We start from the raw sequence: 115,343 nt of genomic DNA on the forward strand, positions 1-115,343 counted from the left end.
CTCAAAAAGGTTGCGTCTGTGGCGACGGTGGCGAGCAGCGCCGTGAGATCGTAGGCCGCGAGTTGGGCTTCCAGTGTTGGCGCGAGTCGTTTCATCGCCAGCGTCAAGAGGACGTTTCCCATGGAGTTGACGATGACGGAAGCGGTGACAAGCGGGTGGAGTTTCATAGCAAATCTGCATACGTCGCCGGTCGGAAGTTGGCGCGGCGCAGACGCGCTCGAACCGCCGGACTAAGGAGCGCCGCGAGTTCGTCCGGGCCGTGGGCGTTATGCGCGGGCAACATAGGCGATGGCGCTTCTGGGTGGCAATAGATTTCATGGGTGAGGGTGGGTGCTCCCTCTGCGACGCTGAGCGCTTCCGCGCCAAGGCGGTCGAGGAGCGCGAGCCAGTAGTCTTCTGTGAAGCGCCCAGTTTCATAGAGGCCGTGAACTTCATCGGCGCAACGCAGGCCAAGACAGGTCATCCGGCGGGAAGCTTTGTGCGAGAGCCATCCAAATATCGCCCAGTGGAGCAGCTTGACCGGCCAGCCCTGTCGGCGAATAGCGAGATTGCGCCGGAGACGCTCACGCGGCAGGCGGACGAAGCGGACGCCGAACGCGGCGGCGCAGTCGGCAAGGATGGGAAAGACCGTCGGGTGTAGATGGAAATGCAAATGGCCGTCCACGTGCGAGCAGGGCAGTCCCGTCGCCATAAATCGCTCAAACTGGGCGCGAATTTCACGGCGTAGTTCTTCCTGACAGTGTGGATTGAGAAAGTACCGCAGACCGGCGGTCACCGGATTGGATGAGAACTGCCGTTGTACGTCCACCAAATGAGGAATCTTGGCGGCGGGCAACACTGATTTGCCGCAGACAAGCGTGAGGTGCAGCCCAACCGCAAGTCCGGGACGCGCCTTAGCTAGCGCCACAGCTTCATCGAAGGCGTCGCCGCCGACCATCAGGCTGCAGCTTGTCAAAACGCCTTCGTCATACGCTTTGGCGACCGCCTGGTTGACGGTGGGTGACGCGCCAAAGTCGTCGGCGTTGATGATGACCAGTCGGGTTGACATGGCGGCAATGCAGGGTAGCTCACAGCGCAGCCTAACGGAGCGATACGTTTACGAAACTGACGCCGCTCTGCAAGTGCATATTGGGCTACATTTAGGGACGGGCTTTCAAAGCTAACTCGTTCACCATACCTTTGACCAAGGGCTTGTGTACCTATCGTTTGATGTCAACCAGCCGCGAGGGAGTTAGCGAGGGAGGTAGCAAGGGCGCTCTAACATTACATTGTTGAAGTATCCAGCTGCTTGCTGCAAGGAGAGCAAACGCCGACTACGCCATAGCTTGAAGCACACTCCAGTTGTTGAGAAACCACTGAAGTCCTGGTTGCCAAGGGAGAGAGCGCTAGTTAGAAGGGCGGCCTAATCCTGTTTTGTAGGGTCTCGTCGTTGGAGAATAACCTTGGATTTCATGACTCAAGGATAAAAATGATAGTTCTTAGATTTACCGTGAATTGCTGTGAGATGTTTGAGTTGCTTACCAGGAGGAATAACAATGTACATTAGTTTGACTCAGCTCTCATGTGAGATGAGAAAAGCTACCCAGTGTCAGCTTTAGACTTGACACTCTTTCATAAGAAAGTATTAGCCAGCTAGTAGTGACTAAGTTACGTCCAAAATCATCTGAAGCTTCAAATAGCGTAAAATCCTGTGGTAGCTTGACATGAAGGGAGATAAGCTTGGTATTCTTCTCATCCGTGATAAGCAAGTCAAAGCCGGTGTCTTTAGGGGAAATCCACGCATTTAATTTGTTGAAAGTCATTTCAATAAGCTCCCCGAAAAGAAATTCATTCGCATGAACGGTAAAAAGTAGAGTAAACAAGTCATCCCATCCATGCTAATAAATAGTGACTGATTGATATTGTACATGTATCTGGTTATCACTGAGCGCCTACAGCTCAGAGTATAAGACCAGTCGCTTGTGGTGCTTTTCCGACTTGTTTAGTTTTAGAAGTTGTACAATGGGCTCTGTAGATTAATGAAGCGATATAAGTTAACCATACTTATCAGCAAACTCCCATTGGAAAGCTTTTGGTAAGATGTTTCTGGTTCGTAAAAAGCAGCTATCTATTAAGTACATCGAGTTCACATGACTTAGATATAGGTTCGATAGACTCCACTAGCATAGAGAGTTTATTTGGCACGGGTGCATTGCAGGTTTACGATGGTGTGACAGCAGTTATTTATTTAGCTGGACTTTAAGTTTTTTAGATTTTTCCTGACAGTGAACTGACCAACGCTAGAGACGCTTGCAATGCGGAAAAGATAGGGAGCAGTTTATCATTCAGGCAGCAGACCGCGAGCTTCAATGAGGCCGCTTTTTTTCAAAGCGGAAAAGACGCCGTAACTCCTTTAGACTCAAGGTGTTACAGGTGGCTTCAATGGGGCCGCTTTTTTTCAAAGCGGAAAAGACGCCGCAACGACGGCGCGAATTCGCGGCGCAATCGCTTCAATGGGGCCGCTTTTTTTCAAAGCGGAAAAGGTGAGCGACCAGCGCGAGCGGCAACGCCCGCTCGTGCGCTTCAATGGGGCCGCTTTTTTTCAAAGCGGAAAAGCTGGAATACGTGGAGATCACCGGCTCGGCTATCGGCGGCTTCAATGGGGCCGCTTTTTTTCAAAGCGGAAAAGGCGCATTTTTTCGCAGCACGGAAACGCCGGGTTTACAGCTTCAATGGGGCCGCTTTTTTTCAAAGCGGAAAAGAGCGTCACGCCGCTGAACTCAGGAGGTGCTATATGGGCTTCAATGGGGCCGCTTTTTTTCAAAGCGGAAAAGGATGAACCCGATGGTTTTCTCGTCGAGCGGCGAGCCGGCTTCAATGGGGCCGCTTTTTTTCAAAGCGGAAAAGGTCGTCGCGCGTCTCGACTTGTATGTTAGGCATTGGGCTTCAATGGGGCCGCTTTTTTTCAAAGCGGAAAAGGTAGCCCCCCAAGCCCAATCTTGCCCAAAAAACCGCCGCTTCAATGGGGCCGCTTTTTTTCAAAGCGGAAAAGCGACTACCACGTGGTCGGCGAGAAAATCGTCATCCCGCTTCAATGGGGCCGCTTTTTTTCAAAGCGGAAAAGACCCCCAAAATCGCCAATAACGCAGTCACGACGGGGCTTCAATGGGGCCGCTTTTTTTCAAAGCGGAAAAGCCCCGGCGTGTGCCGGATCCTGGAACGGGACTACTGTCGCTTCAATGGGGCCGCTTTTTTTCAAAGCGGAAAAGAGCGGACGCGCGCAAATCGCCGCGTACGCTTACATGCTTCAATGGGGCCGCTTTTTTTCAAAGCGGAAAAGCCACACGCCGCCCTTGATGGACGGAAGTTGGAGCCTTGCTTCAATGGGGCCGCTTTTTTTCAAAGCGGAAAAGATAAAATGCCTTCAATTCTTTGAATGGAGGTTCTAGCTTCAATGGGGCCGCTTTTTTTCAAAGCGGAAAAGAGGGTACGGCGGGGACAGTACAGGAGATTGCGCTAGGCTTCAATGGGGCCGCTTTTTTTCAAAGCGGAAAAGCCGAAGTGGACTCAAAATGCTCGATAATATTGGTGCTTCAATGGGGCCGCTTTTTTTCAAAGCGGAAAAGGAACGCTACGGCTGGATTCTCGACGAGGACGGCGAAGCTTCAATGGGGCCGCTTTTTTTCAAAGCGGAAAAGGAATCGCCGGCCACGTCGCCCGCAACGTCGCGAGCGCCGCTTCAATGGGGCCGCTTTTTTTCAAAGCGGAAAAGGAGCACGCCAACCGCTCAGGCTCGACCCATTGCAGGCTTCAATGGGGCCGCTTTTTTTCAAAGCGGAAAAGACGGCTCCATCGTCGCCTCACGCAACGGAAGCAGCTTCAATGGGGCCGCTTTTTTTCAAAGCGGAAAAGCGAACGCTACGGCAAGATACTCGGCACAAATTCCAAGGCTTCAATGGGGCCGCTTTTTTTCAAAGCGGAAAAGCGCAGTCACGTACGCGAAACTTCAGGACGTCGCGGCGCTTCAATGGGGCCGCTTTTTTTCAAAGCGGAAAAGCTTCGAGTCCGAGCGCTTCACGGATGCGCTCGAGCGAGGCTTCAATGGGGCCGCTTTTTTTCAAAGCGGAAAAGCCGATCCGCCAATGGCGTTGTTGAACAGTACGCAGGCTTCAATGGGGCCGCTTTTTTTCAAAGCGGAAAAGTCCACGGCTTCGTCCGGTCCTCACCGGCGGGCAGCGTGGCTTCAATGGGGCCGCTTTTTTTCAAAGCGGAAAAGCGACGGCCCTCCGTCGCCTTCTGGCGCACCCTGACCGCTTCAATGGGGCCGCTTTTTTTCAAAGCGGAAAAGACCGCCCGGAGTGGCGGCGGCGGGAGGTGTGGAGCGCTTCAATGGGGCCGCTTTTTTTCAAAGCGGAAAAGCGACGGTCACTGGATATATTTTTCGGTTGGGGACTGGGCTTCAATGGGGCCGCTTTTTTTCAAAGCGGAAAAGAACCGGCGGGAGAGTGACCAATGAGCGAGTTGGAGACGCTTCAATGGGGCCGCTTTTTTTCAAAGCGGAAAAGTTTTCGGGGCGCGGCGAAAACCGGCGACGGCGCGGCGCTTCAATGGGGCCGCTTTTTTTCAAAGCGGAAAAGCCCAAATTGGGGATGCGTATGCGGCAGCCGTCGATGCTGCTTCAATGGGGCCGCTTTTTTTCAAAGCGGAAAAGCTCGCGCCCCTGGCGGCGTCCGATGCCGCCGTCCAGCTTCAATGGGGCCGCTTTTTTTCAAAGCGGAAAAGTTGTTTGACCTTTCTTGCGTTTTGCAGACATGGTTGCTTCAATGGGGCCGCTTTTTTTCAAAGCGGAAAAGAGTCACCAAGTGGCTGCTGCGCACCGCCGCGCCGTGCGAGCTTCAATGGGGCCGCTTTTTTTCAAAGCGGAAAAGCTTTATTTGCCATTGTGACTCTTCTAATTGTGTCCGCTTCAATGGGGCCGCTTTTTTTCAAAGCGGAAAAGATCGCCTTCCAGCCACCCGTCGCGGATCAGCCCTTCGCTTCAATGGGGCCGCTTTTTTTCAAAGCGGAAAAGCAAGCTGCCGTAAGGATCACGATGCGCCGCAAAAAATGCTTCAATGGGGCCGCTTTTTTTCAAAGCGGAAAAGATCGGCGCTCCGCGAATACGCATGTGGTGTATGGGTACGCTTCAATGGGGCCGCTTTTTTTCAAAGCGGAAAAGCAACATGCGAGCAAGCCGGAGCCCCAACATGCGAGGCTTCAATGGGGCCGCTTTTTTTCAAAGCGGAAAAGTGCCCGAAGAAATCTTGGGCATTCCGAAAGCCGTCACGGTGCTTCAATGGGGCCGCTTTTTTTCAAAGCGGAAAAGCGCGGTAGGTTTCGATGAAGTCGGCGACGGCTTGTGCTTCAATGGGGCCGCTTTTTTTCAAAGCGGAAAAGGCGTTGCAGCGCGCCGGACTGTTGCCGCCGGGCGTGCTTCAATGGGGCCGCTTTTTTTCAAAGCGGAAAAGTGGAAAGCATAGAAGTAATCGTCTCTCCCTAGATAGCTTCAATGGGGCCGCTTTTTTTCAAAGCGGAAAAGTGTCGGAGCCGCGCGATGCGCGGCAGGAGGGCGGTAGGGCTTCAATGGGGCCGCTTTTTTTCAAAGCGGAAAAGGGACTCGACCGCGCGCCGACCGTCAACGTGACGCAAGCTTCAATGGGGCCGCTTTTTTTCAAAGCGGAAAAGGGGCGTGGAAATCTACAACTGCGACTACCGCGACTTGGCTTCAATGGGGCCGCTTTTTTTCAAAGCGGAAAAGCGGAAACTCACACGTCGCCCGGCGAACGGCGCGTCAGGCTTCAATGGGGCCGCTTTTTTTCAAAGCGGAAAAGGTGCTCAATCCCACCGCGTACCAGTCAGGCTCAAACTGCTTCAATGGGGCCGCTTTTTTTCAAAGCGGAAAAGAAGAGCTTGAGCAAGAAGCCCAGCGCTGGTCATCGCGCTTCAATGGGGCCGCTTTTTTTCAAAGCGGAAAAGGGCCGAATCAACGACTTGAGGCGACGGCTACTCAACCGGCTTCAATGGGGCCGCTTTTTTTCAAAGCGGAAAAGTTGCTCTTCGACGCAGGCGTGAACGACGGGTGCACGACGCTTCAATGGGGCCGCTTTTTTTCAAAGCGGAAAAGGGGTCGAGCGCAATTCGCACGTTGGCGCTATTCGGGCTTCAATGGGGCCGCTTTTTTTCAAAGCGGAAAAGCTGAGGTCGCGGCGTTGATGGACGCGATCACGGAGGTGCTTCAATGGGGCCGCTTTTTTTCAAAGCGGAAAAGCCCACCCGTCCGTGTTGGAAATTGTAAAAGCGTCCCAGCTTCAATGGGGCCGCTTTTTTTCAAAGCGGAAAAGCCTGCTCGAGTTCGCGCAGCACCCGGTCGCGCGCGATGCTTCAATGGGGCCGCTTTTTTTCAAAGCGGAAAAGATATAAGGCGGACATGCAGGCAGCGGGCGTCATAAGGCTTCAATGGGGCCGCTTTTTTTCAAAGCGGAAAAGCGACGGGCGGGGCGTTGGGGGCGGCGCAGGCGGCGGCTTCAATGGGGCCGCTTTTTTTCAAAGCGGAAAAGCATCCGACGCGCGGCGGCGCTCAAGGGCGTGGAAATGGCTTCAATGGGGCCGCTTTTTTTCAAAGCGGAAAAGACGCCTGCTGCACCTCGGTCCGATACCGCCAGACCTGCTTCAATGGGGCCGCTTTTTTTCAAAGCGGAAAAGGGATGCAGGCGCGCAGATTCGCGGCAGCTTGGCGGCTTCAATGGGGCCGCTTTTTTTCAAAGCGGAAAAGCGCCGGAACCAAGCGCACAGCGCCCGGCGGCGCCGCTTCAATGGGGCCGCTTTTTTTCAAAGCGGAAAAGCAATTTGCAGCGCGTGCGCGTAACACGGCGTCGTCGGCTTCAATGGGGCCGCTTTTTTTCAAAGCGGAAAAGACGTAACAGGTGTAACGGGTTTTTGGTGAATTTTAGCTTCAATGGGGCCGCTTTTTTTCAAAGCGGAAAAGCGTAACGTTTGCCGGTGCGCTGACGCACCACGTCCGGCTTCAATGGGGCCGCTTTTTTTCAAAGCGGAAAAGAAATCGAAAACAAAACCGCCTCCTGCTTGCCCGAAAGCTTCAATGGGGCCGCTTTTTTTCAAAGCGGAAAAGACGTGATCGTGTCAAACAACGTGCGCGTCAACAAGCTTCAATGGGGCCGCTTTTTTTCAAAGCGGAAAAGCCGGTGGTGGACGAGTCCAACGTCATCGAGGTGCAAGCTTCAATGGGGCCGCTTTTTTTCAAAGCGGAAAAGGTTCATCGCCAACGACGCAACGGCAACGATAATGGGCTTCAATGGGGCCGCTTTTTTTCAAAGCGGAAAAGCTTTGACGCGCGCAATCCGCGCGACAATCCGCTCGCTTCAATGGGGCCGCTTTTTTTCAAAGCGGAAAAGAAGGAAAGGTTCCTGGCCGGGTTTCCGGCGATCGCCGTGCTTCAATGGGGCCGCTTTTTTTCAAAGCGGAAAAGGGTAAAACTCAGAGCCGACACCCCGACCCCCTGCCTGCTTCAATGGGGCCGCTTTTTTTCAAAGCGGAAAAGCGTCACGAACGTACTGCCGCCGCCGCCCGGTGGCGGCTTCAATGGGGCCGCTTTTTTTCAAAGCGGAAAAGGTCGCGTCGTAATTCTCCACCACCCTCTGAGAGAGCTTCAATGGGGCCGCTTTTTTTCAAAGCGGAAAAGATGGCGTCGCCTCCTTTGCCTCGGATTCGACCGGCGGCTTCAATGGGGCCGCTTTTTTTCAAAGCGGAAAAGACGCGCGGCGAGCGTCGCGTACGACGCGCCCGGCAGCTTCAATGGGGCCGCTTTTTTTCAAAGCGGAAAAGAACTCAAGGCGTTCGGCGCCCGATGGATCTCCGAACGGCTTCAATGGGGCCGCTTTTTTTCAAAGCGGAAAAGCCCCGTCGTGAGCGTGATGGTCCCCGCCGCCGTCACGCTTCAATGGGGCCGCTTTTTTTCAAAGCGGAAAAGCTGCGCCGACTGCGGCGCGAGGGGAGACGTAGTGGGGCTTCAATGGGGCCGCTTTTTTTCAAAGCGGAAAAGCCTCTCGCGCTGGTCGCTCACGCCACGGATTTGCGGCGGCTTCAATGGGGCCGCTTTTTTTCAAAGCGGAAAAGGAGCTCGAGCAAGAGGCCCAGCGCTGGGCCTCGCGCTTCAATGGGGCCGCTTTTTTTCAAAGCGGAAAAGGCGGCTTGATTCCCGGCGGCGCGACGATTCCGGGCGCTTCAATGGGGCCGCTTTTTTTCAAAGCGGAAAAGAAGGGGCGGTAGGAAAGGAAAAATCTCGACAAGGGCGGCTTCAATGGGGCCGCTTTTTTTCAAAGCGGAAAAGATACCAAGCCAAAATCGAGGCGCTCCGCCAAACCAAGCTTCAATGGGGCCGCTTTTTTTCAAAGCGGAAAAGTGACTCGCTCATCACCGCTTCCCGGCGCGCTGAAAGCTTCAATGGGGCCGCTTTTTTTCAAAGCGGAAAAGGCGTCCACGCCCCCGCCTCCAACCACACCAGCCGCACGCTTCAATGGGGCCGCTTTTTTTCAAAGCGGAAAAGTTGTGTGGTGGGGCGACCGCCGCGAAGTTAGGCGGCTTCAATGGGGCCGCTTTTTTTCAAAGCGGAAAAGGGCTCTCACAGCGAAAACAGAAGCTCAGCTACGCCGCTTCAATGGGGCCGCTTTTTTTCAAAGCGGAAAAGGGGCGCTGCTCGCGAGTTTGCCGCCACTTAGACTGGCTTCAATGGGGCCGCTTTTTTTCAAAGCGGAAAAGTTGGGTCTTGGCTCACGGGAATACGCGCCTAAAGGGCTTCAATGGGGCCGCTTTTTTTCAAAGCGGAAAAGGCCGCCCGTGTAAACCCTGTGCTGTCAAAGAGCTACAGACCGTTTTGCGAGCGGTGGCGATTTTGTAGCCCCGCGCGCGCCGCGTCGTCAAGTCCATTTTTGCAAACTGTTGATCCATAAGGTTCTAAGCTCTGCGAGCGGTTCCCGACACAAGCCTCGCCACCTCGCCGCTCGCACCCCACGCTCGCCACACTACACAATAACGGCAATGCGCTCGCTCGGATTCGGCTCCAACGGCTTGCCCAGCGCCTCAATACACGCCTTGCCACGCCCATCTACCGGCCCAACATCCACCAGCATCACCCGATCCTCACGCTGATTCATCACCTCCGTCAGCGCCATCAAAAGCAATACACGCTCCGTCGGCGATAAGTCACAGCGAAAGACCGAATACTGTACCGCATCGCCAAAGCCGCGCATCACTCGATAAACCTGCCGCCATCGTTTTTGGTCGGCGATATCATAGCAGACGATGTAACGATTGCGCATCAGCCCCTCTCTTTCCCGCCTTTATCAGCGCGTTACAAATGGGATATAGCGCGGGATTTCACCCATGATCGCGCGCGCCAAAAGTCGAGCCTGAATTTCAAACACCCGACGATAACTAACCTGATAGCCAAAGACCGGATGCGTCACCAACTGATCAAGACGGCGCTCAAAAGCCTCGATAAACGTTTTGCGTCCATTCGGTTTCAGTGCAAAAGCCCCACCACGCTCAATAAAATCTGAAGGGCTAATCTCACCGTTGTTAATGACCGTAATCACAACCGAGTCCGCCACCAACGGGCGAAACTCCTCCATCAAATCAAGCGCCAAAGCCGGACGCCCATAGCGCGGCTGATGGTAAAATCCCAGATAAGGATCAAAACCAACGCCAAGCATCGCCACCAGCATTTCCTTAACCAACAAACTGTATGCAAACGAAAGCAAAGCATTGACCGGGTCCTTCGGCGGACGACGATTGCGCCCCGTAAAATCAAACGGCGGGGTGTCCTCCGGCGGCAGCTTGAACATGGTCGGAAAATGCTCGAAGTAAGTCCGCGCCGCACTCCCCTCAACCCCTAAAAGCGACGCGAGCGCATCCGAACGTTCAGCCGCCGCGCGCAACGCCGCTAACTGCGCCAATACTTCCGACGAAAGCCCACGCCCGTTACGCCGCAGCAACAAACGGCTGTTGCGAATCTTGCCGCCGACAAAATCCTTCGCCAACCGCAGGCATACCGCCGGGTCAGCCGCCGCCTGAAACTGTCGGCGGCGCAACTCAATGTTTTTGTGCGGCGGCGGCGCGGTGACCGCCTGCAACCATCCCCCGTAGCTCAAGTGCAATACCGGAATCTCACGGCTCGCCAACTCGCGCAGCGCCTGCGCCGAAATCTGGACGTTCCCAAACAAATTCACCTGATTGACTTCCAGCAGCCGTACGGCGTCCACCGTTTGCCCCTTGTCGCGGATTTCCAGTACATCACCCTTGAGACCCAGCGTATAACCCTGCCCCTGAACGTAAACCGCCTTGTTGTCGTCACGCGCAGGCATCAACCGCCGAACCTCGCGCAGCGAAGGCGCCGGCAACGCCTCCAGCGGCGGCGCAAGTTCCGGCGACGCTTCGGCGACAGGGGCTTGCCCACTCGCTTCCGCCTTCCGCAAATGGTTGATTTCATCCGGCAAACAAACGCCGACCAGCGAACAACGCGGACACTTGTTGGAGTGAACCAGCGGGGGCGGCGCGACGCCCGACGCCGCCAACGCCCGCGCATCCGCCAACAGTCGCCGCGTCCGCGCCTCCAACTCCGGCGTAAACTCAACCCGGACGCGCGTTTTGTCCGCCGCGTAGTAAATCACGCCGTAACTCGAAGCGTAGCCGTTGGCGCGCAGCAAAAGCCCCTGCAAACACACCTGAATGCGCTCCGGCTCCCATGCGCCTTCCGGCAAGTCCGGGGCCGCGCCCCGTTTGTAATCCACCGGCACAAGTTGCCCGTCGTCGCTTTCCAACACGTCAATGACCGCCAGCGCGCCAAGCTCCTCCGAGCCGACTTCCACCGAACGCGCATGAATCGCCGTCTCCGACGTGACGGCTTCGGCGGCGGGTACGCGCCCGCCTGCATCGTCAACCCGCCGATGGACATATCGCCCCTCGACGACATCCAAATTCTCCGCCCACTCGCGCTGGACATACTCAAGGTAAAACAAGCGCGGACAATAGACGTACTCGTTGAGCATGCGCGCCGGAAGCAACTCCGGCGACGACGTGACGGCGTTGGGCATAAGTATTCTCCGTCTGTCTGTACAGAACACTGCCACGCCTTCCGGCGCAGCGCGTGGCGTCAAGCCGCTGCGCCGGGAAGCGGTGGAACGCCGCCGCGCGCCAAACACTTGACGCGCCTCGACGTAAGAAGCATTCCCATATCTCGAACGGAAAGGCGCGCACCGCGCGGCTTCCGTCGCCCCTACGCAACCTTGCGCGCGGGCGTGAAGTTGGGCGTTTTCCCGACCAAAATGCGCCGGACGCGATAGACCGCCACAATCCCCATTCGGCGCAGCCGTCGCCGGTCGCCGTTCTCAATCGGATCGTCCTGCAACGGCGCGAGCGCCAGCAGTGACGGCAACAAGTCGGGCGGGACAAACGGCTCCCACAGCGGCCACGTCCAGCGCGTGTCGTTTGCGCCGAAGCCGGTGAACCCCAACGTTTTGAGCTTGCCGCCGACCGGCCACGCCGTAAACCACGCGAACGCCTCCAACGCCAGCCGATTGGCGCCGAGCATGCCGCCGCGCTTCTTGCGCTCCGGGTCGCCCGACGGCTTGCTCCACTGGTAGGCATGACGGCGATCCTCCGACGGATCGAGATGTAACGACTGATTGTCCAGCGGGTCGGCATAGTCCCACGGTTTGAAAAGCGTTCGGCGCAAGTGCTCGCGCTGCGTCCGCTCCAGAATGGATTTGATGTTGCCAAGGTGATAGTCGCGGCGCGTCGTCTGAAGCTGACTGGTCGCGTCGGCCCCAACCAGATTGCTTGCGATGGCGGCGAGAAAATCCGCGTCGCGCCGCCGGCTCGCCGTCGCCTCGCGCCGCACGGCGGCGAAATCTAGGCCGCCCACCGCCTTCAGTTCCTCGTAAAGCCGCGCCGGATGGTCGGGAAGGTTTTTCACAAGCGCCGCCTCCAGCGCATCCAAAATGACTTGCTGATTCAACGGCCGCCCGCTGCGTAGTTTGGCCACCCAGCCGCCGTCGTCCGCCGTCCAAGCCAACCCAAGGTCGGGCGTTTCCGGTCGGTCGCGCAACACGCGCGCCAAACCCAGCGTCGCCAAAAAGCCCAGCGGCGTCGTGCCGTCCAAACCGCGCAACACAAGCTCGTGATAGGTCTGCGTCATGATGTTGGCTCCCGGAAAGCGGATTCAGCCCGCGGATCATTTTTCATTCACTGAGTAGTCCGCGCTCTTCGTCGGCGCTCGCCTGCTGGTCGGCCAGCCGCAGGACGGCCTCCAGATACGCTGCGCCCCACCATCCGTAACGCCGCTGCATCCGCCAAAAACGCGCCCCAACGCCCGAATCCAATCGGTGGGGCGGCGACTTTTCACGCCATGCCGTCGTCAGCGACGCCGTATAAGTCCTCCCCAACAACGCCGCCGTCAGCGTTACGTCCGGCGCGGCAACGTCCGCCACAACCGGCGCGAAGGGTCGCCCCCGCCCGTGATGTGCGCCGACAAGGTATAGGATGAGGTCAAGCTCGTCGGCGTCAAACGGCCGACCTTTGGGATCGGTTATCGAATCCCCCACGGCTTCCAGCATTTGTACCGACAACATCTCGTGCCGAAAGCCGCTCGGCAGTCCGGCCCGCTCACGCGCTTGCCGGCGCGCGGCCGGCGTCAGCGGAAGCGCGTCGGATTTAGCCAGCAAGGTCGTCGGCGTCGCGCCCAGCAACCACGCCTCCGTCCGGTCGGCGCGGCGCAGCAACGCTTGAAATCGCTCGTCGGCCTTGCCCCAATCGTGTCCCTCCGCCGCCGCAAGCCAGACCTCTTCCCGAATCGTCAGCGGCAGCGCTCGCGCCGTCCGCTGAATTTCATCGCGGACATGCCGACTGTGCGCCGCCAGCGTCACCGGCGCGTCGCTCGCCAAAAACGAACGCTCATCCTCACCGTCGTCCGCCAGCAGCGTCGCCCACTCCACCGCCGTCCCCAGCCGCTTTCGCGTCACAAGGACGTACCCCAGCCCGTCCGGGTAGGGCGCGCGGATGATCCCCAGCGTCGGATCAGCCAGCCGCCTGAGATTCGCCGTCAGCAACGAACATTCCGCCGGTCGCTGCGGCGCCGCCTGCGGCAAGCCGGACTCAAGTTCATCCGCCACGGCGCGCAGCGCCGTACGCCAATCCTCAAGGTTGAGCGTCGCTTCAGGGTCGGCGATGCGTTCAAACAGCGCCGTCAGCGTGGGCGACGGCGGCCAGCCGGCGGTCAAACTCGGGTGAAGCCGCACGACGGCGCGATCGCGGGCTTGGACGGCCGCCGGTTCCGCGACATCGCGCGGCGCGTTGGCCGGTACGTGGCCCAGCGCGTCCCAGCCGCCCGCGCCGACCGGCAACACCAGCGTATCGCCGGGTCGCAGGTCGTCAGCCGAAGTCAATACGGCGTTGTCTTCCAGTCCGCGCCAGAGCAACCCGCGTCGGGCTTCCAACACCGGCGGCGCTTTCTCCGCGGGTTTCGCATCGGCCGCCTCTTCCCCGCCGCCCAGCAGGTCGCCGCTGACATCCTTTGACCGATCATCGCCCGTCAGCCACCGCCGAAGACGTGACAACGGGACGGTCATACACTCGGCGGCTGTCGGCGGTAGTAGGGAAACCACCTCGCTCCATGTATCAAGCGAAAAGGCGTCAAGGTCAGCCCGCCAGCACACCTGTACGTCAGGCTCGCCGGGCTGCGGCCCGTGCAGCAACAGCGCTACTTGAGGATCAAGCGCCGGACGCGGGCTGGTTTGACACAGCAGGTCAAGGTGCGCTGGGAGCAACGCCGCCGCTTCGCGTCGCGCCGTCGGGCCCAGACAGTCGGACGGCAGGCATCCCGCTTCGCCATGACGCGCAAGAAGCGCGTCAAAAGCGTCAACCCCGAAATCCACCTCGCCCGCCACGGCAACCTGCTGTAACCACGCCCAAGTTTTCGGCAGGGCGTCGCCGTAGATTGGATCGGGCTTTTTCGGCTCGACAGCCTTTTCATCCATCAGGATGACCGCCTGCGCGCGAATGGGACGCCCACGCCGGTTAAGTCGCCCGAAGCGTTGCCGCAAGGCGTCCAAGGCGGCGCATTCTGTGATGAGCGCGTCAAAATCATAATCCGCGCCGACCTCAAGGCACTGCGTCGAGACGACAAAGCTCAAAGCCGCGCTGCGGTCGGGACGGTCGGGACCAACCAGCGCCGCCAACCGCGCCTGTTGTGCGTCACGGTCGTACGGGCGCATCGCGCCGATGACGAGTTCAACCACCGCGTCGGGAAACGCCTTGCGGAGGGCCTCCTCAACCGCGCGCGCTGTGGCCACCCGATTGACAATGACGCCAATCGCCGCCGACGCCGGCGGAGCGGCGGCGTACAAGGGCAGGTCGGCGTCCTGACGGAACATTTCGAGCAACGCCTTGGCTTCCGCGACAACGGCCTTCGGCATGTCGGCGACCAGCTTGAGCTTCGCCGGCTTGGCGGCCGTCAGCGCGCGATGCAAACGCGGCGCAGCGCGGTCTGCGGCGTCAAGGCTGAAGCGACGACTGCCGACGCCCTCCGGCGGCGTGGCCGTCATTGGCACAACCTGCAACGGGGGTACGCCAATTGCCTGCTCCGCCCAGCGCGTCGGGTCAAGGTAGTCGCGGACGGCGGCGAGCGTTTGGAGAAACGGCCGGCTCATGTGCGCTTCATCCAGCAAGACAAGGCTGTCGTAGGCGGCCAGTCCGGCCTGAATCGGCGCAGCTGTGTCCGAGACGCCGTAGCCGCGAAATAGCAGCCGCGAGCCGAACTGGTCAACCGTCGTACACACCACGAGCGGGTGCGTCGCGGAACGCGCCCAACGGTTATCGCGATAAAGACCGCCGCGTAGTTCCAGAACATCCAGCGGCGGCGCGCTCTCCGGCCGCAGCGTGGACAGCGTGCGCAAAGCGGCGGCCACCCGCGCCAACGTCGGATGCTGCGCCGGGCGGCGTTCGGCTTCCAGCAATCGCTCCGCCAGACGCAATGCGCGCTGGTAGGCGGCGTCCACAATGACGCGCCGGTTGACGCAGAAGAAGACGCGGCGCGGCGCCGTTCGCTCCGCCGGCGGCAGCGCCGCCTGACAGGCGAGCGCAAAGACCGCAATGTCAAGCGTCGCCGTTTTCCCCGCGCCGGTCGGCACGTCAATCACCTCCGGCCACGTTCCGGCGACAACCTGCGCCGCCAGCCGACTCTGCCACGGATAGGGCGGTACGCCATGCGCTTCCTGAAAAAACGTCTCAAAGTCATTCAGCGTCACAAGCGAGTCCATGCTTCCTCCCTTCCCAACCGCAGAAGACACGGAGAGCACGCAGAGGCGCTTTCTCATCTTTGGAGCGGCTTGAACAAGCCATAGCCCATAAACCGTCCCGCGCCGAGCAGAACGGGGCCGACGACCGGCCCGGCGAAGCGCAGGAAGACATGAAGCTGTGGCTTCGGGGCGTTCGCGCCTTTGGCGAAGTAGGGCGGAAAGCCGTCGCCGAGTCGCGCCTGCGTTGTCGGCGCGTTCGGTTGGCCGCGCAATGGACGGGCCTTGGCGACGGCGCGCGGCGTCCCGCGCTGCCAACTGGTTGCGCCAAAGTCAATCTCGACCGGTTCGGGCAGTCCGGCGTGGCGACAAGCTTCAAAGATCAGTGCGCCGACTTCCATTTCCCACGCCGCCCGCTCCTTGACCAAGTGCGCCTTGGGAAAACGATCCAGCACAACGGGCGTGACGCTCGCCCACGTTGTCGCGCCGCGCGGCGCGGCCGTCCACGTCTCTGGGCGGAGCGTGGCGCGGGCGTCGTCCCAAGCACGTTTGCGTAGCGTCCAGACGCCAAGCCGGCCCAGCTTGAGGGCGACCTCAGCCGGCTGCCCTTCCGCGTCAACAAGCACCGGCGCCAGCGCCCGACCGCGTTCGCGGCGCGGCACATCCGGTGGAAAGGCCAACGCTACTCCTAGCAGACGACCGTCGGCGTGTTCGCGTCCGACAAACGGCAGCGGCAGCAGAGCGATGTGGCGGCGTCCGTTGGTCAGCGGTTTCCCGTCAGGGTCATGGCCGCTCAGCCACGCCGGAGGCGGCTGTGGACAACGGCTCAGAAGCGTCGCCCGGAGCGCCTGTGTGACCATCAGTGCGGCCGTCACCGGCAGGGCGGGGCCGTCAGTTTGCGCGAGCACGAGCACATCCTGGTCGAAAGCCTCGGTCTTCTCCGGCGGCGACATGCCTACGGCGGCGCGTTGCACAACGTAATCGGTCGCTAGTCCAACGGTGGGACGGCGGCCGGCCTGAAACGTGTCGCGCAAACGGTCAAGCGAGGGGCCGTTGCGGATGCGGCGGAGTCGGCCGTCGGCCAAGCCAGACGGCGCAGGACGCCCATCAGCGTCATCGGGCTCTGGCAGCCAGCACACAAAGCCGTCTGCGAGATGCGGCGGCGCGGTTGGCGTCCACATCTGGACAAGTGACGCCGAATGCCCTAGCCGCGTCACCTTGGCGCAGAGCCGCGCCAGCGCGTCAGCGTAAATGGCGCTCTTTGGCGCTTCGGGCCAGTGGAGAAAACACGGCGCGTCACCAACCCAGACCGTCGGGAAGACGCGCGGCTGCTTGCTGCGCGCCAGCGGGACAGATTGAAGCAGCGCCGTGCCCTCCACCCGGTCGTTGATTGGTACGTAGGCGGTCGTCACTCGTCGGCGGCCGCCTGCGTCGGCAGGCAGCCAGAGCTGTGGATCGGGGAGCGTCGTCAGCCACTCCAGCGCCGCGCCTTCCTGCGGGTCTTCGCCAGTCTCAAAAAAAGCCGCCGCCAGCGCCAACCAAACGCGCGCCGGGTGTGGCGGCCACTCAGCCGCCTCACGGTTTGCCGCGTCGGTCGCCCGCGCGTAGCCGGTCAAGTAACGCCAAGCGATGGTGAACGTTTCTGTCATGACGACTCATCTCCCAACGAGAGAATGGCTCTGTGTTCTGCGCGTCCTCCGCGTCCTCTGCGGTTGGGCGGATTTCCTCACTTCTTCCCGTACTTCATTCTTCCTGCTTGGCATCCGTCTGGCTCTGCGCCAACCACTGGCTGTTGACGACCAGCTTGACGAGTTCCGTCGTCGGTCGCAGTTGAAGCGGTTGCTCAAGCCATGGCAGCCCCAACCGCTTGGCCTCGGCGACGGCTTCGCTGAAAAGCGCCACGGCTGTGTCGGCGTCAAGCGTTAGGTCGCGCTCAACCTCGCCGGGCTTGCCGAGCAATTCCCAGCGCAGCGGCTCGGTCGGCCAGAGCAAACAACGCGAGCGCAAATCAAGGCCGGCATCGTCCGCCAAAACAGCCGCGCACAGCCCCAGCGCGGTCAGAACCGTCCGGGCGGCGGCGTCAACCTGCGCGTCATGGCGGCCGTTGACTGGAAAGCGCAAGCGCCGCAGAGCGGGCAGCGACAAGACGATGGTTTGTTCGGCGAAGTCAATCGTCACGCCGCCGCCAAGGTATTCGCCGTTCCGGTCGCGTGTTGAGATCGTCGGCGTAACGTTGCCGTGATTGGCTTCCGACGGTCGCCCATCCTCGCCCAGCGTGACAGGTTTACCCTTTTCTTTGACAGCCTGCGCCGGGTCGAGCGTCCAGCCGGGAGCGACTTCCTGCGCTGCGCGGTAGAGCGGCCCTGCCTTGAGCTGAATCCCAAGCGGATCAATCCGGCTGCTCGTTTTCGCGCCCAGCACAGCGTTGACGCCGACAATTTCGCTGACCAACGCCCGTTCAAACTTCGCCCCCAAGCCACCCTTCGGCCCGGTCGAATCCCACATGCCGAACAGCAGCGCCGTCGGGCACAGCTCAAACAACGGCGTCGCATTGTGGGCGGAAGCTTCGCGCAGCCGCTTGCCGTAGGTGGATTCTCGCTTGACATTGGCGCTGCGAAACGGCTTGCCGTCTTCGGCGACAACGCTGTCACGGAGAATGGCGTCCACGACGCGATGCGGCGTTTGCAACGAGGTAATCTTGCCGATGGGTTCAAGCAGGCGCAGGGGTTCGGGTTGGTCGTCGCCGGGGAAGTACGGTGTGAAGTCCACCTCGATGACCGGCAGGACAAGGCGTCCAGCGTCGAAGGCTTGCTGGAGCGCCTCCTCCATGCGATTCGCCTGCGATTGGACGGAATCCATCAAGACGCACCGGACGGGGGCGGGGTAGTCGGGCAGGCGGCGTTCTTCAAGCGCGTACAGCCCGCCTTCGTAGGTCGGCGGAAACACTTTCGTACCAGGGCCGCCGGCGGGTTGCAGTTTGAGGCGGCAACGGAAAGCGGTGGCGTAGTTGACAGCGTGCCGGAGCTTTTCAAGTGTGATGGTCATAGCAAAGACCTCAAGAGCAATAATGGAATGGCGCGCTGCGGCGCATCTCAAATAAAAACGCAGCGTTTGCCAAACGATGTCGGCGCACGCACTCCGAATGAAACATCAAGTTGAAGGTGGGAGAGCGTACGGCAAGCTTGCCGCTATGTTTTTGCGTCAGAGGCGGCGCGGCCGCCATCTGGAAAAGTCGCCTGCGCGTTTTCCACAAGAAACCGGGTGCCACTTCGCCATGGAACAGTATTTCGAGACTGCGCGGGCGTCTTCGCCTACAGAGATAAGGCGAGTGCAGGTTGGTGGAACTGCGCTACAGTCTGGATTGTGGCTCTCGTCAGCATCCGAGTTGTGAAGGAATGCTTGACCTCATAAAACGACCTGCAGAGAAAGGCTTACATGCTCAAGCCGACCCAGGCTGGAGTTATTGCCGCAAAGGAGGCAGAGCGCGCAGAGGCGTTTCCCTCGTCCTTATCAAAATTCTATCCCCACCTGCGCCACAACGCGCCGCGTTGTGAAGGGATGTTTGACCTCGCGCATTTCCGTCACCAAGTCGGCGAACTCGATAATCTCCGGCGGCGCGTCCCGTCCCGTCAGAATGACGTGCATGTGCGCCGGACGATTTTTGATGGCCTCAATGACTTCTTCGGTCGTCAGCCAGCCGAAGTTGAAGGCGTAGGTGATCTCATCCAGCGCCACAATGTCGTAGTCCGGCGACTGAAGCTTGGTCAGACAAACCTCCCATGCGCGGCGAGCTGTCTGGCGGTCCTGCTCCGGGTTGTTGGTGTCCCACGTAAAGCCGTCGCCGAGCGGGAGAATCTCAAAGCCGAGCTTCTGGGCGCTCTGGATTTCGCCGTAAATGCCAAAGCGCGGGTCTTTGGTCGTCTTGATGAATTGCAGCATGACGACCTTGAAACCGTGGGCGACGGCGCGCATGAGCGTCCCCAAAGCGGCGGTGGTTTTGCCCTTGCCGTGGCCGGTGTTGACGATGACCAGCGGCGTACGCTTGCGCTTGGCGGCGCGCGGAGCAAGGTCGTTCACGGAAGGCTGGGACTGTGGTGCGTCGGTCATACAGTGGCGCAATCCGGGGCGGTGGATTCGGGAAAAATGGGGGTCGGGCGGCCGTCGTCGCTCATCGCCACGTAAATCACATCGGCTTCTGTCACCCGAACGACGCGGTTCGGCTCATTCATTCGTTCGGCGTCCACCGTCACACGCACGGTGATAGATGTGCGCCCAATCTTTTCGACACGGGCATAGAAACTCACCGTATCGCCGACGTACACCGGCGCGACAAACACAACTTCGCGCATGGCGACCGTTACATAGCGATGAACGGCGACGCGCCGGGCTTCAATCGCGCCGGCCAAGTCAATGTAGCTCAGGATGACGCCTCCGAAAATCGTCCCCAGCGCGTTGGTGTCGCGTGGGAGCATCGTCGTCCGAATGGCGGGTGTCGCCGCAGACGGTGATTCAGTCATAGGGCGATAGGTGCGATGGGGACGAGTGTGGAGGATAGCCATCACGCTAGGGCATTCGTTGCAAGCCGGTCAATAGTTCGTTAGCATCCGCCGCCTATGCGCTCCCTTCGTGCACTGCTCGCCGTCTGGGTGACGGGACTAACGTTGGGTCTGTGGCCGCTGGCGCTTGGGCAAGATCGCTACGTAGCCGACCTGACGAGTCCCGACCGCCAAACGCGCCGCCGCGCCGCCGCCGCACTGGGCAACCGCCGCTTGCAAGCGGCCGTACCGGCGCTGCTGGCGACACTCAAAGACGATTTGGACGCGGGCGTGCGTGCCGCAGCGGCTGTGGCGCTCGGCAAAATCAAAGCCCCGGAGGCGATTCCGCCGCTGGTGAACGCGCTGCGTGAACCGGACGCTGACGTACGCCGCGCCGCTCTGCGCGCGCTTCTGATGTTTTACATCGAGGATGACATCGAGTTTGTGTTCGCCCGCCGGCGCGGCCTTAGCCGCTTCAATCCATTTCTCGAAACGGACGAGCCGACCACGGTGCTTGCTGGAACGGTCGTCGCGCCAGAAGTCCTGCAGGCCCTTGCCGACACCATGCGCGACGACGCCAATCCTGACAACCGCCGCGCGGCCGTCCGGGCGCTAGGCGTCTTGCGCGCGGATGCGATGGCGTCAGCAATGGTCGAGGCGCTGGGCGACCCGGCGTTGCGTATGGATATTTTCCGTGTCTTCGTCAAGCTGGGGCGGCCGGAGTACGGCATTCATATTCTGCCGTATCTCAACGACCGGGACGCCGACGTGCGGCGGCAGGCGATTGACGCGGTCGGCCGCTTGCGTACGCGCGAGGCCGTGACCCCTTTGATGGCACGCTACCGTGCAGCGCGACCAGGCGACGATCAGCAGACTGTCATCCTAGCTGCGCTGGCGCGGATTGGCGATCCGGCGAGCGAAACCATCTTCAGCGAAAACCTCAACCAGCGCAGCCCCGAACGTCGCCGTTTTGCGGCCGAGGGTCTGGGGCGCTGTGGCGCGACCGCTTATGTGGATCGTCTGCTGAACGACCGCCTGACGGAAAAAAACGAGTCGGTGCGACTGGCGCAGGCGTTTGCCCTGTACCGATTGGGGCGGACGGATTTTTTACAGGAGGTCGTCGGTCAACTTGATTCGCTGCGCCACGGCGCACAGGCGGAGTCCTATCTGTATTCACTGACGCGCAGCGCCGATTTGCATCCGTACCTGCGCAGCGCCGGGGTGCGCGGAATAGAGCGGATGATGCGTGCGATGGAGCGGATTGGAACGCGCGACGATCTGCCGGTTTTACAGCCGCTGCTGCGCAGCAGTGACCGGCGGATCGCCAATGCCGCCAATCGCGCCATCCGGCAAATTGAGGCGCGCGCCGGCGTGGCGCGGGATTAGCAAACATGTGGAAAGAAGGACGAATGGTTGAGATTGCAGGTGCAACCGACTTCAGCTATAAACGCCGACTTTTGAAGCCGGGTAAAAGCGAGGTGACTGGGTATGGCGAAAGTTTGTCAAGTAACCGGGAAGCGCCCCATGTCGGGCAACCATGTTTCGCACGCCAACAACCGTACGAAGCGCCGTTTCCTACCAAACCTGCAGCGTCAGCGGTTCTGGGTGCCGAGTGAGAATCGGTGGGTGCGGCTGCGTCTGTCGGCGCGGGCTATCAAGACCATCAATCGGTATGGCATCGAGTACGTCCTGAAGCGGATGCGCGCCGAAGGGAAAAAAATCTGACCAAAACGTCTGTTGGCAAACCCAGAGGCCGCCGCATTTGTCGTTTGCGGCGCGCAACTTTGACTTTGAGAGGACGGCGTATCGCCGTCCTCAAGTTTTTTCGGAAGTTGGTCTTCCGACAATCCACTAACCTTGGCGTGTTTGCGGAGGATCGCCGTTCAGGCGACCAAACAGCGCCAGTCACGGCGCTCGAAGCCGGTTGTGTCGGGGACGGCAGTTGGGCTATGTAGGGCGGAAGTAACCTTCGCGGGACAAGGGGGACGACCGGCATGGCCTATGAAGCTATCATTGTCGAAATCAAAGGGGCGATTGCGCGGGTGACGCTCAACCGCCCAGATACGCTCAACGCCATAAACCAGGCTATGATCAACGAGCTGACCACGGCATTCACTGAACTGGCGACGAACAGCGACGTGCGCGCCGTGGTTGTCACCGGGGCCGGCCGGGCGTTCTCATCCGGCGGCGACATTCGCGGCATGCTGGCCGCCGGGGCGGACGCAACGGCCGACACGGTACGGGCGATGATTGAGCGCGTCAATCAGATGGTGTTGGCGCTGTATGAACTACCCCAGCCGGTTATTGCGGCCGTCAACGGCCCGGCGCATGGGTTAGGGATGAACTTGGCGTTAGCGGCCGACTACCGTATTGCAGCGATGAGCGCCAGTTTTTCGCAGGCGTTTATCAAGATTGGGCTGGTGCCTGACGGCGGCGGCACGTTTCTGTTGCCACGGATTGTGGGCTGGGCGTGCGCGGCGGATCTAATGCTGACAGGACGCACTGTTCCGGCCGGCGAGGCTAAAACCATCGGGCTGGTACACCAAACTGTCGCCGACGCCGAATTCATCAACGCAGTCCAACTTTGCGCCCAACAGTTCGCCGCCGCGCCGACGCAAGCCATTGCGCGAACCAAAGCCCTCCTCCGCAGCAGTCAAACGGCCGACTTAGCGACGCAACTTAACGCGGAGTGTGAGCATCAGGCCGCCTGCGCCGCGACGGCTGACTTTCGCGAAGGTGTCACGGCGTTTCTTGAGAAGCGCCCACCGGTGTTTACCGGACGTTGATGTTCTGAAAAACCGGGTGTAGTGCGTATGACCGTTGTGCCGCTCCGGAACGGCAGCCCGCCTGTGGCGCTTCACGAGCGCGCCGAGGCGAACCTGCGCTTCATCCGTGAAACTATGGAGCGGGCTGCGCTGTTTACGGCTGTGCCAGGCTGGGGTATGGCGGTCGTTGGCCTGACGGCATGCGCGGCGGCCGCGGCTGCCGCCGCCCAACCAACGCTCCGGCGGTGGCTGCTCGTCTGGATAGGCGAAGCCATCCTGGCGCTCACGATTGGCTCTGCTGCGATGTGGCGCAAGGCGCGGCGGCAGGATCATTCGCTCGCTTCGGCGGCGGCGCGGCGGTTTTTCTTCGCCTTCGTTCCGCCGCTGGCGGTCGGCGGCTTGCTGTCCATCGTGCTGGTTCAGCACGGCGCATACGATGTCTTGCCCGGTATGTGGTTGTTACTCTACGGTACGGGAGTCATGGCCGGCGGTGCGTTCTCGGTGCGCGTCGTCCCGCTACTGGGATTGGCGTTTCTCCTGCTGGGTGGCGTGACGCTGTTTCTCCCCCTTCCGCTGGCGAACTGGGCGATGGCGCTTGGGTTTGGGGCGCTTCACTTTGGTTTTGGGCTAGTGATTGCTCGAAAGTATGGCGGCTAAACGCAAACCAAATAAGTCGGAGGTTTTGTCCGCGACGCCGAAGGTGGTGGTGTCGGCCACTAAGGTTGCGTCGGAAAGCGTGGATAAGCTCATTCACGAGCCGGTGCGGCTGGGGGTGCTGTGTGCATTGGCCGGTGTTGAGCGGTTGTCCTTTGTCGAGCTCAAACGACTGCTTTCCACCACCGACGGTAACCTGAGCGTCCACCTGCGCCGCCTAGAAGAAGCCGCCTACTTGACCTGCGAAAAGCGGTTTCGCGGACGAACGCCACATACAACCTACCAACTTACAGACGCTGGGCGGGCGGCGCTGGAAGCCTACGTCAACCACATGGAAGCGCTTGTCCGGCATGCCAACCGTGTCTTCAAGGTGCGGTAAGCGGTCTTTGAATCGCCTCGGAAGACGAACCCTCTGATTTACTGAGGCCGCCTGAAAAACGGACGCTACGCTGACGACAAACACCGCGCCAGCGCGAGAGCACTAGGCGCCTTCGCAGCAAGCGCGCAGACGCGGTGCGGTTTCTTCGGGAATCGTGTCATTGATGAACGCGCCGGCTCCGCTTTCACTCCCCGCCAAGTACTTGAGCTTGTTCGCCGTCCGGTGCGGGGGCAAAAACTCAATGTGAAAGCGAACGTAAGGGTACGCGCCGCCGTCGGTCGGCCGCTGGTGCAGCGCCATAATGTACGGCAGCGAAAAGCCGAACAGCCGGTCGTAGCCGACCAGCAGCGTCTTCAGAATCTCCGCCAGCCGCCACCGCTCGCGCGCGTCGAAGTCCGTCAGCGCCGCGACATGTCGTTTCGGAACGACCAGCGTCTCGTACGGATAGCGCGCAAAAAACGGGACGAAGACGACAAAGGCCTCGTTTTCGCAGACTATGCGCCGGCCGTCGCGCTGTTCTTCGGCCAGTACGTCGCCCAGCAGGTCGCGTCCGGTCGCGTTCCAGTGCTGTTCCGCCTGCGCCAGCTTGCGCGCAATGCGCGGCGGAATGAACGGATAGGCGTAGATTTGACCGTGCGGGTGATGCAGCGTCACGCCAATGGCTTCGCCCTTGTTCTCGAAAATATAGACGTACGCCACATCGTCCCGTGCGCCAAGTTCGGCGAAGCGGTCGCTCCAGACAAGGATGAGCCGCCGAATGCGCTCGACGCTTTCCTCAGCCAGCGTCGTTGTATGCCGGTCGGTATAAACCACAACTTCACAAACGCCCTGCGCCGGACGGACGGGGTAAAGCGCGCAACCGTCAACGGCCGGCGGCGGCGGCGACGCCTGCAAGCTCGGAAAGCGATTTTCAAACACAACGATGTCGAAGGCGGGCGTCGGAATCTCGGTTTCAAACGCGCCCGGTCGCGTCGGACACAGCGGGCAGTAATCGGCCGGCGGCAAGAAGGTGCGTTCCTGGCGGTGCGTCGCTGTAATCGTCCATTCACCCAGCAGCGGGTTCCACCGAAGTTCCGACATGACGCGCAGACTCACCCGGCGGTGACGCAGGCGGTTGGTTCGCGTCCGCCGGTTCAAAATCGTAAAATATCAGCCGCCGGCCGTCGGGTTTGGTCACGACGCGCCGGGTCAGCGTTGGCTCCGGCGGGACGGACGACAGTGAACTCATGGCTTTTTGAGCAACGCCGGGGCAAGCAGCGCGCCGCCAAACAGCATCATCGCCAGGCCCCACCAGAGGTTGATGTTAATCCCCAGCGACTTGTCGTAGAAGCCGGGGACGCCGTTTGTCATCCAGCCGTAGCCGACCAGCGCCAGCCCCATCAGCACGAACATCACGCCGATGGGGATGCGCACGTCAAGACCAATGCCGCTGCTCATGCGATTGCCTCTTTCCGCGTCAGAAAAAGATCAGGTTGAGGAGCAGGGTCGCCGCCAGCACGCCGACGGCGAGCGTCGCAGGGCGTCGCCAGAAGCCGACATCTTCCGTCGGTTTCGGCGTCAAGGCATAGACGAGTCCGACGAGTTCTTCATCGGGACGCGGCCGCGTCGCCAAGCTGATGGCGATGGTGACGACGAAGCACACCGTCCAAGCGACGATGGCCGTCCAGAAGGATTGCGCCAACTCGCTGCGGTACAGTGGCAGCAAAACGCCCAGAAAACCGCCTTTGACGCCGACGACGGCGCCTTCCGGCAGGGAGACGCCGTGGTGGAGGGCGGCGGCGAGCGTCCCGGCGACCAACCCCCAGAACGCTCCGTGGCCCGTCGCGCGCTTCCAGAACATACCGAGTAAAAACGTCGCAAACAGCGGCGCGTTGACAAAGGCGAAGACAAGCTGGAGAACGTCCATGATGTTGTTGAAGGCGGCAGCGACGTAGGCTGTCGCCACCGAGAGCGCAATCCCGCCGACCGTCGCCGCGCGTCCCATCCACAGGTAGTGCGCGTCGCTCGCGTCGCGCTTGAAGTAGCTCTGATAAATGTCGTACGTCCAGACCGTGTTGAACGCCGTCACGTTCCCCGCCATTCCCGACATAAACGACGCCAGCAGAGCGGTTAGCCCCAAGCCGAGCATTCCCGGAGGCAAGTAGTGCGCTAGCATCGCCGGCGTCGCCAAGTCATAGTCAATAACAGCCCGCCCGTTTGTATCGCGGACAACCTCGCCCGCATCGTTCATCTTCGGCGGGACGATGCCGACGCTTGCCGCCGCAACCGCCGTTGGCGCGACGGCGCGGCGCGGCTCGACGGTCAGCGCCAGCATGCCGGGCAGGATGACCAGAAAGGGAAACAGCATTTTGGGAATGGCGGCGATGAGCGGCGTTCGGCGCGCGGCCGTCATGGAGTCCGCCGCCATCGCGCGCTGGACAACGAGGAAATCCGTACACCAGTAACCGAACGACAGCACGAAGCCCAATCCCATCGCCAGCCCAAACCACTCGACGCCGACTGGATTGCGCGTCGCGTCACCCATAAACGCCCACGACTGTGTGTAGGCTGTCGGCGCGTAGCCCTGCGCGACCGAGTGCGTCATGAGCCGCGCCTGAAGGCCCGTCCAGCCGCCAACGTCTTTCAATCCAAGCAGCGCCAGCGGCAGAAAGCCGAAGACGATGAGGAAAAACTGCAAAACCTCGTTGTAGATGGCGCTCGTCAGCCCGCCGAGGAAAATGTAGGCCAGCACGATGCCGGCCGCGACCAGCATACTGGCGTCTTCGTCCCAGCCGAGCAGCAGCTTGAAGAGTTTGCCCATGGCGTAAAGCGATACGCCGGACGAAAACACCGTCATGACGGCGAACGAAACCGCGTTGAGCGCGCGCGTCTTTTCGTCGAAGCGCAGCTTGAGGTATTCCGGTACGGAGCGCGCCCGCGAGCCGTAGTAGAACGGCATCATGAAAACGCCGACGAAGACCATCGCCGGAATTGCGCCGATCCAGTAGAAGTGGCTGGTGGCGATGCCGTACTTCGCGCCCGACGCGCCCATGCCGATGACTTCCTGCGCGCCCAGATTGGCTGAAATGAAGGCCAGACCGGCCACCCAGGCGGGAATGGCGCGGCCTGAAAGAAAGTAGTCGGTGCTCGAACGCATGAAGCGTTTGAGCGCCACGCCGATGCCAATCACGAAGGCGAAGTAAATCGCCATCAGAACGTAATCAATCCACGCCAGTCGAACGTCAGTCATGCATCGTGTCGCGCGCGTCGGACTCAGAGCGGCGCGCGCTTGTTCAGTGAAAGCCGAGAGTGAGCTTGCTGGAAGCCGCACGTTAGCGGATTCAACTCACACGGCCAACGTCATTTTCGTTGTGAGGCGGACGGCGGACGCGGTAAGCTGGCCGACTGCCGCGACATTTCCCAGCAACAAGGACGGTTCACGACGTGGTACTGGATTTGTTTCGTCTCGACGGCAAGGTGGCGCTGGTGACGGGGGCGCTTTCCGAAATCGGTACGGCGATTGCACTGGCGCTGGCCGAAGCCGGCGCGGACGTGGCGTGTCATAGCTCGGCGCGCGCGCCGGAGGCGTTATGCGAGCAGATTCGCGCGATGGGGCGGCGGGCGTTGGCGGTGACGGGCGACCTCTACGACCGCGCCTTCCATGGCCACATCGTAGCGACCACCATGGCGCACTTTGGGCGGATAGATATTTTGGTCAACAACGCCAGTACGATTCGGCGCGGCGCGGCCGTTGAACTCAGCGACGAGGACTGGGATTTCATTCTGGACATCAATCTGACGACGGTGTTTCGTCTGTCGCAAATGGTGGCGCGGGACATGCTGGCGCGGGGGTCGGGCAAGATCATCAACATCGCTTCACTGCTGGCGTTTCAGGGCGGCTGGCAGGCGCCGGCGTTCGCTGCGTCAAAGGGCGGCGTCGTCCAGTTGACGAAGTCGTTGGCCAACGAGTGGGCGGCGCGCGGCGTGAACGTCAACGCCATTTCGCCGGGCTACTTTGAGGTGGAGAGCACCCGTCCGTTGCGGGAAGACCCGGTGCGGTATCGCCAGATTACGGAGCGCATTCCGGCCGACCGCTGGGGACGGCCGTCCGATTTGGCGGGTGCGGCGGTGTATTTGGCGTCGGCGGCGAGCGATTATGTACACGGCCACGTGCTGGTGGTGGACGGCGGCTGGATGGGTCGGTAGCGCGCTGTCAACTTGGGACAGGCGGCGCAGCGCTGTCCTACAAAGTTACCCAGTACGTCCCAGATAGGTTGGGCCATGAGTAGGGCGGCTTGCTGCACTCCGATAGCGGGCTGCCGCCCCCCTTGCTCGGCAAGTTACGCTAACGCTCACCAGTCAGCGCCAAGTCATCGCGGTGGATGACTTCGTCGTGAGCGCGGAAACCTAACCGCTGCGCGATTTCCGACGACTTTAGTCCGCGAATTGCCTCAATCTCGCTCGCGCTGTAGCTTGACAGCCCACGGGCAAATTCGCGTCCCTGCTCGTCCCGACACGCGACGACATCCCCAGCCGCGAACTTTCCCTCGACACGAACAATCCCCGACGGCAACACACTCTTCCCCTGCGTCACCACAGCCCGCACCGCGCCTGCATCCAAAGTCAGTGCTCCCTGCGGACGCAGCGCGGCGATCCACCGCTTGCGCCCGCCAAGTGCGGCGGCAGCCGGCGCAAACAGTGTCCCTACGTCGTCACCAGCAAGAACCCGCCGGAGAACATCAGGTGTACGACCGTTGACGATGACCGTCGTCACGCCAAAGCGCGCCGCTGTCTGGGCGGCAGTCAGCTTGGATTGCATTCCACCCGTCCCAAACACGCTTGTCCCCGACGACGCTAGCGCCAGCGTCGCCGCGTCCACTTCCGGGACGAAAGATAGTCGTCGCGCATCCGGGTGGCGTTTTGGATCGCGGTCAAAAAGGCCGTCCACATCCGACAGCAGCACCAGCAGGTCGGCGTCCACGATGTTCGCCACCAGCGCGCTCAAAAAGTCGTTGTCGCCAAACTTAATCTCCGCCGTCGCCACCGTGTCGTTTTCATTGATGATTGGGACGATGCCCAGCGCCAGTAGGGTGCGCAGGGTGTGACGGGCATTGAGAAACCGTTCGCGGTCGCGCGCGTCGTCGTAAGTCAAAAGCACTTGCGCCACCGGTGTCGGCGCAAACGCCTGCTCGTAGTAGCGCATCAGCAGCGGTTGTCCAATCGCCGCCGCCGCCTGCTTGAAGGACAAATCCTTGCCGAGCGGGAGGCGGCGCGCTTGCAGTTGGGTCATCCCGCAAGCGACCGCGCCGGACGACACCAGAACCAGTGTTCGGCCGGCGTCCCGAGCGGCGGCGCACTGCTCGACCAGCTGGCGGAGGACAGGTTCGACAAGACCGGTTTTGGGTTCGACGAGAACGTTGCTGCCGACTTTGACAACGATGCGCCGGACAGCGGTCAACTGCACGCGGGCGGCGTGGGCCGCATCGGCGGCAGTTTTTCGACAGGTCGCTTCCGAGGAACAATCCATAGGCGTCATCTAAAGCCCAGCTTACGGTACGCTAAGTTTACCTTGCGGAGAACTCGAATCCGAAGCCGTACCGGGTTTGTCGGCGCATCAGCCGTCCACGGCGAGCCAACAAAGAAAGAGGACGGCTGTAGAGCCGTCCTTGATTTATGAGCAAGCCGGGCAACCGCCATCGGGCTGCCCAGTTCATCCAGCGGCGGCGGGCGAGGGTCAGTCGCCGAAAAGTCGCGCAATCCCGCCGCGCGCCATTTTGTTCACTTGTGTAAACCGTCCACCGAGCACTCAAGTCCTCCGTCTCCTCTGTCGCCTTTTGTTTGCTTGTCAATGGAGACGTCTTCAGGTGCAGTCGCACGCCTCGCGCCAACCGCGGGGCAAAACCCGTGCCGCTGTCAAAGGTAGTCCGCCTATCGCTCTGCCCGCGCGCGCAGTTCGGCGTAGAGGGCGAGGACCTGCCGTCGCGTTGGCTCAAACCCTTCTGACGTATCAATCTCAAAATCGGCGTAGCGCCGTTTTTCGTCTGACGACATTTGCGCGGCGATACGGCGTTCGGCTTCTTCGCGCGACAGCGCATTGCGCGCCATCAACCGTGCAAGTTGAATATCAGGCCGACACCACACAACCACTACTACGTCAAAGCGCCGGTAGCCGCCAGACTCAATGAGCAGCGCCGCGTCTACAACAGCGATGCCGTGGGGATCGCGCGCCTCGACTTCACGCAACAGCCGATCTTGCTCGGCATGGACGCGCGGGTGGACAATTGCATTGAGGCGCGCGCGCGCCTCCGCATCCGCAAAAACAAGGCTGCCGAGCCGTGCACGGTCGAGCGTCCCGTCGGGCGCCAGAACGGACTGGCCGAACGCGGCGACAATCTCCGCCAGCGCTGAAGTGCCGGGCTGAACGACGGCGCGCGCGATTTTGTCAGCGTCGAAAACATGGCAGCCAAGCTCGGCCAGAACTGACGATACAAATGACTTACCGACAGCAATACCGCCCGTCAACCCAACACGAAGCATGTTGCTTTCCTAGCTTCGGCGATGCGCCGCCTGTTTTTGGATTGAAGTCGCACTGCCCGCTGTGCAGGCTGTCTGCGATCCGAGTTTATAGCGCGCAGAGCCATCGCCTCTTGGGAAACAGCTGGATGCGTTATGCCTACAGGCTAGCCCTGAGTTGATGCTGGCATCAGGACGCCTTAGACCTTATGTAGCGCCGCTGGCGTCTGCCTCGTCGTGGCGGTGCTGGTTGGCCAAGGCCCTCGCTCTGTGCGCCTCCGCGAGACTTGAGCAGGGTCAAGCAGGTAGAGGTGGACTTATCCTCAACCGGCGGCGAGAAGTTCATCAAGGCTGCGACGGATACGGTAGTAGTCCTCCAGCAGCCGATTGACGCTGACCACGAAGGGAATCTGCGCGGCGGCGGCCTCTTCAATGCGGGCTTCAAGCGCGGCGGCTTCTGGGGTGTTAGGCGGCGTCTGTTCCTCTAAGGCCATCAATTCGTATACGTTTTCACCGCGTGGGTGGTGATGGTAGCAGTGTGTCACAAAAGCCAACGTCAAGCCGTCTACAATCTGGTGCAAAAGATCGGCGTCCGCCGTGGCGAAGTCGTTGAACAAAAACGAGTCAGAAGCCACACCAAGGGCGCGCGCCAGTTCGTGGATGCGATGAACCAGCGTTGCTTCGAGTGCAACTGGCGACGGCGCCCCGGCGTTAGTCATGGCGTGTTGGTGTCAATCATGAGCTTTTCAGACATGGCAAACAGCAACTTCTGGCGGGCGCTTACGCCATTGCGACGCGACGCCTGCCAGAGCGCAACGGCTTGTGAGTACTGCTCCTGAATCTGAGGCGTATGGCCCTCGTGGGCGAGTTGCTCACCTAGTGTCCGAATTTGACGCAATGCGCGTTCTTGCTCCTGTCGTGCGTGGATCAATAACCGCATTTGAGTTGCCAAGTAGGCTTCTAATTCGGCCGGTGACTGAGGCACAACAGCCGACTCATAAACCTCGTCAGCGTACTGTGGCAGTCCGTTGCTCTGATTTGCCTGCCCTCCACGTTTACCTTTGGCATTCTTAGCGACGTTGCTGTGCTGGTTGCCGTTGTGGTTGCCACCTCTGCGTGATTTGCGGTGTTGCTTCATCGGCACAATGCCCTTCGTGTCGAATGTGTGGTGGGGTTGATAAGCGTGTAACGCGGCGTATGCGCGCGACACAGCTTTCCATCAAAACCGGCTCGGGACAGCGCCAGTCGCAGCCGAACGAACAAGCCCGGCTGCGACCGATTGTAATGGTTTCAAGTCCCCTGTCAACTTACCGACTGGTCGGGCGGACGCAGCCGGCTGGCGCTACAGATTAGTTTGGAGAATGGTTTTGATGCCGCTGGTGACTTGATCCACGACCTTGCTCAAAATCTCGATGTTCTGCGTAAGCTGATACATACGCGCCTGCAACGCCAGCAGCTCACCCTTCGACAGTTCGTGGTCGGAGTTGAGCATCGCCTCAATCTGCTTCCATTGATCTTCCACCTGAGAAAACCGCGCTAGGATGTCCGCCGGGCGTTGGTTGGGCGACATCCCGTGAATGCCGTCCCGGAGGGCGGAAAGACGAAGCCGCACATCGTCGAACTGTAAACCGAAGTCCCCTGCATTGGGGTCAGTGTAACGCTTGATGAGGTCGGCGCGGAGCTGTTCAAGCGTGACGCCAGAAACGCCGCTGCCCTGCTGCAAAATGTTGACCGGTTGCTCCGCCATTTGCTGCAGCACCGACTCAAACGACCTACCGCCTGCCCCAACCTGTGAGCCGGTCGGCTGGTGTGGTGTGCTGGTTGAAGGAACACCGGCGGAAACGCCGCCAATCTGTCCGCTCATCGTTGCTGATCCTTTCGTTGTTGTGGCCTCAAGCCAAGGCTTTTTGGCGCTTAGCCGACTGTGACCAAAACGTACTGAAATCGCTGTTGATCGCCAAGTGAGTCCCAGAACCGGTTGAACTCGCTTTGCGGCATGGTCTGGCAGCCGGCCGAGTACGGATTGTTCACCCCGCCGCGATGGAAGTACATCGTTCTGCCTTCAAAGCTGTGCCGATTGCGGTCGCGTTCGTCAAAGCGGCCGTCATGGTTGGTGTCACGCACGACGGGGCGGCTTGTCGTCGGCATGAGGATGTTGTTGCCGTCGGGTTGGGTCGGGCCGAAGTCAGGGCCGGCGTTGGCGCGCATGTATTCGTGCGTCCCGTCCACCAAGCGCCCCAAATCCAGTCGGCCGTCACCGTTGCTGTCCACGCCCATCCGCTGGCGTGTCCGACCTGACCAGCCGTCTTCATACTGGCTACCCGGCTCGGTATTGGCGCGCAGTTCCGTTACTTGGAACTGCCCATTAGGTAGCTTGCGCAAAGTGACAATTCGGTCGTCGTATGCTCCTTGGCCGTTGTTGGTGCGGGTGTTGGTTTCCGTCCGCAGTCCGAGGATGACCACTCGGCCGGCGGCTAAGTCGGCCTTGGCTTTGTCCGAACCAAACCGCTGAACATAGTCGGCGTACAAAGCAAACTTCTGGGCGTTGGTCATCCCTTCCGTCCTTGGCAGACCTGTTCTAGGCGCGGCTGGCACTCCGGGAAGCGTCGGCTGCATTGGCGTCGGAGCATCGCCGCCGCTGGGGATCATAATCCGCTGTCCTGGATAGATGCGATTCGGGTCGGTGATGCTTGGGTTGGCGCGCTGAAGCGCCGATACGGTTGTGCCGTATTGCCGGGCGATGCCGGACAGCGTGTCGCCAATGCGGACGCGGTGTTCGCGCATGCCAGCCATCGGCGGGTTGGATGGCCCCGGCGTCGGCTGTGTTGGGGCGGCGGCACCGTTACGGGCGATGGCGTCAAAGCGTGTTAGGTCATACTGCCGCATGATGCGGTGCAGGAGCTGTGTGTAGTTCGGGTCGGTCGCGTATCCGGCCTTGTGAATTTCCGCCGCAAATCGCCATGGGTCGTTGGTATGCCGCATCGCCGTAGCGTAACGCGGGTTGCGAATGAAGAACTGTGCGTGGTCAGCGAAGGATTCCGCCGCCGAGTTGTATTTGCGGAATTGCGCGTTGACGTAGACTTCACGGCCATTGATGACTTCGCGCGTCCGCATAGTGACCGAGCCGGCCGGCCCTACCCCCTTGATGCCGAAGTAGTTGTTTGCCTGCCGCGTCAGCGCGGAGCGTCCCCAGCCGCTTTCTAGAATCGCTTGAGCAATAGTGACAGAGGCTGGAACGCCAGTTGCCCGCTGGCTGCGTATGGCGTCAGCGGCGATGGAGTCAATAAAGGCGTTGCCGGTGCGCGGAATCGAGCCGACCGGGGTCGTAGCGTCAACGCGCGGCGGCGTCGGGCGCGACGGCGCAGGCTGGCGTGTGACGGGTGACTGCGCCGGAGGCGGCGTCGGCCGCGTCGGCGTCGCCGCCGGGGGCGGCGTAGTTGTCGTCCGGCGGCTGGGAATGTTGATCACCTGGCCCGGAAAGATGAGGTCGGGGTTCCGAATCTGAAGATTGGCTTTGACCAAACGCGACAACTCAATGCCCTTGCGAGCGGCGATGTCGGAAAGCGTGTCGCCGCTGCGCACGACGTACCGGCTGTTGCCCTGATTGGGCGCTGTTGCGTTGCGCGTCGTAGGAATGGTCAGCGTCTGCCCAGCGTAGATCAGATCGGGATTTTTGATCTGCCGGTTAGCGCGCATGAGCGCGTCCACGGTCGTGCCGTATCGCTGCGCAATGCCGGAGAGGGTTTCGCCCCGCCGAATGAGGTGCTGCGAACTGGTCGTGACGTTTGAAGGGGGAGCAGGTGTCCGTGTGACGCCGTTTATCCGCGCCATAGTCGATTCTCCATTCCGCCGGAAACGGGAAAGATTTCGGCTCTTCGGCCTTCGCCTTTGTTATCGGCGGCGCGGAACCGATGTTGCGTGTTTTCCTGCGGATTTTGGAGCGGCTTCTCTGGAAAACGATTTCAGGCTGGCCCCGACCCGACGACGCCGATGCGCCGCAGCCAGAGGGCGAAGGGGCCGGCCTGCTTACCGGCGATCATCAAGCCAAGCGTGACGATCGCAGCCGGCTGAAGAGGCGGCGCAGGAACAACGCGCCCGCGAAATGTCGGGACGAAATCCGCCGCGCTGAACGTGTACTGTACCCAGTCAGCGGTCGGGGGCGAAAAGGTCGCTTGGTAGGCGACGCCGTCAAAGGCAGTGTCCGTCCGCGCTGTGAGCTTGTAGGTTTTGCCGTCACCCCAGCATTCGATGACCAACACCGCATCCACCGGAAGTCGTTGTGGAAGCGGCCGCGACCGCACCGATGCGAACCCCCCGTTGTTGGCGAGGGAAACAACGCCTTCAAAGACGGCTGCGCCATCGCCGGTCGGGCGCAGCCGCCCGACCGAACATCCGCCCATTACGCCGTCGCCAATCGGGAACCACTCGGCGACGCTTTCCGGCCGAGTGAAGTCAAAGAGCGTCGTCATGAGAGCGGGATCAGCGGCTTGAAGATGTTTTCACCAGGACGGAACAAGATGTCGTGGCGTTTGCCCCGGTGATCTTTGCTGGAGACGTTGTTTTTCTGATCGCGGAACAACTCAAAAAAGATGGTCACCAGCGCTTCAACATCGGTGAGGCCGGCTGGGGCGGGCGCTTCGACATAGATCCATGTCATATCCACCCGTTGCTCCATGCCGACCCAGAGGAGGCGCAGAGCGTCACCCGTCATGCGACGGAGTTTGAACCGCTCCCGCACGTAGTCACCCACCAACTCGGCAATGTTAGGCGTCCGGTCAAGTTCAATGCGCCGTCGCGCCTTGCGGCTAAGGGCGCTTTCAAGGTCGTCGCTGAAGACGCGCAACAAGACCTCAAGAGAGCCGCTATTCGCGTTGTACTCAATCGTCGTGAAGCTGGCGTGAAATTTATGCACAGCCGCCGCCGACATGCCAGCGACAGCCGCCAGCCACAGGGTGGAAAGAAATGTGCGACGTGAGACCATGGACGCCAAGTTTCTAAGAGTTTTTCCGGGGAACAAGTTTTTCTAAGTGGCGCGCGGGTTGTCCAGGATAAAACGCCAAGACGGACTACAAAACCGGAACCCAACGTTACCGTACACCGCCACAAACGGCGTTGAGCTAATGTTTGGTGTTGTCGGCGGTAGGTGATACAAAGCCGGTGAAGACACGAAAGCTTTCGCCGAAGTCATAACGTTTCCCCGCCGACGGTACACAAGCCTACGCCGTCAAACCAAACCGAAATCACTCACCACGCCATGACCACCGCCATCCTTGACGCTCCACGCCCACCGCGCCCCGGCGAGATGCTCGACGCCGGCGCGCTGTTTACTTGTCTAAAAGATCGTCTGCCCGACTTGACCGCTCCCCTCGTCATCGAACAGTTCCCGGCCGGGCATTCCAATCTAACGTACGCTATAACGAGCGGTGACCGTGAGTACGTTTTGCGGCGACCGCCGTTTGGCGCGGAGCACATCAAGGCCGGACACGACATGTACCGTGAGTTTCGCGTTTTGTCAGGCTTATATCCGGTCTATGGGCGTGTTCCGCGCCCAGTGTGCTATGTCCCAGCAGAGGCGTCACCTTTCGGCGCGTCATTTTACGTGATGGAACGGGTGCGTGGCGTCATTCTGCGAAGCCAGCCGCCGGAGGGTCTGGCGCTGGACGCCGACGTCATGCGCCGACTTTCAATCAACTTCATTGACAACCTCGCCCACCTTCATGCAGTGGATGTCGAAGCGGCCGGGCTAACCGGCCTCTACCGTGGCGCAGGGTATGTTCGGCGGCAGGTCGAGGGTTGGGTCAAACGCTACCGTGCCGCACAAACTGACGACCTGCCGGCCGTTGAAAGCGTCATTGCTTGGGTGACGGCACACATCCCCGAAGACAGCGCCGCAACGCTTATTCACAACGATTATAAGTACGACAACGTGATGCTTGACCCAACTGACATCACGCAACTGCGTGCTGTCCTTGACTGGGAAATGGCGACGGTGGGCGACCCGCTGACGGACGTGGCGACGACGCTGGCTTACTGGGTGGAGCCGGACGACCCACCGGAGGTTCACGCGATGAGCTTTGGATTGACGGCGCTACCCGGCAACTTGACGCGGGCGGAACTACTGGCGCGCTACGCCGAAGTCAGTGGACGCGATCTGCGCGAGATGCGCTGGCACCAGACGTTCGCATATTTCAAGGTCGCCGTCATCGTCCAGCAGATCTACTTTCGCTATGTCAAAGGATTTACACAGGACGAGCGTTTCGCCCGCATGGGTGAGATGACACGCTTGTTCGCTGAGCTGGCCCGGCAGACCGCCGGTTGCGGACGGTAAAGCCGACGAGGGCGTTCATCGTCGACAACCGCAGCTGGCCCGAGCAAGGCCACCGTAAGAGGTCACTGTGAAGCTGCCTGTACTGGCTCTGGGTGCTTACGTGGTTCACGCGGGTCCGTACGTCCGGCGCGCAGGGTGAAGAGGAACGGCCGGCGATTCGGGCCGACAACAACGGCGCGGTGACACAACTCGCCTAGTCGCCCGAAGGGGGATTATCTGGCGACGTGTTGTTGACAAGTGAGGGGGCGGTTGTCTGCTCTAGCCAGATGGCAGCTGCTTTTCGTGAAGCCAAGCAAACCAGTTGCTTCCCGGCGCAAAGTTTTTGTTCTCGCGGCGTTGCCTTGCACTTCAACCGACCTCGCCGGCTGCCTACACCAAACCGAGCGACGGCGCCCCTGCTACGTGCGACGACGAGGGAGCAGATGAAAAAGGCTAGCGCAATGCCGGACGCCGCTTCATGTCGGCGCGCCGCTGCGTTGTCTGCTACGGTGTAGCGCTTTTCTTGCGTGTGGCGACCCAGGTCCCGGCATAGCCGGAAATGTCAAACTCGCCCTTCATCGTTTCGCCTTCCAGCTTGCCTTTAAACTCAAAGTCCATCCCTTGGTAGTTTCCCTTTAGGATGACGTTGCCTTCTTCATCCACCGTAATGCCTGTGATGGACACGCCGATCTGGTCTTTCGATTCACACGCAAGCTTGCCTTCAGCATCGCGTGTCACCTTCAACTCAACCGGAAAAATCCCTGCGCCGGTCACGGTGATTTCCATGTCATATTCGCCTTCGACGGCCGGAAGTTTTTTCGGCTCGTCGAGCAACCGCGCTGTGGTCGCCGTTTGCAGCAGCGCCAGTACCGCCCACAAACACAGGGCATAACGCACCCAAGCGTTTCGCATGTTGGTTTTACTCCTCTCAGACATATGCAGTTGTTGGGCTAAGAAAGCCGCGACAGGCTACCATGAGGCAGCCGCCGCGTCGCGTATGTCTCGTCACGGAGTCTACAAACGGGGACGGCGCAACATTCCGTGCCTTCAACCGATAACCAAGGATAGGGTGCATCTAGCTCGCGGTGCGCCCCAGAAGTTCATGACGACGGGATCAGCGCATGGCCAACGATCAGACCATTCAACGTACTGACCCGACACGGATTCGACCGGATGCGCTCCTGAGGCAGCCTGCAACAAGCCGTTCGGTCGGTAAGACAGCCTTTGAGACGCGCCTTGAGCAGGCGTTGGGAAGCGACCCGCAGACGCAGCGCCGAACCCGTGAGGAACTCAAGACCATCGTCATGGCGGTGCAGGCGGGCTTTACCGATCCGTGGCAACTGACCGATTTGATTTTTCAAGCCCGCCACCCCGACTTGATTGGGGCTGACCTATCCCAGTCGCCTGAACTCCTCGACGAATGGAACGACATCAGCGCCCACCTTGTCCAACCGACGCTCAATGAACTAGCGGCGCTTCAGACTCAGTGGTCGGCGTCAACCTCTGGTCAGACCAAACAGCCGGCGCACAGGCCAGACGGCGATGCTTCCCCGCGCGTGACCGGCAAGGACAAAATGGCCGCCAGTGAGCTTGACCCGATTATTGAGCAGGCGGCGGCGCTCTGCCCGGGACTCCCGCCGCAACTGCTCAAGAGTTTGTTAGTGCAAGAGTCGGGACTGCGAACGGATGTTGTCAACCAGTACGGCTACGCTGGGATTGCGCAGATTGGTCGCCGTGAAGCGCGAGAGCTGGGCCTTTCGGTCGGCGTCCCCGGAACGGAAAGCGACGAACGACTCAATCCGAGTTTGGCGATTCCAGCGGCGGCGCGGCTTCTGCATGTCAAGGCGCAACGCTTGGCGGAAACAGCGTTTGCACGGTACGGCACGCCGCAGGGAACAGAGTACTGGAAGTTCGTTATGGGCGCTTACAATGGCGGTGAAGGGACGATTACCGTTGCGATGGGGCATGCTTACCGTGTCGGTTTGGCCCGCGCCCGCGAAGAAGGGCTATCAGGGCCGGAGGCCGTCGCCTTCGCCCGCGAGTGGGCCACCAAGTGGGAAAACCTCTCGCTGGGTGGCGAAGACGCGCCGTTGGCGTTGGCCGCCGCGCGGTACTTTCCTAAACTGGCCGCCCAGAAGTTTGTCGAGATTCGGAACTACCCGGAACAGATTGTCGCTCGTGTCGTGCGCCGCCGTACCGCCGCCGGGTGACGGCTCCGGCTTCTCCGTACGGTGGCGCGAAACGACATGAGCGGAACGCAGCCATCCTTCCCAAACGTCAACCGCGACGCCCTCATTGAGCAGCACCTGCACTATGTGCGAACCATCGCCTACGACATTGTGCGCAAGCTGCCGCCCAGCGTCGAACTTGACGAACTCATTGCTTATGGCAACTTGGGGCTGGTGCGCGCGGCGGAGAAATACAACCCAGCGCGCGGCGTCTCGTTCATAACCTTCGCCCACTACTACATCAAAGGCGCGATTTGGGATGAAGTGCGCAAAATGGCGAACTTCGCCCGCATAGACGGTGGACGCGCGCGCGCCGAAGCCAACGCAACGGACTTTCTCCATGCTTTGGCGGAAGAAGATACAGGGACGCCGACGCCGGGCGCCACCTTGGACGACGACATCGCCGAGGCTCGGGCGCAACTGGAAAGCCTCATTCCGATTTACCTACTGTCGCTTGACCACGAAGCCCTCGCAATTGCGGACGACAACAGCTTGGACTTTGCGCGTGCGCTGGAACGCGATGACCTCATTGGTCGGATGATGCGGCTGGTCGCGCAGCTTCCCGACGAGGATCGGGCGACGATTGAGGCGCTCTACTTCAAAGGGCAGAGCGCGGCCGACTACGCGGCGGAGTTGGGGCTGTCGCGCTCGTGGGGGTCGCGCCTACACGCCCGCGCCATCAAGCGATTGCGCGAAGCGATGAAACGCGAGGGTCTGCTCAACACCGAAGAAGTGAATTGAAAAGCGCGATTGATGAGGAAAGCGGGCTAGGGGAGTGCTAGGGCATACCACACGCCTTTGGCTTTCTGGCGTTGGCGCTGGGTGCTTGGGTGTTGCTGACGGCGAAGAGAACGGCGCTATCTGGGCTACGCCTACGTGGCGAGCATGTTGGCTCTCAACCTGACGGCGCTGATGGTTTACTGGGTGTTCAAAGCGTTCGCCCTTTCAGGTATGGCCGTTACCAGCTTGGCGACGCTGGTCGCCGGCGTTGCGCCGCCGTCCTCAAAGCGCCCGCGCCTGGATTGGCTGGTGCTGCACTATGAAGTTTATGAGCTGGTTATACGTGGAGTTGCTGGCGGCGACAGCCGCCGAGGTGGCCGTGAGAATGCCCTTTATCCGCGGCTTCAGGTGGGCTTCGGAGTAGCGACCTTTGTTTCCTCGGCAACAGTCATCGCAGTCGGCGCATGAGTCGTCTATTCGCAGCGCGCAACAACGCTGACGCAAACAGCCGCCGGTCGTTAGCACGAAGATAACCCGCCGCCGTCAGGAGCCTGTTGTTTGGCTCGGCAGCTCTGGCTCGATGTGAAACCGCTTGGCCGCGCCCTGCGGCGTGAACTCCCACTCCGGCAAGTGCTTTCTAGATTGGGCGACGATTTTCATCCTCGCTAGCGTTGCGCCCCAAGGGCTGCCCAAAGTGCGCCGTGATTCCCCCTGCTAGGCGGCCGACGACGAAGAGTTCACCCGTCGTCGTCAAACTGGAGCGTCACCTATGCTGGTGTAACATTGCAATCAAACGTTTCCGGCTGAAAGATGAACTGAGGTATTCGACATCGCCGCCTTCTACGTCTATGCCGCGCGGCTGGATTGCGCCTGTGCGGCTGCCTGACGAACGGCGTCCAATGCACGTTCGCCGGTCGCCAGTAAGCTCTGGGCGATGGCGTTGACCCACGTACCGCCCACGCGCACTTTCAGCCCAACGGTCGGCAGCTTTGTCAGGTAGACGGCGCGGCGCAGCGCTGCGCCGAGCGTCCCGCCGATGCACATTCCAAAAATGTCCGCGCCGGCCTCGCCAATGCCAAGCGTCAGCATTTCCCCAAGGCCGATGTAGATGTACGGCAGCTTGGCCCAACCCTCAATGTCGGCACGGATGTTCCACGCAGCAATCTCCGACTGTCGGACGGCGACCTGCGCCGTCGCCGGAAGTCCCTTACCGTCCTCTGTCGGGAAATGCGTTGCGTCACCAAGGGCATAGACGCCGGGCCGGCCGGGAACTTCCAGCTGATGCGTGACGCACACACGGCCCTGTGAGTCCTTTTCAACCGGCAGATTCGTCATCAAAGGATGCATCTCAATACCGCCCGTCCACGTGACAGTCGCCGCCGCCACTTGCTTGAGCGTTCCCTGTTTGTCGCAGCGGATTTCAACCCCCTCCGGCGTGACTTTAGTCACACCCCAATCCAGCACCAGATTGACGCCGCGCCGCCGGAGCGCATCCAGCGCAATCGGCTCCAGCCGGTGCGCTACACCGCGCAAAATCCGCTCGTTGCGGTCAATCAAGTGGATTTCCATTTCCTTGCGGTCGAGTCCGCGCGCCTGCGCCTGCGCGTCAAGGTAGTCGGCTAACTTGCAGCTCACTTCCACGCCGCACGTCCCAGCGCCGACGACAAGGAAGTTCAACAACGCCTTCCGGGCCTTGGGATCGCTCGTCTGCTTGGCACGATCAAGCACCTGCGCAATGTGTTGCTTGTAGGCCTGGACATGGCTCAGGTCATAAAAGGGTTGCGAATACTTCTCTGCACCAGGTACTTGCCGGAAGTTGGGACGCCCGCCCAACGCCAGCACCAGATAGTCGTACCGGTGCGTTTTGTCGGCGACCTGCACCTGCCGCTTGTCAAGATCAATCCGCTCAATGTTGCCCTGCACGAACGTCACCGGCCGGTTGCCGAGAATGTCGCGGTACAGTGGCGCAATCTCCCAAACCTCGACCTCCCCCGTTAGGATTTCGTAGGCCATGGGCGTGAACAAAAACCGATCATTCCGATCTACAAGCGTGATGCGGACAGGGCGCGTCCATGGGTAGTTAGAGAGTTGGAAAGCCGTATTGAGACCGGCGAACCCGCCGCCCAAAACCAGAATGTCAACCGGCGATGACGTCGTGTGAGGCGCGTTCATAGGAGAAACATTCCGTGTCGGGAAAGTGGCTGGAGGACGGCGGCATCCTATCCCACACGGGCGTTGCTTGAGAATGACAAACCAGCGGCATGACGGCGCTCAGCGCCGGACGATGAAAGCTGAGACCCTTGTCAAGAAGCGATTTCCGATTCGACGATGCGCGTGATCCGGCTCATCAGCACCGCATTGTCCAGCGTCTGTTGCCCGGAGAAGGTAAAGGCCGTGCGCGGGCCGGCCAGAATGACTGCGAGCGCAGCTTGTCCCTCGGCGACGACTTCTCCCTTGATGTCCTCAAGCACAGCTTCAGTGGACCGGCCTGCCTCAAACGACACTCGCCCGACCGCACCGTCCTGCATAATGACGGAAAGCAAGCCGCTCAGGGCGTGCGTGCAGATCAAATCCAAAGCCTGCTCAAAGGAAACCTGACCGAGATGGTTGGGATTGACTTCAAGGCTTTCCTCCACCAGCGGTGATCGGCGATTGGTCAGTAGGCGATTGATGCGATACACCAGTTCGTCAAGGCTGAAAGGCTTGCCCAAAAAGTCATCCGCTCCGGCCGATAGTCCCTCCAAACGGGCTTCAATGTCCTGACGGGCGCTTAGGAAGAGGAAGGGGATGCCGGCCGTGCGCGGATCGAGTCGGACAGTCCGGCATAGCTCAATCCCGTCCATGTTTCGGCATGGCAATGTCGCAAACGATCACCTCGGTGGTCGTTACGGCAAGCCGTCTCAGCGCCTCACAACCGTCGGCGGCCGAAAACACCTCGTATCCTTTCGACCGCAACGCATGGGTAATCGCCTGACGAACAAAACGATCATCCTCGACGATGAGGATGTTGCCCTTTGAAGGTGGAACTGATTCGGGAGTCATCGTTTCTGCGTGGGATGCCGACATACGCGCTTACTACTCACCTGGAGTGCTTTCCAAGCATATTTCCCAAAATCGCCGACCACCACAGTCGGTTTTGCCTTCGCGGCTTGGGGTATGCGACTTGACTTGCTTCCTATGCAACGCGCAAAGTGACCGCAAGAGTCACGATGAAACGCCCGTCGCCCTTCAACAACCGCGTTTGGCGGAACGTCAAGTTCCCCAAACTGTAGCGTTCAAGTACGGTGTCGCCATGGCCGCCGCTTTGCCGAAGGCGGAGAGTCACTGTCTTCAACGTTTGTGTCTGCGCACATATAACACGCCGGCTACGTACAGTCTCCTGCTCCTTACATTGGGTCTGTGGTGGTTTTTGTCTCCGGCGTCGGCGCAGTCGTCGGCTTCGACCGTTCGAGGAGGCTTCGCCGGAAACCATGCTTCCGGGAAGCCGCCGACCCTTCTGAGCATTGCGCAGCCGGCGACGCGCAGCTACACCGATCAAGACGGCCTGCCCCAGAATTCCATTCAAGCGTTGGCGCGTGATCAGCAGGGACGTTTGTGGGCGGCGACGCAGGACGGCGCCGCCTATTTCGACGGCCGAAGCTGGACGGCCGTCCCATTACCGCGCGCCCTCGGCTCGAACTCCGTCACGGCGCTGGCGGTCGCCGGGGAGAGCGTATGGTTTGGGACGCCGAACGGCTTGTGCCGTTATGACGTTGCCGCGCATCCGGCGCAGCAGTGGCGGATGTACACGCTTGGCGGCGAGCGCGCCAACACCATCACGTGTTTGTTGAGTGTGGTGGAAGGCGTCGCCAGCGGCCTCTGGGTCGGCACGCACGACGGCTTGTTCCGATTTCGGGAAGAGCGGTGGGAACGTCCAGCATTTGCCGCCGCCCTTGAAGGCCGAGTGGTGCGATGTATGGCCGTCACCGGTGGGACGCGGCTGTGGGTCGGTACGCAGGAGCATGGGCTATGGTGTTGCCGGTTTGGTTCCGATCGCTGGGACCGTTTAACGACCGCCGAAGGCTTACCCGCTAACAACGTCGCCTGCCTTGCCGAAGCTCGAACAGCCGACGGCGTTTGGGTCGGAACATTACAGGGACCGGCGCTTGTCGTCGGCTTACGTTCGCAACCCATCACCGATGCGCCGGCGGCGTTGGCTCAGGCGACCATCAACACGATGCTTGAAGCGGAAGCCGTGGACGGCGCACCAATGCTCTGGATCGGCACAAATCAGGGCTTGTACTGGCGGTACGCCGGCGAGTGGCGACGGCTCGCTGCACCGTACGACCTACCGACCGACATTGTCCGCGCGCTCTTCGTCAGTCAGCCGCGCAGCGGCGGAGTGTGGATTGGTCAGGGCGGCGGCGGCGTGACGTACCTACACTACGGTGGGTGGTGGTCGCTCGCAGCCGCAAGCGGGTTGCCGTCCAATATGGCTTGGTGCGCCGAAGTCTGGCGGGAAGCCGACGGGACGGAGACGCTTTGGGCCGGGACGCTCGCTGGCCTCGCCCGCTGGCGACGCGGAGAATGGATGCAACTCGGTCAGGAACATGACTTTCCGGCCAATGATGTCCGAACCCTGTTGACGACCAAGCAGGGTGGGCGCCGGACGTTGTGGGTCGGCACGGCGCAAAGCGGACTTTGGCGATTGACAGATGAACCAGCTCCGCGCGCCGTCCAAGTGAAGACGCTCCCTCTGGACGCTCATATTCACTGCCTTCACCGCCCACAGGCCGCTGCCGAGTCGGGCTGCCTGTATGTGGGTTCGGATCGCGGCTTGAGGGCGGTTCGGATAGATACGCAGGAAAGCGCGTCGCTCGGCTTGGATGAAGCCGTTTACACGATTGCTGAAACAACCAGCCCCGACGGCAGCCACCGGCTTTGGGCTGGCCTCGATCACGGCGTGGCCTACCGGGTCGGCCAAGAATGGAAACGTTTTGAGTTTGGTCTGAGCGGTCGTCCGATGGTCAACGCCCTTCACGCTACGACGGACGCCGCTGGAAAACCGCGCCTCTGGTGCGGCTTGCAGGGCGGTGGGTTGGTGTGTGTGGCTCCCGACGACCCGCCGCGCATCCTAGAACAAATCAACACCCGCACGACGCCGGCGCTCCCCAACGATGTGGTCTATCACCTGTTTGAGGATGGCCGCCGACGACTTTGGGCGACGACCAATCGGGGGGTGGTCTGTTTGGCGTTGGACGCCGTGCCGGAACACGCCGAGCGCACCTTGACGACCTTCACCTCGGAGGACGGCCTGCCCAGCAATGAATGCAACTTCGGCCGCGCCGGTTGCGACGCCCAAGGGCGCGCTTGGGTTGGAACGGTAAGAGGGTTGGCGGTGTTGGACACTCGTTATGATTGGCCCGACGACCCACCGGGTGAGCTTCTAGTGGAAATGCTCACGCTGGACGACCCGTCGCCGGTGGGGCGACGTGCGCCGGCGTTCCCGCACACCTTGCGCGACCTGGCTTTTCGTTACCGGCTGCCTGTCCTGCGACGCGGCGGCGAAGTGACGTACCAGACCCAGTTGCTTCCCTATGACCGGGAGCCAACGGATTGGACAACCCGCGCACGCCGTGATTGCTCAAACCTCGCCCCCGGCCGTTATCTGTTCAAGGTTTGGGCGCGCGACGCACAGGGGCGGATGGCTGGACCTGTCACGCTCAGCTTCACCATCCAAGCTGCGCCGTGGCGACAGGCTTGGGCGTACTGGCTCTACGCCTTGGCGCTTGGCGGCTTTGGGTATGCTTTGTATGACTTTCGCATTCGTCAAATCCGGCGCAATCAGGAGGCGCGAATCACCGCCTTGCGGCGGTTGCTCGACAGTACGCGCGTCATCAACTCGACGCTCGATGTTGGCGAGGTGTTGCGGAAAATCGTGTCCGAGAGCGCCGCTCTTGTACACGGCGAACCCGGCGGCATTGGGTTGGTTGAAAACGGCGTTCTCGTGATGCGGCATGTTTGGAACGGGCAAGCATGGGAGGACGCCGAGGTGCGTTTTCCGGCCGGCAAAGGCGTCGCTGGCAGCGTCGCCGCCACCGGCCGGCCGCGCATCGTCAATGACGTTCGGGACTGTCCCGACATCCTCTACCCCGAACTGCTGGAAACTTACGGAGTACACGGCATTATGGATTTACCTATTCGTAATCGGGACGGCGTGACCATCGGCGTTTTGGACATTCGGCGGCCGCCCGGCCGTAAGCCGTTTACAGAACAGGACTGCGAGTTGGTGGAAGGGTTGACGCACCAAGCTGCCGTCGCCATAGAAAACGCTGCCATGACGCGCCAACTCCGTGAGACTGCCGAAACGGCGGAGCGGCTCTACCGGCGTGAGCAAGAGGTAGTAGCGCGGTTGCAGGAGCTGGATGTGATGAAAAACAACTTCCTCGCCGTGACCTCCCATGAGATGCGGACGCCGCTGACGGTCATCAAAGGGTATATCGAGGCATTGTCTCTTGGGACGTTTGACCCACCAACCGAACGCCAGCAGTCGGCGTTGATGACCTGCCTGAGAACTACCGACCGTCTAGCGCGAATTGTCGAGGACATCTTCGAGGTACTCAAGATTCAGGAAGGCTATCTTGAACTCAACCGCGCCGTAGTGAATGTTGAAGAACTGCTCCGCGACATTTTGCAGGAAGTCAGCGTCTTCACCGCCAAGCGCGGGCAGCGTCTGACCTTGACGGTCAGCGGCGATGTGCGCATCGAGGGGGACGCCCACAAACTTAACCTGTCCTTGCTCAACGTCATCCAAAACGCCATCAAATTCACGCCCGACGGCGGCGAGATTTTCATTACGGCGACGGGCGATACGGAGTCCGTCACCGTCGAGGTCGTGGACACAGGAATTGGTATTGAAGCGCAGGACCTGCCTTACATTTTTGACCGGTTTTATACTGGACGCGATACCTCGCGGCACTCGTCCGGCCGGTTTGAGTTCAATACCCGTGGAACTGGCCTTGGCCTGACCATCGCCAAAAGCTACATCACCGCTCATGGCGGCCTGATCGAAGCTGCTTCTGAGGGTCCCGGGCGGGGCAGCCGCTTTACCATCACTTTGCCGCGTGTTCCGGGAAGCGAAGCCGACACCCGAATTACGATGTCGATTGCCAAAATTGGGAGTTGATCGCCGCCCATCAAATGTGTGGACGCTACACACTCGCCACGCCTCAACCCGAGCTGCTACGTCGCTTTGGTTTAGACAGCGCACGGATCGAAGTCCGCCCGCGCTACAACATCGCTCCGACCCAGTTGGTGGCGGTCGTCTTCAATGACGCGCCGCGAACCCTTGACGCTGCGCGCTGGGGATTGATCCCAGCGTGGCGAAAGGAACCAACCGGTCCACCGCTCATCAACGCGCGCGCCGAGACGCTGCGCCTTAAGCCGTCCTTTCGTGAAAGCTTTCGCCATCGTCGCTGCTGGGTGCTGTGCGACGGCTTTTATGAGTGGCGTAAAAACTCTGACGGTACGACAACCCCGTTTCGCGCCGTGCTGTCCACCGGCGGCCCGTTTGCGCTGGCCGGTTTGTGGGACGAGCGACCCGCCGCCGATGGGACACCGCAGCGTTCCTGTACAGTGGTCACCACACAGGCTAATCCGCTGCTGGCCACCTTACACGAGCGCATGCCGGTCATTTTGACGCCCGCTGAGGAACGCGCTTGGCTTGAAGCGACCGACCTTGACGCGCTTGAAAGACTGCTACGGCCCTATCCGGCCGAAGCGATGCGCGTGTACCCGGTGTCGCGCGCCGTCAACATCGTTGCCAATGACGATCCAACGCTCGTTGCGCCCATCGCGCTAGAGCCACATCAAACCGCCTTGTTTTGATCGAGTGACTGCTTGGCGAACGGCCGTTGACGCGCCTCCGGATGACGACGACGATAGCGAATGCCTTGCGCCTCGGCGCGTCAATCCTGCGTCAACTGGAAGGAAGTTAGTCCTATGCTCCCAACTGCGGCTTCGTATTCGATTGCCTCGATCCTTGATCATCACGCCGTTCATCGTCCTCACCGGACGGCGGTTATCGCCGGGCCGACCCGTCTGACCTACGCCCAGCTGGCGGCCGCCGCCAATCAGATCGCCAACGGCTTACGTGCGCGTGGGATTCAGCCTGGTGACCATGTAGCGTTGTCCTGTCCGAACCTTGCTTATTTCCCGATGGCGTTTTTCGGCATTTTGAAGGCGGGCGCGGTTGTCGTGCCGCTCAACGTTCTGCTCAAACCGCGTGAGATCGCCTATCACCTCAATGACTGTGACGCCAAGGCGCTGCTGTGCTTTGAGGGTACGCCGGAGTTGCCTATGGCGCAGATGGCGCAAGCAGCGCTGCCGGAAGCGAAGCTCTGTGAAACCTTTGTCGTGATGCCGGCCAACCCGGCCGCACCGCCGGACCTGCCCGGTGCAATCACTTTGGCGGAACTCATGGCGAACCAGCCGCCGACGTGCGAACTCCCCCCGGTCAGTCCGTTCGACACCGCACTGATGCTTTACACGTCGGGGACAACCGGACAGCCAAAGGGCGCGGAGTTGACGCACTGGCAACTCATCCTGAACTTCATCCATGTCCGCGATTTGCTGTTGCCAATGATGGACGTTCGGTTGGAGGCGGAGTTCAAAGTGCTTTCGACGGCACCGCTCTTTCACGCGACGGCGCTCATTGCGCAGTTCGGCGTCGTGATGTACGCCGGCGGCACGTCCGTGCTGCTGCCGCGTTTTGATCCCAAGCAAACCATCGAAATAATGATTCAGGAACGGATCAACTCGTGGGCCGCCGTTCCGACGATGTACTGGGCGCTGCTCAACTACGCCAACGAGCACAACATTGACGTCTCGCCCATTGCCGAGACGTTGCAGGTCGCCAACGTCGGCGCGGCGCCAATGCCGGTGGAGTTGATGCGCGCTTTCAGTGAGAAGTTCAAGACGCGCGTGCTGGAAGGCTACGGGATGTCGGAAACCGGCGTGCTGTCCTACAACCAGCTTACGAAACCGCCCAAGCCCGGTACGGTCGGCCAGCCGCTGATGGGCATTCAGATTCGGATTCACGATGAAAACGACCAACCTGTACCACCTGGTACGGTGGGGGAAATCGTCGTCCGTGGACACTGTGTGATGAAGGGGTACTACAAGCGCCCGGAGGCGACGGCCGAAGCCATGCGCAACGGCTGGTTTCACACGGGCGATCTGGGCTTCATTGACGAAGACGGCTACCTGACAATTGTGGATCGCAAGAAGGACCTCATTATTCGCGGCGGCTATAACGTGTATCCCCGTGAGATTGAGGAGGTGATGATGACGCATCCGGCGGTGTCGCTGGTGACGGTCATCGGCGTTCCGGACGAGCGATTGGGTGAGGAGGTCAAGGCGTACGTCGTCCGCAAGCCTGGCGCAACCATCACGGAAGACGAACTACGCGAATGGTGTCGGGAGCAGATGGCGGCGTACAAATATCCGCGTTTGATTGAGTTTCGCGACGAGTTGCCGATTGGGCCGACCGGCAAGGTGCTCAAACGGGCCCTCCGCGAAGCGCTCACGCAGCCAGCGTAGTGCGCTTTCCGATTGGCGTGCGGCGGCGGCCCTGCGCCGCACGCCACGGGCAGGTAGCCTTGTCTGTCACCTCGTTTCGGAAACCACACCTAGTTTGTTGTGTGAAACTTGACCATGCGCAGCTGCCAGTAGCCGGTCAAATCCTTGCAGCCGAAATGACCGTACGGCGCGGATGAAAAACTGCGCTCGCCGGTCTGTCCCGGAATCCGGCAGGTGTTGCGCCCGTAAACTAGACAACCGTAGCCGACGACCTCATCCACGCTTGACCAGATTGAGTAACGGTAGGCTCCCTCATAGCCGACGCTGGAGTTGAGTTCAGTCAGGAACGCCGAAACGCCGTAGGGGCCGAAGCCGCCCAGCAAGTAGCCCGGATAAAAGCCGTTGGTGTTGCTGCAGGTCGGCGTCGTCGGTCCCGACAGGTAACAGCTCGCCAACCCCTGGTTGCCGCCGGCGATGCCGACAAACGTGTCCACGATGGAAGTCAGGCTTGGCCCAAGGTTGTAGTTTCCGCCGGCCAGCGCGTCGGACGCCGGGCCGCCTTTAATCGCCTTGCGCGCCAGGGTCACCCCCATCGAGTGAGCGATGATATCCACTTTGGCCGCGCCGGTGTAATCCTTGACCGCCTGAATAAAGGCACGTAAGCGGGTAAGATATTCACGCGAATGATACTGCTGCGAGGCGAGCAGAGCGTTGGCCGGCCCCCAAGTCGTGGCGTACAACTCGCTAGGTTTGTACCCCTGCGAAAGAAAATACTGAATCGAGGCGTTCCAGCCGCTTTGTCCCGGCACGCCCGTCCCAACCGCCTTGTCGGAGTTGCCGTGAATGAAAATGACCGGCTGATTGACAACCGTATCGGCGTCGTTTTGCTTCCCACCATAACTGCCACCGTTCAAGTCGGTGCGAGCAAAGTCAAAGCCACCGTAGCCGTTGGCAACCAGCCAGTTGCGGAAGTGCGGTGTCAGTCCCGCCGTGGAAACTTGCGCGACGGCCGGGGCCGCCGCGGCTGTGCCCTTAGCGGCAACTGGCGAATTCGGCGCTCCCAGAACCACACAGAAGCAGAGAAGGAAACCTGCCGCCATGAGGCAGCGCTGAAGCGACACAAAATGCATGGCTTACTCACTTGCCAAACGATGAACAACGTCCGCAAATCAGGGAGAACTAGGCGCGACGGCCGCTTGCGTGATGTGGTGAGTGTATCCAGCTAGGTCTTTGGCGACAATAGGATGCAGGCGTTGTCTAGATGGCTGTTCACCGTGCGCCGACTGAAAAAGGCGTCGCCTCTTTGTGACGCATCCTTGTGAACGGTGAAGCTCCTGTTTTGGGTGGGTCGGCTCGCCGAACCAGTGGGTGGTTTTCAGGCAGCACGTCAGCCACTTATCTGGTTCTCCATAAGAGGTAGCGGCTCAAATTTTTGAGGCGTTTATTGTCCCATGCGCCTCGTGTGAGCTTCCCGTAACGACTCTGTGATAAGCTGCCGCTAACAAAAACAGGTCAAAGAACGTAGGGCCTTGAGCATGGGTTTGTTTGAAAAGGTTCGCTCAATGCGTGAGCAAGTCGTTGGGCTGATTACGGACATCCGCCAGCGACATGACATTGACGAACTCGAACGCAAGCTGGCGGCCGCGCCGGAAGACACCTTCCTGATGCAACAGCTCAGCGACGCCTATCAGCACGCCGGTCAGGGGCGACGCGCTGTGGAGCTGCTGTGTCGGGCTGGGGAAATTTACCGCAGGCAGGGCAATGTTGAGACAGCTTTGGCCTATTTCCGCCGCGCCGAGCGGCTGGCTTCCAGTGACGAACGCCTACGCTTGCTGCGCTTGATGACTGAACTGCTGATTCAACTGGGGCGGTACGCCGACGCCTTTGAGCGGGTACACCAAGTTGTTGAAATCTTACTAGCTCATGGCGAGCTGTCGGCGGCGCGCGGCTACGTGGAAGGCCTGCCGAAGCTGGGCGAAAATGACGCCAAGTACCGCAAAGAACTCATTGATCTGGTTAACATCAACCGGCGGGACTGGACGCAGGGCGCGCGTGGGACTTGGTTGGATGAATCCGGCGAGCGTTCGTTCGGCCCGGAACACCGTGAACAGTTTCCGGACCAGACCATTTTAGTGGTGGACGATGAGCCGGGCACATGCGAAGTGCTGACACTCTGCCTACGCCGGTTGGGGTGTACGGTCGTGACAGCCGCCGACGGTGAGCAGGCCCAGGAGATCGCCCTCCGACACCAGCCCTCCCTAATTATTTGCGACCTATTGATGCCACGTATGGATGGACGGCAGTTTTTTGATTGGACGCGCCGCCACCCGGCCTTGCGTGAAGTGCCGTTCGTCTGCTTATCTTCGCGTGGTCAACAGGAAGAGCGTCTCGCTGCCTTTGAGCGCGGCGTCGAGGATTACTGGGTCAAACCGTTCAGCGCCGCCGAAATCACCTTCCGGGTCAAAAACCTGCTTCGGCGGTTGCACCCGAACGCCGATTTTCGAGGCAAACTGCAAGAGGTTTCCTTTCCGGAGATTTTGCAGATTATCGAAACTGGCCGCAAAACCGGCGTACTCAAAGTGTCGTCAGATGGGCGTGAGGCGACCTTTTATATCCGCGATGGCTGGATTTTGGACGCTGAACTGGAAGCCTATCAAGGCGAACGGGTGGCCTACGCGGTGATTCGGTGGTTGCGGGGGGAGTTCTCGTTTCGGAGCATCCCGGTTGAGCGCGCGGCGCGGATTACGCTCTCCACTCAGCAACTCTTGCTCGAAGCTGTCCGCCGGTATGATGAAGCCCAATCCTTGCTGGAATCCGAGCCTGACCTTGACCGCCCCTACGTTGTGAGTGAATCCTTCACGCAGCTGGTGGCGCCGGACGACTTCGCGGCGGAAATCAGTTTTCTCAAGTCGCTGTTTGACGGACGGCGTTCCTTTCGGGAATGCCTGCGCGCCCTAGAGGATGATCTGGAGTCCATGGTGATGGTGGTGGAACTGCGCCGCGAAGGCTTGCTTGTTCCTGCGCCGACGCCGTAAGCGGTATGGCGCACTTCGGCGTCCATAAGGTGCACGAAGCCGGATTGCCGGGCTAGGTAGGGTCACCGAGTGCGCCTGTGTGCGTCGAGCCTGCGGGTGAAAACAGCCTGCGCAGGGTGCTGCAAACCATGGTATCGTCGCACGAAGCTAGATTCATCCCACAAACGCCTTCTTACGGAGAATCATTATTTCGTGCGCAAGCAAGTTCACCGTTGGTTTAGTCCGCACCTTGGCAAGGAAATGCCAATTGCTGTGTATGGCCACTATGGCAAGCCGCTCTTGATGTTCCCGACGGCGGCGGCCGATTTCGAAGAGTATGAACGCTTTCTGATGATTGACGTGTTGCGGCCCTACATTGACGCCGGCATCGTCAAAATCTACACCATCAACAGCATCAATCGTGAAAGCTGGATGAACGAACATATCCACCCGGCGCAGCGGGCGGCGCGCCAGACGGCCTACAGCAACTACATTACCTACGAGGTTTGTCCTTTCATTCGGAGTGACTGCGGCGGTTCACCCATCAAGATCGCCGCCACCGGCGCTAGCTTTGGCGCTTATCACGCCGCCAACTCCGTATTTCGCAACCCCGGCAGCTTCGATACGCTGATTGCCATGTCGGGTTCGTATGACATCCGTCCGTGGTGCGACGGCTTTCACAATGACGACGTGTACTTCAACAACCCGGTTGAGTATCTCCAGAACTTAAACGACGACTACTTCCTGCCGCTGCTGCGCTACCACACCGACATTCATATCATTTCAGGGCAGGGTGCTTACGAGGCCCCAGAGCGGTCGCGCGAGCTGTCACGGATTCTGCACAGTCGCGGCATCCCACACTCGCTCGACCTGTGGGGTTATGATGTCAATCACGACTGGCCGTGGTGGCGACGCATGCTTGATCTGTATGTGCCGCGTCTCTTCCATGCCTACGGCCCAAAATAGTCTTTACCGGGTCGCCGTCGTCACTGGGCGCAACGCCGGGCGGCCGCGACCCAAGCCTTTCGAACAAGGATTTGCGTTATGCTGAAGTGCTGGGTGCGAAAACAAAATCGGTGGGTGTTGTCCGCGTTGCTGATTGGAGGCTTGGCGGCGGTCCCGGCCCCTGAGTTGGCGGCGGCGCAGGTGGCGACCGGGATTTCAACCAAGATCACAACCATCAAACGGGCGCTGACTGGCGACACCGTGGTTTTGCAGGATGGGACGATTGTACGCCTGATCGGCATCCTTGCTCCACCTTCCGGGCCGGCGGCGGAGCAAGCGCGTGAACGGGTGCGTCAACTCATTCTGGGGAAGACGGTCGAAGTCTGGCTCGAAAATCAAAACCAAGGCATCGGACACCGCGACAAGTACGGACGGCAGTTGTCGTACATTTATCTCTTGCCGTCGCGCAAGCTCCTCAACGCAGAAATTCTGCGCAACGGTGACGCCTACTTCTTTAGCCAGCACTTCATAGACGTACGGACAAAAAACCTCCTGCTGGCGGCCGAGTATCAGGCCCGTCAGGCCAAGCTTGGCGTCTGGGCGCAGGCGACCGAATCGCCGGAACTGATCGCCAAACGTGAAGGACGTGTGTACGAAGAGCCGGCTTTTGTCCCCCCAGAGGATGTAGAGGAAACGCTGGACAGCGCGACTGGCGGCGGCGCAGGGGAGACCGGACAGAATTCGCCGTCAGAAACCATGATGACCGGCGGGCTTGCCCCAGCGCCGCGCTCCGGCGCAACTGCGCCGCCGCTGGACGCGAAGACCACCTACGGCAACATTCGCGTTGAAAGCTGTGCGGTGTTGGATGTCCCGACCTTGGGACAAGTCGCTTTGATCGGCGTTCAAAACAGTACGGGTAGAGCCGGCGAGGCGGCCCGATTGGAAACCGTCAAGTTGGTGCAGGGCAAGCGCCTGCGCTTTGAATACGATCCAGCGAACGCCTACCGTGACCACCGCGACCGGGACGGGCGGTTGCTGGTGTATGCCTTTCTACCGGACGGCGCGCTGCTGAACTTGCAAATTGTGGCGCGCGGCATTGCCGACGTGGATATTGACTATGACTACAAGCACAAGATGGAAATGTTGACGGCGCGCGACAATGCGCGCCTCAAGGAGCTTGGCCCGCGCTGGCGCAACGACATCCCCCGGACGGTGTCGTTGGAGCGAATTCGCATCTCTATGGTGCGGCTGGTGCAGGAACAGTTCGGACGCGCCGGCGCGCGGATTGAACTGGTCGGTGACAGCCAGGACATCCTGCGCATTTCTCATGATCTGATTGATCAGCCGAGCGCGGAGCAGTTGTATCGTGCGTTGGCGGTCAGCGAAGGCGGCAACTTGCCGTTGCTGCGCAGCAGCGGCATTCGGGAAATCCAGTTCACCGACGCCAAGGCGACCAAGATTTTTCGGTTTCCGCTGTGACGCTTTGTAGCCGGGCGCGCGCCGGAGACGCCGCCGCCCGCCCTTTTTCGAGGGATGTCAATGTCGGATGGTCGCCGTCAGAACCTGCCTGACCCGTACCGCTTGGTCGGGACGGTCATCAACGGCAAGTACCGGCTGGATGCGGTGCTGGGCATCGGCGGTATGGGGATTGTCTATCTGGCGCAGCACATTGGCATCAACCGCAGTTTGGCCGTCAAAGTGCTCAAACCCGATGTAGCGGCGGCCGATCCGTCCGTTGCGGAAGCCTTTCACCGCGAGGCCAAAATTTCCGGCGGCTTGTCGCACCCCAACATCATCTCCGTGACCGACGCTGACACCTTACCCGACGGTACGCCGTTTATGGTCATGGAGTTGCTGGAATGTCCAACGCTCGAAGACGAGCTTCGGCAGGGTAAGCGGTTTTCCCTTGACCGAATTGAGCGCCTGCTGAGCCAAATTTGCGACGCGCTGCACTACGCGCACCAAGCAGGGTTGGTGCACCGCGATCTCAAGCCAGCCAACATTGCTTTAGTTGGGGCGGGGCAAGCCCACGAGCAAGTCAAAATTCTCGACTTCGGCATTGCCAAATCGTTGGGCGAAGGTGTCGGCAAGGTCAGTCAGGCGATCGGGACGCCGCTTTATGCGTCGCCGGAGCAGTTCATTCAGGGCGGCGATATTGACGCCCGCGCCGACCTGTACAGTTTGGCTGTCATCTTGTATCGCCTGCTGACCGGTGTTCTACCTTTCCAGGGGAAAACCATTGGTGAAATCGTGTCGCTCCACCTGACCGCTCCGCCGCCGCCGCTGCGCAGCCACGCGCCCCATCTGAGCGAGTCCCTGGAGGCGTTTGTTCTCGGGGCCCTCGCCAAACAACCCGCTGGGCGGCCAGCGACGGCGCTGGAGTTCTTGGCAGGTTTTCGCGCCGCGCGTCGCGGCGTGATGGAAGCCAGCGTCCCGTTGGCCGGCGGCGCAACTGACCTCCTCGCTGGTGTGATTGAGGGGCCTACTGTGCCGCCAAGTGTCCCGATTACCGCACAACCGGCGACGCCCTCGCCGGGAAGCGCCACCAGTGAAGTAACGGCGGCTCGCATTTCACCGACCCAGCCGCCAGCGTTGCCGCCGACATTGCCTGCATCCGGCCCGCCACGACCGCCGACGGCCTCCACAACGCTAACGTTGGATTCGGCAGGTCGGCCGCCGTCTGCGGCAGCCAGCGGAGCGCCGCCGGATTCGTCTGCGCTGTTTCGGACAGGCATCCCGGTATGGGCTGCTGCCTTAATCGCAGTGCTGGCGGTTGGTCTCCTGCTGTTTGTCGGGATATACGTTGTTAGGCGCACATCAGCTGGGTCATCGTCTGGGGTATCCGAGCTGCAAGGGGAACGCCTTGAGACCAAGGCGGGAAACACTGGCGGGCAGCCTTCTGTCCCAGCCGCCTTTCGGGAGCGGTTTGACCAGGTTTCACAAGATGTTCATCAGGCAATGATGCCGGTCGGCGGTGAGGGGCAGGACAAGTTGCTGCGCGACCTGATAAATCTCAATCCAGCGATGATCGAAGCGCACCGGCGGGAAATTGAGGCGGCCGAAGGTCAGGTTGCGCAGGCAGCGGAAAAGTGGCGAGTGACCACGCCGCCGGCGTCGTGTTCAGCCAAACACCGTGTGCTGTTGGAGCGGTATCAGCAACTTCGGGATGCTTTGCACAACTATGGCGTATCCGTACGCAACTTGGGCAACGCTTTTGCGCGGACGGACTTTGATATGTCGCAGGCGCGGGAGCGTTTCGCCGAATCGGAACGCAACGACGTAGCGCGCGACCGGAGTGTGCTGGACGCAGCCTGGCGTAGCGCTCGTCAGGCGGAAACCGACATGCGTGATTGTATCGGATACTGAGGCCGGGACTATCCAGCCCAGCCTGCGGCGGGAAGGTCCTTGTTTCGGCCCGACGCGCCAAGTATCGTGCCGTTGGCTCGTGCCAACGTACCACACACGGATTGCTGAATCGTCTTGAAGAGGTTGCTCGACTATGGAAGACAACGCGCTTACCGCGCCGCCGACGGACGACCAGTCGTTTGCCGGCTTTCCACGTGAAGAGTTGCTGGCGTTTGTACGCGGTGTGGCCAACATCATCGCGGCGGATGGCAAGGTGACCGACGAGGAGCGTGTCATGCTCTATGGGCTTATCCGCCAGACAGGGCTTTCAATTCTTGACGAGGATGTTAAGGCCGCCGTTGAAGCCGAGCTGGCCGGTCCATCGCCCATCGAGAAGGTCATTATGCCGGTCACAAACCCCTTGCTTCGCCGCGCCTTGTACCAAACTTGCGTCGAAGTCGCCGTCGCGGACGGCCACTTGGCCGATGAAGAACGCTTAAAGCTGGTTGAAATCGCCGGGTTGTTCGGTCTCAACAAGGACGCCGCGCGTGATTTCATTCAGTGGACGTTAGACAGTATTGCGATTGAGCGACGCGGCGCTGAGATCATTTCCAAGCTCTAAGCGTATGTTGCGGCTCAAAGGCATTAGCGCCAAGCGGTCGTCGCTTGGCGCTGCTTTTGTTCGCCTCTGCGCTTGATGATCTCGCTGTTTAGACTGTGAACGATGCGCCGCACCCGCAGGTCCCAGTCGCCGACGGGTTCTTGAAAGTGAAGCCGGAGCCCATCACGCTTGATACGTAATCAATCTCGACGCCCTCCAAGTACTGTCCGCTGAATGGATCAACGAACAGGCGGATGCCGCCGTTTTCCTCACGTACGATAATTTCGTCGTCCTCGCGCGGCGCGTCCTCAACGTCTAGCCCGTACTGAAAGCCGGAGCAGCCGCCCGGCATCACCCGCACGCGCAGTCCGCCTTCTGCGCCGATTCCCTCAGAAGCCATGAATTTTTTGACTTCTTCAACCGCCTTTGGCGTCAGATAAATCATGACCGCATGCCTCGTTTCTAAGCTTGAGATTTGCGACGTTAATGAGTCTTTACTCAACTGAAACAAGCCGTGTCAATGAGCGCTTCCGACGCTGCGAAACCGAACAGCCTTGGACACGCTTCGGGCGTCTGTTTTCCGTGGGTTGTCATCCCTGCCGCCAAGGTTACGCCATCGCTTCAAAACGGGCTTAATCACGGCGGCAGGCGCGCTTCCCACTGGACACACATGTGACTAGCAGCGGTTGTCGGGCGACAACAACCTGGGTTCGAACGTCACTGTCGCCCGCTCCTGCCCGGTTCAATCTAGTTTCCAAGGTTTTGAACAAGACTCCCGTCCGCTGCTGGCGTGGGTATAGGCGTGTACTACGACTTCGAGGTAAGCACGATGCGCTTCGGCTCCTCGCTAGCGGCGCTCTTGGCGGGCGGTGTCGAACCCTCAGTCGTCGCAGGCGTGCCTGACAGCCCGGCTATGATGCCGCGCATGGCAGAGACCGGCAACGCCGTTAGTTCGCCAATGGCGTCAAGACCCTTAAACGGTAGGGCCGGAATGAACTTGAGCACCGAGAGCGTCGTCTCCACACCGATTTGGTGCAGGTGGAAGATTTTCTCCGATAGGGGCAGGTTTGAAAAATTGCTTTCGAGCGAACTCATGGAAGCTTCTCCGTAACGCAAGGGGATTTAGGGTGTGGCTGAGACAACGATACACGATTGAACGGCGGCGTGCATACGCTTTCTCATCAGCGGCCTCATCAGCGGCTTCGGAGGAGCGCCTCCAGACTATGGCAGGTAGCCGCCGCGTCGCCCGCTGAGCCGCCGCTCTTGCTCCTGCTTGCCGACCATCCAGAACAGTGGCCATATCAGTCCAGCCAAGGCCGCCGCCGCCGGATTGGCCCGCATTTTGAGAGCCTGAACAAACGTGTAAACGCCAACGCCAAGGTACACCAAAAGCAGGAAAATAATCAGCCAGTACATGCGCGCGCTCCCAGTCAGGCTCGGCGGCGCCGAGCCGTTTAGCGTAGGGGACACTGGCGCAGCATACCACAAACCACCTGTATGTCGGCTTACGCCCATGCGTCGGCTTCGTAGTTCGGATATGGGCGTAGGGAACGCCTTTTAGCGTTTGTGGCAGCATTGACCCCATCAGTAGTCATCCTCTATCTATATGAAGGCCGGCCAGCGTCGGCTCGACCGGTTGAGGGGGACATGCCTCACAACCCTCCGTCCCCGTCTTTGAGTATGGCTCACCATTGTCGTTACGACTTCCCCCCGGAAAAGTGCTTCGATATGGGGTGTGAGCACTTTTACACCCAAGTGCAGGCGCGCTTTGAGCTGATTTCCGACCTCTTACTGAGGCTTCCGGCGACGGAAGCGGTGCTCTATGCTGAGTTAAGCCGCGAACTGGAAACCTGCCTGCAGACACTCCGGGACTTTCACGTTGTCTTTCCTAATTGTAGCGCCTCGGACTGTCTGGCGGAGACGGCGGAAGTACAAACCTCAAATCGTGCTGCACCTTCCCTAATGATGGAGTAAGTATGACAACGGTTGCGATTGTTTACCACAGCGGCTATGGGCACACGGCGGCGCAAGCTGAGGCGGTGTTGCGGGGCGTGCAAAGTGTACCAGAGGTGACCGCCCATCTCATCCGTGTTGAGGACATCGAAAACCACTGGACGACGCTCGACGCCGCCGACGCGATTGTGTTTGGGTCGCCGACCTACATGGGTAGTGTTTCCGGGCCGTTCAAAAGCTTCATGGACGCTTCATCGCGGCGTTGGCTTCAACAGGCTTGGAGGGACAAGATTGCGGCCGGTTTTACCAACTCCGGCAGTCTTAGTGGCGACAAACTCAACACCTTGGTTCAGTTGGCGATTTTCGCCGCGCAGCACGGCATGATCTGGGTTGGACAGGCCGAGTTACCCAGCGGCCGCGCCGACGACGCCATCAACCGTATCGGTAGCATGCTAGGCGCGGCTGCCCAGTCGGATCACGGTAGTTCGCAGCCGTCTGCAGGCGATCTGGCGACGGCGGAGAAGTTCGGCGCGCGCATAGCGCACGCCGCTCAGCGTTGGAAGCGCGGCGCAGCATAACGCACGCGGGGAGAGGCTCTCGATGACGGAATCTCGACGTAGTTTTTTGAAGGCGGCGGCGCTAACGACCACCGGATTCGCGTTGGGTAATGTTTTCGATACGGCGGCCGCGGGGGACAATGAGCGGGCGGCTGCCGGTCGGCTCACGGATGCCACCGGGCAGTACGCGCTGCCGCCCCTTCCCTACGACTACAAGGCGCTCGAACCTGTGATTGACGAAGCGACAGTGCGCTTACATCACGACGTACACCACAAAGCCTATGTGGATGGCGCAAACAAAGCGCTCACTCAGTTGGCGGCGGCGCGCGCCGACGGCGACTTCAACCTTGTCAAGCACTGGTCACGCGAGCTGGCCTTTCATGGTTCAGGGCATGTGCTGCACACCCTGTACTGGACAAGCCTGACGCCGAAACCTAGCGGCGGGCCGAAAGGCGACCTTGGCAAGGCGATCGCCAGCGACTTTGGTGACTTCGCCAAGCTTAGGGCGCACTTGACGAAGGCGACCATCGCCGTCGAAGCGTCGGGCTGGGGCGTCTTGGCCTACAACGTCTTAGAGCGGCGATTGGTGGTGTTGCAGGTTGAAAAGCATCAGGACCTGACGGTGTGGGGTGCGATTCCGTTGCTCGTCATTGATGTTTGGGAGCATGCCTACTACCTGAAGTACCAGAGCAAGCGCGCCGACTACGTGACGGCTGTGTGGGACATTCTCGACTGGCAGGCGGCGGCGATGCGTTTTGAAGCGGCCCGGGGGGCGGCTTCCTAGCGCCCTTTTGGGGAGGGGAAACTACCAGCGCCTCTTGCAGAGGCGGCGCTGGGCACTCCGAGGCCGGTGGCGTCCAGGTTAGGAGCGCGCTGGTTCATAACCCAAGTTGGGACGCAGCCAGCGTTCGACTTCGGCGACCGTCCAGCCTTTGCGGGCGGCATAGTCCTCGACCTGATCGCGGCCAATCAACCCGACGGCGAAGTAGTGGGCGTCGGGATGGGCGAAATACAGCCCGCTGACCGAGCTGGCCGGCCACATGGCGCAACTTTCCGTCAGTCGGACGCCCGCGTTTTCCTCCGCGCCAAGCAGCGCAAACAGCGTTCGTTTCTCTGTGTGATCGGGCGAGGCCGGATACCCCGGCGCGGGACGAATCCCACGGTAGCGTTCCCGAATGAGGTCATCGCGGCTCAGCTTTTCAGCGCGTCCGTAGCCCCACAGGTCGCGCACCCGCTTGTGCGCCAGCTCGGCGAAGGCTTCCGCCAGCCGGTCGGCCAGCGCCTTCGCCATAATCGAACCGTAATCGTCGTGTGCGGCGTCAAATTCGGCGCATAGATCGTCTAGACCCAGCCCGGCCGTCACAACAAAACCGCCAAGGTAATCGGCGACGCCCGTTGTTTTTGGCGCGATGAAATCCGCCAGCGCAACGTTGGGCTTACCGTCCGAACGTTCGACCTGCTGCCGCAGCGTATGAAAGACCGCCAGCACTTCCGTCCGAGTGTCGTCGGTGTAGAGTTCAATGTCGTCGCCGACGGCGTTTGCTGGAAACAGCCCAAAGACGCCGCGCGGGTGAAGTCGTTGTTCTTCGACGATGCGTTCCAACAGGCGCTGGGCGTCGTCGAACAGTTCGCGTGCGCGTTCGCCCACGACGGGGTCGTCGAAAATCTTCGGGTAGCGCCCGCGCAGCTCCCACGTATGGAAAAACGGCGACCAGTCAATGTAGGGCAGGAGCGCCTCCAGTGTGACGTCGTCGAGCGTCATCACACCCAGTTGTTCCGGGACGGCGACGGTTTCAGCGTCAAATCGCAACTGTGGCCGGCGCGCCCGCGCTTCAGCCAGCGGCAACAGTCGCTTGCGGTCGAATTTCGCTTGGTGTTCAGCGCGCAGCGCGGCTTGTTCAGCTTGGTTAGCGGCGAGAAACGCCGCGCGTTGTTCCTCGTTGGTCAGTGCCCCGACGACGCCGACGGCGCGTGAGGCGTCCAGAACATGAATCGTCGGCCCGTGGTAGGCGGGCGCGATCTTGACGGCCGTATGGAGCTTTGAGGTTGTTGCGCCGCCGATGAGCAGCGGCAGCGTAAAGCCCTGCTCAGTCATCGTTTTGGCGACGTGTACCATTTCGTCCAGCGACGGCGTAATCAACCCGCTTAGGCCGATGATGTCCACGTTGTGTTCGCGCGCCTTCGCCAGAATGACATCGCAGGGTTGCATAACGCCCAGATCAATGACCTCGTAGTTGTTGCAGCCCAGCACGACGCCGACGATGTTTTTGCCGATATCGTGTACGTCGCCCTTGACCGTCGCCAGCAGCACTTTTTTGCGTACGCCGTCGCGGTTGGTCGCCGTCTGTTTTTCGGCCTCAAGGTAGGGCAGGAGAGCGGCGACCGCTTTTTTCATAACGCGCGCCGATTTGACGACTTGCGGCAGAAACATCTTGCCGGCGCCGAAAAGGTCGCCGACGATGTTCATGCCGTCCATGAGCGGCCCTTCGATAACGGCAAGGGGCGCGCCGTACTTTTGGCGCGCTTCTTCGACATCCGCCTCGATGTAGTCGGCGTCGCCCTTGATGAGCGCGTGTTTGAGGCGTTCCTCGACGCTCGCCTGTCGCCACGCTTCGTCCTTAACCACGGTCTTGCCGGTGCCTTTGACCGACTCGGCGAAGGTGATGAGGCGTTCGGTCGCGTCGGGGCGGCGGTTGAGCACCACGTCTTCGACGAGTTCGAGCAAATCGGGCGGAATTTCGTCATAGACGGCGAGCTGTCCGGCGTTGACGATGCCCATATCCATGCCGGCTCGAATGGCGTGGTAGAGAAACACCGAATGCATGGCTTGGCGGACAATGTTGTTGCCGCGGAACGCGAACGACAGGTTGCTGACGCCGCCGGAGACCTTGCAGCCGGGCAGCGTCTGCTTGATGACGCGCGTCGCCTCGATGAACTCCACGGCGTAGTTGGCGTGTTCCTCGATGCCGGTTGCAATGGCCAGAATGTTTGGATCAAAGATGATGTCTTCCGGCGGGAAGCCGACTTTTTCTGTCAGGATGCGGTACGCCCGTGTACAGATTTCAATTTTGCGTGCCGCAGTGTCTGCTTGCCCGATTTCGTCAAAGGCCATGACGACCACCGCTGCACCGTAGCGTCGAATCCGTCGGGCTTGTTCGATGAAGACCTCTTCGCCTTCCTTGAGGCTGATGGAGTTGACGACGCATTTGCCCTGCACGCACTTAAGGCCGGCTTCGATGACGTGGAACTTCGAGCTGTCAATGACAATAGGGACGCGCGCAATGTCAGGATCGGTTACGACCAAGTTGAGGAAACGGGTCATGGCGCGTTCGGCGTCAAGCATGCCTTCGTCCATGTTTACGTCAATCATCTGCGCGCCGTTGGCGACTTGCTGGCGGGCGATGGCGAGGGCGTCTTCATAGCGCTCGGCACGAATGAGTTCGGCGAACTTGGCTGAGCCCGTTACATTAGTGCGCTCACCGATATTGACAAAGTTGGTTTCTGGCCGGATGACCAGCGCTTCCAGACCGCTCAGGCGCGTGTGGCGTGGGCGTGGGGGTGGTGTCCGAGGGGCGAAACCGGCGACGGCTTTGGCGATAGCGGCGATATGGCTGGGTGTTGTGCCGCAGCAGCCACCGACAATATTGAGCCAACCGCGCCGGGCAAAGTCGCGGAGCAGTTCGCTCATGATGTCGGGTGTTTGGTCAAAGCCGCCGAAGACATTAGGCAGGCCGGCATTGGGGTAGCAGACCAGATAAAACGGCGATTTCTCAGCGAGTTCTTCGACGTGCGGACGCATTTCAGCGGCACCGAAGCCGCAGTTGATACCTAGCGCGAGCAGCGGCGCGTGTTCGACTGAGATGAGGAATGCCTCAACAGTTTGCCCGGAGAGCGTCCGGCCGCTGGCGTCGGCGACCGTCACAGAAGCGATGATGGGGACGCGCCGCTGGCGTCGGGTGAAGACTTCCTCGATGGCAAAGAGCGCCGCTTTGAGATTGAGGGTATCGAACGTAGTTTCGGGCAGGAGCAGGTCAACGCCGCCGTCGAGCAGTCCTTCGACTTGCTCGGCGTAGGCGACGACGAGTTCATCAAATGTCGTTCCGCGTGCGCCGGGGTCGTTGACATCTGGAGAGATTGAAGCTGTTTTGTTGGTTGGTCCGATCGAGCCGGCGACAAAGCGCGGTCGCGACGGGTCTTCTTTGAGGAAAGCGTCCACGGCACGGCGTGCGCACTGGGCAGCGGCGACATTGAGTTCGTAGGACAGGGTTTCCAGACCGTAGTCTGCCTGTGAAATCCGTTGGGCGTTGAAGCTGTTGGTTTCGATGATGTCGGCGCCAGCTTCGAGGTAGGCGCGGTGAATCGCTTCAACGATGTCGGGGCGGGTGAGGCACAGCAGGTCGTTGTTGCCGTTGAGGTCGTGTGGGTGATGGGCGAAGCGGTCGCCACGATAGTCGGCTTCTTGGAGCTTGTAGGACTGAATCATTGTCCCCATCGCGCCATCGAGGATGAGGATGCGTTCGCGGAGAGCTTGTTCAAGGAGTTGTGTAGATGAGGGCGTCATTGGGAAAGGTGGCACTGGCGAGCGCACAAAGCAACCTTTAGGTTGAGTAAGTGAGCAGTCTAACGTTTTGCGTTGGTGGATGCTAGGAGGTTTGTCCCGAAAATGTACCGTATTTGCCGCCTTTTCCGGCCGGCGGCTAGCCGAATTGTTGGTGGATGCTAGGAGGTTTGTCCCGAAAATGTACGGTAGTGGGAAGGTGCGCCTACAGCTGAGGGGGAGTGAAGGGGAGTGGGGAATAGATGTGGCGGCGGAGACTTTGCGACATTGGCGGCCGTGCTTCCGCTGCCAGCGCTTGCTTGCAGCAACCAAAAACGCTTACTGTGCCGGACGCCAGCTGGCGGTAGGCGTACCTCCGCCTGCCAGCCAACCCGTTGGCTAACCCCGTCCACGCCCCAAAAGGGGGTAGGTTAGCCAACTGGGGAAGTCCTTTCTTTGAAAAGAGTTAGCTTTTGGCGTGCCGGCGGCGGCTTGTGCCGTTGCCGGTCGTGCCGGTCGGGTTAGCCAAAAGGGGCTATTTGGCTATTGACAGCAAAGGGGTTACGAGTGCAGGCTCTGGATTGAAGACGCGCTTACAAGCGGATTGAAACTCGGCCGCGCCGGACGGCCGGAAGCAAGAGAGGAATCTGAGAATCTCTGGATTGAAGACGCGCTTACAAGCGGATTGAAACCTTGGCGGCGTCGCGCTTGGCGCGACCTACCCCTTTTTTTCCTCTGGATTGAAGACGCGCTTACAAGCGGATTGAAACGGCCGGAGTTACTAAAGCGTACCAATACATCCCCGGGTTAGCTCTGGATTGAAGACGCGCTTACAAGCGGATTGAAACTTGCGCGCACAAGCGTTGTGCGCGCTTCCTTGCGCGCGAAACTCTGGATTGAAGACGCGCTTACAAGCGGATTGAAACCTCTTTGGAAGCCGCGCGACGCCGAGCGGCGTCGGCGGCCTCCTCTGGATTGAAGACGCGCTTACAAGCGGATTGAAACAAAGCTTGGTCCCCTACTTCGAGCTTTACTTGTGCTCGGTCTCTGGATTGAAGACGCGCTTACAAGCGGATTGAAACTTCTAGCGCGCCGTGACGGTAGGCGCGAAGTACTAACTGCTCTGGATTGAAGACGCGCTTACAAGCGGATTGAAACTACAGCCCCGGGTTTGGTATAACCGCGGAATTGAGAATGTACTCTGGATTGAAGACGCGCTTACAAGCGGATTGAAACTCGTCGTAAGCGAACGGCGCTTCAATTTCCGCTCCAATCCCCTCTGGATTGAAGACGCGCTTACAAGCGGATTGAAACTCCGGGTCCGGTGAGGACCGCGGAGTTTAGAATGTATTTCACCACTCTGGATTGAAGACGCGCTTACAAGCGGATTGAAACAAGGACTCATCCCCAGGCTGGAGATGGACCTGAATACGGTCAACTCTGGATTGAAGACGCGCTTACAAGCGGATTGAAACGAGAGAAGCTCCGCCGTCGCTTGGTGTCCGACGGCGGAAATGCTCTGGATTGAAGACGCGCTTACAAGCGGATTGAAACCTGATAGCCTCGGCGAGTGAAGCGCGTTGAATCGCCGAGGCAACTCTGGATTGAAGACGCGCTTACAAGCGGATTGAAACACAGCCCGAATTCAAGGTCTTCGAGCTGGGGCTGGATTTCTCCTCTGGATTGAAGACGCGCTTACAAGCGGATTGAAACAGGGCTTGGTCGTTGATCTCTAGGGTCACTTGAACCCTATTAACTCTGGATTGAAGACGCGCTTACAAGCGGATTGAAACGTGATTAGCGTGTACTGAAATACTCCGGGTCCAGTGATGACTCTGGATTGAAGACGCGCTTACAAGCGGATTGAAACTACCGCTGCGTTTAATAGATACCGCATCTCTGCCTCTCCACTCTGGATTGAAGACGCGCTTACAAGCGGATTGAAACGACTTCAATCTGCAGACTAAAGCTTGGTCCCCTACTTCGAGCTCTCTGGATTGAAGACGCGCTTACAAGCGGATTGAAACCCCTAAAAGGGCGGACAACAAATCCGCCGTCGGTTGCTCTGGATTGAAGACGCGCTTACAAGCGGATTGAAACTACTTATTGCTTGACTTGAAAATCGTCTTGCTCTCCAGCGCACGCTCTGGATTGAAGACGCGCTTACAAGCGGATTGAAACAGGGTTATTTACTTTTTGAAGAGGGTCTTGCCCTCCAACACGCCTCTGGATTGAAGACGCGCTTACAAGCGGATTGAAACGTAAGTGGCTTGTACTGATAAGGACCCGGAAAGACCTCTGAAACTCTGGATTGAAGACGCGCTTACAAGCGGATTGAAACAACAAATCCGCCGTCGGTTGGTGTCCGATGGCGGAAATATACTCTGGATTGAAGACGCGCTTACAAGCGGATTGAAACGCTTCAGCCCAGGCACAGGCCTGGGCCGGTGTAATGAGTTCCTCTGGATTGAAGACGCGCTTACAAGCGGATTGAAACCAAAGTCTTTTAACTCCATAACCCTCCGTATTTACCGCCCTACTCTGGATTGAAGACGCGCTTACAAGCGGATTGAAACTATTCTAGGCGAGTGAGAATGCCGAACTCGAGGTCCCCGAGTTCTCTGGATTGAAGACGCGCTTACAAGCGGATTGAAACGTCGGAGAGAAGCTCCGCCGTCGGCTTGTGCCCGATGGCCGAGCTCTGGATTGAAGACGCGCTTACAAGCGGATTGAAACATGAACCTGTATGCGGTTTACTTCAACTCTCCGACCCAGCAGCTCTGGATTGAAGACGCGCTTACAAGCGGATTGAAACTCAAAACCTCCGTCTTCATACTTGCCTCCAATGAAAACCGCTCTGGATTGAAGACGCGCTTACAAGCGGATTGAAACCAAAATAACCCTGGATTTGGTATGACTGCTGCGTTTAATAGGTCTCTGGATTGAAGACGCGCTTACAAGCGGATTGAAACCCGCGCGTTGGCGCGGCCTCTGTGTTTACCCTATCCCGGCGCTCTGGATTGAAGACGCGCTTACAAGCGGATTGAAACAACACGGCGTAGTCGGCGCTAAAGTCAAAGGTAAGCTTATGCTCTGGATTGAAGACGCGCTTACAAGCGGATTGAAACCAGTGCCTGGTCGCCGACCTCTAGACTGATTTGTATTCTGTTGCCTCTGGATTGAAGACGCGCTTACAAGCGGATTGAAACGCTACTCGTACGTGACCTTGCATCCCTGTTGACGGATCTCTGGATTGAAGACGCGCTTACAAGCGGATTGAAACGTGTTCCCGGCGATTATTGTTAGTTTCTTCATAAGCACCTCCTCTCTGGATTGAAGACGCGCTTACAAGCGGATTGAAACCTACGCTTGCCTGCCGACAAGGAACGACACGAAACAGTAACCACTCTGGATTGAAGACGCGCTTACAAGCGGATTGAAACGGGCCTGGTCCCCGACATTAAGGGTCACTTGGACCCGGTTTACCTCTGGATTGAAGACGCGCTTACAAGCGGATTGAAACGAGTTCTTGCTTGAACTGGTACGTGTTCCCGGAGATTACCGCTCTGGATTGAAGACGCGCTTACAAGCGGATTGAAACCCGACATTAAGGGTCACTTGGACCCTATTAACTTCAACTTCCCCTCTGGATTGAAGACGCGCTTACAAGCGGATTGAAACGTCAAAATGCCCAGCTCAAGGTCTTCGAGCTGGGGAACCACTTCTCTGGATTGAAGACGCGCTTACAAGCGGATTGAAACGCAGTGCCTGGTCGCCGACCTCTAGGGTTACTTGAACCCGGTTTCTCTGGATTGAAGACGCGCTTACAAGCGGATTGAAACGAAACCGGCGGCCGTACGTCCTGTTGGACGCCGGCCGCCGGCTCTGGATTGAAGACGCGCTTACAAGCGGATTGAAACGTCATGATACCGAACTCGAGATCCTCGAGTTCGGGAGTCAACTCCTCTGGATTGAAGACGCGCTTACAAGCGGATTGAAACGGTAGGGGTTATGACTCGCCTATTCTAGGCGAGTCATGATACCGCTCTGGATTGAAGACGCGCTTACAAGCGGATTGAAACATTTTACTTCGGCGCGCGTTACCCGCGCGTCGAAGAAGCCGGCTCTGGATTGAAGACGCGCTTACAAGCGGATTGAAACGAACACTCCGGGTCCAGTGAGGACCGCGGAGTTCAAAATGCTCTGGATTGAAGACGCGCTTACAAGCGGATTGAAACCAGCACAGCTAGGCGTTAGTGTTAAGACATTTTGCTGTTGCAATCTCTGGATTGAAGACGCGCTTACAAGCGGATTGAAACCATCCTCTCAAACTCGACAGGTTCGCCGTCATACAAACAACCCCTCTGGATTGAAGACGCGCTTACAAGCGGATTGAAACGCAGGCGGTTGACTTCGACTGTCCGCCCTAGAAGGGCGGACTCTGGATTGAAGACGCGCTTACAAGCGGATTGAAACGTTAAGTTCTCGGCCGCGCCGGACGGCCGGAAGGAAGTGAGCTCTGGATTGAAGACGCGCTTACAAGCGGATTGAAACCTGTATTCTTCGGTTTTTCCTAAAACCCGAACCTTGTCCGGGTCCTCTGGATTGAAGACGCGCTTACAAGCGGATTGAAACCTGTTGACCTCAACGGGTTTGCCGAAGAGGTCGGCCAACCTCTGGATTGAAGACGCGCTTACAAGCGGATTGAAACCGCCCTAACGGGCTTTGAAGCGCGCACTGAAGCGCCCGTTCCTCTGGATTGAAGACGCGCTTACAAGCGGATTGAAACGCCGCGTACGCGGCTGGCGTTGCGTGCAACACAATGTCCGACGCTCTGGATTGAAGACGCGCTTACAAGCGGATTGAAACTTTATTTCCTAAAAATTGTTCGTCCTTCTAGCGCCCGAAGCGCCTCTGGATTGAAGACGCGCTTACAAGCGGATTGAAACAAGCGTCCGTCCTTCTAGCGCCCGAAGCGCTAGAAGGAGCAGTCTGGATTGAAGACGCGCTTACAAGCGGATTGAAACTTTTCGGCCGCGCCGGGCGCGCTCTTGCGGTGAAGCCAATGCCCTTCAAGCCTGACCCTCTGGATTGAAGACGCGCTTACAAGCGGATTGAAACTTTTCGGCCGCGCCGGACGGCCGGAAGGAAGCGAGAACTCTGGATTGAAGACGCGCTTACAAGCGGATTGAAACGGCTGGTAAACGTAAGGGCCGGGGAAAACTGTGGAGATTAATAAACTCTGGATTGAAGACGCGCTTACAAGCGGATTGAAACACCCGCCTATTCTAGGCGGGTAAGGAGGCCAAACTCCAAGTCCTCTGGATTGAAGACGCGCTTACAAGCGGATTGAAACTCACCTTGCCGCCGCCACTCAAGCGGCGCAAGTTCTCCTTGGCTCTGGATTGAAGACGCGCTTACAAGCGGATTGAAACCTTCCTTTCGCGCCGTCACATGTGTGACTAGCCGCGCGAACTCTCTGGATTGAAGACGCGCTTACAAGCGGATTGAAACGACCTCAACCCCGGCCGCCGGCCGGGTCTTAAGTCTGGCGACGACTCTGGATTGAAGACGCGCTTACAAGCGGATTGAAACTCAAAGTCGTTTCGTCAATCGTCCAAACCTTGCGCCCGGCATCCTCTGGATTGAAGACGCGCTTACAAGCGGATTGAAACGCTGAAGTTCCACCGCTGTCCGGTTCACTGGGACCGGGCAGCTCTGGATTGAAGACGCGCTTACAAGCGGATTGAAACGGTTGTGCATTTCCCTAAGAGAGGTTATCGAACTCGCAAGAGTCTGGATTGAAGACGCGCTTACAAGCGGATTGAAACCATTGCTTGCACCTCCTCGCGTTAGATGATTCCATTCTACTCAACTCTGGATTGAAGACGCGCTTACAAGCGGATTGAAACGGTAGTGGCGCTTCTGTCGGGATCGCGAAAGAAGCTGGTCGTCCTCTGGATTGAAGACGCGCTTACAAGCGGATTGAAACCCGGCAGCCGGCTTGTCGCATCTCGTGGATCAACCGAGAGAAACTCTGGATTGAAGACGCGCTTACAAGCGGATTGAAACTAGGGGCGGGAGTTATTTACTTTTTGAACAAGGTCCTGCTCTCCACTCTGGATTGAAGACGCGCTTACAAGCGGATTGAAACTCGTTCGTTGTTCGGTTTTGAACGGTTGCCAGTTGAGTTTGACTCTGGATTGAAGACGCGCTTACAAGCGGATTGAAACCTAGCAAAAAAAATGCCCAGCCCTACTGGGCTGGGCGTGGCTTTAGTTGAAGCTGCACTTACAAGCAGATTAAAACTTTTACAGCGTTTTGGAAAAAACTGGCTGCACAGCGTCGGCGTTGAGATAGGCGTCGAGCGTCATGCAGATGTTGCGGACAAAGGGACGCCCCAACGTCGTGACCGTTAGCCGGTCGCCCTCAAAGCGAATTAGCCCGTCATCCTCCATCACCCGCAACGACGCCAAGCCGGCACGGAAATCTTCCTCAACCTCCGCCAACGGCAGCTCCATATTGCACATCAGCTGGTTGATCGCAGCGCGTCGCCGTTGGTCGTCTAGCGTCAGCCGATGGCCGCGCACAATCGGCAACTCGCCCTGGTCAAGCACTCGCTGGTAACGCCCTAGCTTGGCGTCATTCTGCGCGTAGTAGCCGGACAACTCACTGATGCCGCTCATCCCAAAGGCGATGAGGTTCGACGCCGGCCGTAGCGTGTAGCCCATAAAATTCCGGTGCAGACGCTTCTCACGAGCGGCGGCAGCTAATTCGTCGTCCGACCGCGCAAAATGATCCATCCCAACCCAAACGTAGTCGTCCGCCGTCAACCGTCGCTGGGCGTCGTCAAACATCGCAAAGCGCGTCATTACGTCGGGCAAATCCTCCGTCCGAATGTGACGTTGTTTCGGACGCAGCTTCGGCACATGCGCATAGTTGAAAATCGCCAGCCGGTCCGGCCGCATCGCCAAGACGGCGTCCACCGTCCGCTCAAACGTGGCGCGCGTTTGCAACGGCAACCCGTACACCAAGTCGAGGTTGATGCTTTCAAAGCCGACTTCCCGGCAGGCCGCAAAGACGCCCACCGTCAGCGCCTCCGGCTGGTGACGCCCGATCGCCCGCTGTACCTGCGGCGCAAAATCCTGTACGCCCAAACTGATGCGCCGAAACCCCAGCGACCGAATGTGCTTGAGTTGCGCCAATGAGGCGACGCGCGGATCAATCTCGATGGACATGTCGCCGCTCCAATCAAGGTCAAACGCCGCCTCAATCGAACGCACCAGCCGCTCCATTTGACGCGGCGTCAGAACATTCGGTGTCCCACCGCCCCAGTGCATCTGGACGACGCGCCGCCGCCCATCAAGCAACGCGGCAATCAAGGCAATTTCCCGCGCCACACGGTCAAGGTAGGCGTCCACCACCTCCGTCTTGCTCGTAACGGCGTTGTTGCAGCCACAGTACAGACACGCCATCGCACAAAATGGCAAGTGAACGTACAAACACAACTCGGCTGCGTCCGGCGCTGTCGCTAACTCCCGCAACGCCGCACGGTAGTCGTCCGCACCGAAGGTGTCGCTCCAAACCGGTACGGTCGGATAGCTCGTATAGCGCGGCCCCGGACGACTATATTTTTGCAGTAGGCGTTCGAGGTTCGGGGTCGTCATCGCTTGCCTCCTTCTTTCGACGCAGCGTGACCAACTGCGGGGACTCCGACGCAACTTTGGACGTGTCGAGATCACGTGGGCCGCCGCAGGCGACAATCCCGCCGATGTAGTCCACATCCGCACGCAGCGGCGAACCGGCGCTGTTGAGCGCCGCCAGTTGGTCGCGGCTCAGAATCCGTGATTCGTCGAAACCCAAATCAACCTCGATCCCCAATCCCTTCCGCTTGACGCGCCCAAGGTCATAGAACCGTTTGGTCGCCGTCATTTTCAGAAACGCCTTCAGACAGCCAAGCATATACTTGCGCTTGAAGGCGTCGCGGATGAAGGGATACTCCAGAAGAGCCTTCCGACTGTAGAACTTGCCGTACATCTTCAAGACGCTTTTGAGCACTTCTTCACGCTCCATCTCATCGGGCTGCAGGATGGGCGTCACGAAGTTGTAGCGGGAATAGTCGCGCACTTCGACGCGATCCTTGAGTTCCTCAAACAACTCCGAGAAGGGCCACGGCGTGTACATATTCCAGTTCGCCATGTCCGGGTTCCAGTCCAGCGCCAGTTCATAGGTTTCCTTGAGCGTTTCGGGCGTTTCGTTTTCCAGCCCCATAATGAACTGCGCTTCGGCTACCATCCCGTTGGCTTTGAGCAACTGAATGGCGCGCTTGTTTTCCTGAATGGTGGTCTCTTTGCGGAAGCGGTTGAGATTCATCTGCGTGGCGGCTTCCGTGCCGAGCGAGACGTGAACCAAACCCGCCCGGCGGTAGAGCGGCAGCAACTCGGCGTCGCGCAGAATGTCGGTCACGCGCGTGTTGATGCCCCAGTACACATTCAGCTTACGGGCGATGAGCGCCTCGCACAGCGCGACAAACTTTCTCTGGTTGATGGTCGGCTCCTCGTCCGCAAGGATGAAGAAGCCTACTTGGTGCTCTTTGACGAGGATTTCAATCTCATCTACAAACTTTTCCGGCGTCCGCGTCCGGTACTTGCGCCAGAACTTCCACTGTGAACAGAAGCGACAGGTGAACGGGCAGCCACGGGCGAAATTAGGCACGGCGACGCGCACGTTGAGCGGAATGTAGATGTACTGCCCCCAATCCAACACGCTCCAGTCGGGCGTTAGTGAATCCAAGTCGGCAATCGGCGGATGAGCCGGCGTGGCGACGACGTTGCCTTCGTCGTCGCGGAACGCAATGCCGCGAATAGTGTGACGGGTTCGGCGGTCATCGCCAGCCTCGATGGTGCGTAGCAGGTTGACGATGATTTCCTCGCCTTCGCCGCGTACGATGTAGTCAATCCACGGTGCTTCCGTCAGCACCTGACCATACATGAAGCTCGGATGAATGCCGCCAAGAATCGTGACGGCGGTGGGGTTGATGTCCTTGACCAACTTGAGGGTGTCTTGCGCCTTGTAAATCATCGGCGTAATCGCCGTCGCCATCACGATGTCGGGTTGGTTAGCGCGGATGATGTCGGCCAGCGCCGCGTCCGGCAGGTCGAGCGCCATGGCATCCACAAAGCGATAGTTCGTGTAACCGGCGTGCTTGAGCGCCCCGCCGATGTAGGCCGACCAGCTCGGCGGCCAGTTGCCGGCGATTTCCGCGCCGCCGCAGTGGTAGTTGGGTTGGAGCATCAGGATTTTCATGGCGCGTCCACCTCGCAAAATAACAATGACAACAAGGGATCGCGGGGTTGAGGCGCGCCGCCCCCTCCCCGCCGGGGTTTTCGTTCTTTATCCAACGTACATCACCGTCACCGGACGGACGGGGATTTTTTGAGCCGGGTTTCAGATTTTTGTGGACGCGACATCCCAGCGGACGAAGACAATTTCAATGCTAGCGTTTGTAATCCACTTCCTGAAACAGGGCTTTGGTCGTCCCTGCGCGCTTGAACCGGCGTACGGGGTTCTTGGTTGCGTGAACGACAGCCTTTGACACCTTGTCCATAAAGGGTTTCGCTTATGCCTGACGCCGGCGCGGTACTCGCATCTCCCCCGGTCGCACCAACGACCGGCGCGCGTGTTCAGCCCACGGTTGAGCATCCGGCGACCGTTAACCGGTTTGTGGAAGAAGTCTATGCTGAGTTGCGGCGGCTTGCGCATGCGCACATGCGGCGTGAACGCCCCGGCCATACCCTCCAAACCACGGCGCTGGTGCATGAGACCTACCTACGGCTGGCCAGCTGCAAAAACATCAGCCTCCGCGATCGCCGGCAATTTTTCAGCTTGGCGAGCCGCATGATGCGGTGCATTCTCGTGGATTACGCCCGTGGGGTGGCCGCCGCCAAACGTGGCGGCCGGCGCACATCTGGTCATTCACCGCGACCTGAAGCTGGGCAACATTCTGGTTTTGGACGACACCGAAGCTGATTGACTTCGGCATCGCCAAGCTGCTGGCGGAGCAAGAGCGGGCGACTAAACGGCGCACCACCACGATTCAGCGTGCGATGATGCTGCCATACGCTAGCCCCGAACAGGTGCGGGGAGCCGGTCACCACTACCTCAGATGTGTATTCGTTGGGGGGTGGCGCTGTACGAACTGTTGACGGGTTCGCTGCCGTTTTGCGCCGCAGAGGGATCGCCGTCGCTGGAGTAGTCGCTGGAGTATCAGACTTCAACATGTCGAGTTCAACATGTCGAGCCAACGCCTCCCAGCGCAGTGACGGGCAACTGTGACGTGGCGGGCGACTTGGACGCCATCCCTTTGCGCGCCATGCATAAGGACTCGCAGGCGCGCTACGCCCCGGCGGAGCAACTGGCCGCCGACATCGAGCGCTACCTGCAGGAGTGGCCCGTCTTGGCGCGTGGAGCGTCGGCTAGCACAGGAACGCGCCGAACAACGATTTCAGGATACTTGGCGGCTGGCGTGGTCGAATGTCTTTGAGCTGCCTGACGCCATCGCGCGGCTGTCCGGTTCAACAGCAGTGCGGGGCTGTTAGTGCAACAGACCCTGGGGTATCTGGATCGCCTCGGTCAGGAAGCCGGCGCTGACCCAACCTTCCACCGGGAGTTGGGACGCGCGTATATCCGCGTTGGCAAGGTTCAAGGAAGGCCCTACACAGCGAATCTCGCCGACGTACCTGGCGCGCAACAAAGTTATGCAACCGGCTTGCTATGGCTAGAAAAGGCGCATCAGGCGCGGCCGGCTGATTCGGCGCGTCAACGTGATCTGAGCGTTAGGCACATAGCCGAGTTGCTGATGTACCGGCTTGGCGACTTTCCTCAAGCACGGCGGCATTTGGAGCGCGCGGCGGCGCTCCGCAAAGCCTTGACTGAGGCGCACCCCAGAGACCCGGAAGTAGAGTATTTCAACGCGACGTTGGCGATTGCGGAGGGCGATTGATACCACACGCAAGGCAATGTCGCCGAAGCCTCAGACGGTTTGACGTTGCCCACCACATCTTGGCGCTACTCGCCACGGTGCCGACAGCCGAACCGGATCACCGGCGCAAGCTGGCCGGAGCGCTTTAGCGCAAAGTGTATTGCTTGGTGTCCCTTGGCTTATGTGCTGAAAACGCAGGACTGCCGGTCGAGGCGAAAATGACGTACCTGCGGGCGTTGGAACTGCGCCGGACAGCCCTGGCGCTGCGGAGACAACTGGCGGCGGCGAATCCGGCGTCGGTTAAGTTGCGGCGGTCGGTGCTAGACAGTCTAGTGGACGAAGCCGTGATTACCGGCCGGCTGGGGCGTTACGCGACGGCGCGGATGCTCTTTGAGAACGTCTTTGGGCAATTTCAGGCGCTGGCGGCAGAGGATCAGACCAACCGCGAGACATGGTTTCTTTATTGAGCTGCTTTGCGATGATGGAGGAGGCGGCCGGTCGGCCAAAAGCCGCGCTGGCGCAATGGAGACGAATTGAAGTTTTGGCGCACAGATTGGCGGAAGCCGGTTGCGTTGGGAAGGAGGCTCAAGTGGTGTCGTCTGAAACACTGGCCAACGTGATGCGGCTGACGGCGCAGTGCGGAAACCGGAAAGCAGCACTGGCCGCCGCGCGTGAGTTTGAAACCCACCTCGCCGCCTTCCCGCCTGATGAACTCCGCCGTATGTCGTACCTGCTAGGGTTGTTGAAGTCTACCGACGATCGAATGAACACGAAGCCGCTCAGTGGGTACAGGCGTCGTTGGCGGAATGGTTGGCGCAAACTGATACGGCATCGGCGATGCCTGAAGTCAGCGGCCTAGCGGCGGACATCTACTTAGACGAACAAGCTCCCGACCTCGCAAATCCGCACCAGGCGGTTGAGTTAATGCAGCGCGTCATGGCGCAACTCGGCGACGGACGGTTGTTGCTGATGCCGCTGCTTGTCAAAGCGTTGGAGCGTGTCGGCGACCGCGACGGTGCCGAGCGTCAACGCCGAGTGCATGCGCACACCCTACGCACACTGTACGGAGAGCATGCCTGAGTGACGGAAAGCGCAGGCGTCCTACCGGCAAGAAAATCGTCGGTTGGAAGCTCTGGTCTCGACGGGTGCGCGTTCAGCCAGCGGCGCAGCGCGCCACTGACTTGGCGGTTTCAGGGAGCGTCGCGCGCAAATTGGCTATGACGTGGGCGGCGCAGGCGTGGCCACTCGTCACAGCGCTCTCAATTGTGGCGGGCAGTTCCGTATTCGTCCAGTCGCCAGCCAAGTAAAACCTTGCAACGCCAATCTTGTGCGGCGGACGGAGGCTTTCCGCTGCGGGCGTCGCCGAAAAAGTCGCTTGCTGCTCCTTGATAACCCGCGCGTGAACTAGTTGCGCCTTATTGACCTTTGACGTAACCCGCTTTAAATCGTCTAAAGCCAGATTAATCAAGTCTTTAGCCGGCATGTGGGCGATGTCGTAAGCGGCGCTGACGACCAGTGCGAGATGGTGTAAGCCGGAGACCGGCGTCGTGAACGCCCGCTTATTGAAAACCCACTGGATGGTCGTCCCGATGAGACCAACAAACGGCGCGTCAAAGATCGGCCGGTCAAACCATAGGTTGACCGATACAATCGGCGAACTGGTCAGCCGAGCGGCGTTCGGAACGAGTTCACCGGCGTACTTGGCGACATCGTGCGGCGGGGCGCTGCTAATGCAGGCGGCGGCCGGAATAGCTTCCCCATTCGCCAAAACAACGCCGGTAAAGCGTCCGCGCTCGACGCGCACCGTTTTGACGGCGGCCTGTAACCGTACCGCGCCGCCGCGCGCTTCAATGAAGCGCCGCGCCTGCTCGACGTACAACTCGCTCAAACCAACGGTTGGAAAGACCAGCTTTGAGTCGTCAAAACTTCCGCCGAAGCCCTGATGCAGGACGCGCATGAGCAGGACGGCGGCGGCGCGCTCCGGCGACTCATTCAGCGTGGCGGTGACAAGCGGATCCCAAAATCGTTTCCGCATGCGCGGCGACTGCCGACAGTCGCGCAGCCAGTCAGCGACCGTCGCCTCCGCGTAGCGGGCGCGATAGTTCTGCTTGGCGCGCAAAAGATTCCACCCGACGCGCAGCGTCCCCAGCTTATCGGCCGGCGACAGCCCACCCAAACGGAGCAGTCCAGCCACCATGTGCAGCGGCGCGGGCAGCGGCGGACAGATGAATGACGCCGCGCCGTCCGGCGCAAGGAAATCTACGCGCGGCGCATCAAAGGCGCGTACGAGGTGTCGGCTGCCGATCCGTTCCAGAAAGCGCAGCGTCTCGTGGTAGCAGCCCATCATCAGGTGCTGGCCGTTGTCCACCGTGTCACCGGTGGGTTCGTCCCGCAGCGAATAGGCGCGGCCGCCGAGGCGAGGACGGCGCTCAAGCACCAGTACGCGCACACCTTGTTCGGCCAGCGCTGTCGCCGCCGCCAGCCCGGCGAAGCCACCGCCAATCACGATGCATTCCCAAGGCGCTGTCATCGGGGCGGAAAGGAAAAGGCGTGCCGCTGGGACGCGCCTGTGTGACCACGATCTACGTCCGACCTACGGGATACGGATGACCTGTCCGGGATAAATGAGGTCGGGGTCTTTGATGGTGTCCCGGTTGTGTTCATAAATTTTCTGCCACGTCGTCCCGTACTGTGCAGCGATCTTGCTCAACGTGTCGCCGGCCTTGACCGTGTAAGTCCGCCCGCCGCCGTCATCCGTAATCGCAAAAACGAGATCGCCGGCGCTAAGCGAAGGGTCAATGATTTGCCAAGCCTCAAGGAGTTTTTGCTTGACTTCCGCCGTCGTGGAGCCGGAAAGCGTCAGCACGCCGTTGGCTTCCGAAGCGGAAAAGTTTGACACGCCGTGCTGGTGCGCCATGTCAATGAGCGAACGGTATTTCTCGGTTGCGGACATCGTAGCGCCCTCCTATTGCTCCACCAGTTCGGCGGAGTTGACTTTCTTCGGTTTGGCCGAACCGACGGCAGCCAGCGCGGCAGCTTTCTTGCCTTTCGGCACCGTCCCCTTGACAGTGACTTCGCCGTTCAGGACCGTGACGGCGACGCTGGTGAATTTCTCCTTCATGAGTGCAGCTTCGACGGCGCTCTTGAGCTGGATGTCTTCCGGCGACGGTTTGGGCGGCTCTGGCGGCGGCGGTGGCGGCGGCGGCTGTTGTTGGGCGGGCGGCGGCGCGGCCGGTTTTTTCTCTTCCGAAGTGCAACCGGTTGAGACCATTACACCGGCGGCCAGCGCCAAGCCTAGGCAGGCTGTTGTGAAACTGCGGTGGCGTACCATGCGCGGGCTAAATCTCCTAAAACTGGTGATGGCTGTGGGAGCGCGAGCCTACCATACCCTCTTGGCGCCAGCCCAGCGGTAAGATGGGAGTGGGCGGCTCTAATAGGGATTGGGCGCACCTGCCACACACCGCGCCGTATCGCGGGCGATGAGCAGTTCCTCGTCAGTCGGAATGACGTAAACGGCCAGCCGCGCGCCGTCCTGACTAATCAGACCTTCACGGCGGTTGACGCACTCATGGTTGCGGGCGGGGTCAAGAACTAGTCCAAACCAATCCAAACCGTCGCAAATCCGGGCGCGTACTTCCGCTGAGTTTTCTCCAATCCCGCCGGTGAAGACCACGGCGTCTGCGCCGTTCATGGCGGCGAGATACGCACCGATGTACTTCTTCGCGCGGTAGCAAAACATACTGACGGCGAGTTTAGCGCGGCGGTCGTCGTGTTCACGGATTTCGTCCAACAGGTCGCGCATGTCGTTGGTGAGGCCCGATATGCCGAGCAGCCCTGACTGTTTGTTGAGGAGAGCTTCGATTTCGCGCGCCGTGAAACCTTCCTTCATTTCGAGGAAGTCCACAATTGAGGGGTCGAGGTCGCCGCTGCGCGTCCCCATCATCAGACCTTCAAGCGGCGTGAAGCCCATGGAGGTATCTACCGACGCACCAGCTTTGATGGCGCAGGCCGAGCAGCCGTTCCCTAAGTGGAGGGCGACAATGTTGGTATCTTCACGGGATTTGCCAGTGATTTGACGGTAGCGAAAGGCGACATAGCGAAACGATGTGCCGTGAAACCCGTACCGGCGTAATCGGTGGCGGCGGTAGAGTTGGTAGGGGAGAGCGTAGAGGTATGCCGTTTCCGGGAGGGTTTGGTGAAAAGCCGTGTCAAAGACGGCGACCTGTGGGAAGCCAGGGCCAAAGACTTCAGTGCTGGCGCGGATGCCTTTCAGGTTCGCTGGGTTGTGGAGTGGGGCAAGGTCAATACAGGCTTCGATGCCGCGAATGACGTCGTCAGTAATCAGCGTGGAGCTGGTAAAGCATTCGCCGCCATGGGCGACGCGGTGCCCGACGGCGTGAATATCGGAAATGCTCTGGACTTCGGCAATGCCAGAATCGCTGGAACAGGCCCAGCGCAGGATTTGCTCGATTGCCTGCCGGTGATCGCGGACAGGGGCGGTTTGGCGAGAAACCTTGCTGTCCACGCGGAAGGTCAGAACGGCCTCGCCACCGATACGTTCGACAACGCCGGCGGCAAGCCGCCGGTCGGCGTTGTGTTCGATGGCGTGGAGGTCAGTGGCGATGATTTGGAATTTGACGGAAGAACTGCCGCAGTTGAGAACAAGAATGTTCATCGTAGAGCCTCACGGAAAGCTGCAGAGTTGATGGCCGCCTACCCTTGAGCCTAATGGCATCACTTGAAGTGAGTGTGACCTTACGGCAGTAGATAGGGCAAGGCGACCGTTTTTGGCGCACAAGGGTAAGGACGCTTTTACCCACACATTTGGCTTGCCCCGGCTTTGAAGTTTTGTTTGCCGCCTATCGGCGCTGCGCTGAACGTTCCTCACTGGTGGTAGCATGGGCTGGCCCGCTCGAAGGGCAACGTTTCGGCGTCCGGTGGCGTCGCCATGCCGCTCCGTCGCCGTCCAAGCGTTCACTGAGCACAACGACGCAACCCTTCCTGACAAGGAACGCCATCCCCACACGAGGAACCACCGCCATGCGTGCTATGACCATCCTATGCGCTGTTCTGTGGATCGGGACGCCGGGCGACGGCGTCCTGACCGCCCCACAATCCGCCGCGCAAGGAACAACCGCCGCCGCGCCTGATGCGATCGCCGCTTACAACCAAGGCAATCAGGCGCTATCCGCCGGCCGCTATGAAGAAGCCATCCGCTTCTACACCCAGGCCATCGAGCGTAAGTCCGATTTTCCTGAAGCCCACAACTGGCGCGGGTTCGCCTACCGGGCGCTCGGCCGCCGCGAAGAGGCGCGGCAAGATTTCAACCGCGCCATCCAACTGCGCCCTAACTACGCCAAAGCCTATGAAAATCGCGCACTGACGCTCTACGAAATGGGCGAATACACCGAGGCTGTCAAGGACTATAACGAAGCGCTCAAACTCGACCCCAAAGCGACGACCATTTTCGGCTACCGTGGGCTGTGTCACTTTGCACTTGCCCAGTACGACGACGCCATCCGCGACTTTGACGCCGCCATCAAGGCCAGTCCGCGCGAGACGTTGTGGCTGGTTTATCGCGGCGACGCCTACAACGCCAAAAAGGACACCCAGCGGGCGCTGGCTGATTTTGAACAGGCCTTGCTACTTGAGCCGAATAACGTCCGCGCGCGGACGGCGCGGGGCGTCCTGCTCTATGGACAGGGCCAGTACGAACGCGCCATCGCTGATTTCAATGTCGTTCTGAACGCCGAGCCGAACAATCAAGACATCCTCGCCTATCGCGGTCAGGCCAACATCGAACTCAAACGCTTTGATCGCGCCGTCAAGGACTTCGATGAACTCGTACGACTTGCCCCCAACAACGCGCGCGGCTACGTCGGGCGTGGCTTTGCTCGCTTCCAAGTCAAGGACTACGCCCTCGCCAAAGCCGACTTCGACCGCGCCATTGAACTTGACCCTAACACCGGCAAGGTTTTCTGCTACCGCGCGATGACGTACCGCGAGCTGGCGCAGCTAGCAGCCGCCGACGCGGATTTCAAGCGGTGCTTCGCGCTCGATGTCGGGCAGAAGGCCGTTTACGGCAAGGCCGCCGAGGATGTCGCTGCGCAAATTGCGCCGCCACCGCCGCCGCCCCGTGACGAGCCGCCGCCGCAGACAACACGGCGTGACCCTGCGCCAAGCGACCTGCCGCAAAGCTCGCCTACAGCTGGCGGTCGACCGCGTCGTGCGCCTGTTCAGCCGCCGGTCAGTGACTCAGAGGGAGACGCCGCCGCCCCCTCTCCGCCAAGCGGCACGCCGCCGCGCAACCGTCCGATTCCAAACCAAGACCCGCCGCCCTACGACGACGAGCCGGCGACCGGCGGCTTGCTACGTACGCGGCCGCCTGCCAGCGCAGGCCGTCCGCCCGCCAATGCCGTTTCGAGCATCGGCAACCAGCAGGCGCTGGATTTCCTACGCGCCGTGCGCGACGGCAACGAAGCGCGTGTTCGACAAATGCTTCAGCAAGGTATGTCGCCCAACATTGTCGCCGCCAACGGCATGACGGCGCTGATGACGGCGGCCGAGGCCGGCTTCGGGCGCATCGTGCAGGTGTTGCTGCAAGCGCAGGCCGACACTGACGCAACCGATATGCACGGCAGGACGGCGTTGATGTACGCTGCGCGTACCGGCGACATCGCGTGCGTGACGGCGCTGCTGGCGCGCAGCGGCGCAACCGTCAATCTTCAGGACGAGGACGGCATGACGGCGCTCATGCACGCTGCCGACCGCGGCCATCGGGCGGCGGTGCGAGCAATTCTAGCGCGACGGCCGGACGTGAATCTGCGGAATCGTTCAGGACTCTCGGCCTACAACTTGGCCGTACGGCAGGGTGACATCGAGATTATCAACGCCATCCGCGCCGCCGGCGGCCGGTAGTCGGCGGAGTGCGCCCCTTGCTGTCTCACATCGGGCTTGCGCCTGCCTGTGGGGAGCAGCGAGGAACAGAAGCGGGCAGCCAGAAGTCGTTTAGCCACACCTAATTCGCCGGCGGTTCATTGGCGGCGGCCGCGACGACCACCCGTTCCGCCAGCGCACGGTCAACCCGAAGCTGACCGCTCTCCTTCATCCGCGCTTTGACGCTGTCAATGTAAGTCTCGAACAGGTTGTTGGCGCGGTCGCCGCGCAAACGATCAAAGATTTGTTTGCGTTGTTCGGCGAACTTCGTCAAATCGGCGTCCTTCCGCGCCGTCACGGCGACGACCGCCACTGTCGGCGCGGCGTTGCGGGCGGCGTAAAGCGGCATCGGAATAAGTTCGCCCACCTTGACCTTTTCGGCGTTAGGAAACGCCGCCGGAAAGGACTTGTTGTCCAAGTAGGCGGTGTCATTGAAATCTTTGATTTCCTGAACCTTGAGCTTCATCGCTTCAGCGGCGGCCTTGAGGCCGGCGGCGTTTTTCGCGGCGGCGATCAGTTGCTTAGCGCGGTCATAAGCCTTTTGCAGGGCTTTTTCCTGCTTGACCTTAGCAATAACCTTATCGCGGACCTCATCTAATGTCGCGTCACCCGGCTTCTTGATTTCGACCAACTGCGGAACCGCAAACCCGCCGCGAATCCCAACCTTTTCCCCAACTTCGTTTGGCTCAGTCAGTGCCGATGTTTTCTCTTCAAACGAAGGGTTGCTGCCGATTTCAGGAACATCATCGCCCGGCATAAAGAACGGTGTTTCGCGCTTAACCTCTTCCGGCTTGAGTTTGAGTTTGGTGGCGATTGTTGCGGCGGTTTCATCAAAGTTTCGCGTCCGTGACAGCAACGAGACAGCTTCGTCGGCGATTTGCGACGCCTTGGCGTAGGATAACCGATTGCGAACGATGGCGAGCAATCCCGGCTTAGCTTCCTCAAACGTCTTTACCGTACGGTCAAACACCTTGAAGATGTAGAAGGCATTGCCGCGTCGGACGGGGTCGCTAACTTCGCCGACGCCTAGACTGAAGGCCGCTTCAACCGGGTCATTGGGCTTGACGTTGGCCCGTTCGATAACGCCCAGGTCGCCGCCTTTGGGAGCTGTCGCCGTATCCTGTGAGTTGCCCCGCGCCAGCGCCGCAAAGTCTTCCGCTGGGACGCCCTCCTTACCGCGTGCGCGTGCGACCAGATCATTCGCCTTCTGGAGTACTTTGTCTTCGTCTTTGGGTGTCAGTACTTTGAGGACAATCTGGCTGACTCGAATCGTCTTCACCTGTTTGTTCGGGTCATATTCCCTTTGGAGTTCCTCATCGGACACCGGAATGATTTCCGCCGCCTTGTCCTGACTAACGTAGATGTAGCGCACTTTGCGCCGGTCCTTTGTGAAGCGGAAATCTTCTTTGTGGGCGTCAAAGTATGTGCGTAGCTCTTCCTCTGTAGGCTCGGCGACTTCTTTCTCGAAGTCAGAAGCCGCTAGTGTGACGTAGCTCAGCTCAAAGCGTGTATTTTGACGGCGATACTCTTCTTCCGCTTCACGTTGCGAAACCTGTACGCCGCTGGTGATGAAGTTGCGCAGCTTTTCTTCCAAGATTGTGTAGGCTAAATCACGCTCAAACGCCACGTAGTTGGTTCCCATCCGTGCCAGTTGCTTTTTATACTTCTCAACACCGATGAAGCGTCCGTTTTCATCACGGAACTGCTCGCGCAAGCGCTGCTGGATTTCCCCTTCCGTAGCCGTCAAGCCGAGTCGCTCAGCTTCCAGTTCGATGATGCGCCGCCGGATCAACTGCTGCAAAATTGCGCGGTCGCTACCCTGCTGCCGGAGTTGCTGGATGCTCAGCGGGAAGTTGGCGCTGCCGGAAGTCAGTTGCGCTGCGTAGCGGCGATACATGCCGACGAGATTGTTCAGCGATTCGGTGTATTCCTTGGCCGTCACCGTCCGGTTGCCGACACGCGCAATAACCGTATCTTCGGGAACGGGTTGGACAGTTTTTGGGCCGCTCGCACCAAACAGTGACCGTGACGGCAGCGAGTACGCCAAAACCATGATGAACCCTAGAAAGCAGATGATGGCAATCAGCAGGGTGCGGCGGGATTTGAGCGAGGAACGAATCGCAATTGACGTTTTGGATTGAGCCATGGGCGTCGAACAGTCCTTGCGTGGTGTCGCAGCTGCCCGTGCAGCAAGTGAAGCCTGCGAGGGTACTGAATTCCCCGTATGAGCGCAATTGGTGTTTTAGGCGGTGGTCGCCGTAGCAGGCGCCGATGTTCGGTTTGCGTTTGAGGGCGCGGACTTTTCGGCTTACTTGAAAACTGCGCCCATGGTTATCTGGCCGTCAAACCAGCCAGCCGATGTCTGGGTGATAGGCGCGACCTAGCAGTCGTCCTTCCAGACTGCGGTGGTGCTGGTGGTCATGCATGCGGCGGACGACAGCGTTCGGCGGCGTATAGCCGTATGACAACGACTGCCGCCGGACATAGTACGTCCCAAGGACGGCTGGCACGAAGACCAGCATCCGCCCGTCCTCAACCAAATGCAGAAATAGTTCCCAGTCTTCGTTGCTGTTGACGGCAGAGTCGGTTTGGAAGCCGCCGCACTGAAGCAGTTGATAAGCATCGCACAGGCTGCACAAGTCAACTTCGTTCGTATGAAAGAGCGACGACCGATAGGCCAGATTTGACCGGAGTCCCGTCACGCGCCCTTCCTCGCGGACGACGAGGTTGCCGTAGACGACGGCCGCGCCGGTGTCGCGGATGGCGCGGACGAACAAAAACAAATTGTCGCCGAGGAGTTCATTGTCGGCGTCGAGCCAGCAGATGTAGCGATAACGCGCCATCTGCAAGATGCGGTTGCGGGCTGCGGCCGGCCCCTGCTGTTCCGGCTGAAAGACAACGTGCAAGGTAATGTCGGTCAAGGCAGCGCTCGCGTGTGCGAGCCATTCAACCGAGCCGTCCCGCGAAGCGTCGTCCACGACGACGACTTCTCCGGCGACCCCCTGTGCGGCAAGGGCGCGCAGAGAGCGGCGAGCCGACGCCAAACTGCGCGGCAGAAACAGCCGGTGATTCCAGTTCGCCATGCCGATGGTGACGCCGTCCGCCTTAGAAAGTTGCGTCATGCCAGCCACCCCACGGCGGGATGGTACATCCGCCCGATGAGCCGCCCTTCGCGGCTGCGCAGCTCGTCTTGGTCGAATATGCGCCGCAGGCGATGGGCCAACGCCTCCGGCGCGACCGTATGCAGCGAACCCGGCGACCGGTGGTAGTACCCGAACACCGCCGGGACGAACACCACGCGGGCGTTGCGCGCCAGCAGGCGCATCAGGAGTTCCCAGTCCTCAAGTAGCCCGCGCGTCGTGACGTAGCCACCGGCCGCCAGCGCTGCGTGTGCGTCCAGCAGGGCAAAGCTGTCCACGTAGTTCTGCCGATACACGCGCGCGTGCAGGGTTTCATTGGAGAGCAGGTCAGGCTGGCCGTCGCCCAGGACGATGAGGTTGCCGTAGGTCAGCGCCGCATCGGTTTCAAGGGCGGCGCGATAGAAAAGCCACAGGTTTTCCGGTTCGAGTTCATTGTCGGCGTCGAGCAGGCAGGCGTGGCGATAGGCGGCTTGCGTCAGCCCGACGTTACGCGCCGCGCCCAGCCCGCCGTTTTTTTCAAGCCATACGACGCGCGTTGCGAGGTCGGGGTACTGCGCCGCCAGATGGAACAGGTATTTTTGCGAGCCGTCCCGCGAGGCGTCGTCCACGATGAGCAACTCGCAGGCGACACCGCGCGCCTGAAGTCGCCGCATGCCGGCGAACGCCGACCGGATGGCGCGGGGCAGGCAATAGCGATGATTCCAGTTCGGAACGAGGATGGAAACGCCCGCGCGTTTTGACATGAGCGCCGTTTCACTTTCAGATCGTGGAAAAAACTCCCATAGGCAGCGCGCAGATGCCGCTACTGCTCAACTGTTCCTTACTTGCTTACGCCGCTGAAGCCATCGCTCGAAGGAGGCGGGGCTTTCCTCTAACCTTCGCCCCAACAATAAGCCTTCAATGCCTATGTCCTCGTCAAGCTCCGGCCAGTGGATGCCGTAGCCTGCGCCGCTGATTTGGAAACAGGCGCGCTCTTCGGGCGTTCCATGCGCCAAGCGAGGATGCCAGGCAATCGGCACGGCGATGGCCCGCTCATCTTAATCTATAGAGAGCGTATCGTCGGTAACTTGAACGTTGGTGATTCTAGGCGGAGTGAAGATTGCCGCCGCAGAAAGCAGCCCATCCATGTCGTAGCCTTATCAATATTCTCTCGAATGATGGGTTCAATGTCCCGTAACTCTTTCGGCTATAGCCATGACTCTTGACCAGCACAACGTCAGGGTCAAGTCAGAACTTGGCGCTCATGTTTTCACTTACGTGGACGTGAGGCAGCTCGCTGCAATTGTTTGACTAGAAGTCAAAACGGTACGGCCCAAGACGTAACGCCGTCGGCATAGACGACTCAACTTCTCAAAGATACTTTCAATCCCGTCGCCACAGCGCCGCAAAGGCCGTCCCCAAACTCGGCTGCTCAAGCCACTCGTCGCACAGGCGGACAACCAGCCGCCATGGCTCGTCGGTCGCTGCGAAGTTACGCAGCTCGTCTATTGAAGCCAAAACACCGCCGAGAGGTCGTAACGCTGCGGCGTAGCGCGCGTCAAGCTTGACCGGACAGGCCCCGGCAAGCAAGGCGTCCAGCGCACGGAACGACTCAAAATACGGATGCTCGTGGTGTGAGACCCAGACGTAAAACTGCGTCTTTTCGAGGACGCGCTCCAACTGCGCCTTGCCCAGTCGGCCGCGGTCGGCGCGTACCTGAAACGGCTCGCCTGGCGGCAGGAACGCCAGTCCGTTCGGCCGCCAATCGGCAAGCGCCGCCACCAGCGTAGCCCGCTCTGGCGTCAGCCCACCCACGACCGCCCACGGTATGGGTCGCCGGTTAAAAGCTTCCGGCGGCAGAGCGCGGACGCTCATCAGCTTGCCTTTTTCGGCTTCCGTCGGCGCGTAGCGCAGAAAGCGATAGACGTTTGAAGCGACGCTTTCCGGCGACGCCTGCGGTTGCCGGCCCAGATCAAGGATGGTCGTCCAGTCAGGGCCGTCCAACTGCCGCTGGAACCAAATGGTTCCCACGCACTCCGCAACCAGCAGAACGCGCTCCGGCGCGCTATTGACCTTTGACATAAGCGCGTCGGCGTCCGCGCGGGACAGACGCGGATCGTTCACGGTCTCAACCCAGTTGACGACGACGACGCGCGGCGCGGTCGGCGCGGCGAGCCAGGCGGGCGCGTCCCAGAGGCGCGTATGCTCGCGTAGCGCGGGCGGCAGATCGCGCCACAGCCGCTGCGCCAAATCGGCGTAAAACCAGTCCGTCGCGGCGCTGTACACGATGTCGGTTTGAGAAACGGTCATGAGTTTGCGTCTGCGTTTCTGGCAAGGATGGCGGCAAAGGCCTCGCCAAGGGACGGACGCGCCAGCGCCGCCGCGTAGGTCGCCGCCAGCAACGCCGCCCGTCCTCGGCTTTGCAAGGCTTCTTCAAGTGCGTCAAGCGAGGAGAAGACACAGGGCGCGGTGGCAAAACAAGCCACATGGTCGGGGTCAATCTTGACGGGCAATGCGCCGCAGCGCAGCGCGTCGTGGACGCGAAAGGTCTCAAAGTATGGAAACGGGTGCTGCGCGCGCCAGATGTAAAGCTGCGTGCGCTGAAGCAGACGTTCCAGGCCGTCTTGGGTGAGGCGTCCGCTGCCCGGCCGCGCCGGGCCAGCCTCAGTCAGCAGGAGAAAGCCGTCTGGCCGCCGGCGGACGAGTTCCTGCGCGAACGCGATGCGGGCCGGCGTCCGCATGCCGACCAGCGCCCACGGGATGGGCCGGTCGTCGTCGCCCGCCGATAACGCAGCGCGGCGGCGGGCGAAGTCGTCCAGCTCGGCGCGCGTCGCTACCGTCCCAAGGACGTGATAGGGTAAGCCGCGGTACGCTTCCGGTAGCGGGTAGCCGAACCACCCGACTTCGATGAGTTCCGTCCACGCGACGCCTTCGGCGAACTGTTTGTCGAACCATTCCGTGCCGACGCACTCGGCGGAAAGCAGCGTTCGGCGGGAGGCGGCGGCCAGACGCGCGCAAAGCTGCGAGACTCGTCCGCCAAGCATCGGCTCGCGGACGACTTCCTCCCAGTTGACGACGACAACGTGCTCATGCGACTCGCCGGCAAGCCATTCAACCACGTTGAGCAGGCGCGTCGTTGCGCGCAGGTCGGCGGGTAGGTCGGTGTAGAGCCGCCGGGCGAAATCCGCGTGATACCAGTTGTTGGTATGGCTGTAGATGATGTCTATGCCCACGATATGCATGCCTCTCCGCCGCATCCGGCGGCGCCTCGCTGCGGCGGCTTTGCTGATTGTCTCGCTCCTTAGTTCAGGGACGCCGGCGCAATCCACCTTGGCGACGCTGACCGGCGTTGTTGTGGACGACCAAGGTTCGCCGGTCGCCGGGGCGATGGTGACGGTTCACGATACGCGGCGCAACGTTGTTCGGGAAGTCGCCACGGACGCCCGCGGGCGCTATGCGTTCACGGCGCTGGCACCGACGACCTACCGGGTGACGGCGCGGCGTCCGGCGCTGGGCGTCGCCACCGAAACGCTTGTCACCCTTAGCCTTGATGAACAACGCGAACTGCCGCTGACGCTCCTGCCGACAGCGGTGTTTGACGCCGAAGTGCGCGCCGATGCGGTTGCGCTCGAAACGACCAATCCGGGCCTCAGCCGCGCCGTCGGCGAGCGCGAGATTCAAACGCTGCCGCTGGCCGGACGCAACTTTGTGGATTTGGTCAAGCTTTCGCCGGGCGTGACGCCCGGACGGGAAAATGTCGGCGGCGGGCCGTTCAAAGAGCCGGACATCGGCGTCGGCGCGGCGGCTGCGCCGCGCATCGCCTTCGGCGGCCAGACCGAACTCAACACGCTCGTCCAGCTTGACGGGCTGGATCACGTCCAGACCGTGACGGGCCTGCCGCGCGCGACGCCTTCAACCGAGGCCGTTGAGGCTTTTCGCGTCGCCAACGCGACGTTTGAAAGCGAGTACGGGCGCTCGCTCAGCGGCTTTGTCAACATCCTGACCAAATCGGGAACGAACGACCGGCGCGGCAGCCTGTACGCCTTTGTCATCAACGACGCCGTCAACGCGCGCCCATTGCTGGCGGGGCCACGCCCGGTGTTGCGCCAGCATCAGTTCGGCGCGACGCTCGGCGGGCCGCTCAAGCGCGACCGGCTGTTTTTCTTCACGAGTTACGAAGGGCAAAGACGCGCGGAGTCGAACCGCTTTTCGCAGGTTATCTTTGCCAACCTTGAAGCAATCAATCGGGTTCGTCGGCACTACGGCCTAACGCCGGAGACAACCGACCAGTTGCGGACGGGCGACTATGACTTGGGCTTTGGGCGGCTGGACTGGCGACCTGACGACCGCCAATCGCTGGCGCTGCGCGTCAACGCGCTGGTCGGAACGACATGCGGCTTTCTGGGCGGGGGCGGGCGGGCTTCCCCGGCGTCCACAACGGCGCGCGACAATCGGACGACCGATGTCACGACAAGCGGGGCTTACACCGTCGCGTTTTCGCCGACGCGCGTGGGCGAGTTGCGCGGCCAGTGGGCGCGCCGGGATTTCAGCTTTCGCCCGCGCTTCGCCGAGCCGGCGCTGGAGCTGCCGAACCTCATCGTGATGGGCAAGAGCACTTCCGACGTGGACGACTACCGCGAAGACCGCCTTCAGCTTGCGGGCGCGTTCACGCAGTTGACGGGCGCGCACACGGTCAAGGTCGGCGGCGACTGGTCGCGGCTCGCCGACGCCGCGCAGTGGGATTTGTTCTATCCGGCGCGCATCATTTTCGGCGGCCTGCTGCCGGCATTTTTCAACCGGACGCCGGATGGGCGGCCCGACCCGCAGCCGAGCACGTTTTGGTTTCCGTTTGTCACCGGGGCGACGACGGCTCCGCCGATTCCGTTTCCCTTCCGGCAAGCCGTCCCGGACGCGCTGCTGCCGAACGTGCGAACCCGTCTGACGCACGCGCATTACGGCGCGTTTGCGCAGGATCAGTGGCGGGCGACGCCGGCGCTGACCGTGACCTACGGCCTGCGGTACGACGCGGAGACCTACCCGCGCCGCTTCCTTGACCGGCGGGACTGGAACAACATTCAGCCCCGGCTGGGCGTCGCGTGGGGTTTGAGCGGCGGGCGAGGCGTTGTCCGGGCGGGCTACGGGGTATTCGTTGACCGGATCGCGTCGAGCGTCGGGCAGGTCATTTTCGGCGCGGAATGGATTTCGCGGGGCGACGTAGCGACCGCCCAGCAGCTTTTCGCGGATGTGGCGCGGTTTCCCGGACGGTTTCGGCAGGCGACAATTGGTGGGCCGCCGTCGGCGACCTCGCCGATTGGCGCAGCGCGCGCGGCTGACATTTTCCTGCGCGGGACGACGAACGCGCCGCCCGGCTACGGCGTCCCGGTCGGAAGCGCGTTGCCGCCGGGGACGCTCCCCTTACCGACGCCGGAAAGCGGCGCGACGGCCAGTTTCGCGGACAACCTTAGCCGCCGCCTGCGCAATCCTTACGCCCAACACATCGCGCTGGGCGTCGAGTATGAAGCGTTTGGGGTGGCGTGGTCGGCGAGTTACCTGCGCGTACTGGCGCTCAAGCTGCCTGGACACACCGGCAATGTGAACGCCTTTCAGACAGGCGTTCTGCCGACCGGCAAACCGATCCTTGGCGGGCGGCGATTTGCGGAATTGGGGCATTTCTTTGTGACGGACAACCTCGGCGCAAGCGGCTACCACGGCGGCTTTTTCGCAGTGCGGCGCGCATGGCGCAGCGGCTGGTCGTTTTCCGTCGCGCATACGTGGTCAAAGACGCTCACGACCGTGGATTCCGTCAATAACTTGGCGGATTATCCGGAGGGTCTAACGCTGGAGCGGTTCTTGTCGCGGCAGCATGCGACGCATCGGCTGGCGGCGACGGTTGCCGGGGAGTCGCCGCGCCAAACTGGTTGGTTGGGCGGCTGGCAGGGCGCGATGGTTGTGGCGCTGGAGAGTGGGCGGCCGTTCAACGTCTTCGCCGGGGGCGATTTCAACGGCGACGGCAACCCCAACAGCGACCGCCCCGGTCTTTTGCCGCGCAACAGCTTTCGCGGCCCTAGCTTTGCGACCGTGGATATCCGGCTGGGACGTAATTTTCGGCTTGGTGAGCGCATCCGTCTGGAAGTGACGCTGGATGCGTTCAACCTCGCTAATCGGGTCAACATCCGCGATGTAAACTTGGCGTATGGCGGTATCAACTTGGCGGCGCCGCCTAACCCGTTGCTTCAGTTCGGCGCACCGCGCGACGTGTTCGGTGCGCGGCAGTTGCAGATGGGTGTCAAAACGCGGTTTTAGAGTCGCTTCCGTGCGGGTGCAGTGGATTCTCCGAGCGAGCCGCATACGTGGCATGCGGATGAGCCCCACTGCGCTCTCTAAATGGCGAGCTAACTCAACGGATTGTCCTCGGAAAGCATCCGGCTTGCGACAACGCGCTTGAAGACAGGCTCAATGGTTTTCTAGCCATACACGCCACCATCGCAGCTCACTGTTCCTGCTGGTAAAAATGATTTTTCAACTGGATTGAAGCTATTTCCGTGGTTTGGTGGCTTGCAGCCGACTTTGGAAATCGGCAAGCTTGCAAAGACTGTTTTGCTGAAAAGGGGAGAAATCTGCGCGTGCAATTGGAAAAGGCTTGGCGGTTTGGGCGTCACAGTTTTTGGGTGTTGATGTTGAGTGCGAGCGTCGCCTTGCCATTCACAACCACAGGACAAGCGCAACAGGACGGCGGCACGCGCCCGGTACGGGTGACGGCGGTGCATACCCTTGTCGGCGGACGTGTTCGGATTCAGTTCGACGACGCCTTCCGCGGCGCCTTCCGCCGCGCCCGCATCGCCTACGATGCCGTGGGCGCTTCAACGACGGAAGGCGACGCTCTGACGCTGCCGGTGGCGGATGGACTGTTTGACTTGGCTTCAGGACGTGGTGTGATGGTCTGGCGCGGCGGGCTGGCGCTGGAGACGCCTAAAGCCGACGTGGATTTACGCGGTCTGCGGCTTGACGCCATTGGTCGGTCGCCGTTGTTGTGGGCGACATTGGTCGTTGAGGGGGAGTTAGACAAAACCTTCCCGCTGTGTACGGTGACGTTGCCGACGGAGCAGCTTCCTGTCCGGCTTATCGGCGGGCGCGTCTTGATGCTGCGGAATGTCGAACTGCGCCTGACGCCGGAAGGCGCAGCGTGCCTCAATCGGCTGGCTGAACAGGAACAATTTGTCGCAGGTCAGATAGTCGGCGTCGCCAACATTATTGGCATCGTTGAGTAAAAAAGTCGTTTCCGGCGGCCACACACCCGGCAATGAAGGTTTTTCTCACGGGCGGCACGGGGTTTGTCGGCGCGAATGTCCTGCGTGAACTGCTGTCCGGCGGGGCCGCCGTACGAGTGTTGGCGCGTCCCAACAGCGACCGGCGCAATCTGGAAGGCTTGGCCTTTGAACTGGTGGAAGGCAGCCTTGACGATCCCTCGCGCCTGACGCGCGCCATGGATGGCTGCGAGTGGGTTTTTCACATCGCCGCGCACTACAGCCTGCTACGTCGTGACCGGGCGGCGATTTACCGCACCAACGTGGAAGGTACACGACATATCTTGCAAGCGGCGCGGGCCGCCGGCGTCAAGCGCATCGTCCACACCAGTTCCGTCGCGGCCATCGGCGTGCCGCCGGAAGGACAAGTCGCCGACGAAACCTTCCAGACGACGGTTGAAGAACTGGTCGGCGACTATAAGAAGTCGAAATTCCTCGCCGAACAACTGGCACGGGACGCCGCCCGCGAAGGGCTGCCGGTGGTGATCGTCAACCCCAGTACGCCGATTGGCCCTTATGACATCAAGCCGACGCCAACCGGCGACATCGTGCTGCGGTTTTTACAGCGCCGGATGCCGGCCTACGTGGACACTGGGATGAATCTCATTCACGTCCGTGACGTAGCGGTTGGACACATCCGCGCGGTAGAAAAGGGGCGCGTCGGCGAGCGGTACATTCTCGGCCACCGGAACATGACACTGAAGGAAATTCTCGACATGCTGGCCGCCATCACGGGACTGCCCGCGCCGACGCGCCGCCTGCCCCATTGGCTGCCGATTGTTGTCGGAGCGGTGGATGAATTTTTCCTCAGTCGGCTGACTGGTAAACCGCCGACGGTGGCGTTTGATTCGGCGCGGATGGCGGCACGTCCGATGTACTATGACGCCACGCGCGCCGTCACTTACCTTGGTCTGCCGCAGACGCCCATCGAGACGGCGCTTCGTGAAGCCGTCAACTGGTTTCGAGAGCATGGCTACGTGTAAAGCGCAGGGGGATGTTCCGGGAGCAACGGCGGTATTGATGACGGTACGGGAGACAGACACGCCAGCTATCCCGGCACCGACCGAGTTGGCAGTGTGCGTCCGTGGCTGGTTCGACGCCGCTTACTGTGCGCAACTCGTCGCAGGCGTCTATGCCGCCCGTGCGCGCTGGGTGGAGGCGTTCGGCGGGTTGCAGTTTTCGCTAGGACGTGCGTGGTACACCGATTTGGAAATGGGGCGCGAAGACGTTTACTTCGCCGAGGCATCAGCGCATAACGCACTTGTTGAGCGGTATGCGCCGGGCCTTCAGCGGCGAATGCGACGACTCGTGCGCGCGGCCGTCGGCCGTCCCGTCGTGCAGCGCGAAGGCTGGCGTGGGGCGGGCATTCACATTTTCCCGGCGGGCGGCTGGGCGGCGCAGCAGGGCGGCGATATTCACTTCGACACTGAAGGACTTTTGCCAGAACAGCTTGCCGCGCGTGCGCCAGCGCTAACTGTCGTGGTCATGCTGCAGCCGCCGGTTACGGGCGGCGGTCTGCGGCTGTGGGACGCCGTTTATGTCGGCGCAGATGAACCATCGCCGGAGCAGTTGGCGCGGCCGCATGCGACGGTCACGTACGGCGTCGGCGATGCCCTCATCTTCGACAGCTACCGGCTGCATTGGATTGAGCCGTTCACGGGTGACCGCGACCGCCTTTCGGCCACGCTCCACGCAGTGCGCGTCGGCGAGATTTGGGAGAGTTGGTTTTAGCCGCCTTGCTACGGTCAGGCTGCGTCAGGGGCGCGACAGGCGGCGTTTCCGCCGCCTGCAATACGACAGGCGCTCCGTGCTGGAAAGCTTTTAGGTTTGGCAATGACGGTTGATTTTGTACTTGAGGCGCAGCCCAAAAGCGGTGGTTGCTAACCTCAACGTCAACGCTGAAAGGTTTTTACGGATGCCAGTCTCGGCGTGGTTGCGCGCGATAGCGCGCGATTTGTCGCTTGTGTTTTTGGCGCTGCTGCTGGTTGCGTCCGGCGGGCAGCGTGCGACGCGGGCCGAACTACGCGCGGCGGCGGACTGTTTTGCACTGGACGACCTCGCTCCCCACGAACGCGCCCGCGCCGAGGCGCTTTATACCATTGCCTGCGATTTGAAGCCGATGAGTAGCGGCTACGTCCGGTTTCAGTTCGACGCTGCCCGGCCCGATCTGACGGATATTGAAACGACACGGCGGCTGCTGTCCCGTTTTCGCTGCAGCGACCGTTTTTACGCCGATGTCCTTGTTTTTGCAGCCGTCTATGACGGCAAGCGACAGGCGGAAGGTGTCGTGTTTAACCGGCGGGCGCTGGAGCGGACGATCCGCGCGCACGCGGCCTACTTTGCGCCGTTCGGCGTTACGCCCAACGCTCATCCAATGGATGCGCTCAAAACGGTGGAGCATGCCGAACGCGCCTTGCGGTGGCGCGGTTACGGATACTTGTTCGGCTATCCTGATGCAGCGGTGGATTTCTTTGTCGCGGCGGGCGAGTCTCAAGAGGCGACAGGTAAGTTTGTCGCACGCGACTTCGTACACATTCCCAGCTACGCCCGTGAGACGGGAGCGTTTACGTGGGCTGTGCCGAAGGGACATCAGGAAACCGACGAGGAAAGGCGACTGCGTGCGGAAGCGATGGCGGTTTTGGAAGACTATCGCGCGCGCCGCGCCCGACTCATCGGCGATGGGGAACCAGGCGTCGTCGCGCTGCTGCGCGAGCTGACGCAGCGCCCGGCGGCTAAAGCGGCGGCGAAGCCGTAAAACCGCCACCGAGGTAGTTCGCCATGGCAGCGCCAACAGCTTGGCAGCTCTACGTTGTTCGCGCAGCAGGCGTCACACAGGTCGCTGTGCCGGCTGAGGCGACTTGGGTGGCGGTCGGCGGCGGCAAGGATTGCGATATCGTCGTGGATGCGCCGGACTTCCCACAACTGGCCTTTCAAATCGTCCGGCGACCTGACGGCGCGCTGTGGCTGTACATTCATCCAGCGCGGCTCTGGTCGGGTGGCCAAACACGGCAGGCGACGCTGCGTGACTCCATCTTTCCACTGACCGAGCCAACAGTCATCGCCATACATGGGACGACGACACGCTTTGTCCTGAGTCGGCGCGCGGAGCTTGCAGAAGCGAGGGCTTTGCTCAGCGCAGCCGAGCGAGCTTGGGGCGGAAAAACAGCAATTTAGCCTTTTGGGTCGCTGTCTCTGAAGCCACCGTTCAGCTCCGTATGTGTAGGGGCTGTACTTCAAGTAAACCCCTCAGCAAGCTTGCCCAAAATGCAGACTGGACAAATCTCTGGCATAAAGCCCGCGACGCGAGCGAAACGCCGCGCGTCGAGTTAGAAGGCTTTGCCGGAGAGGAGTCCCCGCCATGCTGCAACTCAACATCAGCCAACCCAACCCGCAACCTAACCAGCCCCAACCGAGCCTGTTCCGCGACCCGTCGCTGACGCCGGCTGGGCTGCCCGTCTCCCGTTGGGAACGCATCAGCCGGTTCTTCACCCTGCGCCCCTTTGGCGATGAGTTGCTCACGCCAAGCGCTGACTTCTGGCTGTTGGCGGCGCGCGTTCTCGTCCTTGGCATGGCGCTGGCGGAAGGCGTCGCCTGGGGTTGGTTTGGAACCGGCGTTGCGACCGGCTGGGCGGGCGTCGGCGCAGGGTTGACCCTCGGCGCAGTGGCGTTCCTCGTCGTCTGGGCGCTCGACGCTTCGTTGATTGCCGGCGACTTGACCAAGACCAGCCCGCAGCGCAAGTGGGGACTGGCCTTTGTCCGCCTTGGGTTGACCGTGTTTTCGGTCTGGCTCACCGCGCCGTACTTGACGCAGTTCGTGTTTCGCGCCGACATTGAAGCCGACCTGCGCCGCGATCAAAACGCCGCCGTTGATCAGGTGCGGCAATCCATCGCCGCCCGCGCCGACGCCAAGCTGGCCGACCTCGACCGCGCCCTCCGCGCCGACCGCGAGGCGCTCATCCTCGAAGTGTCGGGACGGGGACGGTCGGGCCGCTACGGCGACGGGCTGACTTCCGGGGCCATCCGCGAGCGCATTGCGTCCGCCGAAGCGCAACGCGCCGCTCTTGAAACCGCCAGGCAGGACGAGTTGGCGGCGCTCAACCGGGCTGTCGAACAAGGGCAGTTCGAGCTTGTCAAGGCGCGCTGGGGCGTGGCGATGCCGAGCGACTCGCCGACCGAGCGGTACGCCCGCATGCGGAAAGTCCTCGAACGGCCTGAAGCGCGCGCGGTGCAGCGGACAATCGAGGGCGGCTTCTGGCTCCTGTGCGTGGCGTTGGCGCTGTTCAAGCTTCTCCTGCAGAACAAGGCGCTTGAGTACTACCTCTCGGAGGTTTGGCAGGGGCGGTGGCGGCAATACCGCAAGGGCGCGTACGACGCTTGGCTGCATCCGTGGGATCGCTCCACGTCGGCTTGTCTGATGTCGCCGGAGACGTTTGTCCGGTGGCACGAAACGGCGCTGCCGCGTTTGCGGATGGCCGCACAAGCCGACGAGGAAGCGCGACTGGCGGCCGAAGCCGAAGCGCAGGCGGTCGCCGAGCTGACCGCCGCCCGCGCCGAGCTTGAAGCCTACCGCCGCGCCGAAGCCGAACGCCTGACAACGCTCTACCTCAACCAACGCCAACGCGAATACCTGCAAACAGAGGTGGCTGAACTCGAACAACTCTTCGCCGAGAAGCTGCAGGCCGATGAGCGCTGCTCGGTCGAGCAACTCAAGGTGTTGAACAAAATGCAAAAGGCGCTTGACCAAAAGCGTGCGGAACTCGTCGCCCACGAACAGCAGGCATGCGGGCTGCATTTCCGGGAGCATGAACTGGCGGAAACCTACAACCGGCTGACGGCGCGGATTGAGCGACTTGAAGCGGAAGCCGCCCGCCTGCAAACCGAGCGCGAACGCCTCAGCGACGTTGCACGCCGACTCCGGTGCGAACTCGCCGCCGCATCCTTTGAGGAAGAAAGCGAACAGGCAAGTCGGTTGAAGTCGCTGCTGCAACCGACGCCGTCAATCTCAACCCTGCAATAAACGCTACTGGAGGAACGCCCCATGCCCGCCCCGCGTGAAGCCTTGTTTGTCGTAGCCTACGATGTCGTCTCCGACCGACGGCGCAACCTGCTGCGCAAGACGTTGATGCGTTACGGCGCGCCCGTTCAGTACAGTGTCTTTGAGTGCCGGTTGACGCCGGAGCGGTTGGCGATGTTGCAGGACGAAGTGCGCCGCATCATCCTACCCGCCGTGGACAGCATCATCTACGTAGAGTTTTGCAAGGGCTGTGCGCGAACAACCCGCAACCTGGGCGTCGCGCCCAACCGACCTCTCCTGCCGTTTTACGTCTTTTGATTTCTGTGAAAGGGAGCATTGCCATGCGTCAAGCGTCGCGTCATGTCGTCGCCGGCTTCATCGGCACGGGCAAACAGAAGGAAACCGGCTCCGGCTACGAGCCGACGACCTACCATTTCCCCAATCAGACCAAGCACGAAGCGTCGGTCTTCGGCGTCGCGTTGTTGAAGTATCTCGCTGCACAGGGACGACCGGCGCAGCGGTGGTTGGTGATGGGTACGGCGCAGTCCATCTGGGATGCGCTCGTGGAAATTGTTCCCGAAACTCAGTGGGCGTCCATTGAGTCGGTGTGGGATGAAGTCGGTCAAGCCGTCCGCGAAAAGGCCATGACGCAGGCGGTGCTCGATCGGTGGTCGGCGGCGCTGACGGCGGCGGCCGGGCTGGAAGTCGTCTGCGCGCTGGTCGGCCCGGCGGATGACCGCGATTCGCAGATGCGCGTCTGGCAGGCGATGTACGAGCAAACGGGCGTCGGCGACCACCTCACGCTTGACATCACGCACGGCTTTCGTCACCAGCCGGTGCTGATGACGTTTATGGCGACGACGCTGCGGTGGTTTCGGCGGTTGGCGCGGGTGGACATGTACTACGGCGCGCTGGAGTTGCAGCAGCGCGTCATTGAGCTTCCGCTGTGCAACGACTTTCTCGACATCGCCGAGGCGCTGGCGACCTACCGGTACACGGACGACTTCAGCCAATTGGTCAACGTCTTTGGGCGCGTGACGCAACCGGAGGAGACGTTGCTGCGCGATCTTGAGCGCGTCGCCTTTGCCGACAGCGTGAATCGCTTCCCGCGTCATGCGGTGGAAGGTGCGCAGCGCGGCTTGAAAAACTGCGCGGAAGGAAGCGCCCTTGACCGCGCGCTGGCCGAAGCCCTTGGCGAGTCGGTCGGGTGGATCACCGAGCCTTCTTTTGCCGCCCGCTTGCGCCGCAAGGCTGAGGCGGCGTTTGAATCCAACCAGCTTTTGAAAGGGATTGTTTTGCTTTACGAGGCGATCTGCGTCGCGGGTTGTCAGCGATTCCAGACGGGCGACCCGCTCAACTATCGCTCTCGTCACGGCGCGAAGGAGGCTCTTGAAAATGATCCAGTCTATAAAGACGCATTTGTCGCCGTCAGGAACTTACGCAACAGCGTCGCGCATGGTACCGCGCCGGAAAGCGCCGAACTGCATGCCGCGCTCGACTTTACCAATCCAAAAGCCGCGCGCGCGCAAATTGATGGCATTGTCAACTGCGGTTTCAAGCTGCTTGATGATTTGACGGCTCCGTAGGATAAGGCGTCAAAGGCGAGGGCGAGCGCCTGACAGGCCAAGCGTGGCGTCGGGCGGCGTCGCTTTTACGGAAGAATGCCAAGCCAGCTGGAAAACTCTTTGTCACTTCACTGAGAGCGTCAAGGTCGGGAGCAATGAATCTGGAAGAACGTCTACAAAGACACCGCGAGGCGATTCTGGCGTTGGCGGCAAAGCATGGGGCGCGGAATGTGAGAGTCTTCGGCTCGGTGGCGCGCGGCGAAGCGCGGCCGGACAGTGATATTGATCTGCTGGTCAAAATGGAAGAAGGGCGAAGCTTGCTGGATATATGCGCTTTATCCGCCGACTTGCGCGAGTTGCTGGGCTGTCCCGTGGATGTTGTCTCTGAAGACGGGCTTTACTGGTTGCTGCGCCGTCGCATTCTTGAGGAGGCTAAGCCTTTGTGAGCAAGGATACGCGCGTCTATCTGGCGCAGATTCTAGAGCGCATCAGCAGAATCCTTGATTACACCTCTGAGGGACGGCAGTCCTTCATGAATGACATGCGGACGCAAGACGCTGTTATCCGTAACCTTGAGGTGATTGGCGAGGCAGTCAAGCGTATCCCTGAAGAATTTCGGAAGGCTCATCCACACATCCCATGGCGAGCTTTGGCAGGCTTGCGCGATGTGTTGATTCACCAGTATGACAGCGTCAATCCGGCTGAAATCTGGCAGGCTATAGATGCCGACTTGAAACCGTTACAAGCGGAAATCCAAGCCGCGCTGCTCCAACTGGAGCAGCCGCAAGAGGAAGTTGTGAAGGAGACAAAGGAAACTGGAGAAGACTAGATACTCGCGCCGTCCAAAATGTAGCGAGCTAGTCCACATTTGGCGTGCGGCGGCGTTCCGCGCTTTGTCACAGCGCAGCTTGACGCGCCGAAAGCCATAACACAGGAACTTTTTTGAGGAAAAACAACCAGTTTGCGAAGCGTCATAGCGCAGCGTTGTGCGCTGAAAGCCTGAGTGCCCGCCGATCAAGGGCATCGCCACGTCTTGCGGCGTGGCGCGTGGCGTCGAGCCGCCACGCAGGAAAGCGGCGGAACGCCCCGCACTCCAAACCGTTGACGCAATTCAACCAAGGTATCGCTACACTTACTCGGCAACTGCTCTAAAAGCTGTCGCCCGCTTCGCGGGCTGTCGGGCTTGGCGCGCCGCTCACCACACAATCACGTCAAGGTCTTCGCGCAGGCGTGTGTCGCCGCAGGCGCAACGCCGCGCGCGGCACGCAGCGCACAACCGGTAGAGTCGGACGGCATCCACGCGCCGGTTGATAACCTTTTTCAAATCGTCAATCAGCTCGCCCACCTGCTCGTCGCGCAGCCAACACTCAAAGACGCTCTTCTGAACGCGCCGCCCGTAGCGTTCGGCCGTCTCCATGACGCGCCGCAGCCGGCGTGGATCGCGGATGTCGTACGTCAACAGAATGAACTGCATGGCGCGTCTCCTTTCATTGCCGGGCGCGTTGGCGGTCTTGGTTTGAGCACCGGTTCAGCGGCCCCGGTTCAGTGCCAGCCGCGAAAGGGTAGGTAGGGCGTCCCATCGAGGATGGTTTTCTGAAGCGCCTCGGCCTGTTCGTAGAGCGCGCGGCGCAGGGTTGTCCGCGTCTTGGTTCGGGCGTTGGTGAACTCGCGCGTCATGAGCCGCTCGTACTCGTAGAGAAACCGCTTCCGCGCCTCGTCGTTGAGCAGGACGCCGCCCTCTTCGGTTTTTATGAAGTCTTCGAGTTCGACAATCGCCAGATTGACCATGTTGATGGCGAGGCGGTCGGCGGTGATGGGACGGAACTCCTCGATGAGGTCGAGCGCCAGCGAGCAGCGGCTGTAGAGGACTTCGTGCAAGAAACCGAAGTAGGGATCGAGTCCCACGCCGGCGACGGCGGCGACGGCTTCGTTGAGGAGCAGAGAGTAGCCGAAGCTCAGCAGGGCGTTGACCGGATCGGTCGGCGGTCGGCGTGTCCGTTTTTCAAAGGTGAAGCCGCGTCGGAAGAGGCTGCCGAGGGCTTTGAAGTACACGGCGGCGGCGTTGCCTTCGACGCCGCGCAGTTCGTCGAGGTCGGCGGCGCGTTCGATACGCGGGCCGACGCTGGAAAGGAAGTCAATGGCGTCGCCGAGGTTGAGTTCGGGATGGTTGCGCTGTTGGCGCGCGAGGTTTTCGACGCCGTTGGCGACCTTGGCTTGGACGAAGGTTTTGGCCAGCGCCAGTTTGAAGACTGGATCGTTGACGCGCTCAAACTGCCGGGCGCGCAAGGGGGCGTTTTTGGATTCGAGCGCGGCGAGTCGTCCTTTGAAGCGGCCGGTGACGGTCACAAAGGTGGTGTCAATGCCGGAGGCGAGCAGGTGGCTGATGGCGGCGGTTGAAAGCTGGATGTGACCGAAGACGACGACCCGTTCCACTTGGAAGTCGTGGACTTCGGCAATAACGCGGCCGTCGCGTTCGAGAGCGAAACGGTTATCGCGCTTATGGAGTGTTGTGTTTTGTTCGGTCAAGTAAAGCGTCGTCATAGCGGTCGGCTCTCCTGCGGGAAATGATGTTGGCGAGAGCCTACCGTTGTTGAGCGAGGGGTGTTGGACAGGCAAGCTTGCCGGCGCTTTGCGTAGGGAAAGCAACGCGCTTCTCAAATTGGAGCAGTTTCCGCGTAAAGGGGAGAGATAACCGGTTGAATCGCGTCCACGGTTTGGAGCCGGTACTGCGTCCAATCCGCCGCCAAACCCAGCAGAGCGATAACCAGTTGAATCGCGTCAATGGTTTGGAGTGCGGCGGCTTGACGCGCCGGATGGCTTCCCAGCTTGTCTTGGGACAACGAACCGCCACGCCTTCCAGCGTGGCACGTGGCGTCGAGCCGCCACGCAGGAAAGCGGCGGAACGCCCCGCACTCCAAATAGCGGGCTAACTCGCTACGTTGTCTCGGAAACTGCTCTAGCCGCGTCTTCAATCCTTCAATCCAAAGCGAATGGCTTTGCGACGAAACCGGCAAGGCATTGTCGGCGTTTCAATCTGCTTTTAGTCGCGTCTTCAATCCAAAGTCGCTTCACTGTTGGAGGAATAGTTTGACACATAGGCTTAGTTTCAATCCGCTTGTAAGCGCGTCTTCAATCCAGAGGGCAACACTTTCCAATTCAAGGATCAGCTCAAGGCCTTCGGCGCTGTTTCAATCCGCTTGTAAGCGCGTCTTCAATCCAGAGGCGTCCCCGCAGAGATAGCGGGGACGGCGCACCCGGTGGTGGTGTTTCAATCCGCTTGTAAGCGCGTCTTCAATCCAGAGCCGCAACATAGCTTGGGACTCTATCATCAACGAGTACCTAGAAGTTTCAATCCGCTTGTAAGCGCGTCTTCAATCCAGAGACTTAGCCGCCTTTCAGCGCCTTGCCGCCGCCGCCGGTTGCAAGTTTCAATCCGCTTGTAAGCGCGTCTTCAATCCAGAGAGAGAATGGAATTCAAATACATCATTCCTTGCGTTGGGGTAGTTTCAATCCGCTTGTAAGCGCGTCTTCAATCCAGAGTAGGGCGGTAAATAGGGAGGAGTTATGGAATTGAAAGGCTTGTTTCAATCCGCTTGTAAGCGCGTCTTCAATCCAGAGCACAGTTAGTTGATTTCGCGCCTACCGTTACGGCGCGCTAGGTTTCAATCCGCTTGTAAGCGCGTCTTCAATCCAGAGGAAGCACGCCCGCTGTGTGCTGGGAACACACAGCGGGTTTTTATGGTTTCAATCCGCTTGTAAGCGCGTCTTCAATCCAGAGCTCAATTCAGCTGTCATCACTGGACCAGGGGTTTACAGCTATAGTTTCAATCCGCTTGTAAGCGCGTCTTCAATCCAGAGACCGGACCCGGAGTGTTCTGGTACGCCCTCATTACCCCGGCCCAGTTTCAATCCGCTTGTAAGCGCGTCTTCAATCCAGATTCAGCGGTTATAACCGGACCCGGAGTGTTCTGGTACGCCCGTTTCAATCCGCTTGTAAGCGCGTCTTCAATCCAGAGCCGGCGCAAGGCCGGGATAGGGTAAACACAGAGGCCGCGCGTTGGTTTCAATCCGCTTGTAAGCGCGTCTTCAATCCAGAGAACAGGCTGCAAGTAAGCCTCAATGTCGGCGACCAGGCACGTTTCAATCCGCTTGTAAGCGCGTCTTCAATCCAGAGGACTTCGCCGTTTTCGCGCGCACGGAGGCGCGCACAAGCGTGTTTCAATCCGCTTGTAAGCGCGTCTTCAATCCAGAGGATATATTCTCAATTCCGCGGTCCTCACTGGACCCGGAGTATGTTTCAATCCGCTTGTAAGCGCGTCTTCAATCCAGAGTTTCGCGCCTACCGTTACGGCGCGTCAGAAATAGGGCGGTAAGTTTCAATCCGCTTGTAAGCGCGTCTTCAATCCAGAGGTCTTGGCTAGCCGCCCAGCCGAAAAGGGCGGCAAAGGATAGGGGGTTTCAATCCGCTTGTAAGCGCGTCTTCAATCCAGAGATCACGATAGACGACCAGTTACTTTCGCGCTCGCGTCAAAAGCGTTTCAATCCGCTTGTAAGCGCGTCTTCAATCCAGAGGGCTTTGGTGTTTCGCCTCGCCTTCCCGCCGGGAACGCCGCGGGTTTCAATCCGCTTGTAAGCGCGTCTTCAATCCAGAGGCGGCAAATGGAGAGGCAGAGATGAGATACATTCTCAACTCCGCGTTTCAATCCGCTTGTAAGCGCGTCTTCAATCCAGAGCTGTCCGCCCTTTTAGGGCGGACGGTCGAAGTAAACCGGGTGCGTTTCAATCCGCTTGTAAGCGCGTCTTCAATCCAGAGGTGCCCGAAGTGCCCGAAAGATACCAAGGTAACTCAATAGTCGTTTCAATCCGCTTGTAAGCGCGTCTTCAATCCAGAGATCAGGCCCTGGTCTGTCGGCTGCGAAACCGGCCGACGGCCGTTTCAATCCGCTTGTAAGCGCGTCTTCAATCCAGAGACGGCCGAGCTTCTGTCCGCCCTTTTAGGGCGGACGGTCGAGTTTCAATCCGCTTGTAAGCGCGTCTTCAATCCAGAGCGGCCGGAATAGGCGGTATGTAAAAGGAGGAAAAAATGGCAAGGTTTCAATCCGCTTGTAAGCGCGTCTTCAATCCAGAGGTCGCGCCAGGCGCGACGCCGCTAAGAGCGGCAATCAAGCCCAGTTTCAATCCGCTTGTAAGCGCGTCTTCAATCCAGAGGTCCTGGGGTGTTCTGGTACATTACTATTACCCCAGACCAGGCGTTTCAATCCGCTTGTAAGCGCGTCTTCAATCCAGAGGCCGCCGCCTACTTGGCGGCGGTCGAGGCCGGTCTTGACGCGCGTTTCAATCCGCTTGTAAGCGCGTCTTCAATCCAGAGGGGCGGCAAAGGGTAAGAAGGGATGTTCCTGTTCTTCCTTTTGTTTCAATCCGCTTGTAAGCGCGTCTTCAATCCAGAGTTTCAAGAAGGCCAGTTTTCACGCCGACAAGGAAGCAGGTATGTTTCAATCCGCTTGTAAGCGCGTCTTCAATCCAGAGGGGCGTTCGTCACGTGGAGTGGTGTCAAGATTTTGAGGTCGGCCGTTTCAATCCGCTTGTAAGCGCGTCTTCAATCCAGAGGGTATATCCTCAACTCGGCCGTCATTACGACGGCCGGCAGCTGTTTCAATCCGCTTGTAAGCGCGTCTTCAATCCAGAGAGAACCGGGTTTTTCGACGCGCGGGTAACGCGCGCCGAAGTAAGTTTCAATCCGCTTGTAAGCGCGTCTTCAATCCAGAGGGGCTTTCACCTCGACGGTCGGGTACGCCGAGACCGCCGAGGCTGTTTCAATCCGCTTGTAAGCGCGTCTTCAATCCAGAGCCATTTTGGAGGCAAGTATGAAGACGAAAGACTTGAAGCGGAGTTTCAATCCGCTTGTAAGCGCGTCTTCAATCCAGAGGAGGCCAGGAAGTGGCTGCGAAAAGAGATTTTTACCTCGGCGAGTTTCAATCCGCTTGTAAGCGCGTCTTCAATCCAGAGCTTGAAAAAAAGGGGAAGGTCGCGCCAGGCGCGACGCCGCTAGTTTCAATCCGCTTGTAAGCGCGTCTTCAATCCAGAGGATGAAATACATCTTGAATGCGGCCGTTATAACCGGCCCAGGGTTTCAATCCGCTTGTAAGCGCGTCTTCAATCCAGAGCAAACATAACCCCCAAAACGGCTCCGGCGCGGGAATCATTTTGGTTTCAATCCGCTTGTAAGCGCGTCTTCAATCCAGAGCGTGTAAAGGCCCTACGCCTCAATGATGAGGCCCTAGTGGCCGTTTCAATCCGCTTGTAAGCGCGTCTTCAATCCAGAGGTCTTCCTCTTAGTTCTAGCGCTTCGTGCGCTGGAAGGAAGAAGTTTCAATCCGCTTGTAAGCGCGTCTTCAATCCAGAGAATACCCGGTCGACCGGTCGAACCGCACGACGTGCGGTTCGGGGTTTCAATCCGCTTGTAAGCGCGTCTTCAATCCAGAGGAAAATACTTGACAAGGTGCTCACATCCGAGTACTATACCCACAGTTTCAATCCGCTTGTAAGCGCGTCTTCAATCCAGAGGGGCGTGACGGTTACCCACACATCGCTCCGCGTCCGCGCCTTGTTTCAATCCGCTTGTAAGCGCGTCTTCAATCCAGAGCGTGCTAATGTAGAGACACTCTTGGCTAGCCGCCCAGCCGAAAGTTTCAATCCGCTTGTAAGCGCGTCTTCAATCCAGAGGGCAAGATATGTCCTCAATTCCGCTGTTATCACGAATCCCGGGAGTTTCAATCCGCTTGTAAGCGCGTCTTCAATCCAGAGTCAAAAAGTAAATAACCCTTGAAAAAAAAAGGGGTAGGTCGTTTCAATCCGCTTGTAAGCGCGTCTTCAATCCAGAGTTTCGCACGGGTTGAAGCGCGCACAACGCTTGTGCGCGCAACGTTTCAATCCGCTTGTAAGCGCGTCTTCAATCCAGAGTTAGCCTCAATGCCGGAGATGAGGCCCTAGTCTGCAGGCTAAAGTTTCAATCCGCTTGTAAGCGCGTCTTCAATCCAGAGTTGGTACGTCATCATCACTCCATCCCAGGCCCAGACCTGGGCGTTTCAATCCGCTTGTAAGCGCGTCTTCAATCCAGAGTTGTCCGGCCTTTTCGGCCGGCCCGTCAGGGTCAACAGGGTCGTTTCAATCCGCTTGTAAGCGCGTCTTCAATCCAGAGCGGTGCGCGCTTCAAAGCCCACTGGGTCACGCTTACCGGCGGGTTTCAATCCGCTTGTAAGCGCGTCTTCAATCCAGAGAACAGGGTCCAGGTGACCCTGAATGTAGGGGACCAGGCACTGGGTTTCAATCCGCTTGTAAGCGCGTCTTCAATCCAGAGGTCAATAGAATCCAGGTTACTTTGAATGTCGGGGACCAGGCCGTTTCAATCCGCTTGTAAGCGCGTCTTCAATCCAGAGCTGAAGTATTCCCAGGGTATCACTACCAGCCACTTACGGCCAGGGTTTCAATCCGCTTGTAAGCGCGTCTTCAATCCAGAGAATCTGTGGGGAAGCGTATAACCTATGCGCTTCCCCTTGTTTCAATCCGCTTGTAAGCGCGTCTTCAATCCAGAGAGCGCAAGGAAGCCGTCGCCGACTGTGGCGACGGGCTAGTGGGTTTCAATCCGCTTGTAAGCGCGTCTTCAATCCAGAGCCGCGGTAATCCCCAACGCGGGACTGTATTGGTACGCTTTATTAAGTTTCAATCCGCTTGTAAGCGCGTCTTCAATCCAGAGCTGGGCCGGGGATGAGGAGTGGATATCCGCCGTCGGCCACGGGGTTTCAATCCGCTTGTAAGCGCGTCTTCAATCCAGAGGTAACCCCTAAAAAAAAAGGGGGTAGGAAAAAGAAGTCGCGCCAGTTTCAATCCGCTTGTAAGCGCGTCTTCAATCCAGAGTTCCTCCTCCTTCTGGCGCTTCGTGCGCTAGAAGGGCGGACAGTTTCAATCCGCTTGTAAGCGCGTCTTCAATCCAGAGTGGAAAATGTTCCTGTTCTTCCTTCTTGTCCTTGCTCTCCGTGGTTTCAATCCGCTTGTAAGCGCGTCTTCAATCCAGAGCTTCTTGCCGGTTACGGCGGCTGAAGCTTGGCGCGCGGCGGAAGTTTCAATCCGCTTGTAAGCGCGTCTTCAATCCAGAGGGCACTTACATCCGAGTACTATGCCCACAGTTAGTTGATTCCGTTTCAATCCGCTTGTAAGCGCGTCTTCAATCCAGAGGGAAGTCGCCGACGCCGCTCGGCGTCGCGCGGCTTCCAAAGAGTTTCAATCCGCTTGTAAGCGCGTCTTCAATCCAGAGGGCCGAAAAGGGCGGCAAAGGATGGAGGATGTTTCTGTTCTTCGTTTCAATCCGCTTGTAAGCGCGTCTTCAATCCAGAGTCTTCCTTCTTGTTCTAGCGCTCCGCGCGCTAGAAGGAAAAACGTTTCAATCCGCTTGTAAGCGCGTCTTCAATCCAGAGTTAACCGTATCCAGGTTAACCTCAATGCCAAAGATGAAGCCCTAGTTTCAATCCGCTTGTAAGCGCGTCTTCAATCCAGAGAATATATGGACTTGAAAGACTTCGCCGTTTTCGCGCGCGTTGGTTTCAATCCGCTTGTAAGCGCGTCTTCAATCCAGAGAGGACCCTATCCCGGCGCAAGGCCGGGATAGGGTAAACAGAGAGGTTTCAATCCGCTTGTAAGCGCGTCTTCAATCCAGAGTCTTGGCCGGCCGCCCGGCCGAAAAGGGCGGCAAAGAATGGAGTTTCAATCCGCTTGTAAGCGCGTCTTCAATCCAGAGTGGAACCCGCAACCGGCGGAAATATTGTCGGCTTCAGTAGGGTTTCAATCCGCTTGTAAGCGCGTCTTCAATCCAGAGGGAAGTGTGTTCCTGTTCTTCCTCTTAGTTCTAGCGCTTGTTTCAATCCGCTTGTAAGCGCGTCTTCAATCCAGAGGAAGTGTCGGAAAACTGGACTTCGCAGTGTTTATCGGCGCTGTTTCAATCCGCTTGTAAGCGCGTCTTCAATCCAGAGGAACTTAACCCCGTGCCTCGTTGGAGGCACAGGAACCGGGAAAGTTTCAATCCGCTTGTAAGCGCGTCTTCAATCCAGAGGTAACTCCGGCCCAGGCCCAGACCTGGGCCGGGGATGAGGAATGTTTCAATCCGCTTGTAAGCGCGTCTTCAATCCAGAGTTTCACGGAGGCTTCAAATGCTAACATCGCATCAATACTTCAAAGTTTCAATCCGCTTGTAAGCGCGTCTTCAATCCAGAGGCTGCACTCGTAACCCCTTTGCTGTCAATAGCCAAATAGCCCCTTTTGGCTAACCCGACCGGCACGACCAGCAACGGCACAAGCCGCCGCCGGCACGCCAAAAGCTAACTGTTTTCAAAGAAAGGACTTCCCCAGTTGGCTAACCTCCCCCCTTTTGGGGCGTGGACGGGGTTAGCCAACGGGTTGGCTGGCAGGTGGAGGTACGCCTACCGCCAGCTGGCGTCCGGCACAGTAAGCGTTCTTGGTTGCTGCAAGCAAGCGCTGGCGGCGGAGGCACGGCCGCTAATGTCGCAAAGCCTCTGCCCTCCCCATACACCCACCCCAGTCACCGGCAAACTGTCCCTTTCACCCCACAAGCTTTAGGCATATGCTTCTCTAAGCATATGTTTTCAAGGCAAATCACAAGAGCAATTCCTACTCCCGTGGAGCAATACCCTAGCGTGCGCTGCGTAGTGGTTTGGCGTGGGGAGTGTTCCGTCGCTTTTCCTGCGTATGGCCAACTGCGACGCGCTATACCAAAGGCTTGGCGACAGTGCCTGCCAACGCTCCCTTCACGAAGCGGCGTGGACTCTCTAGGCAAAACGTGTGTCACCCCTCAACATGGTCAAGCGTCCTCAAAGCAAGTCGGTGCATTTCGGCTTCTAGCGCAGAACGCCGAGTCGGCGCGCGATTCACTCCCAAAGCCTACGCAGCCGACATAAAGCCGTCCCGCTCGACAGGGTAGGGACGACCTAGGGCCGTTTTCGCATCAACGCAGCCATACCTAGCATGAACTAATAAGCGATTTGGCGTGTGCCAGCAGACGCCGCCACGCGCCAAGTGAGCGCCTAGCTCGCTGCGTTTTCTCAGCAAATACGCCAAACTTAGAAAGGTTGCTGCGTACGCTGCTCCGTCCTCGCTCCGATGGGCAGAAACGGTGATGTTACCCACCGCACGGCGCACCCAAGCTTCCTCCTAATGCGCGTCTCAGGTAAAAAGCCCGCTATAGCGCCGGTTGCCAAACCACCTGCCGAGAAATCCCTTAGGAGCGCGCAAACAGCGCCCACAAGCTTGCAACAGTCGCCGTTGTCTGCTCCCCGCTACCAAGCTGAATGCGCTTTTTGCCAATCGGATACAAATCATCCATTCGTTGTTTCCGCCTTGCCGGAAGCGAAGCAGAGGCAGCAAAGCCAACCATCGTGTGAGGAACTAACCTATGTCCGCTCCGTCAAAACCAACCGACTACAAACGCCGCATCCTACTTGTCGCTACAGGTCTGACGCCGCAGGTCGTGACGGAAACCGTGTACGCCCTGATTCGGCAGCAACCAGCTTTTATCCCAACGGAAATCCACCTCGTGACAACCAAAGAAGGGGCGGAACGCGCCCGACTATCGCTGCTGTCGGCCGACCCCGGCTGGTTTCACCGGCTGCGCCAGGATTATCAGCTGCCGCCTATCGCGTTTGACAGCGAGCGCATCCACGTTCTCCAGGACGCGCAAGGCAACCCGCTCGACGACATCCGCTCGCCGCAAGACAATGAAGCCGCAGCGGACGCGCTGACGACGCTGGTACGCGATTTGACGGCCGATGACCAGTCGGCGCTGCACGTTTCGCTGGCCGGCGGACGGAAGACCATGGGTTACTACCTCGGCTATGCGCTGTCGCTGTTCGGACGGTCGCAGGATCGGCTGTCGCACGTGCTGGTGAGCGCCCCGTTTGAGTCGAGTTGGTCATTTTTCTATCCAACACCCTACGAGCGCATCATTGAAACGAGCGACAAAAAACTGGTCGACTGTCGAGACGCCGAAGTCACGCTCGCTGAAATTCCCTTCGTCCGTTTGAGGAACGGCTTGCCGCCGCGTTTCTTGAAAGGTCAAGCGCGCATGAGCGACGTGGTGGCCGCCGCCAACCGCATGCTGCAACCGCCGCAGCTTGTGCTGGATGTGGCGCAGAAGCGCGTGTGGGCCGACGACATCGAGATTACTTTGACGCCGACCGAATTTGCGCTGCTGCTCTGGCTGGCCGAGCGCGTCAAAGCCGGCAAGCCGGAAGTGGATCGGAGCGCGCCGGAAGCCTGCGACGAGTTTCTGGAACAGGCAGGGCGCGTCATGAACAAGATGAGCGGCGATTATGAGCGGCTTGAAAAAAGCCTGCTTGGAGACAAAGAGGAAAAGAAGTCTGCGCGCAAAGGCGATCGCGTCTTGACGGCGAAATACTTCGAGCCGCATAAGTCGCGGATCAACAAGGCCTTTGAAGAGTCGCTCGGCGAACAGGCCGCCCAACGGTACGCCATCGAAAACGTCGGCAAGCGAAGCGATCCCCACCGGTCACGCTACCGCCTGACGCTCAAAGACGAGCAAATCATCATCCGCGAGTGAAAGACGTTTCCTCACCAACCTTTCCGCCGAAGTATCGCACTGACGCACGCTTTAACCCTCAGGCGCTTTTCGAGCAATGTCCCCGTCAGCTTGCCAGCCGGCGGTAGAAAGCGTCACGTGCGGCAAGTAAGCAGACCGTATGGCGGAGAAGCTGGGCGCTCTCACGCCCTGCCCACCCTACGGAAGCGGCGCGTTGCTTGCCTCGCAGGTTGGGGCAGTCAGCTCAAGGCCGTACGCTCCTTACGCGTGCGGGGAAGCCTGCAGGCCAGCGGAGAGTTCAGCCTGTTCTCACAAGCGCAGCCATATCGTGAAGCTGCTTGAGAAACAGTCTGGCTGCCCCTTCCGCTTACACCGCTCGCTCGCGCAAGAAAGCCTCATAGCGACGGCGGTCATCGCGAGGCATTTCCTTGATGTAAATGTACACTACCCAGTTCCGTCCATCCGGGGCGCGGTTGTAGCGTACGGCAAAACCACTCATGTGGACCGTTCCGTCAGGGAGGTCAACCTCAATGGCAAGTCGGTTTTTGAAGGCTACCGTGTGATCGCGAATGATGTTGAGCTGTTCTGTTTCAATCGTGCCGGTCAAAATGCGCAGGCCCTGCGGCGAAGCCTCCTGAACGCGCCCCAGAATCGTCCGTGAGCGGTTGCCCTCGTCGTCCGCGTCAATAATCGTCAAGCGCAGAGGTAAGTCGAGGGAGGCCGCCGGCAGTTCCACTGGCGCAACTTCGGGCGGCGATGCTGCAGCAGCGGGTGACGCCGGTACTGTCCCGGACGGTGCGAAGTATTCCAAGCCACCCTGACGTTGCAGCCAATCCTGACAAACCTCATACACTTCGCGCATCGTCTGCGGACGTTCATCGGGCCGTTTGGCCAGCATGCGCATAGTCAGCGCCACTAACGCCTCCGGGAGCGCCGGATTGACGAAATTGAGCGGACGCGGCGGCGTGTTTGTTTGCATCTGAAGCACCACGCCAGGTGACTTGGCCTGGAACGGCGGCGCACCGGCCAGCATTTCGTACAGGATCACACCCAAACCATAGATATCTGTCCGCGCGTCAAGGGCCTCACCTAGACAGGCTTCCGGCGAGGTGTAGTAGGGGAGGCGGGCGATTTCCGATCCGGTGTCGTCTGTCACCGAGCCAGCCAACCCCTCCTTGAGGCAAGCCAGCCCAACGTCGGCGACCTTGACCCGTAGAACTTGGGTTTCGGCGTCGGCAAAGAGAAAAATGTTTTCCGGCTTGAGATCAAGATGCAGCACACCGGCGGCATGCGCCGCCGCCAATCCTTTCGCCGTTTCACCAGCAATTGCAGCCGCACGGCGCGGTGACAGCGGCCGCCGCGGCCGAAGCTCTTGGCGCAGGTCATGCCCAGCCACATATTCGGTCACAAGCGCGACATACCCCTGCGCGATCTCCACAACGGCGTAGTAGGCTACGAGATTTGGCTCTTGAAGGCCAGTCAGGCGGTCCAGGCAGACGCCCAACCACTGCTGACTTTCCGGGCTGGTAGACAAATGCAACGGGAAAACCTTGACCAAGACCTGCTGCCCAGCGACGGCGTCCAGCGCAAGGTAAGCGTCACCCATGCGCCCGGCGACCAACAAACGGACGACACGAAAGCGGCCGCCCGGCAACTGTGTTGGCCCCGGCGGACCTATCACCAATCGCGCCCCGTCTTGGACACAGAAGCGCGCGGCATCCTCGTAGCAAGCGTGACATACTGGACACAGCTTCATGACCTTGGCTCTGGTCAGCGGTCTTGGGCAGCGTGGCCTGTCCGTGCGCCGTTCTGCTGCGCTGTCCTACCACGTCGGCCAACGCAAGGAAACCCCACCTCTTCGCGGCGACACAAAAACCCCTTCGCCTGCTCGCTTGTCCAAAGCGATGTCGTCGCCAAGCTTGCTGGCTTACTTCGCCTTCTTTGTTGACTTCTTCGCTGGCGCGTCCGCCGTCTCCGCCTTGGGTTCCTTCTTGGCTGGTGGAGGCGTTTCCGCTGATTTCGCCGTCTTCTTCTTCTTTTCAGCGGCTGGAGTGTCTGAGGCGTCCTCCGCTTTCGCCGTTGTTTTCTTGGCGGTTTTCTTGGCGGACGCCGTTTTTGTCGCCGGGGTATCCGTCGCCGGCGTTTCCGCTACAGCTTGTTTCGCCTTCCCAGTCGCTTTAGTCGCCTTAGCTGGCGACGCTTCAGCCTCGGCTTTCGAGGCGGCTGACTTTTTGGCTTTCTTGGTTTCCGCTTCGGCCGGGGGCGGCGCAACCGACTCGGCAGCTTCCTTGGGTGGGGCGGCTTTCTTAGCGGTAGCTTTCTTGGCGGTGGTCGTTACGGTTGCCTCGACTGTGGCTTCCTGCTTCGCAGCGGCTTTCTTGGCGGACGCTTTTGGCTCAGCGTCGCCGGCTTCAGCTTTGCGTTTCGTCGGCATGGGCGCGCTCCTTCTTGTACTTGAGGGAATGGAAACTACAAGATGCTGTGGTGCAACCGCCCTTGTACCCAAGAACGATAACTCCACAATATCTGGTGTATAGGGTCGGGTCTCCAACTTGTCAATCGTTTTTTCTACGATTTCAAGAAAAACGCTTGTTGTGCGAACGCCGATAGCCTTGTGCGCGGCGGTACACTACATAGTATCTCCGTCGCATTGAGGTCGGGTCGGAGGCGGCAAAACATGGGATTCAAACGGCGAACAAAGTTTCAAGGCAGGGGCGATGGGCGGCGACCGATTTGGCGGTTTGTGCTTGGGGCTGCGACGGTCATCAGCCTAACGATGGTCGCCTCCGGTACGCTTCAGTCACCCGGCGAGTTTTACTCCGATATGGAGGTGCGGCGGCGACGCGAGCGCGATGAGCAGACGCTGGCGGATTTGCGCAAAGCCGGTCAGGAACTAGAGGCGCTGACGCGACAACTTGCCAAACGGTTCGACGCTGTTCCGCAGGGCGTGCGACCGCAGCTTTCCAACCGCGACCTTGAAGACCTCAAACGGATTGAAAAACTTGCCAAGCGCGTCCGCGAGCTTCAGGGCGTCAGGGGCGATGGTGAAGACACGCAACCGTTGCCAACTGACTTCGGCGCACAGCTTGCTCTGCTTTCGCAGTTGAGCGCTGAGGTGCGGCAGGCGGCTGATAAAGCCTCGCGCTTCACGCTGTCGGTAGGCATCCTCTCCCGCACCACCCGCATCCTGCGTCTGTCACGAAGTTTGCGCAGCGGGTGACGCCAACTGGTCGCCTATCGCCGTAGGAGGGCGTACGCATGGGTCATCGCCTGTTTCGTCCGATGTTTTGTCCGGCGCGTCGTCACTGGTTGCGCGCCTGGCTCAGCGTCTGCGGCGGCCTTGCGCTGACGCGCGCGCTTTCCGCCCAGCGCCCTGCGCCGGCGGACGACGACACGTTGCGGCTAACGACCGAGTTAGTGTTGGTGAATGTTACCGTCATGGACGAGCAGGGCGGTTACGTGCGCGGGCTGCGGCCGGAAGACTTTATTGTTTTTCAGGACGGCGCGGCACAGCAGATTGAGCACTTCAGTACAGGAGACGCCCCATTTTGCGCGGCCGTGATGATTGACGCCAGCGACAGCATGCGCGTCAAACTGCGCAATGCGCAGGCTGCAGCGGCGCATTTTCAATCTTTGATTCGCGCTAACGACGCCGTGGCGGTGTACGCTTTCAGCAGCGCCGTCGAGCAGATTCAGGACTTTTCTTCTTCTCGCACTGTTGTCCCGCGCCTGTGGGCCTTGCGGGCGCGCGGAAAGACTCGGCTTTACGACGGACTGCGGGTTGTCATTGAAGCGCTTGACGCTCGTCCCGAACAGCGGCGAGCCATTGTTCTGATTTCCGACGGCGTTGACACAGCCAGCGACGCCCAGCCGCACGCAATTGCGCGCCAAGCCGCCCAAGCGGATGTGATCGTGTACGCCATAGACCTGCATGACGCGCGATTCCCAACGCGCCATCCGGCGGAAGCGCGTCATGCGGCTTGGTTGTCCGATCTGGCGACGACAACCGGCGGACGCTACATCAAATCACCCGGCGGCGCGCATCTGGCGGCCCGTTTTGCGGAAGTCATCGAGGAACTCCGCGCGCAGTACACGATTGGGTTTTACCCACCGAATGGTTACGACGGTCGGACGCACACCATTCGTGTTGTGGTGCGGCGGCCGAATGTGACCTGGCGGGCGCGGAAAAACTGTGCTTGACCCTGTCGTTTTGTGCTCGCCAGACAAATACGCGACGTTTTCACACCGTGGAAAGCCTGCTTTTTGTCCACAGTGGCACAGCCGTTGAGTTTTTGCTTTGTCTGCCGGCTATTCAGGCGACGCGCTGGCGCTTTCCAGAAGCGCGGTTGTGGCTGGCTGCGCCGAACTTCGCCTGTGACCTCGCCCAGCTTGCCGATTGTGTAGACGCGGTACACCCGCTTGGCGCGCATCGTTCGATGCTCGCTGGCCCCTCTCTCTTCAGGGCCCTACATGCGCTGACTGTTCTGCGCCAGCAAACCTTTGACGCGGTGATTGGTTTGACGGACGCCATCCCGGAACAAATCGGGATGCTGTTAATCCAGGCGCGACGGCGCTTGACATTGCGGATGCGCTCCGGGCGAGACAACCAGCATCTAACGGACGCAGCGGCGGCACTTGTCGCGGAGCTAGGCGTCACACCGACGCCGCCAATGCCGCGACTTGTCCTGCCGCCGGCGGTGCAACAGGCTGAGCGGCAAAAACTCGTCAAACTTGGTTGGCGGGAAACAGGACTAACATTCGTTTTACATCCAACGGTTGGGTTTGCGCCGCAGGTGTGGCCTGCCGAGCAGTTTGCGCCGCTCGCCGCCCGCTTGGTCGCTGAGTATGACGCGCAGGTGCTCGTCGTTGAGACCGAGGAAGAACCGGGCTTGACCGATCGGCTGCGAGG

General features: G+C 60.0%; 94 protein-coding genes and 3 CRISPR repeat arrays (2 of these 97 cut by a window edge). Of the genes, 44 read left to right on the forward strand and 50 right to left on the reverse strand.

Going from position 1 to position 115,343, the window contains the following annotated elements; all coding sequences use genetic code 11:
• The 11 genes from NZ585_04750 to NZ585_04800 form a co-directional block, all read right to left on the reverse strand.
• A protein-coding gene (locus NZ585_04750; protein ID MCS7079346.1) for a DMT family transporter crosses the window boundary here: on the reverse strand, positions 1-167 show its start. It extends 250 nt beyond the left edge of the window; the window shows 167 of its 417 coding nt (coding positions 1-167); it begins with the start codon at positions 165-167; its stop codon lies beyond the left edge, outside the window.
• On the reverse strand, positions 164-1,048 hold the full coding sequence (gene hpnK / locus NZ585_04755; GenBank protein MCS7079347.1) for a hopanoid biosynthesis-associated protein HpnK: 885 nt from the start codon (positions 1,046-1,048) through the stop codon (positions 164-166). The genes NZ585_04750 and hpnK overlap by 4 nt, the downstream gene beginning before the upstream one ends.
• 511 nt (positions 1,049-1,559) lie before the next feature.
• Positions 1,560-1,862, reverse strand: coding sequence for a hypothetical protein (locus tag NZ585_04760; GenBank protein MCS7079348.1), 303 nt, complete (start codon positions 1,860-1,862; stop codon positions 1,560-1,562).
• 407 nt (positions 1,863-2,269) lie between these two features.
• A CRISPR array of direct repeats spans positions 2,270-8,864; the repeat unit is 36 nt; unit sequence GCTTCAATGGGGCCGCTTTTTTTCAAAGCGGAAAAG.
• Between the two features lie 192 nt (positions 8,865-9,056).
• The gene (cas2, locus tag NZ585_04765; protein ID MCS7079349.1) at positions 9,057-9,353 is read right to left on the reverse strand and encodes a CRISPR-associated endonuclease Cas2; all 297 of its coding nucleotides are present in this window, start codon (positions 9,351-9,353) and stop codon (positions 9,057-9,059) included.
• A gap of 24 nt (positions 9,354-9,377) precedes the next feature.
• Positions 9,378-11,126 carry a CRISPR-associated endonuclease Cas1 gene (gene cas1, locus NZ585_04770; protein ID MCS7079350.1) on the reverse strand — a complete coding sequence of 583 codons (1,749 nt, stop codon included), beginning with the start codon at positions 11,124-11,126 and terminating at the stop codon, positions 9,378-9,380.
• 182 nt (positions 11,127-11,308) lie between these two features.
• A complete protein-coding gene (locus NZ585_04775; GenBank protein MCS7079351.1) occupies positions 11,309-12,229 on the reverse strand; it encodes a hypothetical protein in 921 nt (306 codons plus the stop codon).
• 43 nt (positions 12,230-12,272) lie between these two features.
• Positions 12,273-15,347 carry a type I-U CRISPR-associated helicase/endonuclease Cas3 gene (gene cas3u / locus NZ585_04780; protein MCS7079352.1) on the reverse strand — a complete coding sequence of 1,025 codons (3,075 nt, stop codon included), beginning with the start codon at positions 15,345-15,347 and terminating at the stop codon, positions 12,273-12,275.
• Between the two features lie 53 nt (positions 15,348-15,400).
• Complete coding sequence (csb2, locus tag NZ585_04785; GenBank protein ID MCS7079353.1) at positions 15,401-16,972, reverse strand: type I-U CRISPR-associated protein Csb2; 1,572 nt, start codon at positions 16,970-16,972, stop codon at positions 15,401-15,403.
• A 94-nt stretch (positions 16,973-17,066) separates the two neighbouring features.
• Positions 17,067-18,368 (reverse strand): type I-U CRISPR-associated RAMP protein Csb1/Cas7u, encoded by a 1,302-nt coding sequence (gene cas7u / locus NZ585_04790; GenBank protein MCS7079354.1) that lies wholly within the window; start codon positions 18,366-18,368, stop codon positions 17,067-17,069.
• 465 nt (positions 18,369-18,833) lie between these two features.
• Positions 18,834-19,430 carry a cob(I)yrinic acid a,c-diamide adenosyltransferase gene (cobO, locus tag NZ585_04795; protein ID MCS7079355.1) on the reverse strand — a complete coding sequence of 199 codons (597 nt, stop codon included), beginning with the start codon at positions 19,428-19,430 and terminating at the stop codon, positions 18,834-18,836.
• Positions 19,427-19,840 carry an acyl-CoA thioesterase gene (locus tag NZ585_04800; GenBank protein MCS7079356.1) on the reverse strand — a complete coding sequence of 138 codons (414 nt, stop codon included), beginning with the start codon at positions 19,838-19,840 and terminating at the stop codon, positions 19,427-19,429. The genes cobO and NZ585_04800 overlap by 4 nt, the downstream gene beginning before the upstream one ends.
• A 96-nt stretch (positions 19,841-19,936) precedes the next feature.
• Between NZ585_04800 and NZ585_04805 the strand changes: the two genes are divergently transcribed.
• From NZ585_04805 to NZ585_04830, 6 genes are all read left to right on the forward strand, one after another.
• Complete coding sequence (locus tag NZ585_04805) at positions 19,937-21,244, forward strand: HEAT repeat domain-containing protein (protein MCS7079357.1); 1,308 nt, start codon at positions 19,937-19,939, stop codon at positions 21,242-21,244.
• 102 nt (positions 21,245-21,346) lie between these two features.
• Positions 21,347-21,583 (forward strand): 50S ribosomal protein L28, encoded by a 237-nt coding sequence (rpmB, locus tag NZ585_04810; protein ID MCS7079358.1) that lies wholly within the window; start codon positions 21,347-21,349, stop codon positions 21,581-21,583.
• 59 nt (positions 21,584-21,642) lie between these two features.
• Positions 21,643-21,813, forward strand: a complete 171-nt coding sequence (locus tag NZ585_04815; GenBank protein ID MCS7079359.1) for a hypothetical protein — start codon at positions 21,643-21,645, stop codon at positions 21,811-21,813.
• 39 nt (positions 21,814-21,852) lie between these two features.
• Entirely contained in the window at positions 21,853-22,644 is a 792-nt protein-coding gene (locus NZ585_04820) for an enoyl-CoA hydratase-related protein (GenBank protein MCS7079360.1), read from the forward strand.
• A 27-nt stretch (positions 22,645-22,671) separates the two neighbouring features.
• The gene (locus NZ585_04825) at positions 22,672-23,280 is read left to right on the forward strand and encodes a hypothetical protein (protein ID MCS7079361.1); all 609 of its coding nucleotides are present in this window, start codon (positions 22,672-22,674) and stop codon (positions 23,278-23,280) included.
• The gene (locus NZ585_04830; GenBank protein ID MCS7079362.1) at positions 23,270-23,656 is read left to right on the forward strand and encodes a transcriptional regulator; all 387 of its coding nucleotides are present in this window, start codon (positions 23,270-23,272) and stop codon (positions 23,654-23,656) included. The genes NZ585_04825 and NZ585_04830 overlap by 11 nt, the downstream gene beginning before the upstream one ends.
• 102 nt (positions 23,657-23,758) lie before the next feature.
• Here NZ585_04830 and galT read toward each other — a convergent pair whose 3' ends face one another.
• The 4 genes from galT to NZ585_04850 are packed head-to-tail and all read right to left on the reverse strand — an operon-like array spanning position 23,759 to position 26,885.
• Positions 23,759-24,736: a galactose-1-phosphate uridylyltransferase gene (gene galT / locus NZ585_04835; GenBank protein ID MCS7079363.1), complete on the reverse strand. Its 978-nt coding sequence runs from the start codon at positions 24,734-24,736 to the stop codon at positions 23,759-23,761.
• Positions 24,702-24,884, reverse strand: coding sequence for a hypothetical protein (locus NZ585_04840; protein MCS7079364.1), 183 nt, complete (start codon positions 24,882-24,884; stop codon positions 24,702-24,704). Before NZ585_04840 ends, galT begins: the two co-directional genes overlap by 35 nt.
• Positions 24,881-25,093, reverse strand: a complete 213-nt coding sequence (locus tag NZ585_04845) for a hypothetical protein (GenBank protein ID MCS7079365.1) — start codon at positions 25,091-25,093, stop codon at positions 24,881-24,883. Before NZ585_04845 ends, NZ585_04840 begins: the two co-directional genes overlap by 4 nt.
• A gap of 19 nt (positions 25,094-25,112) precedes the next feature.
• The gene (locus NZ585_04850; protein ID MCS7079366.1) at positions 25,113-26,885 is read right to left on the reverse strand and encodes a sodium:solute symporter family protein; all 1,773 of its coding nucleotides are present in this window, start codon (positions 26,883-26,885) and stop codon (positions 25,113-25,115) included.
• A gap of 194 nt (positions 26,886-27,079) precedes the next feature.
• Here NZ585_04850 and NZ585_04855 point away from each other — a divergent pair, with 194 nt between their 5' ends.
• Positions 27,080-27,841 carry an SDR family oxidoreductase gene (locus tag NZ585_04855; protein ID MCS7079367.1) on the forward strand — a complete coding sequence of 254 codons (762 nt, stop codon included), beginning with the start codon at positions 27,080-27,082 and terminating at the stop codon, positions 27,839-27,841.
• 139 nt (positions 27,842-27,980) lie between these two features.
• On the opposite strand, the gene proB is transcribed toward NZ585_04855, so the two are convergent.
• The 8 genes from proB to NZ585_04895 form a co-directional block, all read right to left on the reverse strand.
• Positions 27,981-29,162, reverse strand: a complete 1,182-nt coding sequence (proB, locus tag NZ585_04860; protein ID MCS7079368.1) for a glutamate 5-kinase — start codon at positions 29,160-29,162, stop codon at positions 27,981-27,983.
• Between the two features lie 401 nt (positions 29,163-29,563).
• Positions 29,564-30,172, reverse strand: coding sequence for a dephospho-CoA kinase (gene coaE, locus NZ585_04865; GenBank protein ID MCS7079369.1), 609 nt, complete (start codon positions 30,170-30,172; stop codon positions 29,564-29,566).
• A gap of 299 nt (positions 30,173-30,471) precedes the next feature.
• Entirely contained in the window at positions 30,472-30,867 is a 396-nt protein-coding gene (locus tag NZ585_04870) for a hypothetical protein (protein ID MCS7079370.1), read from the reverse strand.
• Positions 30,864-31,358 carry a hypothetical protein gene (locus tag NZ585_04875; GenBank protein MCS7079371.1) on the reverse strand — a complete coding sequence of 165 codons (495 nt, stop codon included), beginning with the start codon at positions 31,356-31,358 and terminating at the stop codon, positions 30,864-30,866. Before NZ585_04875 ends, NZ585_04870 begins: the two co-directional genes overlap by 4 nt.
• A 132-nt stretch (positions 31,359-31,490) precedes the next feature.
• Positions 31,491-32,012 carry a hypothetical protein gene (locus tag NZ585_04880; protein MCS7079372.1) on the reverse strand — a complete coding sequence of 174 codons (522 nt, stop codon included), beginning with the start codon at positions 32,010-32,012 and terminating at the stop codon, positions 31,491-31,493.
• A 50-nt stretch (positions 32,013-32,062) separates the two neighbouring features.
• The gene (locus NZ585_04885) at positions 32,063-33,979 is read right to left on the reverse strand and encodes a LysM peptidoglycan-binding domain-containing protein (protein MCS7079373.1); all 1,917 of its coding nucleotides are present in this window, start codon (positions 33,977-33,979) and stop codon (positions 32,063-32,065) included.
• A 131-nt stretch (positions 33,980-34,110) separates the two neighbouring features.
• The gene (locus tag NZ585_04890; protein ID MCS7079374.1) at positions 34,111-34,617 is read right to left on the reverse strand and encodes a CIA30 family protein; all 507 of its coding nucleotides are present in this window, start codon (positions 34,615-34,617) and stop codon (positions 34,111-34,113) included.
• Entirely contained in the window at positions 34,614-35,129 is a 516-nt protein-coding gene (locus NZ585_04895) for a hypothetical protein (GenBank protein MCS7079375.1), read from the reverse strand. Before NZ585_04895 ends, NZ585_04890 begins: the two co-directional genes overlap by 4 nt.
• Positions 35,130-35,402: 273 nt before the next feature.
• Here NZ585_04895 and NZ585_04900 point away from each other — a divergent pair, with 273 nt between their 5' ends.
• Positions 35,403-36,476 carry a phosphotransferase family protein gene (locus tag NZ585_04900; protein ID MCS7079376.1) on the forward strand — a complete coding sequence of 358 codons (1,074 nt, stop codon included), beginning with the start codon at positions 35,403-35,405 and terminating at the stop codon, positions 36,474-36,476.
• 483 nt (positions 36,477-36,959) lie between these two features.
• Here the strand turns inward: NZ585_04900 and NZ585_04905 are convergent, their stop codons facing one another.
• A complete protein-coding gene (locus NZ585_04905) occupies positions 36,960-37,367 on the reverse strand; it encodes a hypothetical protein (GenBank protein ID MCS7079377.1) in 408 nt (135 codons plus the stop codon).
• Between the two features lie 209 nt (positions 37,368-37,576).
• Here NZ585_04905 and NZ585_04910 point away from each other — a divergent pair, with 209 nt between their 5' ends.
• From NZ585_04910 to NZ585_04920, 3 genes are all read left to right on the forward strand, one after another.
• Positions 37,577-38,665, forward strand: coding sequence for a lytic transglycosylase domain-containing protein (locus tag NZ585_04910; GenBank protein ID MCS7079378.1), 1,089 nt, complete (start codon positions 37,577-37,579; stop codon positions 38,663-38,665).
• Between the two features lie 36 nt (positions 38,666-38,701).
• Positions 38,702-39,424 carry a sigma-70 family RNA polymerase sigma factor gene (locus tag NZ585_04915; GenBank protein ID MCS7079379.1) on the forward strand — a complete coding sequence of 241 codons (723 nt, stop codon included), beginning with the start codon at positions 38,702-38,704 and terminating at the stop codon, positions 39,422-39,424.
• Positions 39,425-39,568: 144 nt separating this feature from the next.
• Positions 39,569-39,871, forward strand: coding sequence for a hypothetical protein (locus NZ585_04920; GenBank protein ID MCS7079380.1), 303 nt, complete (start codon positions 39,569-39,571; stop codon positions 39,869-39,871).
• Positions 39,872-40,249: 378 nt separating this feature from the next.
• On the opposite strand, the gene NZ585_04925 is transcribed toward NZ585_04920, so the two are convergent.
• The 3 genes from NZ585_04925 to NZ585_04935 form a co-directional block, all read right to left on the reverse strand.
• On the reverse strand, positions 40,250-41,575 hold the full coding sequence (locus tag NZ585_04925; protein ID MCS7079381.1) for an NAD(P)/FAD-dependent oxidoreductase: 1,326 nt from the start codon (positions 41,573-41,575) through the stop codon (positions 40,250-40,252).
• A gap of 131 nt (positions 41,576-41,706) precedes the next feature.
• Complete coding sequence (locus NZ585_04930) at positions 41,707-42,246, reverse strand: response regulator (GenBank protein MCS7079382.1); 540 nt, start codon at positions 42,244-42,246, stop codon at positions 41,707-41,709.
• Entirely contained in the window at positions 42,233-42,445 is a 213-nt protein-coding gene (locus NZ585_04935; protein MCS7079383.1) for a response regulator, read from the reverse strand. The genes NZ585_04930 and NZ585_04935 overlap by 14 nt, the downstream gene beginning before the upstream one ends.
• Positions 42,446-42,695: 250 nt before the next feature.
• Between NZ585_04935 and NZ585_04940 the strand changes: the two genes are divergently transcribed.
• The 3 genes from NZ585_04940 (at position 42,696) to NZ585_04950 (ending at position 48,982) form a co-directional block, all read left to right on the forward strand.
• Positions 42,696-46,568, forward strand: coding sequence for an ATP-binding protein (locus tag NZ585_04940; GenBank protein ID MCS7079384.1), 3,873 nt, complete (start codon positions 42,696-42,698; stop codon positions 46,566-46,568).
• Between the two features lie 14 nt (positions 46,569-46,582).
• Entirely contained in the window at positions 46,583-47,269 is a 687-nt protein-coding gene (locus NZ585_04945) for an SOS response-associated peptidase (GenBank protein MCS7079385.1), read from the forward strand.
• A 114-nt stretch (positions 47,270-47,383) separates the two neighbouring features.
• The gene (locus NZ585_04950) at positions 47,384-48,982 is read left to right on the forward strand and encodes a long-chain fatty acid--CoA ligase (protein MCS7079386.1); all 1,599 of its coding nucleotides are present in this window, start codon (positions 47,384-47,386) and stop codon (positions 48,980-48,982) included.
• Between the two features lie 89 nt (positions 48,983-49,071).
• Here the strand turns inward: NZ585_04950 and NZ585_04955 are convergent, their stop codons facing one another.
• A complete protein-coding gene (locus NZ585_04955) occupies positions 49,072-50,091 on the reverse strand; it encodes a lipase family protein (protein ID MCS7079387.1) in 1,020 nt (339 codons plus the stop codon).
• 405 nt (positions 50,092-50,496) lie between these two features.
• On the opposite strand from NZ585_04955, the gene NZ585_04960 reads away from it, so the two are divergent.
• The 5 genes from NZ585_04960 to NZ585_04980 all read left to right on the forward strand — a co-directional run bounded on the left by NZ585_04960 (position 50,497) and on the right by NZ585_04980 (position 56,887).
• Positions 50,497-51,996 carry a response regulator gene (locus tag NZ585_04960; protein MCS7079388.1) on the forward strand — a complete coding sequence of 500 codons (1,500 nt, stop codon included), beginning with the start codon at positions 50,497-50,499 and terminating at the stop codon, positions 51,994-51,996.
• A gap of 192 nt (positions 51,997-52,188) precedes the next feature.
• Positions 52,189-52,941, forward strand: a complete 753-nt coding sequence (locus NZ585_04965; protein MCS7079389.1) for an alpha/beta hydrolase-fold protein — start codon at positions 52,189-52,191, stop codon at positions 52,939-52,941.
• A 78-nt stretch (positions 52,942-53,019) separates the two neighbouring features.
• Positions 53,020-54,399, forward strand: a complete 1,380-nt coding sequence (locus NZ585_04970) for a thermonuclease family protein (GenBank protein ID MCS7079390.1) — start codon at positions 53,020-53,022, stop codon at positions 54,397-54,399.
• Positions 54,400-54,453: 54 nt separating this feature from the next.
• Complete coding sequence (locus NZ585_04975) at positions 54,454-56,286, forward strand: protein kinase (GenBank protein MCS7079391.1); 1,833 nt, start codon at positions 54,454-54,456, stop codon at positions 56,284-56,286.
• Between the two features lie 133 nt (positions 56,287-56,419).
• Positions 56,420-56,887 (forward strand): tellurite resistance TerB family protein, encoded by a 468-nt coding sequence (locus NZ585_04980; protein MCS7079392.1) that lies wholly within the window; start codon positions 56,420-56,422, stop codon positions 56,885-56,887.
• A gap of 88 nt (positions 56,888-56,975) precedes the next feature.
• Here NZ585_04980 and NZ585_04985 read toward each other — a convergent pair whose 3' ends face one another.
• The 3 genes from NZ585_04985 to NZ585_04995 all read right to left on the reverse strand — a co-directional run bounded on the left by NZ585_04985 (position 56,976) and on the right by NZ585_04995 (position 58,336).
• Positions 56,976-57,311, reverse strand: a complete 336-nt coding sequence (locus NZ585_04985; GenBank protein ID MCS7079393.1) for an iron-sulfur cluster assembly accessory protein — start codon at positions 57,309-57,311, stop codon at positions 56,976-56,978.
• Between the two features lie 362 nt (positions 57,312-57,673).
• The gene (locus NZ585_04990; GenBank protein ID MCS7079394.1) at positions 57,674-57,961 is read right to left on the reverse strand and encodes a hypothetical protein; all 288 of its coding nucleotides are present in this window, start codon (positions 57,959-57,961) and stop codon (positions 57,674-57,676) included.
• Positions 57,962-58,087: 126 nt separating this feature from the next.
• Positions 58,088-58,336, reverse strand: coding sequence for a hypothetical protein (locus NZ585_04995; protein MCS7079395.1), 249 nt, complete (start codon positions 58,334-58,336; stop codon positions 58,088-58,090).
• A 210-nt stretch (positions 58,337-58,546) separates the two neighbouring features.
• Here NZ585_04995 and NZ585_05000 point away from each other — a divergent pair, with 210 nt between their 5' ends.
• The 3 genes from NZ585_05000 to NZ585_05010 are packed head-to-tail and all read left to right on the forward strand — an operon-like array spanning position 58,547 to position 60,160.
• Positions 58,547-58,840, forward strand: coding sequence for a hypothetical protein (locus NZ585_05000; protein ID MCS7079396.1), 294 nt, complete (start codon positions 58,547-58,549; stop codon positions 58,838-58,840).
• Between the two features lie 2 nt (positions 58,841-58,842).
• Positions 58,843-59,397: a flavodoxin family protein gene (locus tag NZ585_05005; protein ID MCS7079397.1), complete on the forward strand. Its 555-nt coding sequence runs from the start codon at positions 58,843-58,845 to the stop codon at positions 59,395-59,397.
• 22 nt (positions 59,398-59,419) lie between these two features.
• Positions 59,420-60,160, forward strand: coding sequence for a superoxide dismutase (locus NZ585_05010; GenBank protein MCS7079398.1), 741 nt, complete (start codon positions 59,420-59,422; stop codon positions 60,158-60,160).
• 78 nt (positions 60,161-60,238) lie between these two features.
• Here the strand turns inward: NZ585_05010 and metH are convergent, their stop codons facing one another.
• From metH to bchE, 3 genes are all read right to left on the reverse strand, one after another.
• A complete protein-coding gene (metH, locus tag NZ585_05015; GenBank protein MCS7079399.1) occupies positions 60,239-63,937 on the reverse strand; it encodes a methionine synthase in 3,699 nt (1,232 codons plus the stop codon).
• 550 nt (positions 63,938-64,487) lie between these two features.
• Positions 64,488-70,222: a CRISPR direct-repeat array (repeat unit 37 nt; unit sequence CTCTGGATTGAAGACGCGCTTACAAGCGGATTGAAAC).
• A 2-nt stretch (positions 70,223-70,224) separates the two neighbouring features.
• Positions 70,225-71,580 (reverse strand): oxygen-independent coproporphyrinogen III oxidase, encoded by a 1,356-nt coding sequence (gene hemN / locus NZ585_05020; protein ID MCS7079400.1) that lies wholly within the window; start codon positions 71,578-71,580, stop codon positions 70,225-70,227.
• Entirely contained in the window at positions 71,540-73,219 is a 1,680-nt protein-coding gene (bchE, locus tag NZ585_05025; protein ID MCS7079401.1) for a magnesium-protoporphyrin IX monomethyl ester anaerobic oxidative cyclase, read from the reverse strand. Before bchE ends, hemN begins: the two co-directional genes overlap by 41 nt.
• A 315-nt stretch (positions 73,220-73,534) precedes the next feature.
• On the opposite strand from bchE, the gene NZ585_05030 reads away from it, so the two are divergent.
• From NZ585_05030 to NZ585_05055, 6 genes are all read left to right on the forward strand, one after another.
• Positions 73,535-73,942: an ECF-type sigma factor gene (locus tag NZ585_05030; protein MCS7079402.1), complete on the forward strand. Its 408-nt coding sequence runs from the start codon at positions 73,535-73,537 to the stop codon at positions 73,940-73,942.
• Positions 73,943-74,231: 289 nt separating this feature from the next.
• Complete coding sequence (locus tag NZ585_05035) at positions 74,232-74,456, forward strand: hypothetical protein (GenBank protein MCS7079403.1); 225 nt, start codon at positions 74,232-74,234, stop codon at positions 74,454-74,456.
• 54 nt (positions 74,457-74,510) lie between these two features.
• Positions 74,511-74,915, forward strand: a complete 405-nt coding sequence (locus NZ585_05040; protein ID MCS7079404.1) for a hypothetical protein — start codon at positions 74,511-74,513, stop codon at positions 74,913-74,915.
• Between the two features lie 197 nt (positions 74,916-75,112).
• Positions 75,113-75,361 (forward strand): hypothetical protein, encoded by a 249-nt coding sequence (locus NZ585_05045; protein ID MCS7079405.1) that lies wholly within the window; start codon positions 75,113-75,115, stop codon positions 75,359-75,361.
• 11 nt (positions 75,362-75,372) lie between these two features.
• Entirely contained in the window at positions 75,373-75,753 is a 381-nt protein-coding gene (locus NZ585_05050; protein MCS7079406.1) for a hypothetical protein, read from the forward strand.
• Entirely contained in the window at positions 75,732-75,974 is a 243-nt protein-coding gene (locus NZ585_05055) for a hypothetical protein (protein ID MCS7079407.1), read from the forward strand. The genes NZ585_05050 and NZ585_05055 overlap by 22 nt, the downstream gene beginning before the upstream one ends.
• A 73-nt stretch (positions 75,975-76,047) precedes the next feature.
• On the opposite strand, the gene hpnE is transcribed toward NZ585_05055, so the two are convergent.
• From hpnE to NZ585_05075, 4 genes are all read right to left on the reverse strand, one after another.
• On the reverse strand, positions 76,048-77,424 hold the full coding sequence (gene hpnE, locus NZ585_05060) for a hydroxysqualene dehydroxylase HpnE (GenBank protein MCS7079408.1): 1,377 nt from the start codon (positions 77,422-77,424) through the stop codon (positions 76,048-76,050).
• 63 nt (positions 77,425-77,487) lie between these two features.
• The gene (locus NZ585_05065) at positions 77,488-77,847 is read right to left on the reverse strand and encodes a LysM peptidoglycan-binding domain-containing protein (protein ID MCS7079409.1); all 360 of its coding nucleotides are present in this window, start codon (positions 77,845-77,847) and stop codon (positions 77,488-77,490) included.
• Between the two features lie 12 nt (positions 77,848-77,859).
• A complete protein-coding gene (locus NZ585_05070) occupies positions 77,860-78,225 on the reverse strand; it encodes a hypothetical protein (GenBank protein ID MCS7079410.1) in 366 nt (121 codons plus the stop codon).
• Between the two features lie 99 nt (positions 78,226-78,324).
• Entirely contained in the window at positions 78,325-79,569 is a 1,245-nt protein-coding gene (locus NZ585_05075) for an acetate kinase (protein ID MCS7079411.1), read from the reverse strand.
• A gap of 365 nt (positions 79,570-79,934) precedes the next feature.
• Between NZ585_05075 and NZ585_05080 the strand changes: the two genes are divergently transcribed.
• Complete coding sequence (locus NZ585_05080; protein ID MCS7079412.1) at positions 79,935-81,812, forward strand: tetratricopeptide repeat protein; 1,878 nt, start codon at positions 79,935-79,937, stop codon at positions 81,810-81,812.
• A 100-nt stretch (positions 81,813-81,912) separates the two neighbouring features.
• Here NZ585_05080 and NZ585_05085 read toward each other — a convergent pair whose 3' ends face one another.
• The 6 genes from NZ585_05085 to NZ585_05110 form a co-directional block, all read right to left on the reverse strand.
• Positions 81,913-83,976 carry a SurA N-terminal domain-containing protein gene (locus NZ585_05085; protein MCS7079413.1) on the reverse strand — a complete coding sequence of 688 codons (2,064 nt, stop codon included), beginning with the start codon at positions 83,974-83,976 and terminating at the stop codon, positions 81,913-81,915.
• Positions 83,977-84,172: 196 nt separating this feature from the next.
• The gene (locus NZ585_05090) at positions 84,173-84,952 is read right to left on the reverse strand and encodes a glycosyltransferase (GenBank protein ID MCS7079414.1); all 780 of its coding nucleotides are present in this window, start codon (positions 84,950-84,952) and stop codon (positions 84,173-84,175) included.
• Complete coding sequence (locus NZ585_05095; GenBank protein MCS7079415.1) at positions 84,949-85,713, reverse strand: glycosyltransferase; 765 nt, start codon at positions 85,711-85,713, stop codon at positions 84,949-84,951. The genes NZ585_05090 and NZ585_05095 overlap by 4 nt, the downstream gene beginning before the upstream one ends.
• Before the next feature lie 66 nt (positions 85,714-85,779).
• Positions 85,780-85,995 (reverse strand): DUF2442 domain-containing protein, encoded by a 216-nt coding sequence (locus tag NZ585_05100; protein ID MCS7079416.1) that lies wholly within the window; start codon positions 85,993-85,995, stop codon positions 85,780-85,782.
• 337 nt (positions 85,996-86,332) lie between these two features.
• Positions 86,333-87,259, reverse strand: a complete 927-nt coding sequence (locus NZ585_05105) for a hypothetical protein (GenBank protein MCS7079417.1) — start codon at positions 87,257-87,259, stop codon at positions 86,333-86,335.
• A complete protein-coding gene (locus NZ585_05110) occupies positions 87,256-88,191 on the reverse strand; it encodes a hypothetical protein (protein ID MCS7079418.1) in 936 nt (311 codons plus the stop codon). Before NZ585_05110 ends, NZ585_05105 begins: the two co-directional genes overlap by 4 nt.
• On the opposite strand from NZ585_05110, the gene NZ585_05115 reads away from it, so the two are divergent.
• Positions 88,175-91,252, forward strand: a complete 3,078-nt coding sequence (locus tag NZ585_05115) for a TonB-dependent receptor (protein ID MCS7079419.1) — start codon at positions 88,175-88,177, stop codon at positions 91,250-91,252. The two genes, NZ585_05110 and NZ585_05115, sit on opposite strands and share 17 nt — an antisense overlap.
• A 161-nt stretch (positions 91,253-91,413) precedes the next feature.
• Here the strand turns inward: NZ585_05115 and NZ585_05120 are convergent, their stop codons facing one another.
• Positions 91,414-91,608: a hypothetical protein gene (locus tag NZ585_05120; protein MCS7079420.1), complete on the reverse strand. Its 195-nt coding sequence runs from the start codon at positions 91,606-91,608 to the stop codon at positions 91,414-91,416.
• Positions 91,609-91,644: 36 nt separating this feature from the next.
• Here NZ585_05120 and NZ585_05125 point away from each other — a divergent pair, with 36 nt between their 5' ends.
• The 10 genes from NZ585_05125 (at position 91,645) to NZ585_05170 (ending at position 99,661) form a co-directional block, all read left to right on the forward strand.
• Positions 91,645-92,217 carry a hypothetical protein gene (locus NZ585_05125; GenBank protein MCS7079421.1) on the forward strand — a complete coding sequence of 191 codons (573 nt, stop codon included), beginning with the start codon at positions 91,645-91,647 and terminating at the stop codon, positions 92,215-92,217.
• 32 nt (positions 92,218-92,249) lie between these two features.
• Positions 92,250-93,236, forward strand: a complete 987-nt coding sequence (locus tag NZ585_05130) for an NAD-dependent epimerase/dehydratase family protein (protein MCS7079422.1) — start codon at positions 92,250-92,252, stop codon at positions 93,234-93,236.
• Positions 93,223-93,984 carry a 2OG-Fe(II) oxygenase gene (locus NZ585_05135; protein ID MCS7079423.1) on the forward strand — a complete coding sequence of 254 codons (762 nt, stop codon included), beginning with the start codon at positions 93,223-93,225 and terminating at the stop codon, positions 93,982-93,984. The genes NZ585_05130 and NZ585_05135 overlap by 14 nt, the downstream gene beginning before the upstream one ends.
• A gap of 184 nt (positions 93,985-94,168) precedes the next feature.
• The gene (locus tag NZ585_05140; protein MCS7079424.1) at positions 94,169-95,008 is read left to right on the forward strand and encodes a hypothetical protein; all 840 of its coding nucleotides are present in this window, start codon (positions 94,169-94,171) and stop codon (positions 95,006-95,008) included.
• Between the two features lie 23 nt (positions 95,009-95,031).
• The gene (locus NZ585_05145; protein MCS7079425.1) at positions 95,032-95,427 is read left to right on the forward strand and encodes a hypothetical protein; all 396 of its coding nucleotides are present in this window, start codon (positions 95,032-95,034) and stop codon (positions 95,425-95,427) included.
• A gap of 184 nt (positions 95,428-95,611) precedes the next feature.
• On the forward strand, positions 95,612-97,270 hold the full coding sequence (locus tag NZ585_05150; protein ID MCS7079426.1) for a DUF4407 domain-containing protein: 1,659 nt from the start codon (positions 95,612-95,614) through the stop codon (positions 97,268-97,270).
• 21 nt (positions 97,271-97,291) lie between these two features.
• Positions 97,292-97,585 carry a CRISPR-associated endonuclease Cas2 gene (gene cas2 / locus NZ585_05155; GenBank protein MCS7079427.1) on the forward strand — a complete coding sequence of 98 codons (294 nt, stop codon included), beginning with the start codon at positions 97,292-97,294 and terminating at the stop codon, positions 97,583-97,585.
• A gap of 23 nt (positions 97,586-97,608) precedes the next feature.
• Positions 97,609-98,853, forward strand: a complete 1,245-nt coding sequence (gene csx2 / locus NZ585_05160; protein MCS7079428.1) for a TIGR02221 family CRISPR-associated protein — start codon at positions 97,609-97,611, stop codon at positions 98,851-98,853.
• Between the two features lie 134 nt (positions 98,854-98,987).
• Entirely contained in the window at positions 98,988-99,278 is a 291-nt protein-coding gene (locus NZ585_05165; protein MCS7079429.1) for a nucleotidyltransferase family protein, read from the forward strand.
• A complete protein-coding gene (locus tag NZ585_05170) occupies positions 99,275-99,661 on the forward strand; it encodes a DUF86 domain-containing protein (protein ID MCS7079430.1) in 387 nt (128 codons plus the stop codon). Before NZ585_05165 ends, NZ585_05170 begins: the two co-directional genes overlap by 4 nt.
• Before the next feature lie 366 nt (positions 99,662-100,027).
• On the opposite strand, the gene cas2 (NZ585_05175) is transcribed toward NZ585_05170, so the two are convergent.
• The 3 genes from cas2 (NZ585_05175) to NZ585_05185 all read right to left on the reverse strand — a co-directional run bounded on the left by cas2 (NZ585_05175) (position 100,028) and on the right by NZ585_05185 (position 101,672).
• Positions 100,028-100,306, reverse strand: coding sequence for a CRISPR-associated endonuclease Cas2 (gene cas2 / locus NZ585_05175; protein ID MCS7079431.1), 279 nt, complete (start codon positions 100,304-100,306; stop codon positions 100,028-100,030).
• Positions 100,307-100,374: 68 nt separating this feature from the next.
• Entirely contained in the window at positions 100,375-101,373 is a 999-nt protein-coding gene (gene cas1, locus NZ585_05180) for a CRISPR-associated endonuclease Cas1 (GenBank protein ID MCS7079432.1), read from the reverse strand.
• 113 nt (positions 101,374-101,486) lie between these two features.
• Positions 101,487-101,672 (reverse strand): hypothetical protein, encoded by a 186-nt coding sequence (locus NZ585_05185; GenBank protein ID MCS7079433.1) that lies wholly within the window; start codon positions 101,670-101,672, stop codon positions 101,487-101,489.
• 102 nt (positions 101,673-101,774) lie between these two features.
• Positions 101,775-108,096: a CRISPR direct-repeat array (repeat unit 37 nt; unit sequence GTTTCAATCCGCTTGTAAGCGCGTCTTCAATCCAGAG).
• Positions 108,097-109,291: 1,195 nt separating this feature from the next.
• Between NZ585_05185 and csm6 the strand changes: the two genes are divergently transcribed.
• Complete coding sequence (gene csm6 / locus NZ585_05190; protein MCS7079434.1) at positions 109,292-110,455, forward strand: CRISPR-associated ring nuclease Csm6; 1,164 nt, start codon at positions 109,292-109,294, stop codon at positions 110,453-110,455.
• A gap of 346 nt (positions 110,456-110,801) precedes the next feature.
• Here the strand turns inward: csm6 and NZ585_05195 are convergent, their stop codons facing one another.
• Together NZ585_05195 and NZ585_05200 are read right to left on the reverse strand one after the other, a co-directional pair.
• Positions 110,802-112,190 carry a serine/threonine protein kinase gene (locus tag NZ585_05195; GenBank protein MCS7079435.1) on the reverse strand — a complete coding sequence of 463 codons (1,389 nt, stop codon included), beginning with the start codon at positions 112,188-112,190 and terminating at the stop codon, positions 110,802-110,804.
• A gap of 171 nt (positions 112,191-112,361) precedes the next feature.
• Entirely contained in the window at positions 112,362-112,868 is a 507-nt protein-coding gene (locus tag NZ585_05200; protein MCS7079436.1) for a histone, read from the reverse strand.
• Positions 112,869-113,111: 243 nt separating this feature from the next.
• Between NZ585_05200 and NZ585_05205 the strand changes: the two genes are divergently transcribed.
• The 3 genes in view from NZ585_05205 to NZ585_05215 are tightly spaced (at most 47 nt apart) and all read left to right on the forward strand, a layout consistent with a single transcriptional unit that may run on beyond the window.
• Complete coding sequence (locus NZ585_05205; GenBank protein ID MCS7079437.1) at positions 113,112-113,654, forward strand: hypothetical protein; 543 nt, start codon at positions 113,112-113,114, stop codon at positions 113,652-113,654.
• A 38-nt stretch (positions 113,655-113,692) separates the two neighbouring features.
• On the forward strand, positions 113,693-114,634 hold the full coding sequence (locus tag NZ585_05210) for a VWA domain-containing protein (protein ID MCS7079438.1): 942 nt from the start codon (positions 113,693-113,695) through the stop codon (positions 114,632-114,634).
• Between the two features lie 47 nt (positions 114,635-114,681).
• On the forward strand, positions 114,682-115,343 hold the 5' portion of the coding sequence (locus NZ585_05215; protein MCS7079439.1) for a hypothetical protein. 325 nt of this gene lie beyond the right edge of the window; 662 of the gene's 987 nt are visible here — the first part of the coding sequence; the start codon lies at positions 114,682-114,684; the stop codon falls past the right edge of the window.

Origin of the sequence: Chloracidobacterium sp. (assembly GCA_025057975.1) — a bacterium.
Taxonomy (GTDB): domain Bacteria; phylum Acidobacteriota; class Blastocatellia; order Chloracidobacteriales; family Chloracidobacteriaceae; genus Chloracidobacterium.

Coding starts and splice junctions, on each gene's coding strand:
- hpnK (MCS7079347.1), bottom strand. CDS start 1,048: ATGTCAACCCGACTGGTCATCATCAACGCCGACGACTTTGGCGCGTCA.
- cas2 (MCS7079349.1), bottom strand. CDS start 9,353: ATGCGCAATCGTTACATCGTCTGCTATGATATCGCCGACCAAAAACGA.
- cas1 (MCS7079350.1), bottom strand. CDS start 11,126: ATGCCCAACGCCGTCACGTCGTCGCCGGAGTTGCTTCCGGCGCGCATG.
- NZ585_04775 (MCS7079351.1), bottom strand. CDS start 12,229: ATGACGCAGACCTATCACGAGCTTGTGTTGCGCGGTTTGGACGGCACG.
- cas3u (MCS7079352.1), bottom strand. CDS start 15,347: ATGGACTCGCTTGTGACGCTGAATGACTTTGAGACGTTTTTTCAGGAA.
- csb2 (MCS7079353.1), bottom strand. CDS start 16,972: ATGACAGAAACGTTCACCATCGCTTGGCGTTACTTGACCGGCTACGCG.
- cas7u (MCS7079354.1), bottom strand. CDS start 18,368: ATGACCATCACACTTGAAAAGCTCCGGCACGCTGTCAACTACGCCACC.
- cobO (MCS7079355.1), bottom strand. CDS start 19,430: ATGACCGACGCACCACAGTCCCAGCCTTCCGTGAACGACCTTGCTCCG.
- NZ585_04800 (MCS7079356.1), bottom strand. CDS start 19,840: ATGACTGAATCACCGTCTGCGGCGACACCCGCCATTCGGACGACGATG.
- NZ585_04805 (MCS7079357.1), top strand. CDS start 19,937: ATGCGCTCCCTTCGTGCACTGCTCGCCGTCTGGGTGACGGGACTAACG.
- rpmB (MCS7079358.1), top strand. CDS start 21,347: ATGGCGAAAGTTTGTCAAGTAACCGGGAAGCGCCCCATGTCGGGCAAC.
- NZ585_04820 (MCS7079360.1), top strand. CDS start 21,853: ATGGCCTATGAAGCTATCATTGTCGAAATCAAAGGGGCGATTGCGCGG.
- NZ585_04825 (MCS7079361.1), top strand. CDS start 22,672: ATGACCGTTGTGCCGCTCCGGAACGGCAGCCCGCCTGTGGCGCTTCAC.
- NZ585_04830 (MCS7079362.1), top strand. CDS start 23,270: ATGGCGGCTAAACGCAAACCAAATAAGTCGGAGGTTTTGTCCGCGACG.
- galT (MCS7079363.1), bottom strand. CDS start 24,736: ATGTCGGAACTTCGGTGGAACCCGCTGCTGGGTGAATGGACGATTACA.
- NZ585_04840 (MCS7079364.1), bottom strand. CDS start 24,884: ATGAGTTCACTGTCGTCCGTCCCGCCGGAGCCAACGCTGACCCGGCGC.
- NZ585_04845 (MCS7079365.1), bottom strand. CDS start 25,093: ATGAGCAGCGGCATTGGTCTTGACGTGCGCATCCCCATCGGCGTGATG.
- NZ585_04850 (MCS7079366.1), bottom strand. CDS start 26,885: ATGACTGACGTTCGACTGGCGTGGATTGATTACGTTCTGATGGCGATT.
- proB (MCS7079368.1), bottom strand. CDS start 29,162: ATGGATTGTTCCTCGGAAGCGACCTGTCGAAAAACTGCCGCCGATGCG.
- coaE (MCS7079369.1), bottom strand. CDS start 30,172: ATGCTTCGTGTTGGGTTGACGGGCGGTATTGCTGTCGGTAAGTCATTT.
- NZ585_04870 (MCS7079370.1), bottom strand. CDS start 30,867: ATGACTAACGCCGGGGCGCCGTCGCCAGTTGCACTCGAAGCAACGCTG.
- NZ585_04880 (MCS7079372.1), bottom strand. CDS start 32,012: ATGAGCGGACAGATTGGCGGCGTTTCCGCCGGTGTTCCTTCAACCAGC.
- NZ585_04885 (MCS7079373.1), bottom strand. CDS start 33,979: ATGGCGCGGATAAACGGCGTCACACGGACACCTGCTCCCCCTTCAAAC.
- NZ585_04890 (MCS7079374.1), bottom strand. CDS start 34,617: ATGACGACGCTCTTTGACTTCACTCGGCCGGAAAGCGTCGCCGAGTGG.
- NZ585_04895 (MCS7079375.1), bottom strand. CDS start 35,129: ATGGTCTCACGTCGCACATTTCTTTCCACCCTGTGGCTGGCGGCTGTC.
- NZ585_04900 (MCS7079376.1), top strand. CDS start 35,403: ATGACCACCGCCATCCTTGACGCTCCACGCCCACCGCGCCCCGGCGAG.
- NZ585_04905 (MCS7079377.1), bottom strand. CDS start 37,367: ATGCGAAACGCTTGGGTGCGTTATGCCCTGTGTTTGTGGGCGGTACTG.
- NZ585_04910 (MCS7079378.1), top strand. CDS start 37,577: ATGGCCAACGATCAGACCATTCAACGTACTGACCCGACACGGATTCGA.
- NZ585_04915 (MCS7079379.1), top strand. CDS start 38,702: ATGAGCGGAACGCAGCCATCCTTCCCAAACGTCAACCGCGACGCCCTC.
- NZ585_04920 (MCS7079380.1), top strand. CDS start 39,569: ATGTTGGCTCTCAACCTGACGGCGCTGATGGTTTACTGGGTGTTCAAA.
- NZ585_04925 (MCS7079381.1), bottom strand. CDS start 41,575: ATGAACGCGCCTCACACGACGTCATCGCCGGTTGACATTCTGGTTTTG.
- NZ585_04930 (MCS7079382.1), bottom strand. CDS start 42,246: ATGGACGGGATTGAGCTATGCCGGACTGTCCGACTCGATCCGCGCACG.
- NZ585_04935 (MCS7079383.1), bottom strand. CDS start 42,445: ATGACTCCCGAATCAGTTCCACCTTCAAAGGGCAACATCCTCATCGTC.
- NZ585_04940 (MCS7079384.1), top strand. CDS start 42,696: ATGGCCGCCGCTTTGCCGAAGGCGGAGAGTCACTGTCTTCAACGTTTG.
- NZ585_04945 (MCS7079385.1), top strand. CDS start 46,583: ATGTGTGGACGCTACACACTCGCCACGCCTCAACCCGAGCTGCTACGT.
- NZ585_04950 (MCS7079386.1), top strand. CDS start 47,384: ATGCTCCCAACTGCGGCTTCGTATTCGATTGCCTCGATCCTTGATCAT.
- NZ585_04955 (MCS7079387.1), bottom strand. CDS start 50,091: ATGCATTTTGTGTCGCTTCAGCGCTGCCTCATGGCGGCAGGTTTCCTT.
- NZ585_04960 (MCS7079388.1), top strand. CDS start 50,497: ATGGGTTTGTTTGAAAAGGTTCGCTCAATGCGTGAGCAAGTCGTTGGG.
- NZ585_04970 (MCS7079390.1), top strand. CDS start 53,020: ATGCTGAAGTGCTGGGTGCGAAAACAAAATCGGTGGGTGTTGTCCGCG.
- NZ585_04975 (MCS7079391.1), top strand. CDS start 54,454: ATGTCAATGTCGGATGGTCGCCGTCAGAACCTGCCTGACCCGTACCGC.
- NZ585_04980 (MCS7079392.1), top strand. CDS start 56,420: ATGGAAGACAACGCGCTTACCGCGCCGCCGACGGACGACCAGTCGTTT.
- NZ585_04985 (MCS7079393.1), bottom strand. CDS start 57,311: ATGATTTATCTGACGCCAAAGGCGGTTGAAGAAGTCAAAAAATTCATG.
- NZ585_04990 (MCS7079394.1), bottom strand. CDS start 57,961: ATGAGTTCGCTCGAAAGCAATTTTTCAAACCTGCCCCTATCGGAGAAA.
- NZ585_05000 (MCS7079396.1), top strand. CDS start 58,547: ATGGCTCACCATTGTCGTTACGACTTCCCCCCGGAAAAGTGCTTCGAT.
- NZ585_05005 (MCS7079397.1), top strand. CDS start 58,843: ATGACAACGGTTGCGATTGTTTACCACAGCGGCTATGGGCACACGGCG.
- NZ585_05010 (MCS7079398.1), top strand. CDS start 59,420: ATGACGGAATCTCGACGTAGTTTTTTGAAGGCGGCGGCGCTAACGACC.
- metH (MCS7079399.1), bottom strand. CDS start 63,937: ATGACGCCCTCATCTACACAACTCCTTGAACAAGCTCTCCGCGAACGC.
- hemN (MCS7079400.1), bottom strand. CDS start 71,580: ATGACGACCCCGAACCTCGAACGCCTACTGCAAAAATATAGTCGTCCG.
- bchE (MCS7079401.1), bottom strand. CDS start 73,219: ATGAAAATCCTGATGCTCCAACCCAACTACCACTGCGGCGGCGCGGAA.
- NZ585_05030 (MCS7079402.1), top strand. CDS start 73,535: ATGCCTGACGCCGGCGCGGTACTCGCATCTCCCCCGGTCGCACCAACG.
- NZ585_05045 (MCS7079405.1), top strand. CDS start 75,113: ATGACGTACCTGCGGGCGTTGGAACTGCGCCGGACAGCCCTGGCGCTG.
- NZ585_05050 (MCS7079406.1), top strand. CDS start 75,373: ATGATGGAGGAGGCGGCCGGTCGGCCAAAAGCCGCGCTGGCGCAATGG.
- NZ585_05055 (MCS7079407.1), top strand. CDS start 75,732: ATGCCTGAAGTCAGCGGCCTAGCGGCGGACATCTACTTAGACGAACAA.
- hpnE (MCS7079408.1), bottom strand. CDS start 77,424: ATGACAGCGCCTTGGGAATGCATCGTGATTGGCGGTGGCTTCGCCGGG.
- NZ585_05065 (MCS7079409.1), bottom strand. CDS start 77,847: ATGTCCGCAACCGAGAAATACCGTTCGCTCATTGACATGGCGCACCAG.
- NZ585_05070 (MCS7079410.1), bottom strand. CDS start 78,225: ATGGTACGCCACCGCAGTTTCACAACAGCCTGCCTAGGCTTGGCGCTG.
- NZ585_05075 (MCS7079411.1), bottom strand. CDS start 79,569: ATGAACATTCTTGTTCTCAACTGCGGCAGTTCTTCCGTCAAATTCCAA.
- NZ585_05080 (MCS7079412.1), top strand. CDS start 79,935: ATGCGTGCTATGACCATCCTATGCGCTGTTCTGTGGATCGGGACGCCG.
- NZ585_05085 (MCS7079413.1), bottom strand. CDS start 83,976: ATGGCTCAATCCAAAACGTCAATTGCGATTCGTTCCTCGCTCAAATCC.
- NZ585_05090 (MCS7079414.1), bottom strand. CDS start 84,952: ATGACGCAACTTTCTAAGGCGGACGGCGTCACCATCGGCATGGCGAAC.
- NZ585_05095 (MCS7079415.1), bottom strand. CDS start 85,713: ATGTCAAAACGCGCGGGCGTTTCCATCCTCGTTCCGAACTGGAATCAT.
- NZ585_05105 (MCS7079417.1), bottom strand. CDS start 87,259: ATGACCGTTTCTCAAACCGACATCGTGTACAGCGCCGCGACGGACTGG.
- NZ585_05115 (MCS7079419.1), top strand. CDS start 88,175: ATGCCCACGATATGCATGCCTCTCCGCCGCATCCGGCGGCGCCTCGCT.
- NZ585_05110 (MCS7079418.1), bottom strand. CDS start 88,191: ATGCATATCGTGGGCATAGACATCATCTACAGCCATACCAACAACTGG.
- NZ585_05130 (MCS7079422.1), top strand. CDS start 92,250: ATGAAGGTTTTTCTCACGGGCGGCACGGGGTTTGTCGGCGCGAATGTC.
- NZ585_05135 (MCS7079423.1), top strand. CDS start 93,223: ATGGCTACGTGTAAAGCGCAGGGGGATGTTCCGGGAGCAACGGCGGTA.
- NZ585_05140 (MCS7079424.1), top strand. CDS start 94,169: ATGCCAGTCTCGGCGTGGTTGCGCGCGATAGCGCGCGATTTGTCGCTT.
- NZ585_05145 (MCS7079425.1), top strand. CDS start 95,032: ATGGCAGCGCCAACAGCTTGGCAGCTCTACGTTGTTCGCGCAGCAGGC.
- NZ585_05150 (MCS7079426.1), top strand. CDS start 95,612: ATGCTGCAACTCAACATCAGCCAACCCAACCCGCAACCTAACCAGCCC.
- cas2 (MCS7079427.1), top strand. CDS start 97,292: ATGCCCGCCCCGCGTGAAGCCTTGTTTGTCGTAGCCTACGATGTCGTC.
- csx2 (MCS7079428.1), top strand. CDS start 97,609: ATGCGTCAAGCGTCGCGTCATGTCGTCGCCGGCTTCATCGGCACGGGC.
- NZ585_05165 (MCS7079429.1), top strand. CDS start 98,988: ATGAATCTGGAAGAACGTCTACAAAGACACCGCGAGGCGATTCTGGCG.
- cas2 (MCS7079431.1), bottom strand. CDS start 100,306: ATGCAGTTCATTCTGTTGACGTACGACATCCGCGATCCACGCCGGCTG.
- cas1 (MCS7079432.1), bottom strand. CDS start 101,373: ATGACGACGCTTTACTTGACCGAACAAAACACAACACTCCATAAGCGC.
- csm6 (MCS7079434.1), top strand. CDS start 109,292: ATGTCCGCTCCGTCAAAACCAACCGACTACAAACGCCGCATCCTACTT.
- NZ585_05195 (MCS7079435.1), bottom strand. CDS start 112,190: ATGAAGCTGTGTCCAGTATGTCACGCTTGCTACGAGGATGCCGCGCGC.
- NZ585_05200 (MCS7079436.1), bottom strand. CDS start 112,868: ATGCCGACGAAACGCAAAGCTGAAGCCGGCGACGCTGAGCCAAAAGCG.
- NZ585_05205 (MCS7079437.1), top strand. CDS start 113,112: ATGGGATTCAAACGGCGAACAAAGTTTCAAGGCAGGGGCGATGGGCGG.
- NZ585_05210 (MCS7079438.1), top strand. CDS start 113,693: ATGGGTCATCGCCTGTTTCGTCCGATGTTTTGTCCGGCGCGTCGTCAC.